This is a genomic window from Bacillus sp. FSL H8-0534, from assembly GCF_038005885.1.
Taxonomy (GTDB): Bacteria; Bacillota; Bacilli; order Bacillales; family Bacillaceae_G; genus Bacillus_A; species Bacillus_A pseudomycoides.
Window position 1 is genome coordinate 3097672 of record NZ_JBBOUC010000001.1, and the last position, 115343, is coordinate 3213014.

General features: G+C 36.1%; 103 protein-coding genes, 7 tRNA genes, 3 rRNA genes, 3 pseudogenes, 1 riboswitch and 1 other annotated feature (2 of these 118 only partly in view). Of the genes and pseudogenes, 76 read left to right on the top strand and 40 right to left on the bottom strand.

What is annotated here, in order from left to right; genetic code table 11:
- Positions 1-239, top strand: partial view of a deoxynucleoside kinase gene (locus MHH71_RS15910; protein WP_006093065.1) — the 3' portion only. 397 nt of this gene lie to the left of the window's left edge; only the last 239 of its 636 coding nucleotides appear in the window; the start codon falls outside the window, past its left edge; it ends in the stop codon at positions 237-239.
- A gap of 2 nt (positions 240-241) precedes the next feature.
- Positions 242-910, top strand: a complete 669-nt coding sequence (locus MHH71_RS15915; RefSeq protein WP_003194179.1) for a deoxynucleoside kinase — start codon at positions 242-244, stop codon at positions 908-910.
- Positions 911-945: 35 nt separating this feature from the next.
- On the opposite strand, the gene MHH71_RS15920 is transcribed toward MHH71_RS15915, so the two are convergent.
- From MHH71_RS15920 to guaB, 7 genes are all read right to left on the bottom strand, one after another.
- Positions 946-1329 carry a DUF3797 domain-containing protein gene (locus MHH71_RS15920; RefSeq protein ID WP_033798547.1) on the bottom strand — a complete coding sequence of 128 codons (384 nt, stop codon included), beginning with the start codon at positions 1327-1329 and terminating at the stop codon, positions 946-948.
- A gap of 167 nt (positions 1330-1496) precedes the next feature.
- Positions 1497-1589: transfer RNA gene (locus MHH71_RS15925), tRNA-Ser, on the bottom strand.
- Between the two features lie 136 nt (positions 1590-1725).
- Positions 1726-3000 (bottom strand): serine--tRNA ligase, encoded by a 1275-nt coding sequence (serS, locus tag MHH71_RS15930; RefSeq protein ID WP_003194183.1) that lies wholly within the window; start codon positions 2998-3000, stop codon positions 1726-1728.
- Positions 3001-3050: 50 nt separating this feature from the next.
- Positions 3051-3272 (bottom strand) — a binding site (T-box leader).
- 54 nt (positions 3273-3326) lie between these two features.
- Entirely contained in the window at positions 3327-3917 is a 591-nt protein-coding gene (gene pdxT / locus MHH71_RS15935) for a pyridoxal 5'-phosphate synthase glutaminase subunit PdxT (protein WP_003194184.1), read from the bottom strand.
- A gap of 17 nt (positions 3918-3934) precedes the next feature.
- The gene (gene pdxS, locus MHH71_RS15940) at positions 3935-4822 is read right to left on the bottom strand and encodes a pyridoxal 5'-phosphate synthase lyase subunit PdxS (RefSeq protein WP_003194186.1); all 888 of its coding nucleotides are present in this window, start codon (positions 4820-4822) and stop codon (positions 3935-3937) included.
- Positions 4823-4981: 159 nt separating this feature from the next.
- Entirely contained in the window at positions 4982-6301 is a 1320-nt protein-coding gene (locus MHH71_RS15945) for a serine hydrolase (protein WP_018767813.1), read from the bottom strand.
- A gap of 104 nt (positions 6302-6405) precedes the next feature.
- Positions 6406-7869 (bottom strand): IMP dehydrogenase, encoded by a 1464-nt coding sequence (gene guaB, locus MHH71_RS15950; protein ID WP_018783552.1) that lies wholly within the window; start codon positions 7867-7869, stop codon positions 6406-6408.
- A 115-nt stretch (positions 7870-7984) separates the two neighbouring features.
- On the opposite strand from guaB, the gene MHH71_RS15955 reads away from it, so the two are divergent.
- Positions 7985-8980, top strand: a complete 996-nt coding sequence (locus MHH71_RS15955; RefSeq protein WP_006093068.1) for a YaaC family protein — start codon at positions 7985-7987, stop codon at positions 8978-8980.
- A 40-nt stretch (positions 8981-9020) separates the two neighbouring features.
- Here the strand turns inward: MHH71_RS15955 and rrf are convergent.
- The 11 genes from rrf to dnaA form a co-directional block, all read right to left on the bottom strand.
- Positions 9021-9136: ribosomal RNA gene (gene rrf / locus MHH71_RS15960) — 5S ribosomal RNA — on the bottom strand.
- Between the two features lie 50 nt (positions 9137-9186).
- A 23S ribosomal RNA gene (locus tag MHH71_RS15965) occupies positions 9187-12108 on the bottom strand.
- A 79-nt stretch (positions 12109-12187) separates the two neighbouring features.
- Positions 12188-12263 (bottom strand) — tRNA-Ala (locus MHH71_RS15970).
- A gap of 8 nt (positions 12264-12271) precedes the next feature.
- Positions 12272-12348 (bottom strand) — tRNA-Ile (locus tag MHH71_RS15975).
- Positions 12349-12479: 131 nt separating this feature from the next.
- Positions 12480-14031, bottom strand: a 16S ribosomal RNA gene (locus MHH71_RS15980).
- The 16S, 23S and 5S rRNA genes sit together here with 2 tRNA genes alongside, the layout of an rRNA operon.
- A gap of 242 nt (positions 14032-14273) precedes the next feature.
- Entirely contained in the window at positions 14274-16742 is a 2469-nt protein-coding gene (gene gyrA / locus MHH71_RS15985) for a DNA gyrase subunit A (protein WP_006096803.1), read from the bottom strand.
- Positions 16743-16830: 88 nt separating this feature from the next.
- On the bottom strand, positions 16831-18753 hold the full coding sequence (gene gyrB / locus MHH71_RS15990; protein ID WP_006096802.1) for a DNA topoisomerase (ATP-hydrolyzing) subunit B: 1923 nt from the start codon (positions 18751-18753) through the stop codon (positions 16831-16833).
- Between the two features lie 38 nt (positions 18754-18791).
- Positions 18792-19919: a DNA replication/repair protein RecF gene (recF, locus tag MHH71_RS15995; protein ID WP_006096801.1), complete on the bottom strand. Its 1128-nt coding sequence runs from the start codon at positions 19917-19919 to the stop codon at positions 18792-18794.
- A gap of 12 nt (positions 19920-19931) precedes the next feature.
- A complete protein-coding gene (yaaA, locus tag MHH71_RS16000; RefSeq protein WP_003194149.1) occupies positions 19932-20144 on the bottom strand; it encodes a S4 domain-containing protein YaaA in 213 nt (70 codons plus the stop codon).
- A gap of 127 nt (positions 20145-20271) precedes the next feature.
- Positions 20272-21417, bottom strand: a complete 1146-nt coding sequence (dnaN, locus tag MHH71_RS16005; RefSeq protein WP_003194151.1) for a DNA polymerase III subunit beta — start codon at positions 21415-21417, stop codon at positions 20272-20274.
- A gap of 178 nt (positions 21418-21595) precedes the next feature.
- On the bottom strand, positions 21596-22936 hold the full coding sequence (gene dnaA / locus MHH71_RS16010) for a chromosomal replication initiator protein DnaA (RefSeq protein WP_003194153.1): 1341 nt from the start codon (positions 22934-22936) through the stop codon (positions 21596-21598).
- A gap of 563 nt (positions 22937-23499) precedes the next feature.
- Here dnaA and rpmH point away from each other — a divergent pair.
- The 10 genes from rpmH (at position 23500) to MHH71_RS16060 (ending at position 32560) form a co-directional block, all read left to right on the top strand.
- The gene (gene rpmH, locus MHH71_RS16015; protein WP_000831901.1) at positions 23500-23634 is read left to right on the top strand and encodes a 50S ribosomal protein L34; all 135 of its coding nucleotides are present in this window, start codon (positions 23500-23502) and stop codon (positions 23632-23634) included.
- Between the two features lie 76 nt (positions 23635-23710).
- Positions 23711-24058: a ribonuclease P protein component gene (gene rnpA, locus MHH71_RS16020; RefSeq protein ID WP_016112830.1), complete on the top strand. Its 348-nt coding sequence runs from the start codon at positions 23711-23713 to the stop codon at positions 24056-24058.
- A 58-nt stretch (positions 24059-24116) separates the two neighbouring features.
- Positions 24117-24884 carry a YidC family membrane integrase SpoIIIJ gene (gene spoIIIJ / locus MHH71_RS16025; protein ID WP_018782457.1) on the top strand — a complete coding sequence of 256 codons (768 nt, stop codon included), beginning with the start codon at positions 24117-24119 and terminating at the stop codon, positions 24882-24884.
- Entirely contained in the window at positions 24881-25498 is a 618-nt protein-coding gene (gene jag / locus MHH71_RS16030; protein WP_018764823.1) for an RNA-binding cell elongation regulator Jag/EloR, read from the top strand. Before spoIIIJ ends, jag begins: the two co-directional genes overlap by 4 nt.
- Before the next feature lie 236 nt (positions 25499-25734).
- Positions 25735-27111, top strand: coding sequence for a tRNA uridine-5-carboxymethylaminomethyl(34) synthesis GTPase MnmE (gene mnmE, locus MHH71_RS16035; RefSeq protein ID WP_003202594.1), 1377 nt, complete (start codon positions 25735-25737; stop codon positions 27109-27111).
- Positions 27112-27156: 45 nt separating this feature from the next.
- Complete coding sequence (gene mnmG / locus MHH71_RS16040) at positions 27157-29046, top strand: tRNA uridine-5-carboxymethylaminomethyl(34) synthesis enzyme MnmG (RefSeq protein WP_006096788.1); 1890 nt, start codon at positions 27157-27159, stop codon at positions 29044-29046.
- 21 nt (positions 29047-29067) lie between these two features.
- Positions 29068-29787 carry a 16S rRNA (guanine(527)-N(7))-methyltransferase RsmG gene (gene rsmG / locus MHH71_RS16045; protein WP_006096787.1) on the top strand — a complete coding sequence of 240 codons (720 nt, stop codon included), beginning with the start codon at positions 29068-29070 and terminating at the stop codon, positions 29785-29787.
- A gap of 105 nt (positions 29788-29892) precedes the next feature.
- A complete protein-coding gene (noc, locus tag MHH71_RS16050; protein ID WP_003209340.1) occupies positions 29893-30765 on the top strand; it encodes a nucleoid occlusion protein in 873 nt (290 codons plus the stop codon).
- A gap of 189 nt (positions 30766-30954) precedes the next feature.
- On the top strand, positions 30955-31716 hold the full coding sequence (gene soj / locus MHH71_RS16055; protein ID WP_006096785.1) for a sporulation initiation inhibitor protein Soj: 762 nt from the start codon (positions 30955-30957) through the stop codon (positions 31714-31716).
- Complete coding sequence (locus MHH71_RS16060) at positions 31709-32560, top strand: ParB/RepB/Spo0J family partition protein (RefSeq protein ID WP_018782455.1); 852 nt, start codon at positions 31709-31711, stop codon at positions 32558-32560. Before soj ends, MHH71_RS16060 begins: the two co-directional genes overlap by 8 nt.
- A gap of 20 nt (positions 32561-32580) precedes the next feature.
- Here MHH71_RS16060 and yyaC read toward each other — a convergent pair whose 3' ends face one another.
- A complete protein-coding gene (gene yyaC / locus MHH71_RS16065; protein ID WP_006096784.1) occupies positions 32581-33177 on the bottom strand; it encodes a spore protease YyaC in 597 nt (198 codons plus the stop codon).
- A gap of 272 nt (positions 33178-33449) precedes the next feature.
- Here yyaC and MHH71_RS16070 point away from each other — a divergent pair, with 272 nt between their 5' ends.
- The 24 genes from MHH71_RS16070 to MHH71_RS16185 all read left to right on the top strand — a co-directional run bounded on the left by MHH71_RS16070 (position 33450) and on the right by MHH71_RS16185 (position 53112).
- Positions 33450-34331, top strand: coding sequence for a mechanosensitive ion channel family protein (locus tag MHH71_RS16070; RefSeq protein ID WP_003202583.1), 882 nt, complete (start codon positions 33450-33452; stop codon positions 34329-34331).
- A 20-nt stretch (positions 34332-34351) separates the two neighbouring features.
- On the top strand, positions 34352-34549 hold the full coding sequence (locus MHH71_RS16075) for a DUF951 domain-containing protein (protein ID WP_003202584.1): 198 nt from the start codon (positions 34352-34354) through the stop codon (positions 34547-34549).
- A gap of 115 nt (positions 34550-34664) precedes the next feature.
- Positions 34665-35765, top strand: coding sequence for a redox-regulated ATPase YchF (gene ychF, locus MHH71_RS16080; protein WP_006096782.1), 1101 nt, complete (start codon positions 34665-34667; stop codon positions 35763-35765).
- Positions 35766-35957: 192 nt separating this feature from the next.
- A complete protein-coding gene (gene rpsF / locus MHH71_RS16085; RefSeq protein ID WP_003209337.1) occupies positions 35958-36248 on the top strand; it encodes a 30S ribosomal protein S6 in 291 nt (96 codons plus the stop codon).
- Between the two features lie 27 nt (positions 36249-36275).
- Positions 36276-36788 carry a single-stranded DNA-binding protein gene (gene ssb / locus MHH71_RS16090; RefSeq protein WP_016112819.1) on the top strand — a complete coding sequence of 171 codons (513 nt, stop codon included), beginning with the start codon at positions 36276-36278 and terminating at the stop codon, positions 36786-36788.
- Positions 36789-36833: 45 nt separating this feature from the next.
- Entirely contained in the window at positions 36834-37067 is a 234-nt protein-coding gene (rpsR, locus tag MHH71_RS16095; protein ID WP_000918874.1) for a 30S ribosomal protein S18, read from the top strand.
- Between the two features lie 80 nt (positions 37068-37147).
- Positions 37148-38086, top strand: coding sequence for a YybS family protein (locus tag MHH71_RS16100; RefSeq protein WP_003202592.1), 939 nt, complete (start codon positions 37148-37150; stop codon positions 38084-38086).
- Between the two features lie 152 nt (positions 38087-38238).
- On the top strand, positions 38239-40212 hold the full coding sequence (locus tag MHH71_RS16105) for a DHH family phosphoesterase (protein ID WP_006096772.1): 1974 nt from the start codon (positions 38239-38241) through the stop codon (positions 40210-40212).
- Positions 40209-40655: a 50S ribosomal protein L9 gene (gene rplI, locus MHH71_RS16110; RefSeq protein ID WP_018764827.1), complete on the top strand. Its 447-nt coding sequence runs from the start codon at positions 40209-40211 to the stop codon at positions 40653-40655. The genes MHH71_RS16105 and rplI overlap by 4 nt, the downstream gene beginning before the upstream one ends.
- Before the next feature lie 27 nt (positions 40656-40682).
- Positions 40683-42044 (top strand): replicative DNA helicase, encoded by a 1362-nt coding sequence (dnaB, locus tag MHH71_RS16115; RefSeq protein WP_006096771.1) that lies wholly within the window; start codon positions 40683-40685, stop codon positions 42042-42044.
- A 216-nt stretch (positions 42045-42260) separates the two neighbouring features.
- Positions 42261-43550 (top strand): adenylosuccinate synthase, encoded by a 1290-nt coding sequence (locus MHH71_RS16120; protein ID WP_006096770.1) that lies wholly within the window; start codon positions 42261-42263, stop codon positions 43548-43550.
- Between the two features lie 153 nt (positions 43551-43703).
- Positions 43704-43779, top strand: a tRNA-Lys gene (locus tag MHH71_RS16125).
- A 13-nt stretch (positions 43780-43792) separates the two neighbouring features.
- Positions 43793-43864: transfer RNA gene (locus MHH71_RS16130), tRNA-Glu, on the top strand.
- A 21-nt stretch (positions 43865-43885) separates the two neighbouring features.
- Positions 43886-43961 (top strand) — tRNA-Asp (locus MHH71_RS16135).
- Between the two features lie 44 nt (positions 43962-44005).
- Positions 44006-44078 (top strand) — tRNA-Phe (locus tag MHH71_RS16140).
- A gap of 285 nt (positions 44079-44363) precedes the next feature.
- Positions 44364-45071, top strand: coding sequence for a cell wall metabolism DNA-binding response regulator WalR (gene walR / locus MHH71_RS16145; protein ID WP_000971870.1), 708 nt, complete (start codon positions 44364-44366; stop codon positions 45069-45071).
- A gap of 3 nt (positions 45072-45074) precedes the next feature.
- A complete protein-coding gene (gene walK, locus MHH71_RS16150) occupies positions 45075-46910 on the top strand; it encodes a cell wall metabolism sensor histidine kinase WalK (protein ID WP_006096768.1) in 1836 nt (611 codons plus the stop codon).
- Complete coding sequence (locus MHH71_RS16155) at positions 46907-48250, top strand: YycH family regulatory protein (RefSeq protein WP_033799288.1); 1344 nt, start codon at positions 46907-46909, stop codon at positions 48248-48250. The genes walK and MHH71_RS16155 overlap by 4 nt, the downstream gene beginning before the upstream one ends.
- Complete coding sequence (locus MHH71_RS16160; protein WP_033799287.1) at positions 48231-49052, top strand: two-component system regulatory protein YycI; 822 nt, start codon at positions 48231-48233, stop codon at positions 49050-49052. Before MHH71_RS16155 ends, MHH71_RS16160 begins: the two co-directional genes overlap by 20 nt.
- 6 nt (positions 49053-49058) lie before the next feature.
- Complete coding sequence (locus MHH71_RS16165; protein ID WP_006096765.1) at positions 49059-49853, top strand: MBL fold metallo-hydrolase; 795 nt, start codon at positions 49059-49061, stop codon at positions 49851-49853.
- Between the two features lie 63 nt (positions 49854-49916).
- Positions 49917-51101, top strand: a complete 1185-nt coding sequence (locus MHH71_RS16170; RefSeq protein ID WP_006096764.1) for a S1C family serine protease — start codon at positions 49917-49919, stop codon at positions 51099-51101.
- 55 nt (positions 51102-51156) lie between these two features.
- Positions 51157-51342: a CxxH/CxxC protein gene (locus MHH71_RS16175; protein ID WP_026008486.1), complete on the top strand. Its 186-nt coding sequence runs from the start codon at positions 51157-51159 to the stop codon at positions 51340-51342.
- Positions 51343-51401: 59 nt separating this feature from the next.
- Entirely contained in the window at positions 51402-51881 is a 480-nt protein-coding gene (gene rlmH, locus MHH71_RS16180; RefSeq protein ID WP_003209320.1) for a 23S rRNA (pseudouridine(1915)-N(3))-methyltransferase RlmH, read from the top strand.
- Positions 51882-52233: 352 nt separating this feature from the next.
- Positions 52234-53112: a radical SAM/SPASM domain-containing protein gene (locus MHH71_RS16185; protein ID WP_003202549.1), complete on the top strand. Its 879-nt coding sequence runs from the start codon at positions 52234-52236 to the stop codon at positions 53110-53112.
- 96 nt (positions 53113-53208) lie between these two features.
- On the opposite strand, the gene guaC is transcribed toward MHH71_RS16185, so the two are convergent.
- Positions 53209-54192, bottom strand: a complete 984-nt coding sequence (gene guaC, locus MHH71_RS16190; protein WP_003202530.1) for a GMP reductase — start codon at positions 54190-54192, stop codon at positions 53209-53211.
- 299 nt (positions 54193-54491) lie between these two features.
- Entirely contained in the window at positions 54492-55565 is a 1074-nt protein-coding gene (locus tag MHH71_RS16195) for a DctP family TRAP transporter solute-binding subunit (RefSeq protein WP_006096762.1), read from the bottom strand.
- A gap of 87 nt (positions 55566-55652) precedes the next feature.
- On the opposite strand from MHH71_RS16195, the gene MHH71_RS16200 reads away from it, so the two are divergent.
- From MHH71_RS16200 to MHH71_RS16230, 7 genes are all read left to right on the top strand, one after another.
- Positions 55653-57254, top strand: a complete 1602-nt coding sequence (locus tag MHH71_RS16200; RefSeq protein ID WP_006096760.1) for an ATP-binding protein — start codon at positions 55653-55655, stop codon at positions 57252-57254.
- A complete protein-coding gene (locus tag MHH71_RS16205) occupies positions 57244-57942 on the top strand; it encodes a response regulator (RefSeq protein WP_018782446.1) in 699 nt (232 codons plus the stop codon). The genes MHH71_RS16200 and MHH71_RS16205 overlap by 11 nt, the downstream gene beginning before the upstream one ends.
- 126 nt (positions 57943-58068) lie before the next feature.
- On the top strand, positions 58069-59346 hold the full coding sequence (gene dctP, locus MHH71_RS16210) for a C4-dicarboxylate transporter DctP (RefSeq protein WP_170959224.1): 1278 nt from the start codon (positions 58069-58071) through the stop codon (positions 59344-59346).
- A 285-nt stretch (positions 59347-59631) separates the two neighbouring features.
- Positions 59632-60663, top strand: coding sequence for an acyltransferase (locus MHH71_RS16215; RefSeq protein WP_033799285.1), 1032 nt, complete (start codon positions 59632-59634; stop codon positions 60661-60663).
- 213 nt (positions 60664-60876) lie between these two features.
- Complete coding sequence (locus tag MHH71_RS16220; RefSeq protein WP_006096757.1) at positions 60877-62322, top strand: DEAD/DEAH box helicase; 1446 nt, start codon at positions 60877-60879, stop codon at positions 62320-62322.
- A gap of 107 nt (positions 62323-62429) precedes the next feature.
- The gene (locus tag MHH71_RS16225) at positions 62430-62981 is read left to right on the top strand and encodes a sigma-70 family RNA polymerase sigma factor (RefSeq protein WP_006096756.1); all 552 of its coding nucleotides are present in this window, start codon (positions 62430-62432) and stop codon (positions 62979-62981) included.
- The gene (locus MHH71_RS16230; RefSeq protein ID WP_033799284.1) at positions 62971-63585 is read left to right on the top strand and encodes a hypothetical protein; all 615 of its coding nucleotides are present in this window, start codon (positions 62971-62973) and stop codon (positions 63583-63585) included. The genes MHH71_RS16225 and MHH71_RS16230 overlap by 11 nt, the downstream gene beginning before the upstream one ends.
- A gap of 75 nt (positions 63586-63660) precedes the next feature.
- Here MHH71_RS16230 and MHH71_RS16235 read toward each other — a convergent pair whose 3' ends face one another.
- The 3 genes from MHH71_RS16235 to MHH71_RS16245 all read right to left on the bottom strand — a co-directional run bounded on the left by MHH71_RS16235 (position 63661) and on the right by MHH71_RS16245 (position 65013).
- On the bottom strand, positions 63661-63912 hold the full coding sequence (locus MHH71_RS16235; protein WP_306472965.1) for an ATP-binding protein: 252 nt from the start codon (positions 63910-63912) through the stop codon (positions 63661-63663).
- Positions 63846-64301 (bottom strand): histidine kinase dimerization/phospho-acceptor domain-containing protein, encoded by a 456-nt coding sequence (locus MHH71_RS16240; protein WP_240516925.1) that lies wholly within the window; start codon positions 64299-64301, stop codon positions 63846-63848. The genes MHH71_RS16235 and MHH71_RS16240 overlap by 67 nt, the downstream gene beginning before the upstream one ends.
- Positions 64302-64452: 151 nt before the next feature.
- Complete coding sequence (locus tag MHH71_RS16245; RefSeq protein ID WP_003202465.1) at positions 64453-65013, bottom strand: DUF1836 domain-containing protein; 561 nt, start codon at positions 65011-65013, stop codon at positions 64453-64455.
- A gap of 154 nt (positions 65014-65167) precedes the next feature.
- Between MHH71_RS16245 and trhA the strand changes: the two genes are divergently transcribed.
- The gene (gene trhA, locus MHH71_RS16250) at positions 65168-65815 is read left to right on the top strand and encodes a PAQR family membrane homeostasis protein TrhA (protein WP_033799282.1); all 648 of its coding nucleotides are present in this window, start codon (positions 65168-65170) and stop codon (positions 65813-65815) included.
- A 174-nt stretch (positions 65816-65989) separates the two neighbouring features.
- On the opposite strand, the gene MHH71_RS16255 is transcribed toward trhA, so the two are convergent.
- On the bottom strand, positions 65990-66403 hold the full coding sequence (locus tag MHH71_RS16255; protein ID WP_006096752.1) for a hypothetical protein: 414 nt from the start codon (positions 66401-66403) through the stop codon (positions 65990-65992).
- A gap of 478 nt (positions 66404-66881) precedes the next feature.
- On the opposite strand from MHH71_RS16255, the gene MHH71_RS16260 reads away from it, so the two are divergent.
- Entirely contained in the window at positions 66882-67472 is a 591-nt protein-coding gene (locus tag MHH71_RS16260; protein ID WP_006096751.1) for an AmiS/UreI family transporter, read from the top strand.
- Positions 67473-67604: 132 nt separating this feature from the next.
- Positions 67605-68474, top strand: a complete 870-nt coding sequence (locus MHH71_RS16265) for an NAD-dependent epimerase/dehydratase family protein (RefSeq protein WP_033799281.1) — start codon at positions 67605-67607, stop codon at positions 68472-68474.
- Positions 68475-68568: 94 nt separating this feature from the next.
- Here MHH71_RS16265 and sodA read toward each other — a convergent pair.
- A pseudogene (sodA, locus tag MHH71_RS16270) lies at positions 68569-68754 on the bottom strand (superoxide dismutase [Mn]); the annotation flags it as partial.
- 71 nt (positions 68755-68825) lie between these two features.
- Between sodA and MHH71_RS16275 the strand changes: the two are divergent.
- Entirely contained in the window at positions 68826-69896 is a 1071-nt protein-coding gene (locus MHH71_RS16275; protein WP_006096749.1) for a nitric oxide synthase oxygenase, read from the top strand.
- A 46-nt stretch (positions 69897-69942) separates the two neighbouring features.
- Here the strand turns inward: MHH71_RS16275 and MHH71_RS16280 are convergent.
- A pseudogene (locus MHH71_RS16280) lies at positions 69943-70092 on the bottom strand (MFS transporter); the annotation flags it as partial.
- 80 nt (positions 70093-70172) lie between these two features.
- Here MHH71_RS16280 and MHH71_RS16285 point away from each other — a divergent pair.
- From MHH71_RS16285 to msrB, 7 genes and pseudogenes are all read left to right on the top strand, one after another.
- Positions 70173-71945 (top strand): sensor histidine kinase, encoded by a 1773-nt coding sequence (locus MHH71_RS16285; protein WP_033799280.1) that lies wholly within the window; start codon positions 70173-70175, stop codon positions 71943-71945.
- Entirely contained in the window at positions 71923-72663 is a 741-nt protein-coding gene (locus MHH71_RS16290; RefSeq protein ID WP_033799279.1) for a LytR/AlgR family response regulator transcription factor, read from the top strand. Before MHH71_RS16285 ends, MHH71_RS16290 begins: the two co-directional genes overlap by 23 nt.
- A 132-nt stretch (positions 72664-72795) precedes the next feature.
- The gene (lrgA, locus tag MHH71_RS16295; RefSeq protein WP_033799278.1) at positions 72796-73227 is read left to right on the top strand and encodes an antiholin-like murein hydrolase modulator LrgA; all 432 of its coding nucleotides are present in this window, start codon (positions 72796-72798) and stop codon (positions 73225-73227) included.
- 35 nt (positions 73228-73262) lie between these two features.
- Positions 73263-73955, top strand: a complete 693-nt coding sequence (gene lrgB / locus MHH71_RS16300) for an antiholin-like protein LrgB (RefSeq protein WP_003202485.1) — start codon at positions 73263-73265, stop codon at positions 73953-73955.
- A 335-nt stretch (positions 73956-74290) separates the two neighbouring features.
- Positions 74291-75325, top strand: a complete 1035-nt coding sequence (locus MHH71_RS16305; protein ID WP_003202488.1) for an AI-2E family transporter — start codon at positions 74291-74293, stop codon at positions 75323-75325.
- Positions 75326-75421: 96 nt separating this feature from the next.
- A pseudogene (msrA, locus tag MHH71_RS30605) lies at positions 75422-75889 on the top strand (peptide-methionine (S)-S-oxide reductase MsrA); the annotation flags it as partial.
- Positions 75890-75934: 45 nt separating this feature from the next.
- Positions 75935-76387, top strand: a complete 453-nt coding sequence (gene msrB / locus MHH71_RS30610; RefSeq protein WP_371388579.1) for a peptide-methionine (R)-S-oxide reductase MsrB — start codon at positions 75935-75937, stop codon at positions 76385-76387.
- Positions 76388-76412: 25 nt separating this feature from the next.
- Here the strand turns inward: msrB and MHH71_RS16315 are convergent, their stop codons facing one another.
- Entirely contained in the window at positions 76413-79523 is a 3111-nt protein-coding gene (locus MHH71_RS16315; RefSeq protein WP_033799277.1) for an efflux RND transporter permease subunit, read from the bottom strand.
- 300 nt (positions 79524-79823) lie between these two features.
- On the opposite strand from MHH71_RS16315, the gene MHH71_RS16320 reads away from it, so the two are divergent.
- Positions 79824-80699 carry a TetR/AcrR family transcriptional regulator gene (locus tag MHH71_RS16320; protein WP_033799276.1) on the top strand — a complete coding sequence of 292 codons (876 nt, stop codon included), beginning with the start codon at positions 79824-79826 and terminating at the stop codon, positions 80697-80699.
- Positions 80700-80753: 54 nt separating this feature from the next.
- On the opposite strand, the gene MHH71_RS16325 is transcribed toward MHH71_RS16320, so the two are convergent.
- A complete protein-coding gene (locus tag MHH71_RS16325) occupies positions 80754-82346 on the bottom strand; it encodes an ABC-F family ATP-binding cassette domain-containing protein (protein ID WP_003202496.1) in 1593 nt (530 codons plus the stop codon).
- Between the two features lie 129 nt (positions 82347-82475).
- Here MHH71_RS16325 and MHH71_RS16330 point away from each other — a divergent pair, with 129 nt between their 5' ends.
- Entirely contained in the window at positions 82476-83048 is a 573-nt protein-coding gene (locus MHH71_RS16330; RefSeq protein ID WP_006096740.1) for a TetR/AcrR family transcriptional regulator, read from the top strand.
- A gap of 54 nt (positions 83049-83102) precedes the next feature.
- Positions 83103-84038 (top strand): NAD(P)H-binding protein, encoded by a 936-nt coding sequence (locus MHH71_RS16335; protein WP_033799275.1) that lies wholly within the window; start codon positions 83103-83105, stop codon positions 84036-84038.
- A gap of 55 nt (positions 84039-84093) precedes the next feature.
- Here MHH71_RS16335 and MHH71_RS16340 read toward each other — a convergent pair whose 3' ends face one another.
- The 7 genes from MHH71_RS16340 to MHH71_RS16370 form a co-directional block, all read right to left on the bottom strand.
- Positions 84094-84915: a glycosyltransferase family 2 protein gene (locus tag MHH71_RS16340; protein ID WP_033799274.1), complete on the bottom strand. Its 822-nt coding sequence runs from the start codon at positions 84913-84915 to the stop codon at positions 84094-84096.
- A gap of 74 nt (positions 84916-84989) precedes the next feature.
- Positions 84990-86444, bottom strand: a complete 1455-nt coding sequence (locus MHH71_RS16345) for an oligosaccharide flippase family protein (protein ID WP_006096737.1) — start codon at positions 86442-86444, stop codon at positions 84990-84992.
- Positions 86445-86654: 210 nt separating this feature from the next.
- Positions 86655-87902: a glycosyltransferase family 39 protein gene (locus MHH71_RS16350; RefSeq protein WP_033799273.1), complete on the bottom strand. Its 1248-nt coding sequence runs from the start codon at positions 87900-87902 to the stop codon at positions 86655-86657.
- Between the two features lie 189 nt (positions 87903-88091).
- A complete protein-coding gene (locus tag MHH71_RS16355; protein WP_003202507.1) occupies positions 88092-89363 on the bottom strand; it encodes a glycosyltransferase family 39 protein in 1272 nt (423 codons plus the stop codon).
- A 185-nt stretch (positions 89364-89548) separates the two neighbouring features.
- Positions 89549-89899, bottom strand: a complete 351-nt coding sequence (locus tag MHH71_RS16360; protein ID WP_033796605.1) for a DUF2304 domain-containing protein — start codon at positions 89897-89899, stop codon at positions 89549-89551.
- A 6-nt stretch (positions 89900-89905) separates the two neighbouring features.
- Complete coding sequence (locus tag MHH71_RS16365; protein ID WP_006096734.1) at positions 89906-90634, bottom strand: glycosyltransferase family 2 protein; 729 nt, start codon at positions 90632-90634, stop codon at positions 89906-89908.
- Between the two features lie 206 nt (positions 90635-90840).
- The gene (locus tag MHH71_RS16370) at positions 90841-91353 is read right to left on the bottom strand and encodes an acyl-CoA thioesterase (protein WP_003209287.1); all 513 of its coding nucleotides are present in this window, start codon (positions 91351-91353) and stop codon (positions 90841-90843) included.
- A gap of 461 nt (positions 91354-91814) precedes the next feature.
- Between MHH71_RS16370 and MHH71_RS16375 the strand changes: the two genes are divergently transcribed.
- On the top strand, positions 91815-93131 hold the full coding sequence (locus MHH71_RS16375; RefSeq protein WP_006096733.1) for a glycosyltransferase family 39 protein: 1317 nt from the start codon (positions 91815-91817) through the stop codon (positions 93129-93131).
- A 164-nt stretch (positions 93132-93295) separates the two neighbouring features.
- Here the strand turns inward: MHH71_RS16375 and MHH71_RS16380 are convergent, their stop codons facing one another.
- On the bottom strand, positions 93296-93928 hold the full coding sequence (locus MHH71_RS16380; protein ID WP_003202516.1) for a trimeric intracellular cation channel family protein: 633 nt from the start codon (positions 93926-93928) through the stop codon (positions 93296-93298).
- Between the two features lie 289 nt (positions 93929-94217).
- On the opposite strand from MHH71_RS16380, the gene MHH71_RS16385 reads away from it, so the two are divergent.
- From MHH71_RS16385 to MHH71_RS16415, 7 genes are all read left to right on the top strand, one after another.
- Complete coding sequence (locus MHH71_RS16385; RefSeq protein WP_018764861.1) at positions 94218-95612, top strand: O-antigen ligase family protein; 1395 nt, start codon at positions 94218-94220, stop codon at positions 95610-95612.
- Between the two features lie 86 nt (positions 95613-95698).
- Complete coding sequence (locus MHH71_RS16390) at positions 95699-96802, top strand: glycosyltransferase (protein ID WP_006096730.1); 1104 nt, start codon at positions 95699-95701, stop codon at positions 96800-96802.
- Positions 96803-96816: 14 nt separating this feature from the next.
- Entirely contained in the window at positions 96817-97557 is a 741-nt protein-coding gene (locus MHH71_RS16395) for a WecB/TagA/CpsF family glycosyltransferase (protein ID WP_003202522.1), read from the top strand.
- Between the two features lie 185 nt (positions 97558-97742).
- Positions 97743-98942, top strand: a complete 1200-nt coding sequence (locus tag MHH71_RS16400; RefSeq protein WP_003202523.1) for an MFS transporter — start codon at positions 97743-97745, stop codon at positions 98940-98942.
- Between the two features lie 156 nt (positions 98943-99098).
- Positions 99099-99815 carry a LytR/AlgR family response regulator transcription factor gene (locus tag MHH71_RS16405; RefSeq protein ID WP_033799271.1) on the top strand — a complete coding sequence of 239 codons (717 nt, stop codon included), beginning with the start codon at positions 99099-99101 and terminating at the stop codon, positions 99813-99815.
- A gap of 122 nt (positions 99816-99937) precedes the next feature.
- The gene (gene cstA / locus MHH71_RS16410) at positions 99938-102013 is read left to right on the top strand and encodes a carbon starvation protein CstA (RefSeq protein WP_033799270.1); all 2076 of its coding nucleotides are present in this window, start codon (positions 99938-99940) and stop codon (positions 102011-102013) included.
- A complete protein-coding gene (locus MHH71_RS16415) occupies positions 102006-102209 on the top strand; it encodes a YbdD/YjiX family protein (RefSeq protein ID WP_026008488.1) in 204 nt (67 codons plus the stop codon). Before cstA ends, MHH71_RS16415 begins: the two co-directional genes overlap by 8 nt.
- 264 nt (positions 102210-102473) lie before the next feature.
- Here MHH71_RS16415 and pdxK read toward each other — a convergent pair whose 3' ends face one another.
- Positions 102474-103298, bottom strand: coding sequence for a pyridoxine/pyridoxal/pyridoxamine kinase (gene pdxK, locus MHH71_RS16420; protein ID WP_003202349.1), 825 nt, complete (start codon positions 103296-103298; stop codon positions 102474-102476).
- Positions 103299-103455: 157 nt separating this feature from the next.
- Here pdxK and MHH71_RS16425 point away from each other — a divergent pair, with 157 nt between their 5' ends.
- The 3 genes from MHH71_RS16425 to MHH71_RS16435 all read left to right on the top strand — a co-directional run bounded on the left by MHH71_RS16425 (position 103456) and on the right by MHH71_RS16435 (position 106509).
- Entirely contained in the window at positions 103456-105015 is a 1560-nt protein-coding gene (locus tag MHH71_RS16425; RefSeq protein WP_003209275.1) for a GAF domain-containing sensor histidine kinase, read from the top strand.
- Positions 105016-105040: 25 nt separating this feature from the next.
- The gene (locus MHH71_RS16430) at positions 105041-105688 is read left to right on the top strand and encodes a response regulator (RefSeq protein WP_006096725.1); all 648 of its coding nucleotides are present in this window, start codon (positions 105041-105043) and stop codon (positions 105686-105688) included.
- Positions 105689-105882: 194 nt separating this feature from the next.
- Entirely contained in the window at positions 105883-106509 is a 627-nt protein-coding gene (locus MHH71_RS16435; protein ID WP_006096724.1) for an FMN-dependent NADH-azoreductase, read from the top strand.
- A gap of 64 nt (positions 106510-106573) precedes the next feature.
- Here MHH71_RS16435 and MHH71_RS16440 read toward each other — a convergent pair whose 3' ends face one another.
- Positions 106574-107248: a transcriptional regulator YeiL gene (locus tag MHH71_RS16440; protein ID WP_033799732.1), complete on the bottom strand. Its 675-nt coding sequence runs from the start codon at positions 107246-107248 to the stop codon at positions 106574-106576.
- 119 nt (positions 107249-107367) lie between these two features.
- On the opposite strand from MHH71_RS16440, the gene MHH71_RS16445 reads away from it, so the two are divergent.
- Entirely contained in the window at positions 107368-108057 is a 690-nt protein-coding gene (locus MHH71_RS16445) for a YjjG family noncanonical pyrimidine nucleotidase (RefSeq protein WP_006096722.1), read from the top strand.
- Between the two features lie 89 nt (positions 108058-108146).
- On the opposite strand, the gene MHH71_RS16450 is transcribed toward MHH71_RS16445, so the two are convergent.
- Positions 108147-109379 carry a chloride channel protein gene (locus MHH71_RS16450; protein ID WP_371388580.1) on the bottom strand — a complete coding sequence of 411 codons (1233 nt, stop codon included), beginning with the start codon at positions 109377-109379 and terminating at the stop codon, positions 108147-108149.
- 329 nt (positions 109380-109708) lie between these two features.
- On the opposite strand from MHH71_RS16450, the gene MHH71_RS16455 reads away from it, so the two are divergent.
- The 6 genes from MHH71_RS16455 to thrC form a co-directional block, all read left to right on the top strand.
- Positions 109709-110329 carry a DUF975 family protein gene (locus tag MHH71_RS16455; RefSeq protein WP_006096720.1) on the top strand — a complete coding sequence of 207 codons (621 nt, stop codon included), beginning with the start codon at positions 109709-109711 and terminating at the stop codon, positions 110327-110329.
- A 391-nt stretch (positions 110330-110720) separates the two neighbouring features.
- Positions 110721-111038 (top strand): DUF4870 domain-containing protein, encoded by a 318-nt coding sequence (locus MHH71_RS16460; RefSeq protein WP_003209270.1) that lies wholly within the window; start codon positions 110721-110723, stop codon positions 111036-111038.
- 196 nt (positions 111039-111234) lie between these two features.
- A riboswitch (SAM riboswitch) is annotated at positions 111235-111340 on the top strand.
- Positions 111341-111431: 91 nt separating this feature from the next.
- Positions 111432-112730 carry a bifunctional O-acetylhomoserine aminocarboxypropyltransferase/cysteine synthase gene (locus MHH71_RS16465; protein WP_006096719.1) on the top strand — a complete coding sequence of 433 codons (1299 nt, stop codon included), beginning with the start codon at positions 111432-111434 and terminating at the stop codon, positions 112728-112730.
- The gene (gene metA / locus MHH71_RS16470) at positions 112714-113619 is read left to right on the top strand and encodes a homoserine O-acetyltransferase MetA (protein ID WP_033799269.1); all 906 of its coding nucleotides are present in this window, start codon (positions 112714-112716) and stop codon (positions 113617-113619) included. The genes MHH71_RS16465 and metA overlap by 17 nt, the downstream gene beginning before the upstream one ends.
- Before the next feature lie 144 nt (positions 113620-113763).
- Positions 113764-115059: a homoserine dehydrogenase gene (locus tag MHH71_RS16475; RefSeq protein ID WP_006096717.1), complete on the top strand. Its 1296-nt coding sequence runs from the start codon at positions 113764-113766 to the stop codon at positions 115057-115059.
- On the top strand, positions 115059-115343 hold the start of the coding sequence (gene thrC, locus MHH71_RS16480) for a threonine synthase (protein WP_006096716.1). 774 nt of this gene lie beyond the right edge of the window; the window shows 285 of its 1059 coding nt (coding positions 1-285); the start codon lies at positions 115059-115061; the stop codon falls past the right edge of the window. Before MHH71_RS16475 ends, thrC begins: the two co-directional genes overlap by 1 nt.

Consider the following 115343-nt stretch of genomic DNA (forward strand, 5'->3'; position numbering starts at 1 on the left):
AAACATTACAAAAACGAATTGCAATGCGTGGACGTGAATTTGAGAAAAACATGGATCCAAATTACTTACTACAGCTCACTAAAGATTATGAAACGGCAATGGATGCTTTTAAAAAGGACCATCCTGATATTCCAGTATTAAAATTCAATGGAGATAACATGGATTTCGTGAAGAACAGTGACGATCTAAATGTAATTTTATCCACTCTCCAAAATACACTCTTAAAGGGGACGAAATAGCAATGAATTTAAGGGAAAAGTATGATATACCAAATGATGCAGTAATTACAATTGCTGGTACAGTTGGCGTTGGTAAATCAACTATGACAACCACACTTGCCAATGCTTTAGGTTACCGAACATCATTTGAAAAAGTAGATTCAAATCCATATTTAGATAAGTTCTATGCTGATTTCACGCGCTGGAGCTTTCACTTACAAGTTTATTTTTTAGCAGAAAGATTTAAAGAACAAAAAAGAATTTTCGAATACGGCGGTGGCTTTGTACAGGATCGTTCTATCTATGAAGATACTGGCATTTTTGCGAAAATGCATCACGAAAAAGGAACAATGACAGAAACAGATTATGAAACATACAAAGGGTTATTCGATGCAATGGTTATGACACCTTACTTCCCGCACCCAGACTTATTAATCTATCTAGAAGGTTCTTTTGATGATATTGTCAGTCGTATTCAAGAACGCGGTCGCCCTATGGAACAACAAACTCCAATTGAGTATTGGCAAGAAATGCACGGACGTTATGAAAACTGGATTAATAACTTTAATTCATGTCCTGTCCTACGCTTAAATATTAATGAATACGATATTTTAAAAGATGAAGACTCAATTGAACCAATTATTAAGAAAATTGGTCATTTCTTAAAACAAACACGTAAGCTTGTAAAATAAAAAACCCGTGCGAATGCACGGGTTTTCCTATTAACTTACTTTTTCTTTTTCGTTGGAGCAATAATTTCGCTCTCTGGTTTCCCAGCATTAATACGCTGACGAACCGTACTTGTACTAATATCATATGTCTCAGCAATTTCTTTAACGGTCATTTCTTTTCCATTAATGATTGCTGTTAATACTTTACCAGTACGTTTTGGAGCTACTTCTTTTTTTGTAGTTTGTTTCGGTGCTTCTACTTTTCTCAATTCTTTCTTCGCATTACAAGTACAACCGCAAAGTTTACGGAATGTATCATCACTTATAATACGTGATACGTTTGCACCACTATTTAAAATTCTATTGTTCTTACAGACTGGACATTGTACATAGTATAAAGTTTTTCCATCTAAAGGAAACGTTTGTATAATAAGATCCATGTTGACTCCTTTCATATCTATGAAGATAATCATCGGAATATGAGTGTTTCATAAGGCGTTTTCCCGCCTTACATCATACTTTCTGATTGGTTTTAAAATAAAAACTCGTTACGTGTTGGTAACGAGTTCTCCAATCTCCACTTATATGCGCTGTTGTCAATTATATCTGGAGGAGGTAGAGGGATTCGAACCCCCGCGCGACTCTCGCCGCCTGTCGGTTTTCAAGACCGATCCCTTCAGCCAGACTTGGGTATACCTCCATATTGACATCAAATATAATATCAAAAGAAAAACAGTTAGTCAAGTACACTATAATAAATTATAGGAAAAGGAAAAAACAATCTCCTTTTCCTACATTTTTTTACTGACAACACTCATACCGATGAAAGTTTCAATTTATTTAATAACTGTTTTTCCTCCCATATAAGGGCGAAGAACTTCTGGAATTATAATTGTACCATCTTCTTGTTGATAGTTTTCTAAAACAGCTGCAACTGTACGTCCAATTGCAAGTCCAGATCCATTTAGTGTATGAACAGGTTCTGGTTTTGCATTCGGCTCACGACGGAAGCGAATATTCGCACGTCTTGCTTGGAATGCTTCGAAGTTACTACAAGAAGAAATCTCACGATACGTGCCATAGCTTGGAATCCATACTTCAATATCGTATTTCTTCGCTGCTGTAAATCCTAAATCTCCTGTACACATGCTCATAACACGATATGGTAGACCTAATAATTGTAACACGCGTTCCGCATCATTTGTTAATTTTTCTAATTCTTCATAAGAATCTTCTGGTTTAACAAATTTCACAAGCTCAACTTTATTAAATTGATGCTGACGGATTAAACCACGTGTATCGCGTCCAGCTGATCCTGCTTCAGAACGGAAACAAGAGCTAAATGCTGCATAACGAATTGGTAATTGCTCTGAACTTAAGATTTCGTCACGGTGCATGTTTGTTACAGGAACCTCAGCTGTAGGAATTAAGAAATAATCTTCACTCTCAATACGGAACGCATCTTCTTCAAACTTTGGAAGTTGTCCCGTTCCTGTCATACTTGCACGGTTTACCATATACGGAGGTAAAACTTCTTCATATCCATGTTCATCAGTATGAAGATCCAGCATAAAGCTAATTAAAGCACGTTCCAATCTTGCACCTGCACCTTTATAGAATACAAAGCGGCTTCCCGTTACTTTAGCAGCACGCTCAAAATCTAAAATTCCTAAATCAGTTGCAAGATCCCAGTGAGGTTTTGGTTCAAAGTTAAATTCTTTTACTTCTCCCCAAGTACGCGCTACCACGTTATCATCTTCTGTTTCGCCAATTGGTGCAGACTCATGTGGGATATTTGGAATAGAAAGCATTAATCTCTCTAAATCTTCTTCAACTATACGAAGTTCGTTATCAAAATCCTTTACCTTTTCCCCTACTTCACGCATCTCTAAAATTAATGCCTCTGCATCTTTCTTTTCGCGCTTTAACACAGAGATTTGTTGAGACACTTCATTACGTTTACTTTTCAATTCCTCTGTTTGAACAAGTAGCTCTCTTCTTCTTGTATCTAATTCTTCAAAACGACCGAAATCAGTTAAATCTTCACCTCTATGCTGTAACTTTGCTTTTACTTCTTCAAAATTCGCACGTAAAAATTTAATATCAAGCATTATATATTCCTCCTTTTATTTTATAAAACACAAAAACTCCCGTCCCTGTAAAAAGGGACGGGAGTTAACCCGCGTTGCCACCCTAGTTGAAAGCAATATTGCTTTCCTCTCAAGTAGAAATAACGACTCTTCACCGGAAATGTTTACTAATCATAAAGATATTCCACATTTCATTCCAGGATGGATTCACAAACTGTTTCTATCGGTTTCCACCAGCCACCGACTCTCTATAAGAAACAACATTTGTTACTACTTCCTATCAACACGTTTATTTTATAAAATTGTTACCATCAATTTACTATAATCTTACACAAGTTGCAAGTTACTTATACAACTTTTTTCATTTTCTCCTCTTTCACCATCTGTACAAAATATGCTGTAACACGATGGTCATCCGTTAACTCCGGATGGAAAGAAGCTGCTAAAAATGGTCCTTGTCTTACTGCTACCATTCGGTCATTGTGCATAGAAAGAATTTCTACGTTATCCCCTACACTTACAACGTATGGCGCACGAATAAATACACCAATAAAGTCTTCTCCTACACCTTTTATCGAAAGGGAAGCTTCGAAGCTATCCTTTTGGCGTCCAAACGCATTACGTTCAACTGTAATATCCATAGCACCGATGTGGGATTCTTCATAACCAATAAGATTGTTTGCAAGTAAAATCATACCTGCACACGTACCGAACATTGGTTTACCAGATTTCGCAAATTCACGAAGTGCCCCCATAAAATCGTACTTATCAATAAGACGGCGCATTGTTGTACTTTCACCGCCTGGCAAAATAAGACCATCAATTTCTTCAAGTTGCTCCACACGCTTTACAATTACAGCATCTGCACCACTTGCTTCAACTGCCTTTACATGTTCGCGAACAGCTCCTTGAAGACCTAATACACCGACTTTAACCATTTGAAAATCTCCTTTAATTACCAACCGCGTTCTTGCATGCGTTGTTCTGGTAATAATGTTGAAATTTCGACACCTTTCATTGCAGTACCTAATCCTTTAGAAAGGCTTGCAATTAGCTCATAATCTTCGTAATGTGTCGTTGCTTCAACAATAGCACGTGCAAATTTTTCTGGGTTTTCTGATTTGAAAATACCAGATCCTACGAACACACCATCTGCACCAAGTTGCATCATTAATGCAGCATCTGCCGGCGTTGCTACACCACCTGCTGCAAAGTTTACAACTGGTAGGCGACCAAGACGTTTGATTTCAAGTAATACTTCATAAGGAGCTCCAGTATTTTTTGCATATGTCATTAATTCGTCTTCACGTAGGCTTACAACTTGATGGATTTCTGCGTTTACTTGACGCATATGACGTACTGCTTCTACAATGTTCCCTGTTCCAGGCTCGCCTTTTGTACGAAGCATAGATGCACCTTCCGCAATACGACGAGCTGCTTCTCCAATATCACGACATCCACATACAAATGGAACAGTGTAATCACGTTTATTTAAATGATATACTTCATCAGCTGGAGTTAATACTTCACTCTCATCAATGTAGTCTACCCCTAATGATTCCAGTACACGTGCTTCCACGAGGTGACCAATACGGCATTTTGCCATAACTGGAATTGATACAGCACCCATAACTTCTTCAACAATTGTTGGATCTGCCATACGTGCAACGCCACCTGCTGCACGAATATCTGCAGGAACGCGCTCTAGTGCCATAACAGCAACTGCGCCCGCTTCCTCTGCAATTCTTGCTTGCTCAGCGTTAACTACGTCCATGATAACGCCGCCTTTTTGCATTTCTGCCATTCCACGTTTTACACGTTCTGTCCCTGTTACATTTGTCATGTACAAAAACCTCCCTAGGTGAATTGCTTTTCCCCATTAACGGCGAAAATTGAGAATACTCTTACATTCTACCACTAACTATTAGAGGCTTGTCCACTACTTTTTCATAAAGTCGGTATGAAAAATAGGAATAAAAAAAGCTCCTACAACGAGGAGCTCTTAAAACCAACCTTTTACTGTATCAACAGCACTGTTCCAAATACCACTAAAGAAAGAACCGATACCACGCATAGAACGTACAAACCAGTTTGCCTTTTCTACTTCTGATTTTGTAATAAGATCTACTTGTAATGATTTACCTGATAGGAATCCAGGATCATTATTATCTTTAGGTGATATAATCATTTGACCAAGTGTTGTACCTTTTTTAATTGGTGCTTCTTTATCTTTACTTACGTCTTTAAATTCTGTTTTATAGACGTCTTTACTTCCTTTTAACATCGGAAGCGCAATTGCTTGTTTAGTCTGAATTGTTACATCTTTATCTTTCGCATTTTCTACTCGTACAGTTTCATGTCCTTTTACCGCAGATCCTTTTGGATATACCTTTTTCACTTCAAAGTTTGTAAAACCGTAATCAAACAATTTCTTTGTTTCGTCAAAACGTGCTGTATGAGAATTTGTTTTAATAACGACAGAAATTAAACGCATACCATTTCTTTCAGCTGTACCTGTAAAACAATCTCCAGCTTCTGGAGTAGATCCTGTTTTCAAACCATCTACACCTTCATATTCCTTAACTAATCCTTTTAGCATCCAATTCCAGTTATCCATTTTAACAGGATATTTTCCACCTTCTTGGAATACTTTTTTCGGAATTTTAGCTGTTTCTAATACTTTGGGAAAATCTTGAATAAGATGTTGTGCTAAAATTGCACAATCTCTAGCAGACATTTTATTTTCCTCGTCTGGAGTTGTACCTTCAGGTTGTTGTCCTTTTAAATCATGATTTGTTAAGCCAGTAGAGTTTACGAATTTATAATTCTTCAATCCAAGCTCTTTTGCTTTATCATTCATCATTTTTACGAAATCTGCTTCTTTACCTGCAATTGCTTCAGCTAAAGCAATTGTTGCTCCGTTTGCAGAATAAATTGCCATCGCTTCATATAGCTCTTTTACCGTGTAAGAGCCACCATTTTCTAATGGAACGTTTGATAATGAGCGATCTTGTGAAATCATATGTGCGTATTCAGAAACTTTTACCTTTTGGTCCCACTTAAGTTTTCCTTTAGCCACCGCTTCATTAACTAAGTATTCACTCATCATTTTTGTCATACTAGCAATCGCTAATAATTCATCTGCATTTTTTTGATATAAAATTTTTCCAGAATCTGCTTCTACTAAAATTGCTGCTCCTGCTTCAACATTTAAAGCAGCACCTGTTTCTGCCGATGCACTACCATATGTAACAAACATGCTACAAAATAGTGTAAGCACTGTTACCATTGCAATAAATCGCTTGCAAAACATACCTTTCACTTTTGTTACCCCCAATATCTTTGTACTCACATAACCGTTATTCTAACATAATCAAAAAAAAATAGACAGAGATATCAAATCTCCATCTATTTACATATAAGACATTATAAAGAGTAATTTGGTGCCTCTTTTGTAATTTGTACGTGATGTGGGTGACTTTCACGTAAACCAGCACCTGACATACGAATAAATTGTGCATTCTCACGTAAGAATTCTAAGTCATTTGCTCCGCAATACCCCATACCTGCACGTAAACCACCAACTAATTGGTGAACTGTATCAGCTAAAGGTCCTTTATATGGCACACGGCCTTCGATACCTTCTGGAACAAGTTTTTTATTACCTTCTTGGAAGTAACGATCTTTACTTCCTTTTTCCATTGCTCCAACAGAGCCCATACCACGATACACTTTAAATTGGCGACCTTGGTAAATTTCAGTTTCTCCTGGACTTTCAGCTACACCAGCAAACATACTACCAAGCATTACAACGTGTGCTCCTGCTGCTAAAGCTTTTACCATATCACCAGAGTATTTAATACCACCATCAGCAATGACTGGAATACCGTGCTTACGAGCTTCTGTCGCACAATCATATACAGCTGTTAATTGTGGTACACCAACACCAGCTACAACGCGTGTTGTACAAATAGAACCTGGTCCAATACCAACTTTGATAACATTTGCACCTGCTTCAATTAATGCGCGTGTCGCTTCAGCTGTGGCAACGTTACCTGCAATAATATTTAGTGTTGGGTACTTCGCACGAACTTCTTTCACCTTCTCAATGACACCTTGAGAATGTCCATGAGCTGTATCAAGTACAATTACGTCTACGTTTGCTTTTACTAATGCATCGATACGAAGAATAGCGTCTGCAGTTACACCAACTGCTGCTCCAACTAACAAACGACCTTGCTTGTCTTTTGCTGAGTTTGGAAACTCAATTACTTTTTCAATATCTTTAATTGTGATAAGCCCTTGTAATACACCGTTATTATCAACAAGAGGGAGCTTTTCAATTTTATATTTCTGTAGGATCTTTTCAGCTTCTTCTAGCGTAGTGCCAACTGGAGCTGTAATCAACTTTTCTTTTGTCATTACATCGGAAATTTTAATAGAGTAGTCTTGAATAAAACGCATATCACGGTTTGTAATAATACCAACTAATTTTTGCTCTTCTAAGTTATTTACAATTGGTACACCTGAGATACGATATTTTCCCATAAGATGCTCTGCATCATATACTTGATGATCTGGAGTTAAAAAGAAAGGATCTGAAATAACGCCGCTTTCAGAGCGTTTTACTTTATCAACCTGTTCAGCTTGTTGCTCGATAGACATATTCTTATGAATAACTCCTAAACCACCTTGACGTGCCATTGCAATAGCCATATCAGCTTCTGTTACTGTATCCATTCCTGCGCTAATTAAAGGAATGTTTAACTGCAAGCTTTCAGATAGAACTGTCTTAACACTTACTTCTCTTGGCAATACATCTGACTTCGCTGGTACAAGTAATACATCATCGAATGTCAAACCTTCTTTAACAAATTTAGATTCCCACATAATTGTTCCCCCCATGATACCAGAAATTATTATTAGTAGCTTAACAATTGGTTAAAATACTGTCAAGAAAGTGCGTAAATGTTAGAATTTTTAGATAATAAAAGGAGCGTAATATATGCATCATACATCTCATACTTGGCAGCAATTAAGTTTCTTTTTTTCATCCCAACATGTACAGCGTTATCTTGCCCGCTGTTATGAAAAATTACCTATTGAAAACGCTGAAAAAAAAAGCTTCGAAAATTGTTACCCTTTTATTTATTACTTAGAGCACGGAAAAAGTTATTATGAATTATGTAAAACTGCACCTTTTTCAATCCAACCTATGCTGTTATTTTATGGAATGAGTCAACTTTTAAAAGCGTGCTTATTAACTGTTGATCCTAACTATCCAGAAACAACAACAGTTTTGGCACATGGAGTAACAACACGTAAACGAAAAAAACAAGGATATCAGTTTTTAGAGGATGAGGTTAAAGTGCAGAAGAATGGATTATTCACCCATGTTGCAGAACGGATGTTTCACATGAAACACTTGGAGGCCGAGAAATTTATTATGTTAGAACTAATGGGGAAAATCCCCGAATTAGAAACCTTATTCCAGTATAGTCAAAAAGAGAAAATGTTATATAAGGTTCATACGGTAGACGAACATCATATTTCATTTTCTCCCAACATACTTGATCGTCTACATATGACGAAAGAGCGTTTTTCTCGTTACATAGAAACATCTTGTAAACATCTCAGTATACAGTACACACCAAGTGAAACCTTTGAATCTGATCTACTATTCTCAGCTTCCACTAAAACATGGAACCCTTTGTACAGTACACCTTTATCTTTTGATTGCAATACCAGCACTTACTATTTGCCAATAACTAAAGACGTAAGAAGTTGTAAATTATTCTTACCAGAACCACTCATACATTATTTATTGCTCTACAATTTAAGCATGATTTCTCGCTACGAGACCGACTGGTGGTACGACCTATTAGGAAGCTATGCCTCCGAAGATTACCCATTTATTTATCAATTTTTAGGAATCTCTACAAAGAAAATCCCTTACTATGTTTTACTGTTTTTACTAGGTCAACAATTCCCTATTTCTTAGGAAATAAAAAAGCACGAGTCAAATGACTCGTGCTTTAATTGCTTGGCGACGTCCTACTCTCACAGGGACAAGGTCCCAACTACCATCGGCGCTAGAGAGCTTAACTTCCGTGTTCGGTATGGGAACGGGTGTGACCTCTCTGCCATCATCACCAAACTATTGAAGGTATATTCCTTCAAAACTAGATAACATTTGCTTCATATTATATGGTTAAGTCCTCGATCTATTAGTATTCGTCAGCTCCACATGTCACCATGCTTCCACCTCGAACCTATCAACCTGATCATCTTTCAGGGATCTTACTAGCTTACGCTATGGGAAATCTCATCTTGAGGGGGGCTTCATGCTTAGATGCTTTCAGCACTTATCCCTTCCGCACATAGCTACCCAGCTATGCCCTTGGCAGAACAACTGGTACACCAGCGGTGCGTCCATCCCGGTCCTCTCGTACTAAGGACAGCTCCTCTCAAATTTCCTACGCCCACGACGGATAGGGACCGAACTGTCTCACGACGTTCTGAACCCAGCTCGCGTACCGCTTTAATGGGCGAACAGCCCAACCCTTGGGACCGACTACAGCCCCAGGATGCGATGAGCCGACATCGAGGTGCCAAACCTCCCCGTCGATGTGGACTCTTGGGGGAGATAAGCCTGTTATCCCCGGGGTAGCTTTTATCCGTTGAGCGATGGCCCTTCCATGCGGAACCACCGGATCACTAAGCCCGACTTTCGTCCCTGCTCGACTTGTAGGTCTCGCAGTCAAGCTCCCTTATGCCTTTGCACTCTACGAATGATTTCCAACCATTCTGAGGGAACCTTTGGGCGCCTCCGTTACACTTTAGGAGGCGACCGCCCCAGTCAAACTGCCCACCTGACACTGTCTCCCGGGTCGATAAGACCCGTAGGTTAGAATTTCAATACAGTCAGGGCGGTATCCCACCAGCGCCTCCACCGAAGCTAGCGCTCCGGCTTCAAAGGCTCCCGCCTATCCTGTACAAACTGTACCAAAATTCAATATCAGGCTACAGTAAAGCTCCACGGGGTCTTTCCGTCCTGTCGCGGGTAACCTGCATCTTCACAGGTACTATAATTTCACCGAGTCTCTGGTTGAGACAGTGCCCAAATCGTTACACCTTTCGTGCGGGTCGGAACTTACCCGACAAGGAATTTCGCTACCTTAGGACCGTTATAGTTACGGCCGCCGTTTACTGGGGCTTCAGTTCAGAGCTTCGCTTACGCTAACCCCTCTCCTTAACCTTCCAGCACCGGGCAGGTGTCAGCCCCTATACTTCGCCTTACGGCTTCGCAGAGACCTGTGTTTTTGCTAAACAGTCGCTTGGGCCTATTCACTGCGGCTTTCCGTTAAGAAAGCACCCCTTCTCCCGAAGTTACGGGGTCATTTTGCCGAGTTCCTTAACCAGAGTTCTCTCGCACACCTTAGGATTCTCTCCTCGCCTACCTGTGTCGGTTTGCGGTACAGGCACCTTTTATCTCGCTAGAAGCTTTTCTTGGCAGCGGGGAATCAAAGACTTCGCTCCATAAGGAGCTTCCCCATCACAGCTCAGCCTTCACGATAAGCGGATTTGCCTACTTATCAGCCTAACTGCTTGGACGTGCACAACCAATCGCACGCTTCTTCTATCCTTCTGCGTCCCTCCATTGCTCAAACGATAAAGAGGTGGTACAGGAATATCAACCTGTTGTCCATCGCCTACGCCTGTCGGCCTCGGCTTAGGTCCTGACTAACCCTGAGCGGACGAGCCTTCCTCAGGAAACCTTAGGCATTCGGTGGACGGGATTCTCACCCGTCTTTCGCTACTCATACCGGCATTCTCACTTCTAAGCGCTCCACCAGTCCTTACGGTCTGACTTCACTGCCCTTAGAACGCTCCCCTACCACTGATACCATAGGTATCAATTCGCAGCTTCGGTGGTGTATTTAGCCCCGGTACATTTTCGGCGCAGAGTCACTCGACTAGTGAGCTATTACGCACTCTTTAAATGGTGGCTGCTTCTAAGCCAACATCCTAGTTGTCTAAGCAACTCCACATCCTTTTCCACTTAATACACACTTTGGGACCTTAGCTGGCGATCTGGGCTGTTTCCCTCTTGACTACGGATCTTATCACTCGCAGTCTGACTCCTAAGGATAAGTCATTGGCATTCGGAGTTTGACTGAATTCGGTAATCCGATGAGGACCCCTAGTTCAATCAGTGCTCTACCTCCAAGACTCTTACACTTAAGGCTAGCCCTAAAGCTATTTCGGGGAGAACCAGCTATCTCCAGGTTCGATTGGAATTTCTCCGCTACCCACACCTCATCCCCGCACTTTTCAACGTGCGTGGGTTCGGGCCTCCATTCAGTGTTACCTGAACTTCACCCTGGACATGGGTAGATCACCTGGTTTCGGGTCTACGACCACGTACTAAACGCCCTATTCAGACTCGCTTTCGCTACGGCTCCGCCTCTTCAGCTTAACCTCGCACGGGATCGTAACTCGCCGGTTCATTCTACAAAAGGCACGCCATCACCCATTAACGGGCTCTGACTATTTGTAGGCACACGGTTTCAGGATCTCTTTCACTCCCCTTCCGGGGTGCTTTTCACCTTTCCCTCACGGTACTGGTTCACTATCGATCACTAGGTAGTATTTAGCCTTGGGAGATGGTCCTCCCAGATTCCGACGGAATTTCACGTGTTCCGCCGTACTCAGGATACATTCAAGAGAGAACGAAGTTTCGACTACGGGGTTGTTACCCTCTGTGACGAGCCTTTCCAGGCTGCTTCGTCTACCTCGTTCCTTTGTAACTCCGTATAGAATGTCCTACAACCCCAAGAGGCAAGCCTCTTGGTTTGGGCTAGATTCCGTTTCGCTCGCCGCTACTCAGGAAATCGCATTTGCTTTCTCTTCCTCCAGGTACTTAGATGTTTCAGTTCCCTGGGTCTGTCTTCCTTACCCTATGTATTCAGGTAAGGATACCATACCATTACGTATGGTGGGTTTCCCCATTCGGAAATCTTCGGATCAAAGCTTACTTACAGCTCCCCGAAGCATATCGGCGTTAGTCCCGTCCTTCATCGACTCCTAGTGTCAAGGCATCCACCGTGCGCCCTTTCTAACTTAACCAAACTAAAATTAAAAAAAATATGAGCTACACTGTTATCTAGTTTTCAAAGAACATACCATGCTATGTAAAATAGCGTTTTGGTGGAGCCTAGCGGGATCGAACCGCTGACCTCCTGCGTGCAAGGCAGGCGCTCTCCCAGCTGAGCTAAGGCCCCAAATTGTATGGTGGGCCTAAATGGACTCGAACCATCGACCTCACGCTTATCAGGCGTGCGCTCTAACCAGCTGAGCTATAGGCCCATACAAATTGCAGAATTATTTTATATCATATTATCTTTTAAGAGTCAATACGTTTATTGAACTCTCAAAACTAAACGAAAACAAAACACGGAAACTTATATTGATGAACAGCGTTCATCAATTCTCCATAGAAAGGAGGTGATCCAGCCGCACCTTCCGATACGGCTACCTTGTTACGACTTCACCCCAATCATCTGTCCCACCTTAGGCGGCTGGCTCCAAAAAGGTTACCCCACCGACTTCGGGTGTTACAAACTCTCGTGGTGTGACGGGCGGTGTGTACAAGGCCCGGGAACGTATTCACCGCGGCATGCTGATCCGCGATTACTAGCGATTCCAGCTTCATGTAGGCGAGTTGCAGCCTACAATCCGAACTGAGAACGGTTTTATGAGATTAGCTCCACCTCGCGGTCTTGCAGCTCTTTGTACCGTCCATTGTAGCACGTGTGTAGCCCAGGTCATAAGGGGCATGATGATTTGACGTCATCCCCACCTTCCTCCGGTTTGTCACCGGCAGTCACCTTAGAGTGCCCAACTTAATGATGGCAACTAAGATCAAGGGTTGCGCTCGTTGCGGGACTTAACCCAACATCTCACGACACGAGCTGACGACAACCATGCACCACCTGTCACTCTGCCCCCGAAGGGGAAGCCCTATCTCTAGGGTTGTCAGAGGATGTCAAGACCTGGTAAGGTTCTTCGCGTTGCTTCGAATTAAACCACATGCTCCACCGCTTGTGCGGGCCCCCGTCAATTCCTTTGAGTTTCAGCCTTGCGGCCGTACTCCCCAGGCGGAGTGCTTAATGCGTTAACTTCAGCACTAAAGGGCGGAAACCCTCTAACACTTAGCACTCATCGTTTACGGCGTGGACTACCAGGGTATCTAATCCTGTTTGCTCCCCACGCTTTCGCGCCTCAGTGTCAGTTACAGACCAGAAAGTCGCCTTCGCCACTGGTGTTCCTCCATATCTCTACGCATTTCACCGCTACACATGGAATTCCACTTTCCTCTTCTGCACTCAAGTCTCCCAGTTTCCAATGACCCTCCACGGTTGAGCCGTGGGCTTTCACATCAGACTTAAGAAACCACCTGCGCGCGCTTTACGCCCAATAATTCCGGATAACGCTTGCCACCTACGTATTACCGCGGCTGCTGGCACGTAGTTAGCCGTGGCTTTCTGGTTAGGTACCGTCAAGGTGCCAGCTTATTCAACTAGCACTTGTTCTTCCCTAACAACAGAGTTTTACGACCCGAAAGCCTTCATCACTCACGCGGCGTTGCTCCGTCAGACTTTCGTCCATTGCGGAAGATTCCCTACTGCTGCCTCCCGTAGGAGTCTGGGCCGTGTCTCAGTCCCAGTGTGGCCGATCACCCTCTCAGGTCGGCTACGCATCGTTGCCTTGGTGAGCCGTTACCTCACCAACTAGCTAATGCGACGCGGGTCCATCCATAAGTGACAGCCGAAGCCGCCTTTGAATTTCGCACCATGCGGTGCAAAATGTTATCCGGTATTAGCCCCGGTTTCCCGGAGTTATCCCAGTCTTATGGGCAGGTTACCCACGTGTTACTCACCCGTCCGCCGCTAACTTCATAAGAGCAAGCTCTTAATCCATTCGCTCGACTTGCATGTATTAGGCACGCCGCCAGCGTTCATCCTGAGCCAGGATCAAACTCTCCAATAAAGTTAGTTTGTCTAGCATCTAAAATAAAAATTGACGTTTCACGTTGTTTGTTTCGTTTAGTTTTCAAAGTTCAACATCGCGTTTCAGCGACTTTTATAATATAACACAGTATATTATTTTCGTCAACAAGTTTTTTCGATAACTTGTATCTCTCATTTGCTGACTCTGCCTATTATATAGACTTTCCCATCTCTATGCAAGTATTATTCTAAAAAAAAATAAGAGAGGGAAAATCCCCACTCTTATTCTTCAGAAGCCTCTTCGCTTCCATCTTCTTCTTCATCTTTTTGCGCTTTTGCTACTGTTGCTACTTCTTGTTCATTTTCCAAACGGATTAATCGTACACCTTGCGTATTACGACCCATTTGAGAAATTTGATCAACTGGCATACGGATAATAATACCCGCAGCTGTAATTAGCATAATATCTTCTTCGCCAGTTACAGACTTAACTGCTACTAATTTACCGTTTTTATCTGTGATATTACATGTTTTTAAACCTTTACCACCGCGACTTTGTAGACGATATTCATCAACCGGTGTACGTTTTCCGTAACCATTTTTGGTTACAATTAAAACGTTCATATCCTCTTCAACAATTTCCATACCTACAACTTGGTCTTCATCACCTAGTGTAATAGCTTTTACACCTGCCGCATTACGTCCCATAGAACGAACATCTTGCTCATTGAAACGAATTAACATACCGTTACTTGTTCCAACAATAATATCCTTATCACCAGATGTTAAGCGTACAGAGATTACTTCGTCCTCTTCACGAAGGGAAATTGCAATTAAACCATTCGTACGTATATTGGCAAATGATGAAAGAGGCGTTCTCTTAGAAATACCTTGTTTTGTTGTGAAGAATAAGAATTGATCATCACCAAATTCACGGATTGGAATAATAGCGTTGACCCACTCACCTTTATCTACTTCTAACAAATTAACAATTGGTATACCTTTTGCCGTACGGCTATACTCTGGAATTTCATATCCTTTTGTACGGTATACTTTACCTTTGTTTGTGAAGAATAGAATATGATCATGTGTAGACGTTGTCAATAAATGCTCAACAAAGTCATCATCATTCGTACCCATTCCTTGTACACCACGTCCTCCACGGTTCTGTGTTTTGTACGTAGAAGCTGGTAACCTTTTGATATAACCATTATGAGTAAGTGTGATAGCGATATTTTGCTCTGGGATTAAATCCTCATCTTCAATTGATTCCATACCACCAATTGTAATTTCTGTTCTTCTTTTATCATTAAAGCGTTCTTTTACTTCTGTTAATTCTTCACGAATAATTTCAAGAACCTTTTCTTCATCTGCTAAGATGGCCTTTAATTCAGCAATTAACTTCATTAAGTCTTGATATTCTTGTTCAATTTTTTCACGTTCTAGTCCTGTTAAGCGTTGCAGACGCATATCTAAAATTGCTTGCGCTTGTTTTTCACTTAAACCGAAACGTTCCATCAATCCTTGTTTTGCAATATCAGCAGTCTTTGAACTACGAATTAAAGTAATTACTTCATCAAGGTGATCTAATGCAATTCGTAACCCCTCTAAAATATGAGCCCGAGCTTCCGCTTTCTCTAATTCATAAGCAGTACGTCTACGAATAACTACCTGTTGATGCTCTAAATAATAATATAAAGTTTGTTTTAAGTTTAATACTTGTGGCTCCCCATTCACGAGCGATAACATATTAATACCGAAACTTGTTTGAAGCGCTGTATGTTTATATAAATTATTTAATAGTACGTTTGCATTTGCATCACGGCGTACTTCCATGACAATACGCATACCATTTCGATCTGACTCATCACGTAAATCTGTAATACCTTCGATTTTTTTATCGCGAACTAACTCTGCAATTTTTTCAATTAATCGAGCTTTATTCACTTGATAAGGCAGCTCTGTTACAATAATTGCTTGTTTTCCATTTGCCTTTTCTTCAATTTCAACTTTAGCACGAAGTATAATAGAACCGCGACCTGTTTCATACGCTCTTCGAATTCCACTTCTCCCTAAGATTAGACCCGCCGTTGGGAAATCTGGTCCCGGAATAAATTCCATTAATTCCGCAATAGTAATGTCAGGATTATGACTCAATGCTAGCACGCCATCAATTACTTCTCCAAGTTGATGAGGCGGAATATTTGTTGCCATACCAACCGCGATACCTGTCGTACCGTTTACTAATAAGTTAGGAAAGCGCGCTGGTAATACAATTGGTTCTCTCTCAGAACCATCGTAATTGTCTTGGTAATCTATCGTGTTTTTCGTAATATCACGCAACAGCTCCATAGAAATCTTAGACATTCTTGCTTCTGTATAACGCATTGCTGCTGCTGAATCTCCATCAACAGAACCGAAGTTACCATGCCCATCAACAAGCATATAACGTTGACTAAAATCTTGTGCCATACGTACCATTGTTTCGTAAACGGCTGAATCACCATGCGGGTGATACTTACCAATTACTTCACCAACAATACGCGCTGATTTTTTATATGCTTTATCAGCAGTAATCCCTAAATCATTCATTGCGTATAAAACCCTGCGATGCACAGGTTTTAACCCATCACGAACATCTGGTAGTGCACGAGATACGATAACACTCATTGCGTAATCTAAAAATGAGGTACGCATTTCATGACTAATATTAATTTCTCGAATTCGTGCTTGTTCTTGATTGTCTGACATCAACGAGCACCTCCTCTTACATTTCCGTTACATATACATTGATTTATATGTAGAAGACAGGAATGCTTAGATTCCTGTCATTACTTACTTAAATATCAAGGTTTTTCACGTATTTTGCATTTTCTTGGATAAAGTTACGACGTGGCTCTACTTTATCACCCATTAAAATTTCAAACGTTTCATCTGCTTCAATTGCATCTTGCAGAGAAACTTGAAGTAATGAACGTACTTCTGGATCCATTGTCGTTTCCCATAATTGAGTCGGATTCATTTCCCCAAGACCTTTGTAACGCTGAATACCAGGTTTTGGGTGAGCTGGTAACTCTGCTAATATCTTTTCAAGCTCTTTATCGTTATAAGCATATTGAATCTTTTTCCCTTGTTGCACTTTAAACAATGGTGGTTGTGCAATATATATATAACCATGTTCAATGATTTGACGCATATAACGATAGAAGAACGTTAATAATAGAGTACGAATATGCGCGCCATCAACATCGGCATCGGTCATAATAATAACTTTATGATAGCGAGCTTTTTCAATATCAAAATCCCCACCGATATTTGTACCAATCGCTGTGATAATCGTACGTACTTCATCATTAGATAAAATCTTATCTAATCGTGCCTTTTCAACGTTAATAATTTTACCCTTAAGTGGTAAAATCGCTTGAAAGTGGCGATCGCGTCCTTGTTTTGCAGAACCTCCTGCAGAATCTCCCTCTACGATGTAAATTTCACTAATCGAAGGATCTTTAGAAGAACAGTCTGCAAGCTTCCCTGGCAAACTAGATACTTCCAGCGCACTCTTTCGGCGTGTTAATTCACGTGCCTTCTTCGCTGCTACACGTGCACGTGCTGCCATTGTTCCTTTATCCACAATCTTACGAGCAACATTTGGATTCTCAAGTAAAAACTTTTCGAACGCTTCTGAGAAAACAGATTCTGTAATCGTTCTCGCTTCACTATTTCCAAGTTTTGTTTTCGTTTGTCCCTCAAACTGTGGATTCGGATGTTTGATGGAAACAATCGCTGTTAGTCCTTCACGTACATCTTCACCTGTTAGGTTACTATCAGCATCTTTTAAGATGTTATTTTTTCGTCCATAATCATTTATTACACGTGTTAGGGCAGTCTTGAAACCAACCTCATGTGTACCACCTTCATACGTATGAATATTATTCGTAAATGAATAAATATTGTTTGTATAACCTTCGTTATATTGAAGAGAAACTTCAACTTGAATTCCATCTTTCGAACCCTCTACATATACAGGTTCTTCATGAATCGGTTGCTTCGAGCGGTTTAAATGCTCAACATAAGATTTAATTCCACCTTCATAATGGAACTCTTTCTTCTGCTTATTTTCGCGTTTATCTTCAATTATCAATTTAATATTACGATTTAAAAATGCTAGTTCACGCATACGTGTTGCTAATGTATCAAAATCGTATTCTGTAGTTTCTTTAAAAATTTCTGGATCTGGCTTAAAACGAGTTATTGTTCCTGTATGATCTGTTTCACCAATTACCTTTAAATCTGCAGCTGGGATACCTCGTTCATACTTTTGATAGTGAATTTTACCTTCACGATGTACAAATACTTCCAACTCTGTTGATAGAGCATTTACAACAGATGCACCCACACCATGTAAACCACCGGAAACTTTATAACCGCCACCGCCAAATTTACCACCTGCGTGGAGTACAGTCATAATAACCTCTACAGCAGGGCGTCCCATTTTTTCTTGTATACCAACTGGAATACCACGACCATTATCCGTCACACGAATACTATTATCTTCTTCGATGCTAACATTAATTTCATCACAGTATCCTGCTAATGCTTCATCAATACTATTATCTACAATTTCCCATACAAGGTGATGAAGACCCTTCCCACTTGTAGATCCAATATACATACCCGGGCGTTTTCGAACTGCTTCCAGTCCCTCAAGCACCTGTATTTGACTTTCATCATATGAATTTTCCTGCATTTGCTTTTGTTCCATTGACACAAAGATCACCTACTTTTCCATTTAAACAGAAATTATGTTCTGTCTATTTCACAATCTACCGTGCCGTTCGTTACATGAATTGTTTTCGCTTGCTTTAATGTTTCGTGTTCAATTCCGTCGACACTTGTCGTTGTCACAAATGTTTGCACTTTTCCTTGAATTGTATTTAAAAGATGTGATTGACGATAATCATCTAACTCTGATAACACATCATCTAATAAGAGGATTGGATATTCTTTAACCTCTGAATAAATCAATTCAATTTCAGCTAACTTTAGGGAAAGTGCGGTTGTTCGTTGTTGCCCTTGTGAACCAAAGACTTGAACATTTTTATCATTAACGAAGAATTGTAAATCGTCACGATGAGGACCAATTAAAGTTGTACCACGGAAAATTTCACGTTGTTTCACAGATTGAAAACTTTCATAGTATACTTCTTTTATTTTCGACAAACCCATTGATTCTGATACATCTACGCTCGGTTTATAGACTATTTCTAGTTCCTCTAATCCCCTACTAATGCCACGATGGATTGGAGCAGCCCATTCTTGTAATAAATGCAGAAACTCAAAACGTTTTTGCAAAATTTTTGTACCATGTTCAATGAGTTGCAGTGTAAATACATCCAACATCGTTTCCTCATTTTTACTATTCCCTTGCATTTTTTTAAGCAAGTGATTTCGCTGCGTGAGCACTTTTTGATATTGACTTAACTCATACAAATAGACAGGAGCTATTTGTCCAAGTTCCATATCTAAAAAGCGTCTTCGTACTTGAGGGCTTCCTTTTACAAGATTTAAATCTTCTGGGGCAAACATAACAACATTCATTTCACCAATATATTGGCTTAACCTTTGTTGTTCTAGCTGATTTAATTTTGCCTTCTTCCCTTTTTTAGAAATATTTAATTCTAAAGACAAGGAACTGTTTCGCTTTTGTAATCTACCTTTTATTTTACCATAATCCTCATCCCACCGGATAAGTTCACGATCGTTCGAAGTTCGATGAGACTTGGCCATCGCTAATACATAAATAGCTTCCATCAAATTCGTTTTCCCTTGAGCATTTTCACCAATAATTACATTCACTTTATCCTCAAAGGAGAGATCCAGATATTCATAATTGCGATAATTTTTTAATTGTAATTCTTTAATATACAAAGGGCTCCCCCTTTATGCTTGAACTTGAAATGTTCCGTTTCCCGGAATTTCAACAATATCATTTGCATACAACTTTCGGCCTCTTCTATTTTCAAGCTCTTGATTGACATACACTTCGTATTCTTGTAAGAACCATTTAACAGCACCGCCTGTATCAATTACATCAGCTAACTTTAAAAATTGTCCCAGTGTAATATACTCAGTTGAAATCTTAATACGTTTCATAAAATCGCTCACTTTCTGAAAGTGTTCATTCTTTCATTGTACTAAATAAACCCGCATTAGGAAAGTAATACCCCGAAAATCAAATAAGGGCCACTAGCATATTCAAACTAGTAACCCTCACTCTCGCTTAGTAAGTACGAACTGGTAAAATTAATTGGATGATAGAATCATCATTTACTGTACGAATTAAGAATGGTCTCATCGCTCCAGTAAAACTAATTTTAATTTCTGTACTGTCTAACGCTTTTAATGCATCCATCATATATTTTGCACTAAAGGAGATTTTTAATTCTTCCCCTTCTATTTTTTCACATTGAACTTCCTCTACTACTTTTCCGATTTCTGGTGAATTTGAAGAAAGTTCCAGCATTTGTTGTTCTAACGTCGATAATTTCACAACATTATTGCGACCATCTCTTGCTAGTAAAGAAGCACGATCAATTGCTTGTAAAAACTCTTTTGTATTTACAAATATGTCGGTTTTACTTTCTGCCGGAATTAAACGTGTTGTATCCGGGTAATTCCCTTCTAACAACCTTGAGAAGAATAATAAATGTTTAGTTCGGAATAATACTTGATACTCCGTAATGACAATATCCACCATTTCTTCAGACTCATCTAGAATTTTGCTCAATTCATTTAAACTCTTACCAGGGATAACAACATTCGCTTGAAATTCATCAGAAATTGTATGACCTTCAATCTTCGCTTTACGAAGTGCTAACCTGTGACTATCTGTTGCAATACAAGTCAGTTCACTGTTATACACTTTCCAGTTTACACCTGTCAAGATCGGACGAGTTTCAGAACTTGAAACCGCAAATACAGTTTGACGAATCATATGTTTTAGTAAATCTGTCGGGATTTTAAATACATGATGTTCTTCAATTTGCGGTAATAATGGATATTCAGCAGCATCTAAACCATTTAGATTAAACTCTGACTTTCCAGATTTTATTTTTGTCATAAAATGATTTTCCACAGAGATTTCTACTGTGTCTTTTGGTAATTTTTTTACGATCTCACTAAAATATTTTGCTTGTAAAACAATGCTCCCCGATTGTGCAATTTCAACAATTTCTTTTCCATTTTCTTCAACTGGAATAAAAGATTCAATCGAAATATCAGCATCGCTTCCTGTCAATGTAACACCTTCTTCAGTTACTACAACTTTAATTCCTGTAAGTATGGGAATAGTTGTACGAGAGGAAACGGCCTTCATTACATCTTGTACACTTCTTACAAGATAGTCTTTTTGAATTGTAAAACGCATAGCGAAAACCTCCGGCAAGTATAAGATTTTATTTATTTAATAAATATAAAAAAATAGTAGTAATAGTAATAGGGCTTGTGGATATGTGGATAACTCCATTTAGAGACGGAAAAACAGTCTATCTACATGTGGATAGACTGTGTGTAAAACAAGGGAAGTTATTCACACTATTCAGCTACTACTTTAAAATATGATTGATTTCCTCAACTTGTTTTTGTAGTTGTGTATCAGTTTTTAATAGTTTTGAAATTTTTTCGTGCGCATGGATGACCGTTGTGTGATCACGTCCACCAAATTCTTCACCAATTTTAGGTAAAGATGAATCTGTTAACTCACGTGATAGATACATTGCAATTTGGCGAGGAAACGCGACTGATTTTGTGCGTTTTTTTGCTTTAAAGTCTTCTAGTTTAACTTGAAAAACATCTCCAACGGCTTTTTGAATATCATAAATAGAAATAATCTTTGGTTTAGAATTTGGAATAATATCTTTAAGTGCTTCGGCAGCTAAATCCGCATTAATATCTTTATTAATTAAAGATGAATAAGCAACAACTCGAATAAGTGCACCTTCTAGTTCACGAATGTTCGAGTCGATTTGATTTGCGATATAGAGCATGACTTCATTTGGGATGTCAAGGCCTTCCGCTTTCGCTTTTTTTCGTAAAATCGCAATTCTCGTCTCTAAATCTGGCGGTGTAATATCTGTAATAAGTCCCCACTCAAAACGGGAGCGAAGGCGATCTTCTAATGTCGGGATCTCTTTTGGCGGTCGATCGCTTGAGATTACAATTTGCTTGCTTTCTTCATGTAGCGCATTAAATGTATGGAAGAACTCTTCTTGTGTTTGTTCTTTTCCAGCAAGAAATTGAATATCATCTATAAGCAAGACATCGACATTACGGTATTTATTACGGAAATCGACAGCTTTATTATCACGAATAGAGTTAATAAATTCATTTGTAAATTTTTCTGATGATAAATAAACAACCTTAGCATTCGGATTATGTTCAATGACATAATGACCAATTGCATGCATTAGGTGTGTTTTTCCAAGCCCAACTCCCCCATAAATAAATAGCGGGTTATATGCTTTTGCTGGTGCTTCAGCAACTGCTAATGAAGCTGCATGAGCAAAACGGTTCCCAGAGCCAATAACAAATGTATCAAACGTGTATTTTGGATTTAACATGCTCTGTGGTAAGTGATTGGACTCATCATTTATTCTTTTCTTTTTAGCAGGAGGATAGTCAATCTCCTCTTCAGTTTGACTTTGGGGAATAATAAAGCGAATTTCTAGTTTTGCTCCTGTTAAATCATAAAGTGTTTCTGAAATTAGTTCTGAATAATGAGATTCTAGCCAGTCACGAGCAAATTCATTCGGAGCTGTAATCGTTAATATATCTTTTTTCAAAGCATGTGCTTTGGTTGATTTTAACCATGTCTCATAACTTGGTTTACTGACCTTTTTTTCGAGTTCTTTCAAAGCACTATTCCATAAATCAGAGATATTTTCCAAAGGTGTCCCTCCTTTACAAAGATGGTAAAAGAATAAGGTTGTGCAACAATTGTACAACCTCAAAATAACGAAATGTATATTTATACGAAACGTATTTTAAAACCTAAAAACGTCGTTTGTATACGAGATAGAGTTTTCGACAAAAAATACAAATGTGGACAACTGCTTACCCACATGTGATTATAACTGTCCACATGTTATGCACAATTTGTGGATAAACTAAACTTGTGGAAAACTTGTTCAAGGTGAAAACACAACTATAATATCAAAAAAAGATAGCGATAGCAATGAATTTCAGAAAGTTATCCACAAAATCAATACCTTGTGGAATAAACTTGTCCACAATACGATATACTGTGTAAAAGTGAAAAAATAATTTGTGGATACAAAAAAATGAAAAATATATTATCCACAAAGAAATAAAACAGCTGTGAAAAAAATTGTGAATAGGTTCAAAATGAATATTTGATGAAAATTTAGAGAACCATTGACATTTTCCTAGTTGATTAACTATAATTTATAAGACTGTCTTTAACAGATATTCCTCAGGGAGGTGTCATATAATGAAAAGAACTTACCAACCAAATAAACGTAAGCGCAGCAAAGTACATGGTTTCCGCAGCCGTATGAGCACAGCGAACGGACGTAAAGTGCTAGCAGCTCGTCGTCGTAAAGGAAGAAAAGTATTATCTGCGTAGACCACTGATCGTTCAGTGGTCTTTTTTTCTAGTAATAATGAATTTCCGCTGATGAAATACAGGAGTGTCAATTGATATGAAGAAAAAAAATCGTATAAAGAAAAATGATGAATTTCAGGCTGTTTTTCAAAATGGAAAATCAAATGCAAATCGTCAGTTTGTGGTCTATCAGCTTGAAAAAGCGGAGCAATCATACTTTCGCATTGGTCTTTCCGTTAGCAAAAAGTTAGGAAATGCAGTAGTACGTAATCGAATTAAGCGTATGATTCGCCAATCGATTGCAGAATTAAAAGATGAGATAGATTCTGGAAAAGATTTTGTTATAATAGCAAGGAAGCCTTGTGCAGATATGACATACGAACAATTGAAGAAAAGCTTAATTCATGCTTTTAAGCGTTCTGGTATTAAAATAACAAACAAGTAGCGTAGGAAAAGGAAAATGAATTACACTATATACATACCGAAACAAGGAGGAGCAGGCTGTGAAAAAAAAGATAGGCTTACTAGTCATGGTTATTGCTTTAATGGCAATTGCTACTGGCTGTAATGAAACGAATCAGCCGATTACACCGAAAAGTACAGGGATCTGGAATGAATATTTCGTATACCCGCTTTCTCAGTTAATCACGTATTTTGCAAACTTATTTGGTAGTAATTATGGTTTAGCGATTGTTGTCACAACTCTTATCATTCGTTTTGCATTGTTACCATTAATGATTAAGCAGACGAAGAGTACGAAGGCAATGCAAGTATTGCAACCAGAAATGGCGAAGTTAAAAGAGAAATATAGTTCTAAAGACCAAGCGACGCAGCAAAAGTTACAACAAGAAATGATGCAGTTGTATAAAACACACGGTGTAAATCCATTAGCAGGTTGTTTACCAATTTTTATTCAAATGCCAATTTTATTCGCATTTTACCATGCAATTATGAGGACGGCAGAGATTAAGCAACATAGCTTCTTATGGTTTGATTTAGGACATGCGGATCCGTACTATATCCTTCCAATTGTTGCGGCAATCACAACATTTATTCAGCAAAAACTTGCAATGGCAGGTACTGCTGGACAAAATCCACAAATGGCAATGATGATTTGGCTTATGCCAATCATGATTTTAGTCTTTGCAATTAACTTCCCAGCAGCATTATCACTATATTGGGTAGTTGGTAACATCTTTGGTATCGCTCAAATGTATATGATCAAAGGGCCTGAAATTAAGGCTAGTAAGGCAGGAGGATCAAGCAAGTGAGTATAATTACTGCTAAAGGACAAACAGTCGAGCTGGCAGTACAAGATGCTTTAAGACAATTAAAAGTTTCAAGGGATCAAGTAGACGTGAATGTGATTGATGAGGGAAAGAGAGGATTTCTAGGTTTTATAGGGAATCGTCCAGCTATCGTGGAAGTTGTAATGAAGAAAGATCCCATTCAAGAAGCTGAGCAATACTTACAAAGTGTTGTTCAGGAAATGGGTGTGGATGTGATGATTACGAAAAATGTAAAGGGCCGAGAAATTGAGTTTACACTTTTTGGAAAAGATGTAGGGGTATTGATCGGGAAAAGAGGACATACATTAAATTCTTTACAATATTTAACAAAACTTGTTGCGAATCGCAGTACAAAGCAATATATTGGTATCACAATTGATGCTGAAAACTATCGTAGTAAGAGAAAAGATACGTTAGAATCGCTTTCTTATCGATTAGCAAAACAGGTCACGGTAACTAAAAAAAATGTTGTGTTAGAACCAATGCCTTCTTTTGAGAGAAAAATTATTCATCAAGCATTGTCCAATCATCCAAATGTAATTACAACTTCCGAAGGGAAAGAACCACATCGACATGTTGTAATATCTTCCAAATAACCGGTTACTCATTCGAGTACCGGTTTTTTTCTTGTTAATTTATGAAAAATAGATTGTGGATAACTAAAAAACACTAAACTTATCCACTGTGAATAAGTTTAGTGTTTTTTACATGAGGACATAATAAAATGAGTTATTATTCTTTTGTAGATAGGTTCGTTATGGTATCCTAATAGTTTAGTGAAAGAAAAAATCATGTTGAAATAGAGAGAAATAAGCAAGTGAGGTGAAAGGACATGGATTTTGATACAATTGCTGCAATTTCCACGGCACTTGGAGAAGGGGCAATTGCCATTGTTCGAGTAAGTGGAGAGGATGCGATTGAAAAGGTCAATCGCATTTTTAAAGGGAAAGATTTAACGGCAGTTTCTTCTCATACGATTCACTACGGTCATATTGTTGATTTAGATACAGATCAAGTTATCGAAGAGGTAATGGTATCGATTATGCGAGCGCCAAGGACATTTACGCGTGAAAATATTGTAGAGATCAATTGTCACGGTGGTCTTGTTTCTGTAAATAAAGTATTACAACTTATTTTGGCTCAAGGAGTGCGTTTGGCAGAACCGGGTGAATTTACAAAGCGTGCATTTTTAAATGGGCGTATTGACTTATCGCAAGCAGAAGCTGTAATGGATTTGATTCGTGCGAAAACAGATCGAGCGATGAACGTAGCAATGAATCAAATGGAAGGGCGATTATCTAAATTAATCGGTCGCCTTCGTCAGGAAATTTTAGAAACATTAGCTCATGTAGAAGTAAATATAGATTATCCAGAATACGATGATGTCGAAGAAATGACGCACAATATTTTAATTGAAAAAGCCACACATGTTCGCGGTGAAATTAAAAAAATATTGGAGACATCTAAGCAAGGGAAAATTTTACGAGAAGGAATTGCAACAGCAATTATCGGAAGACCGAACGTTGGGAAATCCTCGTTATTAAATAGTCTCGTGCAAGAGAAAAAGGCGATTGTGACAGATATAGCAGGAACAACGCGCGATGTAATTGAAGAGTATGTCAATGTGCGTGGTGTGCCACTTAAACTTATTGATACGGCGGGAATCCGTGAAACTGAAGATATTGTTGAACGAATCGGTGTAGAACGATCAAAAGAAATGATGGGACAGGCTGATTTAGTTCTAATTGTAGTAAACTATAGTGAAGCATTAACAAATGAAGATGAAGACTTATTCCGTGCAGTGCGAGGAAAAGACTTTATTGTCATTGTAAATAAAACGGATTTACCAAAGCAAATTGATATGAAACGTGTTACAGAATTAGCAGGTAAAAATCGTATGATCACAACGTCGCTAATTGAAGAAAAAGGTGTGGATGAGCTAGAAAAAGCGATAGCAGATCTATTCTTTGAAGGAACAATTGAGTCAGCAGATATGACGTATGTTTCTAATGCGAGACATATCGGTTTATTAACACAAGCGGAAAAGACAATTGGAGATGCAATTGAGGCAATAGAGAACGGTGTGCCAATTGATATGGTTCAAATCGATCTAACAAGAACGTGGGAAATCCTTGGTGAAATTACTGGTGATACTGTTCATGAAAGCTTAATCGACCAATTATTTTCTCAATTTTGTTTAGGAAAATAACATATAGTTGTTTTAGAAGGATAGATAATTTTAGGAGGAATAATAATGGGATACAATGCCGGTTCTTACGATGTCATAGTAATCGGTGCAGGTCATGCAGGATGTGAAGCTGGGCTTGCAGCAGCACGAATGGGCTCAAAAACATTAATGTTAACAATTAATTTAGATATGGTTGCTTTTATGCCATGTAACCCTTCTGTTGGTGGACCAGCGAAAGGGATTGTTGTACGTGAGATTGATGCATTAGGCGGTGAGATGGGACGAAACATTGATAAAACTCACATCCAAATGCGTATGTTAAACACGGGAAAAGGTCCAGCTGTACGCGCCCTTCGTGCACAAGCGGATAAATTTTCATATCAACACGAATTAAAGAAAACAATTGAAGAAACGCCAAATTTAACATTACGTCAAGGAATGGTAGAGCGTCTAATTGTTGAGGATGATGTATGTAAAGGTGTAATTACACAATCAGGTGCTGAATATACAGCGAAAACAGTTGTAATTACAACGGGTACATTCCTACGTGGTGAGATTATCATGGGCGATTTAAAATACTCAAGTGGTCCGAATAATCAGCAACCATCTATCACATTATCTGAGCATCTAGAGGAACTTGGCTTTGATCTTGTCAGATTTAAAACAGGTACGCCTCCTCGTGTGAATAGCAATACAATTGATTATAGTAAAACGGAAATTCAACCGGGTGATGAAAAACCACGTGCATTTTCTTTTGAAACCACAAAATTTATTATGGATCAAATTCCATGTTGGTTAACATATACAAGTGAAGAGACACATCGTTTAATTGATCGAAACTTGCATCGTTCAGCTATGTATTCTGGTATGATTAAAGGAACAGGTCCACGTTACTGTCCTTCAATTGAAGATAAAGTGGTGCGATTTAACGATAAACCGCGTCATCAAATTTTCTTAGAGCCGGAAGGTCGTAATACACAGGAAGTATATGTACAAGGTTTGTCAACAAGTTTACCGGAAGATGTCCAGCGTGAAATGCTTAAAACGATTCCTGGTTTAGAGAATGTTGAGATGATGCGTACAGGTTATGCGATCGAATATGATGCAATTGTGCCAACTCAGTTGTGGCCGACACTGGAGACGAAAAAAATTAAAAATTTATATACAGCAGGTCAAATTAACGGTACGTCTGGTTACGAAGAAGCAGCAGGACAAGGAATTATGGCCGGGATTAACGCAGCATGCCGCTCTCTAGGGAAGAAAGAGGTTATTTTAGGTCGTTCAGATGCTTATATTGGTGTTTTAATTGATGATCTTGTGACAAAAGGGACAAACGAACCATATCGTCTTTTAACATCCCGTGCTGAATACCGTCTATTATTGCGTCATGATAATGCCGATCTTCGTTTAACAGAAATTGGCCAAGAAATTGGCTTAATTCCAGAAGAGCGTTACGGGCGTTTTACTGTGAAAAAGGAACAGATTGAACAAGAAAAATTACGTTTAGAAAGCATTATTATTAAACCACGTCCTGAAGTGCAAGAATTAATTCGCAGTGTTGGTGGAAGTGAATTAAAGGATGGAATACGTGCAAGTGACTTACTACGTCGTCCGGAAATGACGTATGAACATATTCGTATTCTTGCGCCAAGTGAAGTGGAAATACACGATGAAATTGCAGAGCAGGTAGAAATTCAAATTAAGTATGAAGGATATATTGAAAAATCCTTACAACAAGTAGAACGTATGAAGAAAATGGAAAGCAAAAAGATTCCTGTTGATATTGATTATGATGCGATTTCTGGAATCGCTTCTGAAGCAAGACAAAAATTAAAAGATGTTCGTCCTCTTTCTATGGGGCAAGCATCCCGTATTTCCGGAGTAAATCCAGCTGATATTTCCATTTTACTTGTGTATATTGAACAAGGAAAAATTGCGCGAGTATCGAACCAATAAATAATAAGGAGATATGGCAAGATGAACATAGAACAATTTCAATCTATGCTAGGAGAAAGAGGAATTAATCTTTCTCCTAGGCAATTAGAGCAATTTAAAATCTACTTTGAAACATTAGTAGAATGGAATGAGAAAATGAATTTAACAGCTATTACAGAGAAAGAAGAAGTGTATTTAAAACACTTTTTTGACTCGATTACAGCTGCTTTTTATAATGATTTTTCAAAGCCATTTTCTATTTGTGATGTCGGTGCAGGAGCAGGATTTCCAAGTATTCCATTGAAAATTTGTTTCCCGCATTTAAAAGTAACGATTGTAGATTCATTGCAAAAACGTATCAATTTTTTAAATCATTTAGCCCAAAAATTAGAGCTAAGTGATGTTGCGTTTTGTCATGATCGTGCTGAAACATTTGGGAAAAAAGAAGGTGTACGTGAATCATTTGATATCGTGATGGCGCGTGCGGTAGCACGTCTTTCTGTATTGAGTGAGTTATGTTTACCTCTTGTAAAAGTAGGTGGGACATTTATCGCTATGAAAGGTGCAGCTGCCAACGAAGAGATTGAAAATGGTAAGTATGCTTTAGAAATACTTGGCGGTGAACTAAAAGAGATTTCTACTTTCCAATTACCATTTGAAGAAAGTGAACGTAATATTTTAGCAATCGTGAAAAAGCGCAAAACACCAAAGAAATATCCGCGTAAGCCAGGGACACCCAATAAATTACCTATTGAAAAATAAATCTTATTAGACGTAAGATTAAATTATATAAATGAAAACGTAAATGTTTCATAGGAAACATTTCTGTGTAGGACATTCAATAGGCCCAAAGGTGGTGGAATATGTATGAAAAATACGTTTTCTCGTTTATTTGGCTTTGGAGATAAAGAGAGCGAATTCGAATTACAAAACGAAAGCCATGAAGAAATAGATAAAAAGATACATGAAGAAATACAAGAAATTCCGATAGCAAATATCATTCCCAATCGCTATCAACCACGTACAGTTTTTGATGCCGCGCGTATTGATGAACTTGCGTTGACCATTCGTACACATGGACTCATTCAACCAATTGTTATCAGAAAATATGAAGAAGATAAGTATGAAATTATTGCCGGGGAAAGACGTTTTCGTGCTGCAACGAAATTAGGGTGGGAAAAAGTTCCAGCGATTATTAAAAACTTAAATGATACGGAAACAGCTTCTGTTGCTCTCATTGAGAACTTGCAACGTGAGGAATTAACAGCAATTGAAGAGGCTGTTGCTTATCAAAAGCTAATTGAGTTACATAATTTAACACAAGAGGCATTAGCGCAGAGGCTCGGAAAAGGACAATCAACAATCGCAAATAAGTTGCGATTATTAAAGTTGCCTGAAGAAATTAAACGAGCATTGCTAGAAAAGAGTATTACAGAACGTCATGCCCGTGCCCTTATTCCTTTAAAAAATGAAGAATTACAGTTGAAAGTTTTACAAGAAATTGTAGAAAAGCAATTGAATGTAAAACAGACTGAGGAACGCATTGCTAAGCTATTGGAAGAAGTAAAACCAAAGCGTAAGGCAAAACAGAAAGCAGTAAGTCGTGATATGCGAATTGCAATGAATACGATTAGACAATCGCTACAAATGGTTACAAATAGTGGACTGAAAGTAAACTCTGAAGAAGAAGAATTTGATGAGTACTATCAGATCACAATTAAGATTCCTAAAAAAAAATAATTCATATTTGCAAGAGATCTCATCCTTTGGAGAGATCTCTTTTCCTATATTTTTCTTCTTAAATGAAGAAGGAGTTTTGGAATAAATTTTGAAGTTTAATAAGGATGCAAAAGAAAAATTTTCATTTCATGTTACAATAAACATAATTATTTTCAGAATAAGACAGAAAGGTTGAAAGTAGGTGACATCATGGGAAAAATCATTGCTATTGCTAATCAAAAAGGCGGTGTAGGGAAAACAACAACGTCTGTTAACCTAGGAGCTGGATTGGCACAGGTAGGAAAAAAAGTATTGCTTATTGACATTGATGCTCAGGGGAACGCAACGACAGGTGTAGGAATTGAAAAGTCGGAATTAGATCAATGTATTTATAATGTTCTTGTGGAAGATACTGATGTTCAAGGGGTTATACAAAAAACCGCAACTGAAAATTTAGATGTTCTACCTGCTACAATTCAATTGGCAGGTGCTGAAATTGAACTGGTACCGACCATTTCCCGGGAAGTTCGTTTACAAAGGGCTTTGCAGCCAATCCGTAATGAATATGATTATATTATTATTGATTGTCCCCCATCTTTAGGCTTATTAACAATTAATGCACTAACGGCAGCAGATTCTGTTATTATTCCAGTTCAGTGTGAATACTACGCATTGGAAGGATTGAGTCAATTACTGAATACAGTTCGACTTGTACAAAAGCATTTAAATAAAAATTTAGCAATTCAAGGTGTACTATTAACCATGCTAGATGCACGTACAAATTTAGGGATTCAAGTTATAGATGAAGTGAAGAAATATTTTCGAGATAAAGTATATCGTTCTATTATTCCGCGCAATGTTCGTTTGAGTGAAGCACCAAGTCATGGAAAACCAATTATGCAGTATGATGCTAAATCAAGAGGTGCAGAAGTGTATATAGATTTAGCAGAGGAAGTGATTGCTGGTGGCTAAAGGATTAGGAAGAGGGATTAATGCTTTTTTTCCAGATTTAGATGTGAGAGAGGAAGAAAAAATTCAGGAAATTGCACTAACTGAATTAAGGCCAAACCCCTACCAACCGCGTAAAAACTTTCAAAAAGAAGCTATTCAAGAACTGGCAGCATCTATTAAAGAACATGGTATTTTACAGCCTTTAATCGTAAGGAAAAGTATTAAAGGATATGAAATCGTTGCTGGTGAACGTAGATACCGTGCTGCAAAAGAAGCATGCCTTGAAAAGGTGCCAGCTGTCGTTCGAGAATTAAATGAACAGCAAATGATGGAGTTTGCTTTGTTAGAAAATCTACAACGTGAAGATTTAAATCCAATGGAAGAAGCTTTGGCATATCAAATGCTAATGGATGAGTTGAATGTAACTCAAGAGCAATTAGCAAAGCGCCTTGGAAAAAGTAGGCCATATATTGCTAATTATGTTCGGTTGCTTACACTTCCTTTATTTGTTCAAGAAATGATTGCGAATGGAAGTCTATCCATGGCACATGGACGGACATTACTTACAATAAAAGATGAAGAACAGCTAAAGTCTTTATTAAAGCGTATTGAAAAAGAAGGATTGAATGTTAGACAGCTAGAGCAAATTGTTCAACAGATTCATCAACGCGTTTCACGTGAAACAAAGACAGTGAAGCGAGAGCGGAATATATTTTTCGAAGAGCGTGAAACATTGTTAAGAGAAAAGTTTGGAACAGGTGTAAAAATTAAAGAAACAAAGAAAGAAAAAGGGAAAATTGAAATAGAATTTTTCGATAAGGAAGATTTAAATCGCATTTTAGAATTATTATCTGGGGAAAACTGAAAAGCAAACCATCTTTTTATTTATAGATGGTTTGCCTTTTTTAATACGGATAATTTCTGATCTGTTTCCTTTATACTTTGGGCAATAACGTCCGCCATTTTCATAACGAGGCTTAATCTTGTATTTTGCAAGACAAAAAATTCCATGAAACCATTTAAATTTACGATACCATGTATGTGTAGCTCGCCAATTACAGGTAACTTTTTGTTCATTGCTGCACCAGGTTTACTAGGTCCTTCACCAACAGTTATGGAACCGATACTTTGTGATTTTCCAAGACAAGCATCAATGGCAATAATAAAAGAATCAGGAATTAAAGTTTGTATATTCTGAATTTTATCTTCGAGATTTAACGCATGGATTGGTTCATCAAGTGTGCCGAATACGTGGAAATTTTGAATGTTCATTTGTTCTAGTTTAGATCCGACTAGTGGGCCAAGGGCGTCACCGGTTGAACGATCTGTTCCTATGCAAATTAGGCTGAGGGGGGTATTTTGACTAATAGGTATATGTGAGAGAAGAAAATCACTAATTGTTGTACAAGCCTCTAAATCGTGATGCATAATATTTTGTGATTCTTTTTCAAAAAAAGGTAAGCGGAAATTCCCTATATTCATGAATCATCCATCCTTCTGATAAATTTTATGATTCACTGTAAAGTTTTATTGAAAAAAATGTAATATGGAAAATTATAAGTTCTTTATTTTTGCAAGCCGTTTATAAAACAGGAAATAATAGTACTAGTATATATATATTCATTACATTTTATACCTGAATCAAAGTGAACAAATGCAAATACAGCAATAAATTTTTTTTCAGAAATGGAGAAAACTTCTGATACAATAAAGAATGAATGAAAAAGAAATTTTTATCGGAGAGGTAGAAGTATATGGATGTATTAACACAAGGATTCGAAGCTACCAAGAGATATTTATTAGATTCAGATCGTTGGGCTTATGTCGGAATGGCAACATTAAAAATATTGATAATTTTAGTACTTGGTGCAGTAGTAGTACGTATTGCTAGAGCAATTGTAAGAAATGCATTCCGTATGGGAAGTCGTTCACCAATTCAAATCTCAGAGCGTCGTACAGTTACAGTAGCGAAATTGCTTGAAAACATTGTGGCATACGTTGTTATGTTCATAATGTTAATAGCGATTTTAGGCGTATTTAACATTAATGCATCAGGTTTACTAGCTGGGGCTGGGGTAATCGGTTTAGCAGTCGGTTTTGGTGCTCAAAGCTTAGTAAAAGATGTTATTACAGGATTGTTTATTTTATTAGAAGATCAGTTTTCGGTAGGTGACCATGTTCGTATCGGTCAATTTGAAGGTGTAGTTTTAGAAATTGGATTACGTACAACAAAGATAAAAAGCTGGACAGGGGAAATTCATATTTTGCCAAATGGTGGTATTACGCAAGTAACGAACTTTTCCATTAGTAATAGTGTAGCTTTTGTTGATATATCAATTTCCTATGAAGGTGATATAGCACGAGCAGAACAGGTAATTGAAGATTTATTAGAGGAATTACCTGAAAGATATGAAGAAATGGTAGCAAAACCAGAATTATTAGGAATTCAAACACTTGCTGCATCTGAAGTTGTACTACGTGTTGTCTCTGAAGTAGAACCAATGAAACATATGGCTATTGCTAGAGCCCTTCGTAAAGAGATTAAAAATCGTCTTGATTTACATGGTATTGAAATTCCATATCCACGTATGGTCTTATATAATCGGGAAGAAATGGTTAGTGAGAAAGCAAATTAGTTGTGAGAGGGGTTTAGAGAGTGGAGCAAAAGCAATATAACTTGTACGATGTTGTGGAAATGAAGAAGGCCCATCCATGTGGTGCAAATCGTTGGAAAATTATTCGTATGGGAATGGATATCCGCGTTAAGTGCGAGGGATGTGGCCATTCGGTAATGATTCCTCGAAGAGAGTTTGATCGCAAGGTGAAAAAAATTCTTGTAAAGCATGAAGAATAGAGAAGAAGTAACAGCTGCTCCAGGCAGCTGTTACTTTTTTGAACTTTTAGGGAACTTGTCATTTTATTCGTTACTATCTATAATGATGGAAGATTGAGACATAGGAGTGAAAAATATGGGATTAACGGCTGGGATTGTTGGTTTACCTAACGTAGGGAAATCAACATTATTTAATGCAATTACACAAGCGGGAGCAGAATCTGCAAACTATCCATTCTGTACAATTGATCCGAACGTAGGGATTGTAGAAGTACCAGATGAACGCTTAAATAAATTAACGGAACTAGTAGAACCGAAAAAAACTGTTCCAACTGTATTTGAATTTACTGATATCGCAGGTATCGTAAAAGGTGCAAGTAAAGGTGAAGGATTAGGAAACAAATTCTTATCTCATATTCGCCAAGTAGACGCAATTTGCCAAGTTGTTCGTTGTTTTGAGGATGAAAATATTACACACGTTTCAGGAAAAGTAGATCCAATTGATGATATTGAAACAATCAATTTAGAGCTAATTTTAGCAGATTTAGAATCTGTTGATAAACGTATTGAACGTGTAGCAAAATTAGCAAGACAAAAGGATAAAGAAGCAGTATATGAGCACGAAATTTTAGTTCGCTTAAAAGAAGCATTTGAAGCGGGAAAACCAGCTCGTACTGTTGAGTTTACAGAAGAACAAATGAAAATTGTTAAAGGTCTTCATTTGCTTACGACGAAAGAGATGCTTTATGTAGCAAACGTAAGTGAAGATGATATCATGGATCCATCTGAAAATGAATATGTGCAGATGGTAAAAGAATTTGCGGCAAATGAAAATTCACAAGTAATTGTTGTTTGTGCAAAAATTGAATCAGAAATTGCTGAGTTAGATGAGGAAGAGAAAAAAGTATTCCTTGAAGAGTTAGGTATTGAAGAATCAGGTTTAGATCAGCTGATTCGTGCTGCATACGATTTATTAGGCTTAGCTACTTATTTCACAGCTGGTGTACAAGAAGTACGTGCATGGACGTTTAAGAAAGGTATGAAGGCACCACAATGTGCTGGTGTTATCCATACAGACTTTGAACGTGGATTTATTCGTGCTGAAACAGTTTCATATGATGATTTAATGGAGAACGGTTCTATGACAGCAGCTAAAGAAGCTGGAAAAGTACGTTTAGAAGGAAAAGAGTATATCGTAAAAGATGGAGATGTTATGCACTTCCGCTTTAACGTGTAATTTTATATTTCCTAGGAAAAATAGGGATATAAACTTGGCAAATATATCATATGTTTGCCAAGTTTTTTATTTATTGGTTAGTTGATTCATCTAACTTACTATGATATAATCTAAACTCGTGAGTAATTACTATATAATTAATTGCTCCTTGCCCATTATGGGCCGTTTAGACCAAAAGGAGGTGAAAGTGTAATGAAAAAGTACGAAATCATGTACATCATCCGTCCAAACATGGAGGAAGAAGCTCAAAAAGCTTTAGTTGAGCGCTTCGCAGGCGTTTTAACTAACAATGGTGCAGAAATCATTAACACAAAAGAGTGGGGTAAGCGTCGTTTAGCTTACGAAATCAACGACTTACGTGACGGTTTCTACATGATCTTAAACGTAAATTCTGATGCAGAAGCTGTTAAAGAATTCGATCGTTTAGCTAAGATCAACGAAGATATCCTTCGTCACATCGTTGTTAAAGAAGAAGAAAAATAATTAAGATATATAGGGAGAGTGGTTCGATTGATGAATCGTGTTATCCTCGTTGGTCGTTTAACTAAGGACCCTGACTTACGTTACACGCCCAATGGTGTTGCGGTAGCTACTTTCACGTTAGCTGTAAATCGCGCATTTGCAAATCAACAAGGTGAGCGTGAAGCTGACTTTATTAATTGTGTAATATGGCGTAAACAAGCAGAAAACGTGGCGAATTATTTGAAAAAAGGTAGCTTAGCAGGCGTAGATGGACGTCTTCAAACTCGTAATTATGAGGGACAAGATGGTAAGCGTGTATATGTAACAGAGGTTCTTGCGGAGAGCGTACAATTTTTAGAGCCGCGTAATGGCGGTGGGGAGCAACGTGGTTCATTCAATCAGCAACCATCAGGAGCTGGTTACGGTAACCAAGGCTCTAACCCATTTGGTCAATCTGGTAATTCAGGTAACTCAGGTAACTCTGGATTTACGAAGAATGACGATCCATTTTCAAATGTAGGTCAACCGATTGATATTTCGGACGACGATTTACCATTCTAATGGTATAAATCGGTTATTTTTAACAAAGAATGGAGGGAAATAGACATGGCAGGACGCAAAGGTGGACGTGCGAAACGTCGTAAGGTGTGTTTCTTCACATCTAACGGCATCACTCGCATTGACTATAAAGATGTTGATTTATTAAAACGTTTCGTTTCTGAGCGTGGTAAAATTTTACCTCGTCGTGTAACAGGAACAAGCGCAAAATACCAACGCAAACTTACAGTTGCAATTAAACGTGCTCGTCAAATGGCACTTTTACCATATGTTGGTGAATAATAGCGTATGAAATGCACAGTAGAGTCGGACTCTACTGTGCATTTTGCTATGCTTTTCTTTTTGGAAATAGGAGGTAAAAGATGAAACGTACAAGGCTTATTACAGAAGGGGCAGTTTTGTTAGCTGTATATGCAGTTTTACTTTTAACGTTCTTGTATGTACCTGTTATAAGTATGGTTGCAATATTTGCACTTCCATTGCCTTTTCTATTGTTTATGGTAAGGTATCCGTTTTCTAGTACATGTATGCTGTTTGGAGCATCGATTCTTGTTACTATCATTATTAGTTCGCCACTTAGTCTTGTGAATACATTCATGTCAGGCATAATAGGCATCTCTTTAGGATATATGTATAAGAAGAAAAAAGGACCAGCAGAAATATTATTGGTAGGAACGCTTGTATATTTGCTTAATTTTGTACTAGTTTATGTAGCGAGTATACAATTTTTTAACATAGATTTTCTTAAGGAAATGCAAGATATGTTCAAACAAGGAATGGAACAAAGTGAAAAAATAATGAAGGCAGCAGGTGCGCCAATTAACCAAGAGCAAAAAGATTTATTAGGGCAATTTAGTGATATGCTTCGAATTCTTCTGCCAAGTTTGCTTGTAATGGTTTCTTTAATATATTCTTGGATTACAGTATTAATAGCGGGGAATGTTTTAAAGAGATTAAAGTATGCGATAGAGCCATGGCCTAAGTTTAGGGATATGCGATTGCCAAAAAGCATTGTCTGGTATTATGTAGTATTTATTTTACTTTCAACATTTATGAAGGTGGAATCAGATTCATATGTATATATGGCATTTTCTAATCTATATGCCATCTTTTCATTGCTGCTCCTATTCCAAGGTTTTTCATTTATAGCCTTCTTTGCGCATGTAAAAGGTTATGCAAAAGCGATCCCTATTCTCAGTTTTATCGTATGTATGATTATTCCAATGTTGTTTCCACTAGTAACAATCTTAGGTATAATTGATTTAGGCTTTTCGTTACGTTCTAAAATACAACCAAAATAAGCAAAGACGAGAGAAGGATATATGAGCTTATTATATGACGTAAGCTTGTAATGGAAGTTTAACTTTGGGGCGTTTAATCTGTTCAACTGACCATTGATGGAAATTGAATGATTTCCTATTTGTGTTAGTTTTACTTTATAGGAGTTGGGTACATGCCTGAATTTTATAAGAGACAGCGGTTTTTATATCCTGTTTATGTATTAGCTTTTTTTATGCTTGTGCTTATTACCATTCTCGGTTATTTGCACTGGATAATGGGAATGGCCGCTTTTTTTATTTTTTGTATTGTTCTCTTTTTTGTAATTCGATTTGAGTTAGCCTTTCAGAGGAATTTTGAAAAGTATACAACGGATATGATTACAAGAGTAAAGAAAGTAAGTAATGAAGCGTTTAATCAAATGCCAATTGGTATTTTGTTATACAATAAGGATTATGGAATTGATTGGGCAAATCCTTATTTGTCCTCTTGTTTGGGGCAACACTCTTTAGCAGGATGGCATTTGTATGATGTATCAGAAACATTACTCCTCTTTATTAAAGGAGAAACTGCGGATGATATTGTATCTTTAAATAATCGTAAGTTTCGTGTGTTTGTAAGGAAAGAAGAAAAGCTGATTTATTTCTTCGATGTAACAGAGCAAACAGAAATTGAAAAAATGTATGAGGATCAGCGTACAGTTCTCGCGATTATTTATTTGGACAACTATGATGAAGTTACACAAGGTTTGGATGACCAATTGCGTACGAACATCACGAGTCTTGTGACATCACGTCTAAATGAGTGGGCTATCAAATACGGTGCATATTTAAAACGAGCTTCTTCAGAGAGATTCTTTGTTGTGTTAAATGAAAGTATTCTGGCACAAATGGAGAAAGGAAAGTTTGATATTTTAGATCAAGTGCGTGAAGAAACATCAAAACGAAATATTCCACTTACATTAAGTATTGGTGTAGGATCAGGCGACTTATCTTTATCAGAGCTTGGTGCGATGGCACAATCGGGTTTAGATCTTGCTTTAGGGCGAGGTGGAGATCAAGTTGCGATTAAACAAGCGACAGGTAAAGTGAAATTTTATGGTGGCAAGACAAATCCAGTGGAAAAACGCACGCGTGTACGTGCACGGGTTATCTCTCATGCATTGAAAGATTTAGTATTAGAGAGCAGTAATGTTATTATAATGGGTCATAGAGCTCCTGATATGGATGCAATTGGGGCGGCCATTGGAATTTTAAAAGTAGCACAGTTGAATGAGCGTGAAGGGTACATTGTACTAGACGAGAATGACTCTGATAAAGGTATTAAACGTTTAATGGATAAGGTAAAGCAAAATGAGAATTTATGGTCTCGTTTTATTACACCACAGCAGGCTATGGAGTTTGCAACAGACGATTCATTGCTTGTCGTTGTTGATACGCACAAACCATCAATGGTGATGGAGGAAAAGCTTTTGCATAAGATTGAAAATGTAGTTGTGATTGACCATCATCGCCGTGGTGAGGAATTTGTTGAGGATCCTCTTCTTGTGTACATGGAGCCATATGCGTCTTCGACAGCTGAACTTGTGACGGAACTTCTTGAATATCAGCCGAAGCGTTTGAAAATGACAATGTTAGAAGCTACAGCATTACTTGCAGGGATTATAGTGGATACGAAAAGCTTTACATTCCGGACAGGTGCCCGTACATTTGATGCAGCTTCGTATCTACGCTCGCATGGAGCGGATACAGTACTTGTACAAGAATTGTTAAAAGAAGATATGGAGCAGTATTTAAGAGTTGCAAAAACAATTCAAAATGCTTACATTTATAAAAATGGAATTGCAATTGCGAAAGTAGACGGCGATGAATATTATGATCAAGTATTAATCGCACAATCAGCTGATACGTTGCTGACAATGACAGGAGTAATCGCATCTTTTGTCATTGCGAAACGTGGGGAAAGCTTCATTGGAATTAGTGGGCGTTCTTTAGGCGAAGTAAACGTGCAACTAATTATGGAAAATCTAGGTGGCGGCGGACATTTAACGAATGCAGCTACACAAATGAAAAATGTAACAGTAGATGAAGCTCAAGATAAACTTCAATTTGTTATTGATGACTATTTACAGGGAGGCACACAATCATGAAGGTAATTTTTCTAAAAGACGTAAAAGGTAAAGGGAAAAAAGGAGAAATAAAGAACGTACCAGATGGTTATGCAAATAACTTCTTACTAAAACAAGGATTAGCTGCGGAAGCAACAAATAGCAGCATGAAAACGTTAGAAGCACAAAAACGTAAAGAAGAAAAAGATGCAGCGGCTGAACTTGAGAATGCGAAAGAGTTAAAAGAAACTCTAGAGAAATTAACTGTAGAATTAAAAGCAAAGTCTGGTGAAGGTGGTCGTTTATTTGGTTCTATTACAAGTAAACAAATTGTAGATGCGATGCAAAAAGCACATAATATTAAGCTTGATAAACGTAAGTTTGAAATGGACGATGCAATTCGTGCATTAGGATATACAAACGTAACTGTGAAATTACATCCACAAGTAACAGCGACAGTAAAAGTTCATGTTAGTGAACAATAAAAATAAGTTAGGCAAGGAGGATTGCGCATGAGTGACGTACTTGCTGATCGTACCCCTCCGCATAATATAGAGGCTGAGCAAGCGGTTTTAGGTGCGATATTTCTTGATCAAGATGCATTAACTTCAGCTTCAGAACTGCTAATGCCGGAATCTTTCTATCGAACAGCACACCAAAAGATTTTTGAAGTTATGCTTAAACTATCTGATAAAGGAGAACCTATTGATTTAGTTACCGCAACAGCAGCGCTTGCTGATCAAGGGTTGTTAGAAGAAGTTGGTGGTGTTTCTTATTTAGCTGAATTAGCGGAGGCTGTTCCGACAGCGGCCAACGTAGAATATTATGCACGCATTATTGCTGAAAAATCACTTTTGCGTCGTTTGATTCGAACGGCAACTCATATTGTTTCAGATGGATATGAGAGAGAAGATGATGTGGAAGGTCTTTTAAATGAGGCGGAGAAAAAAATATTAGAAGTATCACATCAGACAAATGCAAAGGCATTCCAAAATATTAAGGATGTTCTTGTAGATGCTTATGATAAAATTGAACTTTTGCATAATCAAAAAGGTGAAGTTACAGGAATACCAACTGGATTTACTGAATTAGATAAGATGACAGCGGGATTTCAACGTAACGATTTAATCATTGTGGCAGCTCGTCCTTCAGTGGGAAAAACGGCATTTTCACTGAATATCGCGCAGAATGTGGCAACTAAAACAGATGAAAATGTAGCGATTTTTAGTTTAGAGATGGGTGCTGATCAGCTTGTTATGCGTATGCTTTGTGCAGAAGGAAATATTGATGCACAAAGGCTTCGTACTGGCTCGTTAACTTCAGATGATTGGGCAAAGCTGACAATGGCAATGGGAAGTCTTTCGAATGCTGGAATATATATTGATGATACGCCAGGAATTCGAGTTAGTGAAATTCGTGCGAAATGCCGCAGATTAAAGCAAGAACAGGGACTTGGAATGATTTTAATCGATTACTTACAGCTTATTCAAGGTAGTGGGAAATCTGGTGAAAACCGTCAGCAGGAAGTATCTGAAATTTCCCGTACATTAAAAGGAATTGCGCGTGAGCTACAAGTTCCTGTTATTGCCTTATCTCAGCTCTCTCGTGGTGTTGAATCTCGTCAAGATAAACGTCCGATGATGTCTGATATTCGTGAATCAGGAAGTATTGAGCAGGATGCCGATATTGTGGCATTCTTGTATCGTGAGGATTACTATGATCGCGAAACCGAAAATAAAAACACGATTGAAATTATTATTGCCAAGCAACGTAATGGTCCAGTAGGTTCTGTAGAGCTCGCATTCGTGAAGGAATTTAACAAATTCGTAAACTTAGAGCGACGTTTTGACGATGGACATGCGCCACCGGCATAGTAGAAGTATAAAAAAGGAACACATTTCTTATAATAAGATGTGTTTCTTTTTTTTATGAATAAAAAATAGAGCTTTCATCGTGTGAATAAAGAATTCTTACGAACGAAATTGATAAAAGATAAAAAAATGTTCGTTTTTAAATTGACTTCTCTTTTCATTTTGGTACAATTATATTGTTTGAAAAGTTCGTTTGAAAATTGCGGAGGTGCTTGAATAATGTCTTCAGTAGTAGTTGTAGGAACACAGTGGGGCGATGAAGGAAAAGGTAAAATTACTGATTTCCTTTCTGAACATGCGGAAGTAGTTGCAAGATATCAAGGTGGAAACAACGCAGGACATACAATTGTTTTTGGCGGTGTTAAGTATAAACTACACTTAATTCCATCTGGTATTTTCTATAAAGAAAAAATTTGTGTTATCGGAAACGGTATGGTAGTAGATCCAAAAGCATTACTTGTAGAATTAAAATACTTACACGATCGTGGTGTAAGCACTGATAATTTACGTATTAGTAACCGTGCGCACGTTATTTTACCTTATCACTTAAAACAAGATGAGTTAGAAGAAGAGCGTAAAGGTGATAACAAGATCGGTACAACGAAAAAAGGTATTGGTCCAGCATACATGGATAAAGCTGCTCGCGTTGGTATTCGTATGGCTGATCTTTTAGATCGTGAAGCATTTAAAGAAAAGCTTGAACGTAATTTAGCAGAAAAAAATCGTCTGTTTGAAAAAATGTATGATGCAGAAGGATTTAATGCAGATGAAATCTTTGAAGAGTACTTTGAATATGGTCAAAGAATCGCGCAATACGTATGCGATACATCTGTTGTATTAAATGATGCGTTAGATGAAGGACGCCGCGTATTATTTGAAGGTGCACAAGGCGTAATGCTTGATATTGATCAAGGTACGTATCCATTCGTTACATCTTCTAACCCAGTTGCTGGTGGTGTAACAATCGGTTCTGGAGTTGGTCCTTCTAAAATCAATCGTGTAGTAGGCGTATGTAAAGCATATACAAGCCGTGTTGGTGACGGTCCATTCCCTACTGAACTTAATGATGAAATTGGCCATCAAATTCGTGAAGTTGGTCGTGAATATGGTACAACAACAGGTCGTCCACGTCGCGTAGGTTGGTTTGACAGCGTTGTTGTAAGACATGCACGCCGTGTGAGTGGTTTAACAGATTTATCTTTAAACTCTATCGACGTATTAACAGGTATTCCAACTGTGAAAATCTGTATTGCATATAAGTATAATGGAGAAGTTCTGGATGAAGTTCCAGCAAACTTAAACATTTTAGCAAAATGTGAGCCTGTATATGAAGAGCTTCCAGGTTGGACAGAAGATATTACTGGTGTAAAATCATTAGAGGAGCTTCCTGAAAATGCAAGACATTATGTAGAGCGTGTGTCTCAATTAACAGGTATCCAATTATCTATGTTCTCTGTTGGTCCAGATCGTAATCAAACAAACATCGTTCGTAACGTATACGGTGTTTAATTGATATAAAATTGGTTTATTTAAGAAAAAACTCATGTAAACATGAGTTTTTTCTTATCTTATATAAAAAAATATAAAAAAGGTATTGCAAAAACAAAAGTTATTATGTTATGATAACTCTTGTCGTCACGAAAATATGACGTTGGTGAGTATGAGCCATTAGCTCAGTTGGTAGAGCATCTGACTTTTAATCAGAGGGTCGAAGGTTCGAGTCCTTCATGGCTCACCATTTTATTTTTCGTGGCCCGTTGGTCAAGTGGTTAAGACACCGCCCTTTCACGGCGGTAACACGGGTTCGAATCCCGTACGGGTCATATCTTTTATATATGTTTTGTGGTCCCGTGGTGTAGTGGTTAACATGCCTGCCTGTCACGCAGGAGATCGCCGGTTCGACCCCGGTCGGGACCGCCACTTTTGTTTATACCACCATTAGTGGTTTTATATATATATGTTTTGGCTCGGTAGCTCAGTCGGTAGAGCAGAGGACTGAAAATCCTCGTGTCGGCGGTTCGATTCCGTCCCGAGCCACTCTCAGGATATTAAGTGGGCCCACTTAATATCCTTTTTATATTCTTCAATTTTACAAATGAGAGTAGTTATTTTACAATAGAATGAGGAGCCTCTAGCAGTTGAAGCTAGGGGTTTTTCTGTAGATTGTATAGTGTTCCACTTTTATGTGGATCATACGTGATTCTATGAGAATAGAGGAGAAAATACTCAAACAAAGGCTACGAATGTTTGATTATACGCTATACAGATAGCTGTGCATGTTTGAGGATGATTGACCATATTTTTATTAGGAGGAAACAAACAATGATGGGAAAGAAAATCTTAGTCGTTGATGATGAGAAACCGATTGCAGATATTTTAAAATTTAACTTAGAAAAAGAGGGCTTTGAAATTGTGATGGCGCACGATGGTGACGAAGCTATTGAAAAGGCAAATGAGGAACAACCAGATATGGTTTTATTGGATATTATGTTACCAGGGAAAGATGGGTTAGAGGTTTGTCGTGAAATACGAAAAAGCTCTGAAATGCCAATTATTATGCTAACTGCAAAAGATTCTGAAATCGATAAAGTATTGGGATTAGAGCTTGGAGCAGATGATTATGTAACAAAACCATTTAGTACGCGTGAATTATTAGCACGTGTAAAAGCAAACTTGCGTCGTCATCAACAAGGTGGCTCAGCTGAAAAAGAAGAAAATACAGAAATGGTTATTGGACCAATTGTGATTAATCCAAATGCGTACAGTGTAACGAAAAGAGAAGAAAGCATTGAACTTACACATCGTGAATTTGAATTACTTCATTATTTGGCGAAGCATTTAGGACAAGTTATGACGCGTGAGCATTTATTACAAACGGTTTGGGGCTACGATTATTTTGGAGATGTACGTACAGTAGATGTAACAGTACGCCGTTTACGTGAAAAAATTGAAGATAACCCAAGTCACCCAACTTTAATTGTAACAAGACGCGGGGTAGGGTATTACTTGCGTGATCCAGAGCAGGAATAGTATATGAAGAAAGTTGGTTTTTTTCAATCGATTCATTTAAAGTTTGTGCTCATCTATATGCTATTAATTTTGATAGCAATGCAGGTTATTGGTGTATATTTTGTTCGTGAACTGGAGAAAAGTCTCGTACAAAGTTTTAAGGATTCATTAACACAACAAACGAATTTACTGTCTTATAATTTGAAGCAAGAGTTTGCAAAAGAGCGTGAAAAAACAGATCCCCCTTTAGAAGATGCACTTAAAACATCAATTACTGACTTTGCATCAGACCGGAAAAAGGATATTCAAGAAGTACGTGTGATTGACCCAAACAGGCGTCTATTAGCAATATCTAATTCATCTAAGCAAGGTATGGTAGGGAAAACAATAACAGACATAACAGTGCAAAGGGCTATTGTACAAAAAAAGGCTGAAGGAAAGATTGAGAAAGATGGAAAAACCGGTCATCGTGTTCAAGTTATGGCTACCCCAATTGAAGGAGAAAAGGGGAAAATAATTGGTGTCATTCACATCGTTGCTTCGATGGAAGATGTTTATAAGCAGATGAAGGATATCAATCAAATTTTTGCAACGGGGACAGTGATTGCTTTATTAGTAACAGCAGTTCTAGGGATTTTATTAGCTCAAACAATTACAAGACCAATTTCAGATATGCGAAGGCAAGCAATTGAAATGGCAAAGGGAAATTACTCCCGTAAGGTAAAAGTACACAGTCATGATGAAATTGGTCAATTAGCACTAGCGTTTAATAATTTATCAAAAAAATTACAACAAGCGCGTTCTTCGACTGAAAGTGAAAGACGTAAGCTTTCGTCTGTTTTATCTCATATGACAGATGGTGTAATTGCTACTGATCGAAAAGGGGACATTATTTTATTAAATGATCCGGCAGAAAAGATGTTAAACGTTTCACGTGAAACGGCATTAGATCAGTCTGTTTTAGAAGTGCTAGGCATTCAAGAGGAATTTACACTCGATCACCTATATGAAGAACCAGATTCTGTTTTATTAGATTTCAGTACGCGAAATGAACCGTATATCTTAAGAGCTAGTTTTTCTGTTATTCAAAAAGAAACAGGTAAAGCAAATGGTTTAATCGCTGTGTTGTATGATGTAACAGAACAAGAGCGAATTGACCGTGAGCGCCGTGAGTTTGTAGCAAATGTATCACATGAACTACGGACGCCGTTAACAACGATGCGTAGTTATTTAGAGGCACTTAGTGATGGTGCATGGCAAGATCCGAATATTGCACCGCAATTTTTAACAGTTACACAAGAAGAAACGGAAAGAATGATTCGACTTGTGAATGCCTTGTTACAATTATCTAAATTAGATAGTACAGAACATCGTTTAATGAAAGAATGGGTAGATTTTACAGATTTCTTTAACAATGTTATCGATCGTTTTGAAATGTCGAAGGAACAAAATGTAATTTTCAAGCGTTCATTCTCTAAGAAATCTCGATTCATTGATATGGATGCTGATAAAATTACACAGGTTTTATACAATATCATTTCAAATGCGTTAAAGTACTCTCCTGAAGGTGGAACAGTAACATATCGCCTGCGCGATCGAGAGGATATGTTAGAAATTAGTGTGAGTGACCAGGGAATGGGTATTCCAAAAGAAAATGTAGAGAAGATTTTCGAACGTTTTTATCGTGTAGATAAGGCGCGTTCAAGACAGATGGGTGGAACAGGCTTAGGTTTAGCCATTGCTAAGGAAATGATTGAGGCGCATGGTGGATCTATTTGGGCAAAAAGTGAGGAAGGAAAAGGGACAACCATTTATTTCGTCCTTCCAATGGCGAAGGAAGAAGAGGACGATTGGGAATGAATATGGAAAACTTTAAAACCATTGTTCTCATTAACTTAGTTGTCATTAGTCTGTTTCTTACTTTCAATTTATGGACTTATGTACCTGATTCTAATTCATTGCAGAGCACAAAATTTGTTCAAGGTAACGCAACAGCACTGAAACAAGATGTTTCAAATGTAATTGTCCCATCTTCTATGATTGTTCATAAGGATAACAATCATTTTGTAAGTGAAAAGAAAAATAATATTAATTTATTATATACTTTTATTCAAACAGGGGAATTGCACGATTTTAAGGATATTACAAACTCCATATCTAAAGGTGATTTCCTCTCTTATGTGCACGGGGAAGGCAAGATTGAAATTGTCTTTCCGACAGAGGTTCCATTTGATGCAATTAGGAGCGTATTAACAATTAAAGATAAGAAATTGGATATGTTTAATTTTGATCGTATTGTTGTTGATCCTTCTAAAAGTCGTGATCAAAATATTGATGTGAATTTCGTTTCTTATAGTACTCGTAAAGTGTATAAAATGACATTAACAGGTGTGAATCTAAGGGACATTATAAATGCGCAAAATCAATTTTTAGCTTTAGCAAGACCGTATTTTGCGTATGAAATAAATGATACGAAAAAAATATTTTTACCAGATGGTTCAACAGAAATGCAAAATTCAATGTATTTTGCGCAAGTCATGGAAGTGGAATCATTTAAAAATGCACTATTTAGTGACCCGCGCTATGTGCAACCTTTTTCTAACGAAATAGAGGATACATATACAGATGGCATTCGTCTTATGCGAATAAACAAACAGAATCGAATGTTAGAGTATACAAATTCATCTGTAGCTAGTGGTGCACCTATGAATGGGACCTCTCTTATGCAGCGGAGTTTTGAATTTGTTAATAGTCATAGTGGATTAACTGATGCTTATCGATTTGACTATATAAATTCTAAAGGGACTAAAGGGACAACCAAATTCCGTTTGTATGAAGAAGATTTGCCAGTATTTAACCGAGAAGGAATGACCGAATTAAGGCAAGTATGGGGATCAGAAGAATTAATTAGTTATAGACGCCCATTATTTAAATGGATGCCATATTATAAAGGTGGAGAAACAACGCTTCCAACTGGTCGGACGGTTATCCAATCCCTAGAAAAAAATTCGAAGATAGCTAAAAATTTGATTCAAAACATTGGAATAGGTTATAAATTAGTACCGGAAGTTGAGCAAAACGGACAAATTACAAATATAAAGTTAAAGCCAATTTGGTACGTAATTTATGGTGAAGATCATCACGCATATGAGTGGAGTGAAGAGAAGGAGGGAGAGCTAATTGGACTGGAATCGGATTAAAACAATATTTATTGTTACCTTTTTTATTTTAGACCTCTTTCTCGTTTTTCAATTCATTCAAAAACAAGATAGTAACCAATTAGAGCTCATGGCAGAAACAAAGGTTGATCAGCAGTTAAAAGATGATAAAATTACCATTGGTGATTTACCAAAAGAACCAAAGAAAGATTCCTTTATTACAGCGAAAAATAAGGAATTTAAAGAAGAAGATATACGTTCTTTAAAAAATCAAACAGTTACTTTACGAGATTTAAACACAATTGAAAGTAAATTAAAGGAACCATTGTTAAATGCAAAAACACTTTCTAAAGATAAATATAGTGAGTTCTTGAAAAACTATGTGCTAGATGGTCAGAAATATGAGTTTGGTAAAGCAGAAGCAACGAAAATCTATTTCTTTCAAAAGTATAAAGATAAACCTATCTTTTATAATGATCATGGGATGATTGTTGTGGATGTAAATGAGAAAGGTGAATTTATTTCGTATACACAAACAATGTTAACCGATTTAAAAGAGATGGGTGAGAATGAAAAAGCAAAAGAGCAAGAGATTATTACCGCTCAAACAGCTTTAGAAAATTTATACTTTAAGACTGGAATAAAACAAAATACACATTTTAAAGAAGCACAGATTGGATATGCAACTCTTGTAGCATCTTCTGCTTCTAATATACAAGTGCTTGCTCCGACATGGAATTTAAAAACAGATCGAAAAGTAGATTATTTTGTGAATGCCATTGAGGGACAAGTTATTAAGTTAGGGAAAGAAAAGGAAAATGAAAAAGAAAAAATAATGGAGTGAGCAGAAATGGGTTTGCATTTTAGTGTACTTGCAAGCGGCAGTACAGGAAATGCGCTATATGTAGGGACCGAGAAACAAAAATTGCTCATTGATGCAGGCTTGAGTGGAAAAGCGACAGAAGCCCTATTTCAGCAAGCTGAATTGAATATCCAAGATATATCAGGTATTCTTGTCACACATGAGCATAGTGATCATATTAAAGGTCTCGGCGTTTTAGCACGTAAATATCAGTTACCTGTGTATGCAAATGAAAAAACGTGGAGCGCTATGGAACATTTAATTGGTAACATTCCAACTGATCAAAAATTTGTTTTCTCAATTGGTGATGTGAAAACATTTGGAGATATTGAAGTGGAATCATTTGGCGTTTCTCATGATGCGGCAGAGCCAATGTTTTATGCATTTCATCATAATGGTAGAAAATTGGCCCTTATTACAGATACAGGTTATGTAAGTGATCGTATGAAAGGTATCATTAAAGGAGCAAACGCATTTGTGTTTGAAAGTAATCACGATGTTGAAATGCTTCGTATGGGACGTTATCCATGGAGTATAAAACGACGCATTTTAAGCGATGTGGGTCATGTTTCTAATGAAGATGCAGCACTTGCAATGGCTGATGTTATTACAGATGAGACGAAACACATTTATTTAGCGCATTTGAGCTTAGATAATAATATGAAAGAACTAGCACATATGTCTGTTGCACAGGTGCTAGAGGAAAAAGGTTTTGCAGTTGGAGAAGCGTTTGAGGTACATGATACGGATCCAAAGGCACCAACGAAAATTCAATACGTATAATTCTTGATTTTAGTAAACAATAAAGGGGAATATAGTTGTTTTCGGGAGGATTGGTGAACAAGTATGTCCTTTATTGATGAAGAGAAATTTCGTATGAAACGAACAGGTAAAAAGAAGCACAAAGGTATCATTATTTCTAGCATAGCAGGAACAATCGTAGGGGCTTCATTGTTTGCATTTGGAGCTCCTTTATTTTCTCAATCTGAAACTGGCCCCTTGCAGCAAGCTGAGGCAAGTGAAGAGAATATGGTAGTAAAGCAATCACAAACAGCGAATCATTCTGGTTTTGTAGATGCTGTTGATCGTGCATCGGAAGCCGTTGTTGGTGTAATAAACATCCAACGTGATAATTTTTCAGAAGCAGATTCAGAAGCTGGAACAGGATCAGGCGTCATTTATAAGAAAACAAATGGTCATGCTTATATCGTAACAAACCATCATGTTGTTTCAGGAGCGAATCGTATTGAGGTGAGCTTAAGTGATGGAAAAAAGGTTCCTGGTAAAATATTAGGTAGCGATGTAGTTACAGATTTAGCTGTTCTAGAAATAGATGCAAAGCCAGTTAAGAAAGTAATTGAAATTGGTGATTCTAATACAGTGCGTCGAGGTGAAGCAGTCATTGCAATTGGGAACCCACTTGGATTACAATTTTCAGGAACTGTTACACAAGGAATTATTTCTGCAAATGAGAGAATTGTTCCTGTAGACTTAGATCAAGATGGGCATTATGATTGGCAAGTAGAAGTACTGCAAACAGATGCAGCTATTAACCCAGGGAATAGTGGCGGTGCACTTGTAAATGTAGCAGGACAACTTGTTGGAATTAATTCGATGAAAATTGCAGCGAAAGAAGTAGAAGGAATTGGGCTTGCCATCCCTGTTTCGAGAGCAGTTCCTGTTATGAATGAACTTGAAAAGTATGGGAAAGTAAAACGTCCTTATGTTGGAATTGAACTGAGATCTCTAAATGAAATTCCGAATTATTACTGGTCTAAAACGCTGCATTTACCAGGAAATGTAACAGATGGTGTCTGCATTTTAGATGTGAAAAGTCCATCGCCTGGTGCAGATGCAGGACTTAGGGAACATGATGTAATTATAGCTGTTGATGGAAAACCAATACATGATATTATTGGATTCCGAACGATATTATATAATAAAAAAATTGACGATAAAATGACTCTGACATTTTATCGTGGTACAAAACGAGCAACAACAACGGTGAAATTAGGCAGTCAAAATTATTAAGAAAACAGGAGGACAGCCCTCCTGTTTTCTATTGTGAAAAAGTGAGGTGAAAGATATGAAGTTACCTTGTTGTTTAGAACATGTAGAATTAGCGTTGGATATCATTGTGGATGAGTGTGAAGTAGCGCCAGTTATCAACAGTGTGGATAACTCAGAAAAAGAACAAAAAACATGTGAATTTTGTCAAAACAAGGCGACATATGTTGTATCGAACACAGATTCTCACACAATATGTGGGTAATACTTGTGGATATGTGGATAAGTTTTGTGGATAACGTGTTTGTAAGGTGGGGAGTACGTGTGAATATCTCGATTATTTCAATCGGAAAATTAAAAGAAAAATATTTAAAACAAGGTATTGCAGAATACTTAAAACGACTATCTGCGTATGCAAAAGTAGAAGTTATTGAATTGCCGGATGAAAAAGCACCGGAAAATTTAAGTGAAGCAGAAATGTTAATTGTAAAAGAAAAAGAAGGAATACGAATACTAGATAAAATTTCAGATGATACACATGTTATTGCATTAGCAATCGAAGGAAAACAAAAGTCATCAGAAGAATTTGCAGCGAATCTTGATCGTCTTGCTACATATGGAAAAAGTAAAGTAGCATTTATCATTGGGGGATCACTCGGGCTTAGCTCGGAAGTGATGAAGCGCTCTAACGAATCACTTTCATTCTCGAAAATGACATTGCCGCATCAGCTGATGAGATTGGTACTTTTAGAGCAAGTGTATCGGGCTTTTCGGATTAATCGTGGTGAACCTTATCACAAGTAAAAAGGAGCCAGCTGTAGATGTGGTGTAACGATTAGGATAATTCGATATATGGCAGAATACTTTTTATTAAAATTTCTACAATATGATAGTTATCCATTAGATCATTACTATTAAGAAGACCATCGGAGAAAAATCCCCTGATGGTCTTTTTAACGCTTCATAATAATTGGACGAATTACGATTTAGATTGTAGTGAGATAAGTAAAATACAATCATATGCTTCCAAACAGAGAAAATGGTAAAATTAGTTTCCTTGAATAAGTATGTTTCTATTTATAAAAAATTATGCTGTAATATTGATAGAACAATATTTCATTTTGTTCTAAGTAGTTAAAGAAGTGGGGAATTGAGGTTGAAAAAGTTTAAGAAGTTTTATTTAGAGATTACTAGTGTATGTAATCTTGCATGTAGCTTTTGTCCGCCAACAGAACGACAGAAGCAATTTCTTTCTGTGGAGGATTTTTCTAAGAGATTAGACCAAATTAAACCTCACACGGACTACATTTATTTACATGTAAAAGGTGAGCCGTTGCTTCATCCTAAAATAGATCAATTGTTAGACTTAAGTCATGAAAAAGGGTTTAAGGTTAATATTACAACCAACGGAACGTTAATTAATAAAAAGAGGCATAAATTATTAAATAAACCTGCACTAAGACAGATGAATTTTTCACTTCATAGTTTTGATGGTCATCCAGGATCTGAAGATAAAGAAGGGTATGTAAGAAGCATACTTTCCTTTATTAAAGAAGCAACGAGTCAATCGGAATTAATTGTTTCGCTGAGGCTATGGAATCTTACGCAAGACAATAAGACAAATCTTGAAATACAGCGAAACAGAAATTTATTAGAAATTATTGAGAAAGAATTTGATTTACCATATAAAATTGAAGAGAAGATTACACCAGGAAGTGGCGTGAAGATTGCGGATCGCATCTTCATTAACCAAGATTACGAATTTCAGTGGCCGGCATTGCATGAAGAAGAGGACGATGGGAAAGGCTTCTGTCATGGTCTTCGAAATCAAGCAGGTATTTTAGCAAACGGGACTGTTATCCCTTGTTGTTTGGATGGTGAGGGAATTATCAACCTTGGAAATATTAATGATGCTTCATTTTCTGATATTATCGAAAGGGATAGAGCCCAAAATCTTGTAGATGGATTTTCACGAAGAGTGGCAGTAGAGGAACTATGTAGAAAATGTGGATATCGTAAGAGGTTTGGAAAATAGAGAGATAATAAAAAAATGAGCAAGTACGAAATAAAGTACCTTGCTCATTTTTTATATAATAATCAATACTTATTGTATTTAAAGGGTAAATAAAGCTTAATATACTTTATCACCATTAAAGATTGAGTTTTTCACGACAACATAATCTACAGTACGAATTGCATCTAATTTCGTTCCACCAGCATAAGAAATAGAGGACTGAAGATCTTGTTCCATTTCGATCAATGTATCTTCTAAAGATCCTTTGTGCTCGACAAACATCTTTTTGCCTTCTACGTTTTTCTTTTCACCTTTTTGGAATTCTGAAGCTGAACCAAAGTATTCTTTGTAGAGTTTCCCATCTTTTTCAATTGTTTCTCCTGGAGATTCTTCATGTCCGGCAAACAATGAACCAATCATAACCATAGTTGCGCCAAATTTAATGGATTTAGCTACATCACCGTGAGTACGAATACCGCCGTCAGCAATAATTGGTTTACTTGCAGCTTTTGCACACCAACGAAGTGCAGCTAATTGCCAGCCGCCAGTTCCAAAGCCTGTTTTAATTTTTGTGATACATACTTTACCAGGTCCGATACCTACTTTTGTTGCATCAGCACCAGCATTTTCTAACTCTCTTACTGCTTCTGGAGTTCCTACATTTCCTGCGATAACAAAGCTCTCAGGTAAATGTGTTTTAATGTGTTGAATCATTTTTATCACCGCATTGGAATGCCCATGTGCGATATCTATCGTAATATATTCAGGAGAAAGCTGTTCAGCAGCTAATTGTTGTACAAATTCATATTCTTCTTCTTTCACACCAACACTAATAGATGCGATTAAGCCACGAGAGTGCATATCTTTAATGAAAGAGATACGCTTTTCTGGCTCAAAACGATGCATTATATAGAAATATTTATTTTCCGCTAAATATACAGCAATTTTTTCATCTATAATGGTTTGCATATTTGCAGGTACGACAGGTAATTTAAATGTATGTTTTCCTAAAGTTACACTTGTATCACATTCAGAACGGCTATTTACTATACATTTTGCCGGAATTAATTGAATATCTTCATAGTCGAATACTTTTTCCATGAATTACACCCCTAAATACGAATATTTTATTTTCAATTTAAAAAAATGTTCGCCCAAAAGATAATGTACATCATTTTTTTCGTTAAGTCAAAGCTTTTAGTTGATATTTAGAAAATATAGGGACGGAATTTAAAGGAATAATGAGTAATACCGAATTAAATAGTTTGTACATATCTATATTGTTCGTTTTTTTGGGAAAAGTATATTGTAAAAATTTAATCGATAATAGTGAAATAATATTTCGGAATATCATAGTAAAATAACAGAGAAGCAGGGTGCTAAAATACCCTGCTTCTTTGTTATTTATTGTCTTCAAGAAATTGATACTTCTTTTTCAATTCTTTTAAATCATTTACCAATTGCTCTCCAATTGTAGGAGCAAGATCTTCGTATATAGGAGATAATGCTTTCTCCCACTCTTTTTTTTGTGAAGCTGTCAATTCGTGAATTTGAATCGGTGAACTTTGTTTAATAAGCTCAAGTTGTTCTTCATTCATTCGGATGGACTGACGATTGTTCCATTCAGTCGTTTCTTTCATTGCTTCAAGTAATATTTGCTTCGTTTTTTCCGTTTGTTGATTCCATGTTTTTTGATCCATCATTACAACATAGCCTAAATACCCATGATTACTAATTGTCAAATAGTTTTGAACGTTATAAAATTTTTTAGAGTATATATTTGAAATAGTATTTTCTTCACCATCAACTTTCCCTGTTTCAATTAATTTATATGTGGAATTAAATGAATCTTGATGTGCATGAACTTTTAATAAATCAAATTGGGATTGAATAACATCACTTTGCATAATGCGAAAGGATTGTCCTTTTATATCTGCAGGTGTATAAATAGGCCCCTTATTTGAAGTGATTTGCTTAAAGCCATTTGACCAATGGGCAAGCCCTTTAATGTTGTCTTTTTGTAAGGACTGAAGTAATTGTTCTCCAATTTTTCCGTTCAAGCCTTCTTGAATAGCTTCATAATTTGGAAAAGCAAATGGAAGGTCTAATACACCCCATTCGTGAGATAGCATTCCGAGCTTTGAGGTAGAGGGAGCAATAAAATGAACTTGCCCAGCTTTTAAAGCACGGATTTCTTCTATATCAGAATAGAGGCTCCCGTTTGGAAAAATTTCTATTTTTATAGTTCCGTTTGATTTCTCATTAACAAGCTCAGCAAATTTACTAGCAGCAAGCCCTTTAGGTGTATTTTCTGCTACAACATGACTAAATTTGAAAACAATTTGTTTTTTCAAGCCTGCTTGGTCATCGTCATAAGCAAGCTCACCTTGAGAAAAAAGACTTTGAAAACCTATAAATAAAGCACTAGTAATTAAAACAATAAAAAGGAGTATAAAAGCAACTATTTTTTTCATTTTAAACCTCCTCTTGGGTTGTTAATGTAAGCATACCGAGAAGATTTTTATTCGTAAAGGTGCTTTTAGGGGAAAGGGGAACAAACAGTGAAACAATTGCCCATCCGCTGGAAAATTACGATTTTATCCTATGCGGTAGTTATTTTTTCATTACTGATAGGTGGAATTGTTATCATTGCAAATATTCAACAAAAAGAAGAAAAAGAAGTAAGAATTAGATCTATGAATACAGCTCGGACGGTAGCAGAACTGTCAGATGTAAAGAAATCACTTCAAGAAAAAACGGGATGGTTTACATTGAATCCTGTTATTGAAAATATTCGGGTGATTAATGAAACAGACTATATTGTAGTAATGAATATGGAGCGAATTCGATATTCTCACCCTGTGAAAGAAATGATTGGAAGGCCGTCAAAAGGGACGGATGAAGAACCGGCATTTGCGGAACATATTTACTTTTCAAAAGCAAAAGGAGAGATAGGTACTGTAATTCGTGCCTTTATGCCTATTAAAGATCAAAACTTAAATCAAATTGGTGTTGTTGTTGTTGGAAATAAAGTCCCGAATTTTTGGGAGATTATGCTGGGGCTAGCAGAAGAGATTTCTTTTATTGTTATATTAACTTTAATATTCGGATTAATAGGCTCATTAATGCTTGCCAACCATATTAAAAAACAGATGTTTCAGTTAGAGCCATATGAAATTAAAAGGATGTTAGAAGAAAGGACAGCAACCTTTCATTCGATTAATGAGGGTGTGATTGCAATTGATAACCAAGAAGTTATTACAATTTTTAATGAGAAAGCAAAGCAGGTTTTTCATGTAGATGGAAATGTTGTAGGAAAGCCTATTCGTACAGTATTAAAGGATACAAGACTTCCAGAAATCGTGGAGAGGAATCAGCCAGTATACAATGAAGAGATAAAAGTAAGTGGAAAGGTAATTTTAAGTAATCGTATACCAATCAAGAAAGATAATGAATTAATTGGAGCTGTGGCAATCTTTCAAGATCGTACAGAGGTTACAAAGCTCGCAGAGGAATTAACAGGAGTGAAAACATTTGTAGAGGCACTTCGAGTACAAAGCCACGAGCATATGAACAAACTTCATACAATAGCAGGTTTAATTCAACTAGGTAAAGCTGATAAAGCATTACAATTTGCTTTTCATACTTCAGAAGAGCAGGGGAGTGTAACAAACTTTTTAAATGAGACGATTAAAAATGATGCTATTGCAGGTCTCCTCTTGAGCAAAGTAAGCCGGGGCAAGGAATTAGGGATACAAGTTATAATTGACCAAAATAGTTATTTAGAAGCGTTTCCTTATCAATTGGATCAACATGATTTCGTTGTATTACTAGGTAACCTAATCGAGAATGCGTTTGGATCATTTGAGCAAACTGAGGTAGAGAATAAAAGAATTGATATTAGTATTGAGCAGTCAGAAGATGTATGTGCAATATTGATTGAGGATAATGGATGCGGCATAAAGGAGGAGCATTTACCAAGAGTGTATGAGAAAGGATTTACTGTGAATAAAATGAGTGGGACAGGTTATGGACTTTTTCTAGTAAAGCAAATTGTTGAAAAGGGGAGAGGGGAAATTAGTGTTTCATCTTTTCAAGGTGAAGGAACTTCTTTTATCATTACTTTTCCAATGGAGATGGAGGCGGAATTGTATGAAATATAAAGAGGAAATCAAAGTACTATTGGTTGAAGACGATCCGATGGTTCAAGAAGTAAATAAAGAATTCATTAGAAGTGTAAAGGGATTTCAAGTAGTAGCCGTCGCTAACAATGGCGAGGAGGGGATTAACCTTGTCCAAAAAATGAATCCAGATCTCGTTATTTTAGATATTTTTATGCCGAAAAAGGACGGTATTAAGGTATTACAGGAATTTAGAAAACAAGAGTTAGAAGCAGATGTAATCGTTGTTTCTGCTGCAAAAGATAGGGAAACAATTAAACTCATGCTTCAAAACGGAGCGATGGATTATATTATTAAGCCATTTAAGTTATACCGAATTCAGCAAGCTTTAGAAAAATATCGACAATATAGAATGAGTCTGAAGGAATCCGGAGCGATTTCACAGGAACAGCTTGATTTATTATTATATTCTGGGCGTTCTAAAAAAACAGCAAACAATTTGCCAAAGGGATTAAATGAATTTACATTGAATGAAATTGAAGAGTATGTAAAAAAACAAGATGAACCTCGTTCTGCAGAAGAGGTAGCCAGTGCAATTGGGATAGCCAGAGTTACCGCGCGGCGATACTTAGATTATTTAGAAAAAAAGGGGTTGATTCATTTAGCAGTTCAATATGGAGGGGTTGGAAGACCAATTAATCGCTATGTGTATCGTGAAGTAAAAAAGTAAGACCAAAATGACCAAAATATTCGTTATGACCATAAACTTCTCACTTTTAATTGAAAACGCTATCATTATGTAAAACATAGGGGTAGTAAAGTTTTCAAAGATGAAACAGTGGGAGGAGAAGTGAAGGTGAAACGACTGTTCAAAAATTTAACTTTTCAAGTATTAACGGCTATTGCACTCGGTGTATTAGTTGGGCTTATGTGGCCAAATGTTGGGAAGGAAATGAAGCCGATAGGCGATACGTTTATTAATGCTGTAAAAATGGTAATTGCACCAATTATTTTCTTAACAATTGTACTTGGTATTGCCAAAATGGGAGATATGAAGAAGGTTGGTAAGGTCGGCGGAAAGGCTTTTATTTATTTTGAGGTTGTGACAACATTTGCACTTATTGTTGGATTGATCGTTGTAAATGTTATGAAGCCGGGTTCAGGTCTTAACTTTAATGAACTTGCAAAAGGAGACGTATCTAAATATACACAAGGCGGAGGACAGGGTATTAATTGGATTGATTTTGTTACTCATATTGTTCCTTCTAATATGGTTGATGCGTTTGCAAAGGGTGATATTTTACAAGTATTATTCTTTTCTATTTTATTTGGGGTTGGGCTAGCTGCTCTTGGAGAAAAAGGAAATTCGGTGATTGATTTCTTAGACAAACTTTCACACGTATTCTTTAAAATTATTGGTTATGTAATGAAGGCAGCGCCGCTTGGGGCATTTGGTGCTATGGCATATACAATCGGTCATTTTGGACTTGCTTCACTTGTACCACTTGGAAAATTGATGATGTCAGTATATATAACGATGTTCCTATTCGTATTTGTTGTCTTAAATATTATTTGTAAGATATATGGGTTTAGCTTGTGGAATTATTTGAAGTTTATTCGAGATGAAATACTAATCGTATTAGGAACAAGTTCTTCGGAATCCGTACTTCCGAGAATGATGAATAAGATGGAGCGATATGGCTGTTCAAAATCTGTTGTTGGCCTTGTTATTCCGACGGGCTATTCTTTTAATCTTGATGGTACATCCATTTATTTATCCATGGCAGTTGTCTTTTTAGCACAAGTATTTGGTGTCGATTTAACAATCGGACAGCAAATTACTATTATTTTAGTACTTATGTTAACGTCTAAAGGAGCTGCTGGTGTAACAGGAAGCGGATTTATCGTGTTAGCTTCTACGTTAGCGGCACTAAAGGTTATTCCTTTAGAAGGATTAGCATTACTTCTCGGTGTTGATCGTTTTATGAGTGAGGGAAGAGCAATTGTAAACTTAATTGGAAATGGAATTGCTACAATCGTTGTTGCAAAGAGTGAAAATGAATTTGATGAAATGAGGCATGCAGAGGCAATCTCTAATATGAAAGTATTAAATGAGAGAACAGAAGCAGTATAAAGTGAACTAATCGGGCTTTTTCGGGCAGTAAGAAATAGAAAAGCAGACTTTATCCTAAGTCTGCTTTTTCAATTTGTGGGAACCCCTTTTTCACAGGTTATTTTTACTAGGAAATAATAGAATATGTTATAATTTAGTAGAATTTTTTAGAATTACAAGAAGATTAGTGTTTATTTTATTAAGTGAATAATGTTAGAGTTGAACAGATTAGGGAGAAGGTTGTGACTTTTCGGGATAACCTTCATTTTTGGTTTGAATCATTATAAGGTAATGGAGGTTATAAATGTGAATCGTTTGGTTTATATGGATTGGTTACGAGTATTAGCAACAATTGCAGTTGTTACAATTCACGTTGCTGCTGGTTCCGTATCCACTTTGGATCCAAATAAGCTTTCCAATTGGATGGCTGGTAACTTTTACGAATCGTTATCACGTGCTAGCGTTCCTATTTTCGTTATGATTAGCGGTGCTTTATTATTACGAGGGAACAAGGAAAGTTCAATTTTCGAATTCTTACAGAAACGAGCAAGTAAGGTAATTATTCCATTTGTAGGTTGGAGTGCCTTATTTTACTTGTATGGTGCTTATATGGGGTATTTCCCTGCTTCTTTAAAACAAGGGATAAAGTACTTTTTAACAAATCAAATTGGTGGTCACTTATGGTTCCTATATATGATTGTGGGAATTTATTTAATCGCACCGTTATTAAAGGTATTTGTTAAAAACGCTAAAAAAAGTTATATACAATATTTTTTAATTTTATGGTTGTATGCGTCAGTTATTTTAAATTTGATGCAGTACTATTACCCTATTAATTTCAATATAGAGCTATATTTTGTCACAAATTATGTGGGTTATTTTCTACTTGGTTATTATTTAGCTCATTACGAAATTACGAAGAAATGGAGAAATATCTCTTATATTGGAGGCTGTTTAGGGTTTATTGGTACATTCTTCATGACTTATTACTATACAGTACAAGCAAATGGGCAGTTGGACCAGTTTTGGTATGGATATTTTGCGCCAAATGTTTTACTTATGGCAATTGGATTATTTGTATTCTTCCGATATGCTTTTCAAAATTTAGAAGGAAAGCTGCCATTTTTGTTACGTGGTATAAATCAAGCGAGTCTTGGGATTTATATTCTTCACTTTTTCCTATTAAATAATTTTTTATATAAAGTTTTCCCTAAAGTAAATGAACATGCACATGCAATATTAGCAATACCTATTAATGTAATGATTACGATTGGTCTTAGTATGTTAATAACGTTAGTATTACAACGAATTCCAGTGGTGAAAAAACTAGTTCCGTAATGATATCTCCTATGTAAGCTTTATATGAGTATCGTTGCTAAATTAGCAGGCTTAATAGTAAGTCTGCTTTTTGTTTTTTTATCAAATGATGAACATAGACTTCGATTCGGGCAATGATTTCAATATAATGAAATGTAGGCAATGGCGCATAGGATTTATATTATGGCTAAATATATAAAAAAATTAAAATACATAACAAAATGAGGTTAGTATATGAGCGGAAAAAGTTTTAAAGAGTATGCATTGAGTAAGGAAATTGTAAGGGCACTTACTAGTTTAAAATATGAACAGCCAACAGAAGTACAAGGAAAAGTAATTCCAGTTGCACTAGAAAAGAAAGATCTTGTCGTGAAATCACAAACGGGAAGTGGGAAAACGGCTTCCTTTGGTATCCCGCTTTGCGAAATGGTCGAATGGGAAGAAAATAAGCCACAAGCCTTAATTCTTACGCCAACGAGGGAACTTGCTGCGCAAGTGAAAGAAGATATTACGAATATAGGAAGATTTAAACGGATTAAAGCGACTGCCGTTTATGGAAAATCACCATTTGCACGACAAAAATTAGAATTAAAGCAAAAGACACATATTGTAGTTGGAACCCCTGGGCGTGTGTTAGATCATATTGAAAAAGGAACTTTTTCTTTAGAGCGTCTGAAATATTTGGTGATTGATGAGGCAGATGAAATGTTAAATATGGGATTCATCGATCAAGTAGAAGCAATTATTGATGAATTACCTACAGATCGAATGACAATGCTATTTTCTGCGACACTACCAGAAGACGTTGAAAATTTATCTCATACTTATATGAAATCACCGACCCATATCGAGATTAAAGCTTCTGGGATTACGACAGATAAAATTGAACATATCCTGTTAGAAGTGAGAGAAGAAGAGAAATTTTCACTTCTTCAAGATATAACAACTCTTGAAAATCCAGATAGCTGTATCATCTTCTGTCGCACACAAGAAAATGTAGACCATGTGTTCAGACAGTTAAAGCGTTCTGGCTATCCTTGTGATAAAATTCATGGTGGTATGATACAAGAAGATCGTTTTGCAGTAATGAATGACTTTAAAAGAGGAAAATTTCGTTATTTAGTCGCTACAGATGTAGCAGCGCGAGGAATTGATATTGAAAATATTACCCATGTCATTAACTATGATATTCCATTAGAAAAAGAAAGTTATGTACACCGGACAGGAAGAACAGGGCGCGCTGGTAATAGCGGAAAAGCAATTACATTCGTAACGCCGTATGAAGAGAGATTCCTGGTAGAAATTGAAGAGTATATCGGTTTTGAAATTCAAAAAATAGAAGCTCCGTCAAAAGAGGAGCTTGCAAAGGGAAAGGCAGCCTTTGAAGATAAAATAAATGCGAAACCAATTATGAAAAAAGAGAAAAGTGCAGGATTAAATAAAGATATTATGAAGCTGTACTTTAACGGTGGGAAGAAAAAGAAGATTCGAGCGGTAGATTTCGTTGGTACAATTGCTAAAATCCCAGGTGTCACAGCGGATGATATAGGAATTATTACGATACAAGATAATGTTTCTTATGTTGATATATTAAATGGAAAAGGCCCGCTTGTTTTAAAAGTAATGAAAAACACAACAATAAAAGGTAAGCAGTTAAAGGTTCACGAGGCTATTAAGTAAAAGTAACTACTCACTCTCACAGGTGGGTAGTTTTTTTATAAAAAATAAGGAAATTATGTAAGGATAAACTTGTTGTATTCGTATATATAAGTGAAGGGGGAGAAGATATGAATGATAGGGAATTAGTAGATGGAATAAAAAAACAAAATACGGAAGCATTGGATCAATTGATTCTTCAATATAGTAAATTGATTTATGGAGTAATCGGAAGTGTACTTGGAGAGAACCATGAAAGAGCAGAAATTGAAGAGTGCTATAACGATGTTCTTCTCATACTTTGGTATAAAATAGACAGTTTTCAAATAGAAAAAGGACAACTTAAAAACTGGATTATTTCTATTGCGAAGTTTAAGGCACTAGATTATAAAAGAAGGTTGAAGAGAAAAAGAATTGAACAAACAATAGAACAACTTATTTTACAAGATGATGAAGATGTAGAAAAAGGATTGCTCAAAGAAGAGGAAAAAGAATTCGTTTTGAAAGCAGTTCGTCAGTTAGATGGTGTAGATCATAGTATCTTTTATCGAAGGTATATTGTGGATGAAAGCATAGAGGATATTTCAAGGAGACTACATATGAGTACCGGTTCAGTTTATACCAGATTATCAAGGGGAAAGGAGAAATTAAAAAGGATAATGGAGGGATATTATGAATTGTGAAAGCTATAATATAGATCAAATTGTTTTCGAGCAGTGGGATGAACAAGAAATATCTCGATTTGAAGCAATAGGGGAGCGCCTTGTTGGAAGCTTGGAGAAGAAGAAAAAAGATATCAGAAAACGAATTGCTAGAGAAAATTTTCAGGAGATAGAAGTAAAGGCAAATAATGAGTTAAAAGAAAATGAATTTATTGAATTACAATTCCAAGCAAGAGCTACAGGTGGCTACTATTTGGGTGCAATTATGTGTTCAGCAGACTATGCCGTAATGCCATTAGCGCTTATGGATGTAGGAAATCGATTTGTGGTTTTTGGAACAAGACATAAAGTTATGATTTATGAAGTAAAGGAACTTTATCAAATTCAAAGAGCATACAGTATAGATTATGATGATATTTTAAAATACTATTACAAAATAAAAAAGAACGGTACGATATTATGTTTTAAAGCCAAGAAAGATAAGTATGGGCAGCTAAGAGAATGCTCAAACTGGATGTTATATGGGTATTTGCAAGGGAGAATTAACATGATTATTAATAGTTCAGATAGAGATATCATAGCTAAGTACCTTGATAGAGAGATTAATTCGAAAAGAGGTCATTAAAAAGGAAAAAGTACATTCTTTTGGTGTAAGATGTACTTTTTTGATCAATAGGGATATGAAAAAGTTATTTGGTATTTATTTTTGAATTTTCCATTCGCATATCATATGAAGCTGCCCATCTTTTAATTTTGCTTGAAGTGAACCACCCATTTTCAGCATAAGTGTTTTTGCAATAGCTAATCCAAGCCCTGTTCCTTTACCGGATCGATGATGATTAGTTGTATAAAAGCGGTCAAACAGGAAAGGAATATTCTTTTCACTTACATTTTTAGCATCGTTACTAATGATAAATAGTAAGATGCTTTTTGCTTTTGTAGAGTAATGGATATATTACCACTTGCATGATTAAGGGTGTTATAGATTAGATTTTCCATGACAAGCTTAACGGCAGATTCATTAGCAATGATTTGAATATCTTCGTTTTGTATATGAATACTTGGTTCCATTTTCTTTTCACTAAACTGATCATAAAAAACGACTAAGGTTTCCCATGCTAAGTGATTTAATTTTACCATATGAAGGTTTAATTGATAATCAACAGAATCAATAACGGACAGTTCAAAGAAGTCATTTACTAAGGCCTGTAAACGTGTTGATTTATTTTTAATAATCTTCAAATAGTGTTCTTTTTTATATGTTGTTAGTTCACTTGAATCTAATAACTGAATATATCCTATGATAGAGCATACTGGAGTGAACACCAATAGATTTAGCAATTGTTTTTCCACCTTCAGTCCCCTCTAAATATCGTCTCATCGCTCGTATTTTTTCTTTCGAAGAAAATTTAGCCATAAAAAGTGCACCCCAATTGTTAGACTGTGTCTAACAATTGGGGTGCACTTCAGAAGTAGGTGGCTTTATTCATGGTTAAGATTCTTTCAAATCGTCAACTAATTTTTCTGCTAAACGTCTATACATATTGCTCATTGTTACAAATGAAGTTAGCAATAAGAGTTTTTCTAATTCTTTATCCTCAAATGAAGCAGCAGCTTTTACCTCAGCCACCCGATTATCTACATCCCTTTTAAAGTTCTCAACATTTGTTTCTGTAAGTTCAAGATAATCTTTGTAGAGGGTGTCCAGTTCGAAAGTATCCTCGTTTATGAGTCTTTCATTGAGAGTCGCTAAAGAACTTTTAATATCATTAATCGAGAGGGCACCCTTTAATTGATAAATTAAACTAATTAAAATCATATGCTCTTTTGAGTATTTTTTATTTTTTATGGGGATGAATAATTTTCCCTTTGCATAGTTATTGATCATCGTTTTTGTAAGTACTTTTTCATCTTCTGTTCTTGTTGTATCACCGTAGTTATTTTCAAATAGTTGAACAACTTGATCTACATATAAATCCACATTAGGGATATCTTCAAGCCTAATGTTTTTTTCTAAATGTAATGTTTCGAGTAAGTTCTTTATGTTTTCCATATAAACCCTCACCTTTGTAGGAATAATGTACACTGTATCTTTAAATATGGTATTACGAAACAAATAAATTGTAAATGTTGACCTCTAGACGGATTGTGTATATAATTACAAGTAGTTATAAAAACTACATGTAATTATATAAGGGGTTGTTAATGTGAATGCTTACGTGAGAGAACCAGTTAATGCGTTTACCCATCTAGGAGGCGCCATTTTATCGTTTATTGCTTTGCTAGCTATGCTTGTGAAAGTTTCTGTGAAAATGCCATCTATTTCTACAATTTCAGCGGTTATTCTATTTGGAGTAGGGATGATGATTCTTTATGCAGCTTCGGCTGTGTATCACAGTGTTGTAGCAAGCGAACGTGTTATTTATTTCTTTAGAAAACTGGATCATTCTATGATTTTCATTTTAATTGCAGGCACATATGCACCTTTTTGCTTAATTACATTACAGGCTGCAAATGGTTTACTATTATTTGTGCTAGTTTATGCTACAGCTATATGTGGTATTGTTTTTAAAATGTTTTGGTTTAACTGTCCGAGATGGTTATCAACAGCAATCTACCTTATGATGGGATGGTTAATTGTTTTATTCTTTGCACCGCTATCAGAAAATCTAAGCATAGAGGGTATTTTGTTTTTAGTACTTGGTGGTGTTTTTTATACGATTGGTGGATTTATTTACGGAGTAAAACCAAAATGGCTAGAATTTAAATATATGGGGCATCATGAAGTTTTCCATATTTTTGTGTTGTTAGGTAGTCTGGCCCACTTTGTATGTGTATATTGTTATGTGATTTAATAAGTTCTATGTAAAGGTTACATATCACGAGGTATGTGGCCTTTTTAATGGGAATAATTTAAAGTGAAAATTTAATCTCAATATATTATAGATAGGAAGAGTGAGGGGGACGGCAAAATTAGAATCAACCTAAGATAGGGCGATTCTAATTTTGCTCAATTACGTGCATGTTCATTAAAGGATTTGATTAGGAATATATCCTTGATGAACTCGAACAAGTTGTTTATGATATACTTTATCACATTCTTGTCCTGTAGATGAAGATGAGCTACGTCCGAAGCAATTTGTAATAATATTGGAATGATCGAAGTGAGTGATACGAATTTCATAAAGACTAATTTTGTGATCTAAGTTCGCATACAGAACTACTAATTTTTCACTATCAAGATAGTAGGGGAAATTTGCTTCTTCCTTTTCTCCAACTAGGATTGGTAGTTGTATAGGATTAGAATGGTTGGACCAATCCCATATCTCTACATTAATATAACGTGCATAATTTCTATCTAAGTTTACAATGTTTGCTACGACAGAAGCTGTTTGTGGTTCACGTGTTAATACACCTGTTGAGTGAACGACTTGTTTAGGCATATAATCTCACCTTTCATAAAACATAAATTTTAATTTACGATATTTTATGATAGAAGTGCTAGTTTGGTATATGGAAAATGCTTGCTTCTACTTGTTTCTAAAAGAAATGGGTAGGGAACAATATAGATTTTGAATTTTATTCCAGAATTTTCGGCGTTTATTTTTAGATATAATGCTGTTATGATGATGTTATCGTTTTCAGATTGTGTTATATGAGATTGGCTTTATCTACTGTTGGAAAGAAATATACTATTTTGAAAACGCTTTAATGATATGGTACAGTGATTGCATTCTTTGGATTTCTTTTTGTTTTGAGGTAGGAAGTCTGACTTGTTTTGAATAAAAAGTGCTAGTACGCATGAAATAATAATTGTTTCTTGTGTATGCAATTTGAAATGGGTAGGACAATATCACTAGTATAATTTTATGTTACGAGGAGGTTAAGGTGTGAAAAAATATGATTTTCACACGAACATATATGGGTTACGTTGGGTTATTGCTTTCAGGCGCAGCTTTGTTTTTAAACAGTCTTGTCATATTAGGAAAAGCAGAGGAAAAAAGCGCAGGTGTTTTTAATTTATTTGTAGGGGTGCTGCAAATTGTCATTCCGTTTTACCTTATTATGATTTCTGATCAAAGTAATTGGACTGTATATTCATATGCAGCCACTTTTTTATTTGGTTTAACGTATTTGTATGTGGGTATCACCTTTATTACGGGAGTGAGTGGCAATGGGCTAGGATGGTTTTGCCTCTGGGTGGCTCTTGTTGCACTATTTTATATGGTTGTGTCATTCGTTCAATTCCAAGATATTGTTAATGCACTGACTTGGTTTATGTGGGCGCTTCTTTGGTATTTATTCTTTGTGTTAAATGTACAAAAAAAGAATATAAACCAATACCTTGGTAGGATCGCATTTGTACAATCATGGGTAACGCTCACGTTGCCATCGCTTCTTTATTTTATGGGGATATGGGGAACACCAGTAGTTTATCAGGCATGGATTTATGTATCGGTAGTTTCTATTTTATATTTCTGTTATTGCATTTTAAAATATCGAGTACGTTAATAGTAGTAAGATGAGGGAAAGAGAATCTGGCTGGATTCTCTTTTTTATGTGGAAATAAATTCAAGTATAATGAAGTTACAAATACTTATTCAGTCACCATAGAACATTAAAGTAACTAAGGGAATGATACATATGACGAAAATATTAGTGTTAGGCGGAACAAGATTTTTCGGAAAACGATTAGTTGAAAGCCTCCTGCAAGCTGGGCACGATGTAACAATTGCAACGCGGGGACTTAAGACAGACTCGTTTGGTAGTGCTGTTAAAAGAGTCGTTGTAGATCGAGAAGATGAAGGGATGCTAAAGGAAATGTTAGCGGGAGCAAGTTATGACGCTGTGTATGATAACCTATGCTATAGTCCGAATGCAGCGAAGATTATATGCAAAGTACTTCATAGTAAGGTGAAGAAATATATTGTTACATCCTCAATGGCTGTATATGAGTCGGCACTATCTTTAAAAGAAGATGATTTCAATCCGTATCAGTATCCAATTGTTTATGGAGATAGGCAAGGTTTTTCTTATAGTGAAGGAAAAAGATTAGCAGAGGCCGTTTTGTTTAAACATGCAACATTTCCTGTAATTGCAGTGCGCTTTCCAGTTGTTATTGGTGAAAATGATTATACAAAGCGATTGCAGTTTTATGTTGAAAATATCGTGAAGAAAATACCTTTTGTAGTAGAAGATATAGAAGGCAAAATGTCTTTTATCCATGAAAAAGAAGCAGGTGGTTTTCTAGCATATCTTAGTACGATGAATATAAATGGTCCAATTAATGCATGTAGTAATGGTGTGATTTCTATGCGAGAAATTATTGATTTTATAGAAGAAAATACAGGCATAAAGGCTTGTATTGAAGCGGAAGGAAAAAATATAGCTCCGTATAATGGCATGACAAGTTGTACGATGAATAATACAAGAGCGAAAGAGTTAGGATTTCAGTTTAGAAAGTTAGAAACTGATGTGAATCATATATTGAAACACTATATTGAAGTAATATAATGATTATTCATAAATCCCCGGGTGGCAATGCGGGGGATTTTGGAGGATTTCGACGATACTAGTTTACATTATCAAATTTACCTTATACGCATGATTAGTATTCTTGTGATTTAATTGCTTGTAAATATTTTTCATTTACTTGATCCCAGTTAACAGTATGCCACTAATTTGTAATAAATTCTGGACGGTGGTTTTGATACTGCAAATAATAAGCATGTTCCCATACATCAATTACGAGCAATGGGATTTTTCCTTCTTGCAAGGGTGTATCTTGATTGGGTTTGTTACTACACTCTTTTTTGCTTATACTGTAAAGTAATAGTGTCTTGTTAAAGTAGAAGGAGATTGTTTATGGATAAAATGAAAGAATTAATAGATGAAGCAAGGAAGTTTATTACAATTTGTTATCAAGAGCTTGCTAGAGAGCAGCAAATAGAAGAGCGTCTCAGCCAAATTGTGTTGGAAATAGAGCGGACAGGAACATATGAACACACCTTTGAGGAACTTGTTCATGGTGCACGTATGGCTTGGAGAAATAGTAACCGATGTATTGGAAGATTATTTTGGAATAAAATGCATATATTAGATGCTCGTGAAGTGAATGATGAGGAAGGGGTATATAATGCACTTATTCATCATATTCGATATGCAACGAATAACGGAAAAATTAAACCGACAATTACAATTTTTAAGCAGTATAACGGTGAACAAAATAACATTCGAATTTATAACCATCAGTTGATTCGTTATGCGGGATTTGAAACAGAAATGGAAGTGATAGGTGATTCTCATTCGATTCCATTTACAGCGTTTTGTCAGAAACTTGGCTGGAATGGAGAAGGTACGAATTTTGATGTATTGCCACTCGTATTTTCTGTTGATGGACGAGAACCTGTATATAGGGAAATTCCGAAAGAAGAGGTAAAAGAGGTTGAGATTGAGCACCCAGAATATCCATTTGTATCCTTAGGTGCAAAATGGTATGGGGTACCAATGATTTCAGATATGCGTCTAGAGATTGGTGGCATTTCTTATACAGCTGCTCCTTTTAATGGTTGGTATATGGAAACAGAAATTGGGGCTCGTAATTTGGCAGATCATGATCGTTATAATTTACTTCCAGCTGTTGCAGAAATAATGAATTTGGATACTTCGAGAAACAGTACATTATGGAAAGATAAGGCGTTAGTTGAATTAAATGTAGCTGTTTTGCATTCTTTCAAAAAGCAAGGAGTAAGTATTGTAGATCATCATACAGCAGCACAGCAGTTTGGACAATTTGAAAAGCAAGAGGCGGCTTGTGGCCGTGTCGTGACGGGAAATTGGGTATGGCTCATTCCACCATTATCGCCAGCTACTACCCACATCTATCATAAACCTTATCCGAATGATATTCTGACTCCAAATTTCTTTCATAAATAAAAACAAAAGCATTGAAATGTAGAATTTCAATGCTTTTTGATTAAGTTTAATCTAGTACTTTTCCTTTCGTTTCCGGTACACACACTAGCATTGTAATTAATCCAATTGGATAGATAATGAAAATAAGTGATAGAGCTCCGAATAAATTACCACCTGTAGCAATTAAACCGATAATAACAGGGCCAAATCCTGCGAGATACATATCATTCTTCTTGACGATACCTTCACTATTTTTCGATAATAAAACTAATTAAACAAATAAAGGATGAATCACAGATGCTAGATTTAGTGCTTATGATGATTGAACGAGTTGGATTAATTGTTATATTAGGTTTTTTACTTTCGCATATTAAAACATTTAGGCGCCTTCTTCATAAACAAGATGGATATAAAGATAAGCTCATGCTTATTTGTATTTTTTCGTTATTTACAATTATAAGCAATTACACAGGAATTGAAATTGCAGGGAATACCATTATGAATGAAAATTGGCTGCAAGGTGTCTCTTCATCGAGTACGATTGCCAATACACGTATTATGGGAGTTGGAATTAGTGGTTTACTAGGTGGACCGATTGTCGGGATTGGCGTTGGATTTATTGCTGGCATTCATCGTTATATGCTTGGGGGAACAACAGCCCTTAGTTGTGCGATTTCATCTATTTTAGCAGGAATTATTACCGGTTATATTGGCCGTGTTTTTCAAAAGCACAACCGTGTGATTACACCTAAATTCTCAGCTGTTTTAAGTGTTTTTATTGTATCTTTGGAAATGATTATGATCTTATCTATTGTAGAAGATGGATTTGACGTTGTAAAAAAAATCGCAATACCGATGATTCTTGTGAATAGTTTCGGGAGTTTTATTTTATTGTCTATGGTACAAGCTATTTTACGCCAAGAAGAAAATGCCAAGGCTTTACAAACTCATAAAGTACTTCGGATTGCTGATAAGACATTGCCTTATTTTCGCCAAGGCTTAACGGAGGAATCTTGTAAACATGTGGCACAAATTATCCATCGTTTTACAGGGACAGATGCGGTATCTTTAACAGATACAGAAAAAATATTGGCGCACGTTGGATTAGCGTCTGATCACCATATCCCTTCTCATAGTTTAATTACAGGATTATCAAAAGAAGTATTAAAAACAGGGAAAATAATGAAAGCGAAATCACGAGAGATTATTAACTGTCAACATGAAGAATGTCCTTTGCAGGCAGCAATCGTTATTCCGTTAACTTCGCATGGCAATACAATTGGAACATTAAAGCTTTATTTTAAAAATCCGAACCAATTAAGCCGTGTGGAAGAAGAATTAGCAGAAGGGTTAGCGAAGATTTTCTCAACACAGCTTGAGTTAGGAGAGGCAGAATTACAAAGTAAACTACTTCAAGATGCAGAGATAAAAGCATTACAAGCACAAATTAATCCGCATTTTTTATTCAATGCGATTAATACAGTATCAGCTTTATGCCGTACAGATGTAGAAAAGGCAAGAAAGCTCTTATTGCAACTTAGTGTTTATTTTCGGTGTAATCTACAGGGAGCACGCCAGTTACTTATTCCATTAGAGCAAGAACTGAATCATGTACATGCATATTTATCATTAGAACAAGCAAGGTTCCCGAATAAATATGAGGTGAAAACATATATAGAAGAAGGATTACAGACAATTTTACTCCCACCATTTGTACTGCAATTGTTAGTGGAAAATGCACTTCGTCATGCCTTTCCGAAAAAACAACCAATTTGTCAGGTAGAAATTTATGCACACGCGCAGGGAGATATGGTTCATTTTAAAGTGAAAGATAATGGTCAGGGAATTGAACAAGGGCGCTTAGAGCAATTAGGAGGGGCAGTCGTTCCATCGGAAAAAGGAACAGGAACGGCACTATATAATATTAATCAACGGTTAATAGGACTGTTTGGGAAAGATACAACACTTCATATCGAGAGTGAATTAGAAAAAGGGACAGAAATTTTATTTACAATTCCGATTCAAAACATAGGGGAGGAAGAAAGCGGTGTTAAAGGTATTAGTAGTTGACGATGAGATGTTAGCACGGGATGAATTGAAATATTTATTGCAGCGTACGAAAGAAGTGGATGTAATTGAAGAAGCTGATTGCGTGGAAGATGCATTAGAAAAGCTAATGGGGAATAAGCCGGATCTTGTCTTTTTAGATATTCAGCTTTCAGATGATAATGGATTTGAGATTGCGAATATATTAAAGAAAATGAAGAACCCACCGTCCATTGTTTTTGCAACAGCTTACGATCAATATGCGCTGCAAGCATTTGAGGTGGATGCATTAGATTATATTTTAAAGCCGTTTGATGAAGAGCGAATTGCACAGACACTGAAAAAATATAAGAAACGAAAGCAAACTGAAACAGAGAAAAACCAAGATGTAAGAGCTAAAGATGTAGCTGCGGAGATGCATAAGCTTGCATTGCCAATAGAAGAATCCATTGTGCTCGTGAATATTGAAGATATTGTTTATGTGGGACTTGTGGACGGGAAAGTAACTGTAAAGACGATTCGGGAAACATACGTAACCCATGATACGCTTGTTATTTTAGAAAAGAAGCTGCCGCAAACGAGCTTTATGCGCGTTCACCGTAGTTTTCTTACGAATATCAACTATATTTCGGAAATACAGCCCTGGTTTAACTCTACTTATAATTTAATTATGAAAGAGGGATCTAAGGTACCTGTAAGTCGTACATATGCAAAGGAACTTAAAAAGCTGCTTCGTATTTAAGAAGCAGCTTTTGCATTTCATCCCGTTATTTTTGTAACTGATTCCGTATATTTGACGTCCCGATATGTAAACGCTTACTTAATCGTTTACATCATATACAATGAAGGTACCAAATCGAAAGAGGTGGCCAAAGTGAGTACAAAAAAAGTATACAGTTTCTTATCACAAGCATTTGTTTTTTCAGCTATCATGTTGGTTTCTCATATTATTGCAACGCACTTACCAATTCCAATGCCTTCATCAGTAATCGGATTAGTCATTTTGTTTAGTCTATTATGTTTAAAGGTTATTAAGTTGGAGCAGGTTGAATCACTTGGAACGGCGTTAACAGGTATTATTGGATTTCTTTTCGTACCATCTGGTATTTCCGTTATTAACTCTCTTGGGGTAATGGGGCAATACTTTGTACAAATCATAACTGTAATTGTTGTCGCAACAATTATTTTACTAGCAGTAACAGGTTTATTTGCACAATTTATTCTAGGTAAAGATGAAAAAGAAACAACTGATACAAAACAATTAGATGTTGTAAATAAAGGACGCAAACACGGAAAAGTTGTGTAATATATCAGACCATATATGGTTAGGAGGTAATGAACATGGCAAGCACAATGACTCCATACTTCGGAATCGTCGTTTCATTAATCGCATACGGGATCGGAACATTCTTATTTAAACATTCAAAAGGATTCTTCTTATTTACACCACTGTTTGTAGCAATGGTACTTGGTATTGTCTTTTTAAAGGTTGGAAATTTTACATTTGAAGAATATAATACTGGCGGTAAAATGATTAGTTTCTTCTTAGAGCCAGCAACAATTGCCTTTGCAATTCCGTTATACAAACAAGTTGATAAGCTAAAAAAATATTGGTGGCAAATTTTATCCGCTATCGTTGTTGGATCTGTTTGTTCGGTGATTGTCGTGTTCATTGTCGCAAAAGCAATTGGTTTAGATACATCTGTAATGAACTCTATGCTACCACAGGCAGCAACAACAGCAATTGCACTACCAATATCTGAAAGTATCGGTGGTATTCCAGCAATTACATCTTTTGCAGTTATCTTTAACGCAGTTATTGTATACGCACTTGGTGCTTTATTCTTAAAAACATTTAAAGTGAAAAATCCAATTGCGAAAGGATTAGCGCTAGGAACTGCGGGACATGCACTTGGCGTTGCGGTTGGGATTGAAATGGGCGAAGTAGAAGCAGCAATGGCAAGTATTGCAGTAACGGTCGTTGGGGTTGTAACGGTAGTTGTTATTCCGATGTTTATGCCATTTATCGGCTAACAGAATATGTTTTGTGAAAAATATAAAAGCAAGCTATTCGTAGGACAGATTTCTACTGATAGCTTGCTTTTTGTGTTACAGTAGTGGTAAGACCTATTTTATATAAAAATAAATGAGATTTTCCTTAAATCTTCATTAATACTTTGGATAATACGTTCTGAAAAGGACTATTGTATTGTAAAATAGAAAGTAGCTAATGTATCTTGTTCTTAAATCTAGCGAAAGCAAAGAAGATAGGTAGGAGAGTCCATAAGCACTCGATTTGTGGGGGAGATAAAGAAAATCCCACTTATTAAAGTCTCACTTTATAGGACAGGAGAGATCACTCGTCGATTATGCAAATGAAAAGCCTGTTTCAAAGCAAAGGATTCCAAAGATTACTTGTACTGCTCTTGTTGGCTCTTATATTATATGGGCTACAAAGTATGTTTAATTTAATTTTAATTACGTTCATTCTTACGTATTTAATGGATCGATTCCAAAAGTTTATTTCTCGAAAACTCGATCATTTTATGCCGATTAATCGAAAAATTATTATATCGTTATTATATGTGATGTTAGTTGGTGGAATCACTGTTACGTTAGTTAAGTATCTGCCAGTACTAACGGTGCAAATCTCACAATTAATCTACCAGTTTAATGTATTCTTTAAAAATCCACCAGATAATGAAATTATAAAGGCAGCAATTAATGCCATTAACCATATGGAGCTTTCCAAATATATTGGGCAAGGTGTGGACATTCTTTATAAATCCATCGCCAATGTTGGGAAGTTTGGGCTGCAATTTTTCCTTTCTCTTATTTTAAGTTTATTCTTCTTACTTGAGAAGGCACGTATTGTCGCTTTTACCGCGAAATTTAAAGAGAGCAGACTTGCCGTTTTTTATAATGAAATTGAATATTTCGGAAAGAAATTCGCACGTTCTTTTGGAAAAGTAATTGAAGCGCAGTTTTTAATTGCTATTGTTAATTGCGTTTTATCTGTTATTGCGCTATGGATTTTAGGATTCCCACAATTGCTTGGTTTAGCGTTAATGATCTTTTTACTCGGCTTAATTCCAGTAGCTGGTGTAATCATTTCGCTCGTTCCGCTTTGTATGATTGCTTATAATATTGGTAGCATTACGTATGTAGTTTATATTTTAATAATTGTTGCTGTTATTCATGCACTTGAAAGTTATGTGTTAAATCCAAAATTCATGTCACAAAAAACGAATTTACCGATTTTTTATACATTTATGGTATTAACTTTCTCTGAACACTTTTTAGGTGTGTGGGGGCTTATTATTGGTATACCAATTTTTGTGTTCCTATTAGATGTGTTAGATGTGACGAGCGATGAGATAGAAAAAGATTCTGCTAAAAAATAGAGTAAAAAAAGCATCGGACGCCGGTGCTTTTTCTTTTATAACTTCTAACTTCTTATGCCATACTGTAAGAAGAATTAAATAATTGGGGTGAAATAAATGGCTATAAATGAAAAGGTAGAAATTGCAACGTTTGCAGGAGGGTGTTTCTGGTGTATGGTTTCACCATTTGAAGAGATGGAAGGTATTATACAGGTTATTTCAGGTTATACGGGTGGGTATAAAGAGAACCCGACTTATAAAGAAGTTTGTTCTGAAACAACAGGGCATTATGAAGCGGTACAAATTACATTCGATGCAAATAAAATGCCATATGAAAAATTATTAGACATTTATTGGAGGCAAATTGATCCAACAGATATTGGAGGTCAATTTCATGATCGTGGACAATCTTATGAAACTGTAATTTTTTATCATAGTGAAGAACAACTTGAACAAGCAGAAGCTTCAAAATTGGCACTTGCTGAGAGCGGTTGGTTTTCGAAACCAATTGCTACAAAAATACTCCCTGCTACTACATTTTATCCAGCTGAAGAGTATCATCAAGGATATCATAAGAAAAATGCATTTCGCTATGAATTATATCGCCAAGGATCAGGACGCGATGCGTTTATTAAAAAGCACTGGCCGAAAGATAATGCGCATTTAAAAGAGCGATTAACAGATATGCAATTTTATGTAACACAAGAAAATGGTACAGAGCCTCCGTTCCAAAACGAATATTGGAATCATAAAGAGGAAGGAATTTACGTAGACATTGTTTCCGGTGAACCACTATTTACTTCTTTAGATAAATTCGATAGTGGATGCGGTTGGCCGAGTTTTACAAAACCAGTGATGTCCGCTAGTGTAAAAGAGAAAATGGATGTTAGTCACAATATGACGCGTACGGAAGTAAGAAGTAAAGAAGGCGATTCTCACCTTGGGCATGTGTTCCCAGATGGGCCAGGTCCGAATGGTCTTCGTTACTGCATTAATTCAGCGGCGCTTCGGTTTATTCCGAAAGAGGAATTGGAGAAAGAAGGCTATGGAGATTTTTTAATCTTGTTCGGAAATAAAAAATAGCCTCGCATATTGCGAGGCTATTTCTTTATTCTACTGTTTTCTTTTTAAACTTACTGAGTACCTCATAAACAATTGGAACGATAAGAAGTGTTAGTAATGTTGAACTTGTTAACCCACCAATTACCGTTACTCCAAGACCTTTAGAAATTAATCCACTTCCTTCGAATCCTAGTGCAAGCGGGATAAGGGCACCAATTGTTGCGATTGCAGTCATTAGAATTGGGCGTAAGCGTGTTGCGCCAGCTTCTAACAATGCTTCGCGTGTTGATAGCCCCTCGCGCTCCTTATGAATAACACGGTCGATGAGAACAATTGCATTCGTTACAACGATACCGATTAACATAAGGGCACCAATCATTGCCGATACGCTTAACGTTTCACCAGAAATCAATAAGGCAACAAGGGCACCAATGATTGTAAATGGTAGCGAGAATAAGATTGCGAGTGGTGCAAGTGCACCGCCGAATGTAACGACAAGAACGAAGTATACAATGGCAATCGCAGCTAACATTGCTAGGCCAAGTTGTTTAAATGATTCTTGAATATCTTTTGTAACACCACCCATAGAAACATCTACACCAGAAGGAAGATCCATTTTATCTACTTCTTTCTGGACAGCAGCAGATGCTTTAGAAACATCATCAGATGTTAATTTTGCACTTACTTCTGCATAAACGCGACCATCACGATGTGTTACTGTATTGGAAGTTTCACCTTCTTTTACAGTCATAACATCTTTAACAGCAACCTCGTTGCCAAGTGGTGTTGTAATTTTACGATTTGTTAAATCATCAATTGTTTGATAATCATGTTTTTCTGCTTCTACATATACGTTAACATCTTTACCGTCTTTTTTGATTGTAGTAAGGACAGGGCGATCATGTTGGTTAGAAAGTCCCATTCCAATTTGGGCAGCGGTTAGCCCCATCTTACTTAATTTTTCTTGATCAGCGACTAATGTGTATTCTGCGTATGTTTTTGCAATACTAGAGTCAACATCTTTTAAATCTTTATTCTTTTTCATGATGTCCTGAATATCTTTAACAACAGGTTTGATGTCTTCTGAGCTATCTCCGTATACGTACAGCTTGATTTCATTGCTACCGCCACTTGCTCCGAAGTCTTGGCTTTTCCATTCACCTTTTCCTGTCATCTTTTGTAAGTCTTTAATAACTTGTTCTTTCTCTTTGTCGAAGTTCTTTGTGTCATTATCATACTGAACGAAGAACATAGCTTGATTTGTTTTACCTGGACTCATTGGGTTTTCTCCACCTAATGAGAACTGAATTGTTTTTACATCTTTTTTATCTTGGAAGTGTTTTTCAGCTTTTGTTGTAATTTTTTCAACATCTTCTAAAGTTTGCCCTGGTGCAGGGTTATACGTTGCAATAATCATTTTCTCTTCTTCAGATGGTAAGAAACTTACACCGATAATTGGTACAAGTGCAAGGCTACCTACTAATAAAAGAACAGCAAGGCTAGATGTAATGATTTTATGGTTTAATGCCCATCCAAGCAGGCGTTTATAGCCATTTGCTAATTTACTTGGTTTTTCTTCATGATGTACTTGTTTTTCTCTTGTACTTTCCTTTTTAAATAAAGAGTGTGCTAACATCGGTACAATTGTAACTGCTACAAGTAATGAAGCTAACAAGGCAAAGACAATTGTTAAAGCGAACGGTAAGAACATTTCACCAATCATACCTTTTACAAGTCCAAGAGGTAAAAAGACTGCAATTGTTACAATTGTTGAAGACATAATCGGAACAAACATCTCTTTTGTCGCTTCACGAATTAAGTCTCTACCTTTTAATTTTTCGTCTGATAAGGACATGCGTCGGTAAATATTTTCAATAACAACGATCGAATCATCGACAACGCGCCCAATGGCAACGGTCATCGCTCCAAGCGTCATCATGTTAAGTGTAATATCCATCTGTTTTAATACTAAAACAGCAATTAATAAAGAAAGTGGTATAGAGACAACAGAAATCAATGTTGTTCGAATGTTTCGTAAGAACAACATAATAATAACAATAGCAAAGATGGCACCAAATATTGCTTTGCTAAGCATAGTATCAACTGATTTCTCAATCGGTGCACCTTGGTCAAATGTTGAGATGATTTCTAAGTCTTTATATTTTTTCTCAAAGTCCTTCACTTTGTCTTTGACCGCATTTACGACATCAACTGTATTTGCATCAGCAGCTTTTACGATTTGGATACCGATTGCTTCTTTTCCATTTGTACGCGAAATAGATTCGGCTTTTCCTACTTCTTTAATATCAGCAATTTCTTCTAATGTAACAGTGGGAATTCCGTTAGCTGCAGCTGGATTCATCTGTGGCGCTTGAGCTCCTGCTCCTGGTTTGCCTTGACCACTTGCTGCTGAAGGGACGGCAGGAATCTTCATTTCTTTTAAAGCTTTGATTGTTGTAATATTACCATCTACAACAACTGATTTCTCCGTATCTTTAAAAGTATAGAGACCAAGTGGTAAAGATACATCAGAACCTTTAATGATATTTTTAATAGTATCTTCACTTAAACCCAATTCTTGCATCTTATCTTTTTTAAAGACGAGTTGCACTTCATCTACTTGTTGTCCAGCAATTTGAACAGATGCAACGCCATCGAGCCCTTTTAGTCCTGGAACAATATTTTTCTCAACCTTTTCAGTTAAGGCAGCTAAAGATTCATCTTTACTTGCTACGCTTAATGAAATAACAGGAAAGGCATTAAAGTTTACTCGAGAAACTTTTGGATCTTTCACGCCTTCTGGTAATTTTACATTTGCAAGTGCTTCTTTAATTTCAGTTTCAGCTTTTTCCATATTCTTATCAAAGTTATATTCTACTTGAATAGACGAAGCATTTTGATAAGAGGAAGAACTTACAACGTTCACGCCATTTAAATTCTGCAGCTGTTCTTCCATCGGTTTCGATACCTTATCAGCTACTTCTGCTGGTGTAGCACCAGGATAAACCGTTGTTACCGTTACAACTGGCGTTGTAATGTCAGGAATTGTTTCTAGCTTCATATTAAGGCCGGAGTAAATCCCTGCAATGGTAACAATAATGGTTAGTAGCCAAACTGCGAACTTATTTTTTAAAGAAAAGTTAATGATTTTGTTCATGTTTGCGCTCCCTTTTTAACGTGTATTGACCAATCGGTCAGTCTAATACATAATATAACTGACTGATTGGTCAGTCGTCAATGAAAAGGAATGGTATAATAAAGGGAAACTTCCATCAGTGGGGAGGGTTCTTCATCCCTCATTGATAGTTAGTCCTTACCAATTGGGCTTTTACAGGCATTTATCCTCTATCTATCTTCCTCGTTTCTCTCTGAACCTAGAGGTGGAGGGACTGCCTGTTAATGCGGGATAAAGTTAAGGTGAAATTTTATGATGCGAGATCGAATTAGGAGAGAAAATATGAAAGAAAAAGAACGTTTAATTATAGAAATGGCAATGAAGTTATTTGCAACTAAAGGTGTGAACGCAACGTCGGTACAAGAGATTGTAACAGCATGCGGTATATCAAAAGGAGCATTTTATCTATATTTTAAATCGAAAGATGAATTGTTATTAGCGACACTCCGATATTATTATGACAAAATCCATAAAAAGATGATGGCTATTGATGGAGAATCATTGCTGCCACGTGAAAAGTTTGAAAAACAACTACATTGTCAATTTAATGATGTACAAAAACATAAGGAATTCATTATTATGCACGCGAGAGAAAATGCAATTCCTTTTAATAAAGAAGTAGAAGCATTTATGATGAGAATGAAGCTCGAGTCACATGCATTTTATCGAAATAGTTTATTATCAATTTATGGTGGACAGGTTACTCCATATCTTTTAGATCTTGTTATTATGGTAGAAGGGGTATGCAGGGGTTATTTAGAGTTAATCATTTTAAATGTAGCTGAAATAGATTTATTTCATGTTTCATCATTTATTTTAAAGAGGGTGGATGATCTTGTAGCAGGTCTTGTACAATCTAAGGATACGCCTGTTTTACATGAAGAAAAGCTGGGACAATTCTTTTGTAGTTCAGAGCTTATTAAAGAGCAGGCAAAAGAGCATTTTTTACAGGAAATTGTTATGTTCAAACGTACATTAGCAGATCAATTAGAAAATGATGAGTTGTTAGTTACTTTAGATGTTCTCGAAGCTGAAATGAGGTTGCTAAATCCAAGAGTTCCAGTTATTCAAGGGATGCTCGCTAATTTAAAAGCTTACGATGATTTGAAGGATTTTCGGTTGAGATTAGCTGGGTATTATCATATAAAAGTTATATAGGATGGATTTGTTCATCCATAATAAAAAGGGGATCATAATAGATCCCCTTTTTTATTAGTTATTAGATTGTGCCCATTCTTCTACGTTCCAAACTTTTGTAATCCAATCCTCATAGAAATCTGGTTCGTGACATACAAGAAGGATTGTTCCTTTATATGCTTTTAAAGCTTTTTTTAATTCTTCTTTAGCTGTAACATCAAGGTGATTTGTTGGCTCATCAAACAGGATCCAGTTGCTTTCTTCACCCATTAATTTACATAGACGGACTTTCGCTTGCTCTCCACCGCTTAATTGGCTTAATGGACGAGAAATATGCTCGTTTTTCAAACCACATCGTGCTAACATTGCCCGAACTTGGTGCTGATCTAGACTTGGGAATGTATTCCATACATCATCGATGGGCGTTAAATTCTCAGCTTTTACCTCTTGTTCGAAGTATGCAGGTTCTAAGAAATCACCAAGGCTTGTTTTCCCGCTTAATGGTTTAATTTTACCTAGGATTGTTTTTAATAATGTTGATTTACCAACACCATTACATCCAACAATCGCGATTTTTTCTCCACGCTCAATTGTCATCGTTAATTTTGGTAATAATGCATGTGTGTATCCAATTTCTACATCTTCACCTTCAAAGACAAAGCGACTGCTTGCGCGACATTCTTTGAAAGAGAATTCTGGTTTAATTGCTGTTTCTGGGCGATCAATACGCTCCATGCGATCTAGTTGTTTCTGACGACTCTTTGCACGACCTGTTGTAGAATAACGAGCTTTGTTTTTTGCGATAAAATCTTCTTGTTTTTTAATGAATTCTTGCTGCTTTTGATAAGCGTTTAAATGTTGATTTTTATTGATTTCAGCTAGCTCTAGGAATTTTTCATATGTCGCTGTGTAACGCGTCATTTTTGAGAATTCTAGATGGAAAATAACATCAACACATTTGTTCATAAATTCCGTATCATGGGAAATTAAAAGGAACGCATGTGGATATTCTTTTAGGTAATTTGTTAACCATTGAATATGTTCAACATCTAAATAGTTGGTCGGCTCATCAAGTAATAGTACTTCTGGTTGTTCCAGTAATAGCTTTGCAAGTAATACTTTTGTACGCTGCCCACCACTTAATGCAGAAACATCACGGTCTAATCCAATTGCATCAATTCCAAGACCACGTGCAGCTTCTTCAATTTTAATATCTAATAAATAGAAACCACCTGCTTCAAGTGCATCTTGAATCTCTGCCATTTGATCAAGAAGTTCTTCTAATTCTTCCGGCGTAGCTGTTCCCATTTTCTCAGTAACGATATTGAGTTCTTTTTCTTTCTCAAATAAAGGTAAGAACGCATCTGTTAATACGTCACGGATCGTTCTGCCCGGTGTTAATATTGTATGTTGGTCTAAATATCCGTAATGTGTACCAGGTGTCCATTCTACGCGTCCTTCATCATGGATAAGTTGTCCAGTAATAATATTCATAAATGTTGATTTACCAACGCCGTTTGCACCAACTAAACCAACATGTTCTCCTGCTAATAAGCGCATTGATACGTCTTTAAATAGTGTACGATCACCAAATGTATGACCTAAATTTTCAACTGTTAATAAGCTCATAATGTCCTCCGTCCATTTCAAAATAGTACCTTGAATCATGATACTAAATTCTCGGATATAATGCTATCCTTTCAAAATGTATATTTTTTCAAAAATAGGATTGCTTTTTTTTGGAAAAAGAATATAATGTAATTGAACGGTGGTTAATTAAATTGTGAGGTATGAGAAATGTCGCCAAGAAGAGCAGTTAAACAAGAATTAACAAGAGAAATGATTATGAATGCAGCAAGGGATTTATTTATAAAACAAGGGTATCAGCATACTTCAATGCGTAAAATCGCAGCAGAATTAGGATATAGTCATGGATCAATCTATTATCATTTTAAAAATAAAGCAGAGCTTTTTTATGCGATGGTTGAACAAGATTTTCAATTATTGGATCAAAGGCTAGATGAAACGATTGCTCAAAATTTACAGCGAGAAGAACAATTAAAAGCAGTGTTATTAGGTTTTATTGAATTTGGTCTACGAAATCAAAGTCATTATGAAATTATGTTTTTGATTAAAGATGAAGAATTAAAAGAATGTCTAGCAGATGAGCCAAATGCTAGTTATGATAAGTTCGCTAATGTTATATCTTCCTTATGTAATGGAAAGGTAAGCATAATGACTATATGGTCTGTTTTTTTATCATTACATGGGTTTGTATCGCATTATTGTAGAAATGTTCAAACGTTTGAAGATGTACAAGATTTAGCTAAAGCACATGTGAATTTTATTGCAAAATCGCTTCTTATGTAAGTGATTTTCTTTTTGCAATTAATTGAACAGTGGTTAATTAAAAGGGGGATTAAGATGAAAAAGGCGTTAGTATTGGGAGCATCTGGAGCAATGGGATATGCAATTACAAAGGAATTGTGCGGGAGAGGGATTGATGTAATTGCTTTTGCGAGAAATAGGGCGAAGCTAGAAAAGCTGTTTTACGATGAGGAAAGAATACAAATAATAGCGGGAAATGTATTTAAGCAAGCAGATATAATGGGAGCTGCTAAAGATGTAGATGTGATCTTTCATGCTGTAAATATTCCGTATACAGATTGGGAGATAAAACAGCCAGAGTTACTAAAAAATATATTAGAAACGACGAAACATCACGGTGCTAAATTAGCGATGGTAGATAATATTTATGCGTATGGAAGACAAGAACGAGGGAAGGTAACGGAAGAGGCTGTAAAGAATCCACATACAAAGAAGGGGAAAATTCGTTTACAGCTTGAATTGATGGCAAAACAGGCTGGTGTACCGGTACTTACTGCTCATTTTCCAGATTTTTATGGGCCAAATGCAGAAAGTACGCTTGTTCATCATACGTTACAAGGTGTTCTTGCAAATAAAATATCTAGCTTTGTCGGGGATAAGAAGCTTGCTAGGGAATATATTTTTACGCCGGATGGAGCTAAGGCGATTGTTGAATTAGCATTACGTGATAGTGCATATGGGCAAAACTGGAACATACCGGGTTCTGGTGTGATTACAGGGGAAGAGATGATTGGGTATATAAGAGAATTAACTGGATATAAGAAGCCTATAATGACTGTAAAAAAACGTATGATTGGAATGCTTGGCTTATTTGATAAACAAATGAAAGAGTTTGTAGAAATGTTGTATTTGACAGAAGAACCGGTTGTATTGAGTGGAGAAAAGTATGAGAGTTATATTGGTGAAGTACCAAAGACATCTTACCGTGAGGGACTAAAGGAGACTATTTTGTTTTTGGAGGGGAGAAATTAGATAAAAAAGAAGAGCGAACTGTTCTAATATTGAACGACTGCTCTTCTTTTTTCTTCTATTTAAAATAACCTCGAACGATTCCTTTTAAACGATTTGCATGGAATTTGCGTTTATTATTCGAAATATTTTGCGTCATACGGAATGTAGCGGCTGCAACCGCACGTAAAAAGTATGGGAAGCCATAATGTAAACGAATTACTCTTCCGAAACCACCGGCATAGGAAATGGCTCTTTTTAATGATTGCTCATTAATGACTTCTTCTTTTACTGGATGGTATACGAATAGGTCTTTTTTAAATAGTCCTGTATATCCATTTTTCATACCGCGTAGTACGAAGTCAGTTTCTTCACCAGCTCCGTAAATTGTTCCTGATCCAACACCTAAGTCTTCATCAAATGTACCAACATCTTGCACAAATTGTTTCGTAAAGAATAGTGTGAAAGACGGTCCCATGAATCCATATTTATCATTTAAAATAATATCTGTTTCTGGTGCATGCACTAATGAGCCTGTTCCTTCAACATTTGTAGTATTTGTTGATATAAATTGAATATCCTTATCTTTATTAAATGTTTCTAGGATGCTTTCCAACACGTTTGTTTCATAAATACAGTCATCATCCGGAAATGCGATAATATCACCATCAGCTACTTTTAATCCTGCATTACGGGCACGGGATAATCCTTTAATAGGCGTATAAATATAGTTGATGGAAAATTTTTCTTTATAATCTGCAAAGAGATCAGAAATTGGTGTATCGTTTTGGTCAACTACAATGAGCTCAAAGTTTTTATAAGTTTGTTTTTCTAATGAGTTTAGCAAATCAAGAATGTCATCACGTCTGCCGCAAGTGGCCATGATTAAAGAAAATTTCAATTGTAACAGCTCCTTCAAGAGGGTTCATTTGTTCATATACAGAAAATAGTTTGTATTTCTTACGTCATTTTACATTAAGCTCTTTTAAATCTTGCTTTTATTTTGTCTAACAGCATAAAGAGAATTTCATCTTTCGCTATGAATAGGATAAGTGCATAAGCCAATCCACATGCTAACATTGTGACGATAACTTGTAGAATTTGTCCGGAAATTATCGTATTCACTAAGAATGCTATTGGTAAAAATGTTAGTGAATAAAACAGGTATTTTAGCTTTTGCATATCGAATAATGTGTAATTTACTTTTAATTTCTTTTTTATATAAATATATTCCAATACAATCAATGTACAGTTAGCAATCGTTGTTGTAATAATTGCTGTTGTTGGTGTAAGTACATGGAAGAATACAAGCGCAAAATTTAATACAAGGTTTATAAAGCCACAAATGAATAAAAAGCGAACTAAAATACTTTCTTTCTTTTTCACATAAATAATTTGGTTGGATAAAATAGATTCAATTCCTACCGAAATCATATAAAATGCGAAAACCATTAATGTGTCACCAGCTCCGGCATATTGCTTTCCGCCATAAATAATAACAGCTCCGTGAGCGATAAGCATTAAACCAATAGCAGCTGGGAACAACGTAATGAAATATACTTTTGAAATTTTGTTTAGTAATGATTCATATTCTCTTTCAGCTGCGTTTCCTGATAAATAAGAAAGCCTTGGAATTGTAACTTGGACAACACTTAACATAAGTGTGTTAATAATAGTCATAATCTGGAAGGCCATTACATAGAAAGCGACAGTAGCTTCTCCATTAACCTCTAATATGAAGAGGCGATCTAATTGTGTATATAACATATTTGCGTTTGAAAAGATAACAACTAATACTAAGGGCTGTAAATGCGGGACAATTGTTAAATTAGAAAAATCAAATTTAACTTGACGCTTCACATATATAAAGCTAATGATATGGTTTAAAAATGTTGATAAGACTAATAAACCAGCGAATTTTTTATAATCATCCACTCCATGAATTAAAGTGAAAAGAAGCACGACATAAGTAAGCCGGACAATAACCGTTTTCTTCGTAATGAAATCATAATTTTCATGCGCCTCATTAAACCATTCTACGTAAAACAAATTTGAAATAAAATTGAATCCGAAAATGAGCAGTACAGGAAATAAATTTTTATCGCCGTATCCAAGATAACTAAAGAGTACGAATGCCACTAGAGCTAGGATACTTGTTGTAAAGTTAATTACATATAGGCTTGTGAACAATTGTGAAACTTTTTTCTTATCATTTTTTACTAAGCTAATTTCACGTAATCCATATTGGTATACGCCAAATACAGCAAAAATGAAAAAATAATTAAAAATGGTTTCAGCGGAGCTAACTGCTCCTATTGAAGGAGCCCCGAGTGTTCGATAGGCGTAAGGTCCTACTAAAATTGGGAGAATAATATTAAAGGTATTGAGCAATAGTTTATAGAAAATATTTGATACAAGTGACTTTTGCATAATTTCACCTTTCCATACAAATGAAAGTCAAATAAAGCACCTTTCATGTGAATCATATTAGTTATTGGAATAGATTCCTTAATGAATCAATTATTATTTGTAGTTAATAACTACGGGTATAAGTTTACCTCACATAAACTTTGTAAAGCAACCATTGGTTGATTCGGAAGAGATATAAATAATGCCCCAAATAAACTTGGGGCATTTGCTTTATCTATATTTTAAATTAGAAAGTGCCTGTATGATACGTACAATACCATAGGAGGCAATTAGACATATCAGTGGTATTATGAAATATCCGTAGCGGTCTATAGCAAGGAATATATTTGTAGATGCTACGTATACGATCACACTGCTTACTAACATCATAAATCGTTTGTGCTTAAAGGAATTGAGCATAAAGCAGAAAGAACTTAGAGCAGTAAAAGCCATTAACAGTTGATGATATTTTTTTACGAATAGAGAGAAGGAGTAATTACCTACCCAAGATGGTCGTATAAATAATTCAATTGTTTTACCAACAGTAAACCAGGAGAACCAATAAGTAAAGTCAGTAGAAAAGCCTTGCTTTATTAAATGTTTTGCATACTCTGATTTATCTGTATATCCAGCGGCATTCATATCGTTAACGATATTGATATAGCCTGTTTTATTAAATGGATCAGCTCCTGCTATGAGAGGATCTCCTCCTTGAGTAGAGAATAAAACAAATTGGTTTAAAGCTAGGAAGTTTCGGAATACCCATGCTCCAATAATAAAGATAGGGCCAATACACCAAAGCAAGCCAATTTTTATTGATTCTTTTATTCCATACGAATAGATAACGACAATCATTGGAATTAGTAGCATAGGTGCGGGATTTGGTCGGAACATTAGTAAAATCGATACTACAATACCAAACCAAACATGAAATTTCACCTTGTTATACTTCCATGCTAGAACAAATACATAGACTGAGAAACATAATAAAAACATAGAAGGTGGTTCAGTCAGTAACGTACGGAAATAGTGGTACATACTAAAGTAACTAGCATATAGGCCGCTTGCGATAAGGCCATATGATTTCCGTTCAAACAACTCTTTTCCAATTAAATATAAGAGGAGAATTGTTAGTAAATCAAAAATAGTATTAAAACCAGTACCAACATAGTAGTATGGTATAGATGTTATTTTTGATATGATCAGTGCCCCAGTTAATAATAAAGGCTGTCCAGGTGTTACATAAGCATTTTTTTGAGGTGGATCGCTTGGTTCCATATATACATATCCAAATACGCCATGTTCTAATAATTGCTGAGCTGATAATGTATAGTTATATGCATCATTGGCACCATACGTTTTTTTGATTAGTTCTGCATCTACACCGGGTTGTTTTACTAGGCAAATAATATGTATTATTAGAGATAAAGTTAAAATGATATATAGTGACTTAGGTAATTTTTTAAAAAGCCCCAACATAATAGTCCCCCTTCTTTTTATGTAGCAATATATTACCATTATTTAGGAATTGAATGTTATCAAGCTTATATTATAGTTTATTTTATGTAGTATAACCACTTTTATCTTTTTGATATATTTATGAAAAGAGCTCTTTTGGTGAAAGAGCGCTTTTGTACAATCAATATTTTATACATTCAATCTTAGAATCTATCGTATTGCTTTTTTGTAGAGAGAGGAGAAAAATTGAATAGTGAAAAAGGCACTTAATATACAGATACAAGGAATAATAAAAAATCCGTATCTAGACATAACTAAAAACATATTTGAAAGTGCAATATAGACGAGTACAACAATAGATAAAAGCAAGATTTGTTTGTTTTTTCTATATGCAAGGAAGCAACTTAATCCCGTTAATACAACAAAGAGATGTTGATAGTCAAAGAATTTTATAATCCAAGGTTTAAAATAACTTGTATAAAAATTTAAGGCGTGTGCTTCATTAAACAAGTAAATGGTTTTTCCTATAGTAAACCATGAAAACCAGATAGGGAATTGATTTGTAAGGCCATCTTTAATTAAATGTTTGGCATAATCACCTTTACCTTCTGATGTGTCAGGATAACCTGCATTTATCATGTCTTGTGTCATATTATTTTCATCCCATAAGTAAAACGGATTTGCACCAGATAGTAAAGGGTCACCTGCATGGGAAGAAAATAAATAGGCTTTTCCGAACACCATAAAGTTTCGAATAACCCAAGGGACCATAATTAGAACAGGACCGATGCACCAAATAAACCCAATTTTAATAGCTTCTTTTAGTCCATGCTTATAAACCATCATGCCCCATGCGAGAAGTAATAATGGTCCGGGTGTAGGTCGAAACATTAATGTGATAGAAGCAATAATCCCAAATAAAACATGTAGGCGAAATTTATTTTGCTGCAATAGTAGCAGAAAAATAAGTATAGATAACATAAAGAAAAATACAGATGGTATTTCTGTTAGTAATGTTCTAAAAAGATGATAAGCAGAAAAGTATGTTGTGTATAACATACTTGCTAATGACGATATGAATATATTTTTAAAGAGTAATTGTGAGATAGCATAAATGATGGAAATTATCCCTAAATTCAAAGCCATATTCGTAATACGTGATAAAGTAATATGATCAATGTGCAGCCATTCAGAAATTTGGAATAATCCAGCTAAATACAACGGTTGACCGGGAGTTACGAAAGCATTCGATTTTGTATCGGCATAACCATATATTCCGTCATGTAATAATTGCCAAGCCATATTTGAATATTTAGAGGCGTCAAGAGAACCGTAAGTCGAAACAGGTTTTCCAAACACTTCAGGTTCATTGAAAACAGATCCAGGGTGTTTTAATAAAAAGTACATATGCATTAGAAATGCAATGATTAAAATATATAAAAGTGGACTTTTCATCGCTTTATATACTTTATTGGATAGCATGGGGACACCTCACTTTAAATTGGTTGTTATTTTGTAATAAAATATGCATTTAAAAGAATGAATTTAACTTCAAATAAATAGATTTTAAAAAGAATAAAGAACCGGTTAGCTGTTGCCAGTAAAGAAAGAATTTCTCCACTTATAAAATAAGAGGAGAAAATCAATTTGAAATTTGTATTTAGTTTTTATTCTGCTTGCTCTTTTGCTTTTGCTAGCTTTTGTTTTAATAATGCATATTCTTGTGTTAATGTCACAAGCTGGTGATGTTGTTTAGATAATTTTCGAGTCAAATCAAAAATTAAGATAAAGCAAAATAACAAGCCGAACAAGAATAAAATAGATGGTGGATATTCTACTTTCAGTAGTTTCCCAATCCAATTTATAATTCTATCAGTAGAACTTAAGATAGCCATGGATATACAAACGAAAATCCATAGAATTGAGTATTTTGTTTCTAGGGCTCCTTTACGAATGGAGTTAATAATAATTAAAAACAGTAAGATAATGAAGATGAACGAAAAGGTAATTATTGGCATTTATGATCAACCTTTCACGATTTTTTGCATTAATATAGCGAGACTTACTTTAATCATGTAATATGCAGATTTTAAAGGAGTAATAGATGATTGTCCTCCTTGTCTTTCTTGCATATTTACAGAAATTTCATTGATACGTAAACCTTTTTTCTTTAAGTGGATTAGGACCTCTGGTTCTGGATAATCCTTTGGATAGTTATAAGAAAAGATTTCAATTACTTTTCGGTTAATTGCACGGTAACCAGATGTTGGATCCATAAATGTTTGTCTTGTTAATAATTTTAATAAGGCTGTAAAGTAAAAAATACCAATTCTGCGTGAGAGGCTACCTTTATAAGCTGTTTTCTCAGTAAAACGTGAACCTAGTACCATATCGCACTTATTTTCAGCGATAGGTTGAATGATTTTGTATAAGTCCTCAGGATTATGTTGACCATCTGCATCAAATTGAATTGCAATGTCATATCCGTTTATATCAGCATATTTATAGCCAGTTTGTACAGCAGAGCCAATTCCTAAATTGTATGGTAAATTTACAATATTAACTGGGAATTCTTTTACAATTTCTGATGTTCGGTCGCGTGAACCATCATTAATAACACAAATATCTAATTGTGTGAAATGTTGTTTAAGCTCTAATAGTCTTGTTAATGTATCTCCGATTGCTTCTTCTTCATTGTAGGCAGGAATAATAATCAATGTTTTCGGTATTGAAATTGGTACTTCAACAGACATTTTTGCACCATCCTCTATATAAAAAATATGTAATGATATTAAATTAAATGAGCTAATTTAAGCATACTTTACTTAATATATCATTAAAATTATAACAAAATAAAGGATAAAGTATGTAATTTTTGTAAAATGAAAAGTCTGACTATGCATTTTTTTGATAAAAAATAGCGAATATAGTCTTACTATATTCGCTAAAAGGTTTTCACTTATACACTCCAAGGTTTGCTCAGTGTTAATACATCAGCCATTTCTTTACTTTTTGAACGGTTTTCTTTTTTGCTTTGAGCACGTTCTTTTCCGGTTTTGTATAACCAATGTTCTTCTTCTGTTTCTGGTAACACTTGAGGTACAGAAGACGGCTTGCCATCTTTTAATGCTACGAATGTAATGAAGCAAGTAGCAGCAATGCGGCGTTCCCCTTCTAATAAATTTTCTGCAACGACTTTCACAAATACTTCCATAGATGATTTTCCCGTATAGCAAACGAATGCCTCATAGCAAACGGAATCCGTTTGATGGATTGGAGTTAAAAAGTCAACGGAATCAATGGAGGCCGTTACGCAATGTTTCCTACTATGTCTTGCTGCTGCAATAGATGCGATGCTGTCAATTTCCGCTAATAGTTTTCCGCCAAATAATGTTTGATGATTGTTTAAATCATTTGGGAAAACACGCGTTGTTTTAATTGCTTTTGATTCTCTCATAAATTTCTTATCCATATAATCTACTCCTATTTCTGTTTCCTATATAAAAAAGATGGGTATTTTCTATCGAATATTATTTGTTATTTAGACGATTGAGATCCGATAAAAAGTTTACTTCATTAAAATAGAATAATATTGTATTTCTATGCGTGTAACTGAAAGAAAATTTAATTTGTATAGATTGTAGTGTAAAAGAGGTTTCGCTTACATTGCAAGCGAAAAAGTGAATGTTATATTTTTCTATATAAAGTGAAACTTTAATCAGTAGTTTTTTTCATCCCTCACTGATTATTAGCACTAATCAATTAGTACTTTTACAGGCAGTTCATCTCCTAGTTAATTCCGCTCCTTCTATTTGAATTTCGTGGTGAGAGTATTACTTGCTCGCAAATAGCGGGATAAATTTTCTAACTGTCATGTGCCCATTCATGATAGAATCGTTGTGTTATGAATGGAAATAGAGGTGCAATATACATATGAATAACATACAAACAGGGTTTTCATCTTTTTTTAGTAAAATAATTATTGGAACTATGCTTGCCTTTTTTGTTTATTCTTGCTGGAACGCCTTCGAGGGAAGTAAGCAATTTTTGGGAGGAAGCGCCACAAGTTTAACGATTGTGCTATCAATTTTCGTGATACTCCTTTTACTTCTTGCTTCTATTTTGCAATATCGATTTACGGATAAACAGTTTCTCATTTTTCTAATGAGTATGACAGTGCTGGTTAGGCTTGGAGCAGTTCTCTTTTTTGATGCTCCAGTTATAGGTGATATGAGAGCTATGTATGAGACTGCAAAACAAGTTGCGCTAGGAAGCAGTAATGTAACTGTTGTTAGTCAATTACCTTTCATTATATATGAGTCAGTATTGATTCGTGTGTTTGGCGATGCTACATTTGTTTTGCAATTTTTTAATGTTTTGTATTGTGCAGGAACAGCGTTTTTCATTTATCGAATTGCTGCAAGTTTATTTCAAGAAGAATGTGGCCGAATTGCTGCAGTGTTTTACTCGCTATATTTGCCAAATATTCTTTCATGTTCATTATTAACAGGGGAATTATTCTCTATATTTTTATTTTACTTTGCGAGTTATATATTACTACATAAAGGATTGAGTCATTCTTACATGTGGGCATGTGCTGCGATACTATTTGCTCTTAGTAATATGATGTATCCAGTAGGCATATTTATACTTATTTTAGTAATTGTGTATGTCTTGCTAGTGGAAGTATTCCAAAGTGCAGATAAACAAAATGTATTGTTAAAATTAATAGGGATTTTAGTCGTATTTTATGTTACTCATTTTGCTGTGAATTATGGGATTCAAGCAATGGGAATAAAACAGTATGCCATTTCTAACGATGCGTATGTGCAATCGGTTTTAATCGGGGAAGAGCGTAATAAACAAGAAACCGTTCAAGCACAAAGTATGAAAGAGCGCTTGAGTCAAAAGTTAAAAGAGTTAGAAACAGAGCGGTTAGCTGTGGTTAAGCCAAGTATAGATCAGGTATCATCAGAGGGAATGAATGGAATATTGCTAAAAGGTGAAAAACTCATCTTTATAGCTGTAACTTTATTTATGTCAATTGCGCTTTTACATTTCCTTATTCAGAAACAAAAGAGCGAAGGCTATATGTTGTTACTGTTACTTATAACAGGATATATTGGAATGAAGCTTTTTAATGCAGATATTGTGCACGATGGTTTAACGATACCAAGTCTTTTCATTTTACAAAGTTTAGGTGTATATATGTTGTCATCCTATTGTCAAAAGCTATTTTTCAAAAAATAAAGTGAAGCCTTGCGTAGCAGGAAGGTTTGATCTTATATTTTTAGGGGAATCTTGAAGCGTGTGATAAAAGAAAACTCACCGTTTTTTAAAATGGTGAGTTTTTTCTTATATTTAGGCAATAAGGAGTAACTATTATAAATAAAGAGAATTCGATTTGAATTCTCTTAATGACTTTTATTAGCTTTTGCATGAGCCTTAAAGAAGACTGGAAAATGCACATTATATATAACGGTGACTACACGTATGATGAACGTTACTAGTAAGCAGATATAAAAGGCTAATACGTGTGCACCCATTTCATACGTAATTAGGAAACTAATTGCACCTAGAATAGAAGCAATTGCATAGATCTCTTTACGGAATACATAGGGAATATCTTGAGCGCAAATATCGCGCATAATCCCTCCACCAATACCTGTAATAACACCCATCGAAACAACTAAAAATGAAGCATCAACGTGATGCGACATTGCAGCGTTTGCGCCAATAGCAGTAAAAACGCCTAAACCGACAGCATCTGAAAGCATGATTACAACTTGAAGTTTATTAATGCGTTCGAAAAACATACAAGTAAAGAGAGCTGCTAATACACTGACTAAAAAGTAAATCGGTTGTACAAATGCAACGGGAGGTAGGTTACCAATCATAATATCACGAATAATTCCGCCACCGAGTGCAGTAGCTACAGCTAAACAAAGGACACCAAATAAATCTAGATCTTTCTTTAAACCAACTAATGTACCAGAAATGGCAGCGGCGACAATGCCAAGAAACGTAAATATTTCGATTAATAACATAGCTCTAATCCCTTCCTCTTAAAGATGTTCCAGAGCAAAATATACACTAAAGTTTTAGAAATAACAATTACTTTTCGTTACATGTAGAAAAAAAGAAAAAATGGGGAAAGAAAGCGTTTGAAGATACCAGATATATGACATGTGAGAAGGGGATTTATTATCTTTTATCTGCATAAATAGGAAGTGGTTAACTAAAAAATTATGGTATAATAAATATTTGAGACGAGTTAGAAGTTTATTGTAAATTGTATAAAGTGAGATAAGGTAATGATAGTTATGGGGGTTCGAGATGTTAGGAAATAATAATTTAAGTAATAAATTCGGGAATTTTTTATTGATTTTCATTATGTTACAGCCGGTTTTAGACTTACTCACGTCATTTTGCATCATGGTTTTAAAGATTGATACGACAATTGGAATTATTACGCGTCTATTTGTAATGGTTCTTGGTGGAATCTATATTTTATTTCAGGCAAGAGAAAAAGAAAATCGTAAATATATCATATATTTAATAGTAGTTGGAATTGTTCTTGCTGCAGGTTTAGTAAATAATAAATTGGTTAAAAGCCCTATCATGTTGGGAGAAGAAATTAAATTTATAGCAAAAGCATTATATCCATTTATCATGCTTACTTGTTACATTTTTGTGTTTAAATCATTACGTGAAAAAGCAAATGCATATTCAAAAATGCGTAACTATATTGTGTATTCAGCATTAATTATAAATAGTATCATGGTTATTTCAATTGCGACAGGAACTGATTATAATAGCTACGAATGGGTGAAACTTGGTTCACGTGGGTGGTTCTATGCAGGAAATGAACTAGGATCTATTTTAGCAGTTATATGCCCAATTGTTGTTCTATATTCAATTGAAAAAACAACAAGCATAGCGAAAAGTTATTTTTGGATTCCTTCTATTTTAATTATCTTCTCATTATTTGCTGTTGGTACGAAGGTGGGAGTTGGAGCCATTTTTGGCACAATGGTTGTTGCTGTTTTCATGTGCTTTGTTCAGGCATTTTTACAGCGTAAAGATAGAAATAAGAAGTCATATTTACTGAATGGCATCCTTGCAACTGTTGTTTTTGCTGGAGCACTAGCATATACACCGTTTTCGCCATTCTTAAAAAATATGGGATTTCACGTCCAAGGTCTTAATGAGAAAAAAGAAGTGAAAAAGGCGGAAGAAAAGAAGGAAGAAAAAACGCATCATAAACCGCCTGTAACACAAGAGGAAAAAGCAAAAGCAAAAGAAATAGAGAAAAAAGAGGAAACACAAGCAATAATCTTCAGTGGACGTGAGATATTTGAGAAAATGTATGAAGATTACTATGCAGAAGCTCCAACATCTCAAAAATTATTCGGTATGGGATATGCTGGGAATTTCAAAGAGAAACCGAAGCTAATTGAAAGGGACTTTCATGATTGGTTCTATACATTTGGGATTGTCGGTTTCATCCTACTTTTAATCCCATTTTTATACTTCGGTGTGAAAATTCTTCTCGTACTAGTAACTAGGTTTAAAGAGGTATTTACAGTAAGATACGGGTTATTAGCAACCGCATTAGGATTAGGTATGGGTATTGCATTTATAGCGGGACATGTATTTACAGCGCCTGGAGTAAGTATTTATTTCGCTGTGATTTTTGCATATTTAATCGTTGATTTAGAAATTGAATGATAGAAAAATAAAAGCTAGCGTCACGTTAGCTTTTATTTTTTGTTATAGTAAACTATAAGAGAACATAAAGATGGAGGAAGAAAGAGATGAAAGTGTTGCATATGAATGCTGGAGCAGAAGAAGGTGGTGGAAAAACCCACATTATTTCACTTTTGTCGCAATTTCCAAAAGCTGAAGTTGAACTAGTTGTGTTTGAAGAAGGTGCAATTGCTAGAGAAGCAAGAGAGCTCGGAATTAAAGTGCACGTTTTTTCTCAATCATCTCGTTATGACATATCGATTCTTTCTAAAATACGTACGTTTATTAACGAAGGACACTTTGATATTGTGCATACACATGGTGCGCGCGCGAACTTTTATCTTTCTCTTCTAAAAAGGAAGATACGTGCAAAATGGGTAACAACAGTTCATAGTGATCCAACTCTTGATTTTATGAAACGTGGTTTGAAAGGTTGGATCTTTACAAAGTTAAATTTACATTCATATAAGAAAGTTGATTTATTTTTTGCAATTACAGAACGTTTTAAGCAAAATACTGTAGCACTCGGTGTGCCAGCAGATAAAATTTGTACCATTTATAACGGGATTGAGTATGATGACATTCCAGCGAAACCTTATAACTTAAAAGATGAATTAGGTATACAAGAAGGAGTATTTACAGCGATTCAAGTAGCCCGCCTTCACCCTGTAAAGGGGCATAATATTTTATTCGATGCCTTGCAAAAAATAACAACTCCTAATATGAAAGTATTGTTAGTTGGCGATGGCCCGATTAAAGAAGAGTTGAAAGAAGCAGTAAGGCAGAAAGGGTTAGAAGATAAAGTATTATTTTTAGGTCATCGTTCGGATGTAAAAGAATTATATGCATCCGCCGATATTAATTTATTAACTTCTTATAGTGAAAGCTTTCCGCTTGTGTTATTAGAAGCTGCAAATCAACGTTTAACGTCTATTGCAACGAATGTTGGTGATATGGAACAGTTGATTGTCGATCCTACATACGGATGGATTGTGCCAATTGGTGATGCACATGCATTAGCAAGTGCATTAGAGGAAGGATATAAGAAGTGGGAGAATGGCGAATTAGCGGCGATGGGTGAACGTTTGTATGAGCATGCTTTTTCTCATTTCTCATTACGAAATCTATATGAAGATACTTATAAAGCATATAAAAAACTTTTATTGAAATAGAGAGGATTATAATTATGGCAGTACAAACAGTTGATATTTTAGGTGTCCCTTTTTCTACGATGACAATGGAAGAGACAATTCAATATATCATGAAGCAGCTAGAATCAGAACAAACTCATACATTTCAAGTTGTAACAGCGAATCCAGAAATCGTAATGTGTGCCAAAAAAGACCCAAGTTTTCATCAAACCCTTTTAGAAACAGATTTGATTACACCGGATGGTATTGGTGTTGTAAAGGCAAGTGGTATGCTAGGGACACCATTAAAAGAGCGCGTAGCAGGTTTTGATTTAATGAGTGATTTATTTGGAGCGTTATCGAAAGAGAATAAATCTGTATCTGTTTTTTTACTGGGAGCGAAACCACATGTTGTTAAGGGTGCTGCTGATCATTTAACAAAAACTTATTCAGCTGTATCTATTGTTGGTACGCAGGATGGGTATTTTAAACAAGAAGAGGAAGAGGGCATCATTGCTCGCATTCAAGAAGTAAAACCGGATATTTTACTTGTAGCTCTTGGATTCCCAAGACAAGAAAACTTTATTCAAAATAATAAGCATCGCTTACAAACAAAAGTAGCTGTTGGTGTAGGTGGCAGTCTGGACGTTTGGGCAGGAGAAGTAAAACGTGCACCAAAATGGATTCAAGCAATTCATCTAGAATGGTTTTACCGTCTGTGTAGCAATCCGACGCGTTGGCGTCGGCAGCTTGTATTAGCTGAATTTCTAAAAGAAGTGATGCGTTCGAAAAAGTAGCGATATTTCGCTACTTTTTTTATTTGTGAAAGCTAAAAATGTAGTATTCTCCACTAATGGAAGCTCTATTTTATGGGAAGATTAAAAGGAAACTTTTAAGTGAAAATAGGGATAAAAGTATTTTACTTATACAATATACACATGTAAAATGAAGTGTAAAGACACCTGTGTAAGGAGGACTTCTAGTGGGGGATATAAAAGAAATTTCAAAGCGCAAGCTTCTTGGAATAGCGGGGCTTGGTTGGTTATTTGATGCAATGGATGTTGGCATGCTTTCATTTGTCATCGTTGCGCTGCAAAAAGAATGGGGAATAAGTAGTCAGGAGATGGGATGGATCGGAAGTATCAATTCTATTGGTATGGCGGTGGGAGCACTTTTATTTGGCATATTAGCAGATAAGTTGGGGCGCAAGTCTGTTTTTATTATGACATTATTATTATTTTCTATCGGTAGTGGGTTAACGGCATTAACAACAACATTAGCTATGTTTCTTATATTGCGTTTTTTAATCGGTATGGGGCTTGGTGGAGAATTACCAGTAGCTTCGACACTTGTATCTGAAAGTGTTGAGGCTCATGAACGCGGGAGAATTGTTGTATTACTAGAAAGCTTTTGGGCAGTTGGCTGGTTAATTGCAGCTCTAATTTCTTATTTTGTAATTCCAAAGTATGGCTGGCAAGTAGCGATGGTATTAAGTGCGATTCCAGCTCTTTATGCACTATATTTACGATGGAATCTACCAGATTCACCGCAATTTGAAAAAGTTGAGAACAAACAATCTGTTATTACAAATATAAAGGCGGTTTGGTCTGGAGAATATCGAAAAGCGACGATTATGTTATGGATCTTATGGTTCTGTGTTGTCTTTTCTTATTATGGCATGTTTCTTTGGTTACCAAGTGTAATGGTACTAAAAGGATTTAGTCTAATAAAAAGTTTCCAGTACGTATTAATTATGACATTGGCACAGCTTCCCGGATATTTTACTGCTGCATGGTTTATTGAACGCCTCGGCCGTAAGTTTGTGTTAGTTACGTATTTAATTGGCACAGCATGCAGTGCGTACGTCTTTGGAGTAGCCGAATCGCTTACAACATTGGTGATAGCAGGAATGTTACTGTCCTTCTTTAATTTAGGAGCATGGGGTGCGTTATATGCATATACACCTGAGCAGTATCCGACAGTAATTCGCGGTACTGGAGCAGGTATGGCTGCAGCATTTGGCCGTATTGGTGGTATTCTCGGTCCATTGCTAGTAGGTTATCTTGTTGCTTCACAAGCGTCTCTTTCATTGATCTTTACAATTTTTTGCGGTTCCATTTTAATTGGAGTGCTTGCAGTAGTTATGCTAGGGCAAGAAACGAAGCAGCAAGAGTTGGTATAACGAAAGAAGGGAGTCCAAGAGGCTTCCTTTTTTGTTGTTTTTAAGGAAAGTGATGGTATAGTAAATAGAAAATAAGGCTAGAAAAAGGGATTGTTTCTTACTAAGGCGAATGTATACAACAAGACATATGGACAAAAGAATTAGGTGGTTGGGCAGATGAAAATTTTACTTATCATGGAAGATGCAGAACATCGAAATCGATTCATTGAGATATTTACAGAAAATATGCGAAATGTAGAGTGCTTTGAAGCAGGAACAGGAATGGAATCTTTACAAGTAGCTAAAAAGCATATTCCTGATTTCGTTTTTTTAGATACAGAATTAAAAGATGGTACAGGGTTTGAATTCTCTAGTTTATTACAACAATTAAATTGCGATACAAAGTTTATTTTTATCGGTGAGGATATAGAAGAGGCGATAACAGCTTTTCGCTTCCAAGCGTTTTATTATTTACTACGACCATTTCGTGAAGAAGATTTACAATTTCTCGTATATAGAATGGAACAAGACAAAGGAAAGAAAGTAAAAAGCCATTTGCGAAAACTTCCGATTGAAAGTCATGAAGGGATTACGTATATTTTTCCAGAGGATATTGTATATGTAAGTAAGAATAAGGAGAATAAAACGGTTTCAATTTATACAGCGAATAATCAGTATATTTCAACATATACACTTCAAGAATTGGAAAATAAATTAACAGCATATGATTTTTTACGTGTTCATAAAAGTTATTTAATAAATGTTATGCATGTTCAGGCATTAAAGCCTTATTATAATGGAACGTATAACCTTTATTTAGATAGGTATGATGAGAAACCGATTCCTGTTAGTCGAAACTATGTAAAACGACTTCGAAATAAAATTGAACTATGACAAGTTGTAAGTGAATTTCAACATGTTAACATAAGAATCCTTCATGATAAGGAGGATTCAAATTAAATATTCAGAAAATTTAGTACAATCTCCACTAAGAAGTAGTATAGGGGGGATTGTATGTGAAGGCGTTTAAGTCAATTTTACTTTGGGGTATCATCGCAGCATTAGGAGCAACCGGATTTGGTGTAATTGCCCTATCACAAGGTGAAACAATTAATGCTGTATGGCTATTAGTAGCAGCTGTTTCTGTATATGCAGTTGCTTATCGTTTTTATAGTAGATTTATTGCACAAAAAGTATTTGAGCTAGATAATAATCGGCAAACACCTGCTGAGACGCTAAATGATGGAAAGGATTATGTTCCAACAAATAAATGGGTATTATTTGGACATCACTTTGCGGCAATTGCAGGAGCGGGTCCATTAGTAGGGCCGATTTTAGCAGCGCAAATGGGATATTTACCAGGAACAATTTGGATTATTGTTGGAGTTGTAATTGCAGGAGCAGTACAAGATTTTGTTATTTTATTTGCTTCCATGAGACGTAATGGAAAATCATTAGGCGAAATGATTAAAGATGAGATTGGTCCTGTAACAGGATTAATTGCGATGATTGGTATTTTAGGTATTATGATCATTTTATTAGCAGTATTAGCTTTAGTAGTTGTGAAAGCACTTGTCGGTAGCCCTTGGGGAATGTTTACGATTGCAGCGACAATTCCAATCGCTATTTTAATGGGTGTTTATATGCGTTATATTCGCCCAGGGCGTGTTGGAGAAGGATCAGTTATCGGTATTATTTTACTTCTTTTATCTCTTGTTGGAGGACAGTATGTAGCTGAGAAACCTACGCTTGCAAGCATGTTTACTTTTAGCGGTGAAACAATTGCAATTATGCTTATTGTATACGGTTTTATTGCGTCTGCATTACCGGTGTGGATGCTCCTTGCTCCACGTGATTATTTAAGTACATTTTTAAAGATCGGAACGATTGTTGGGCTAGCAATTGGAATTCTAATTGTAGCACCAAACTTACAAATGCCGGCTGTATCCAAGTTCATTGACGGAACAGGTCCAGTGTTTTCCGGAAATCTATTTCCGTTTCTATTTATTACAATTGCTTGCGGGGCTGTATCAGGATTCCATGCTTTAGTTTCCTCTGGTACTACGCCGAAGATGATTGAAAGAGAAGGGCACGCACAACCAATTGGTTACGGGGCAATGTTAATGGAATCGTTCGTTGCGGCGATGGCCATGATCGCAGCTTGTGTATTAACACCAGGAACATATTTTGCAATTAATAGTCCGGCAGCTCTTATCGGAACGGATGTATCACAAGCAGCTCAAGTTATTTCTTCTTGGGGATTTGCAATTACACCAAATGAATTAAAGGATCTTGCTGTAAATGTTGGTGAACAAACGATACTATCTCGTACAGGAGGAGCGCCAACATTAGCAATTGGGATGGCCTACATCTTTTCACAAGTAATCGGTGGAACTGCGATGATGGCATTCTGGTATCATTTTGCTATTTTATTTGAAGCACTATTTATTTTAACGACAATTGATGCTGGTACACGTGTAGGACGATTTATGATTCAAGATATTTTAGGGCATGTATATAAACCATTTGCGAAAACAGATTCTACACTGGCTAATGTGATTGCAACAACGTTATGTGTGTTAGGATGGGGGTATTTCTTATACCAAGGTGTAGTTGATCCGCTCGGTGGAATTAATACATTATGGCCACTCTTTGGAATTGCTAACCAGATGTTAGCGGGTATTGCGTTATTGCTCGGAACAACGATATTGTTCAAAATGGGGAAAAAGGCGTACGTTTGGGTTACGCTTATCCCAACGGTAGGTTTGCTGATTGTGACGATGACAGCAGGCTACCAAAAATTATTCCATGAGAATCCGAAAATTGGATTTTTATCGCATGCAAAAGTATTCCAGAGCGCCTTAGATGAAGGGGAAATACTAGCACCGGCCAAAAATGTGGCACAAATGAAGCAAATTATCTTCAATGATTATATCGATGCTACGCTTTGTGGAATTTTCATGTTAGTTGTAATAGCAGTTCTTATTTCTGCTATTCGTATATGGATTAAAGTATTGCAAAATAAATCTATACCATTAAAAGAAGCACCATATATTCCAAGAGATGAAAGTGAGTCGAGAAATTATGCTTAAAAAATTGGAGAAGGTGTGGAGAACACGAAAGCAATTTATTAGTTTGCTTGTTGGAGTACCAAGTTATGAAACGTACGTTACCCATATGAAAGAGTACCACCCAGAAGCACCGATTTTATGTCGAAAACAGTTTTTTGCTGAGGCGCAAGAAGCTAGGTTCAATGCGAAAGGTGGAAAAATATCAAGGTGTTGTTGAAGAGAAAGAGCGATTCGTCGCTCTTTTTTTACTTTTTTGTTGTTTCACGTGAAACAGCAAGAAAGTAAAAAGTTTTGGAATTGATAGAAGTAAAATTAGCATCATAAAAAACAAGCTATCTATAGATAGCTTGTTTTTATGATGCTATTTGCGGGCAGTAATACTCCCACCTCAAAGTTCAGCGAAAGCAAAGAAATTACGTGGGAGATAAACTACCCGTAAAAGTCCGATTGGTGAGGACTGATTAAAGTTTCACTTTATTCCTTATACAAGTTCTTTTCCAGCAGCAAATTTACGATATGCACCGTGATGTGTTGGTCCTACATATTCGTTAATCTTGAATGAGTGACGAATTGCTGCTGTGATGAATTCTTTTGCAGTTTTTACCGCTTCTTTTACAGATTTACCTTTTGCAAGTTCTGCTGTAATTGCTGCAGAGTATGTACAACCTGCGCCGTGTGTATTTGTTGTATCAATTTTCTCTGATTCTAAAAGATCAAATGTTTCTCCATCGTACAATACATCGATTGCAGTTTCTGTACCTAGCTTGCTACCGCCTTTAATTAGTACATATTTTGCACCTAAAGCATGGATTTTTTTAGCAGCTTCTTTCATGTCTTCAAGAGAATTAATTTTCACACCGCTTAGTTGATATGCTTCAAATAGGTTTGGTGTAACAACTAATGCTCTTGGAACAAGTACATCGCGTAAGCAGTCATTTGTTTCAGGATGCAATGCTTCATCTGCCCCTTTACAAACCATAACTGGGTCTACTACTACATTTTGTAGATCATGCTTTTCAATTGTTTCAGCAACCATTTCAATGATTTCAACAGATCCAAGCATACCCGTTTTTAAAGCATCAACACCAACACCTTCAATTGTTGTTTCTAATTGTGGTTTGAGTGTAGAAGCAGGAATCGGGAATACGTTATGTGCCCAGCCGTTATGTGGATCCATTGTTACGATTGTTGTAAGAGACGTCATTCCGTATACACCAAGTTCTTGAAACGTTTTTAAATCCGCTTGTATACCAGCGCCACCGCTTGTGTCAGAACCAGCGATTGTAAGTGCTTTGTTTAATGTCATTGTGAAAGCCCCCTCAGGTGATATAATGAAAACTACATTTTTAACCATTATATCAATCTTATGAATAAGTACAAAGTGAAAAAGTTACTTGTTTGTTTGAGAATATATTGAATTTAGTACAATGAGAAAAGAAAATATTGTATGTAGGAGACAATTTATGTTTCAGGAGAACCGTATAAGCGAATTAGCGATATTAAAAGAGATTGCAGAAACATTAAATACATCCAATGATACATATCATGTGCTACAAGCGGTATTAGAAAAATTGCTGCATGTAACAGGATTAACAACAGGATGGATTTTTCTTGCTGATGAAAATGGTAGGTATACAAAATTAATTGATTATCATTTACCAGCAGCGCTTACCTTTCAAGATAAAAAGCCAATGTGCGAAGGAGAATGCTGGTGTTTACGCCGTTTTGTGGAGGGGAAATTAGAACGAGCGGTTAATATTATTGAATGTAAACGAATTAACAATGCGGTTGAAAATAATTGGGGTGATACAGAAGGAATTCTTCATCATGCAACCGTTCCATTAAAAGCTGGCGGAGAAGAGTTTGGAGTCTTAAATGTCGCTAGTCCAGGGAAAACACATTTTTCTGAAGAAGAACTGATGCTATTACAATCGGTTGCCCTGCAAATTGGAACAGCTTTAAAACGAACGAAACTATATGAAAATGAAAAGAAACGGGCTCATTATTATGTGAAACTAGAGCGTTTTATTCAGGAACTAAGAAAAATTCATAAGTTAAATACATTACCAGAAGAAGTTGTAAAACAAGTGGGGGATGTATTTCTATGGGAGCAAGTTGCATTTTTTATACAAGAAGAAAAAAAGATATCCATGCGAGCTTGCTATAAGAAATATGTATCGGAAAGAGATATGGAGTTAGAGAGTATTGCAAAAGAAGCGATAGAAAAAAATCAGCCTGTTTTGTTGAAAAGACAGTCTAATGCCTCTAGCATTGTTGCTCTAATACAAATTCGAAATCAAGTGTTTGGTGTTTTATGCGTGAGTTCGAAGCATGGAGAGTTTGATGAGAACACTGTAGATATTGTACAAGCGTTAACGAATCATATTTCATTAATGATTGAGAATTTACGGTTAAATGAACAGCGGCGTGAACTTGCTCGGATGGAAGAACGAAACCGTTTGGCAAGGGATCTGCATGATTCAGTTTCACAAAAGTTATTTTCATTAACATTTATGACGAAGGGTGCCGAAGCTGTTTTAAAGGGACAAAATGAAACGGTAGATCAATCTCTTCATGAGATGAGGGAATTAGCACAAGGTGCCTTAAAAGAAATGCGAGCACTTATTTGGCAACTTCGTCCAGCAGGGTTAGAAAAAGGTTTGCTACTCGCTTTAAAGCAATATGGAGAGAACTTAGGGCTGAACATTCGTGAGCAAGTTAAAGGTGTGCGTGAGTTACCGCGTGTAGTGGAAGAAACATTATGGCGAATTGGACAAGAGGCTTTAAATAATGTGAGTAAACATGCAAGGGTAACAGAGGCGACAATTTATTTGAAAGTAACAGAGAAAGAAGTGTCCTTAGAGGTAGTTGATTATGGCCTCGGTTTTATAGAAAAAGATATAAAAGAGAAGAAATCGCTCGGTATGACAACAATGCGTGAACGCGCAGAGTTAATTGGCGGATGGATTACGATTGTAAGTGAGAAAAAGCGAACAAGTATAAAAGTTATCGTACCATTATAATGCGATGTGAAAATGAGGGAAACTTGTGAAGATAAAAGTATTATTAGTTGATGATCATACAGTTGTTTTAAAAGGATTAGCATTTTTTTTAAGCACACAAGAGGATCTTGAATTGGTTGGAGAGGCGAATAATGGGAAAGAAGCGTTGGTAAAGGTTCAAGAAGTACAGCCAGATATAGTTTTGATGGACCTGTATATGCCAGAGATGGATGGGATTGAAGCGACCGCATGCATCAAAAAGGAATATCCAAATGTGAAAGTACTCGTATTAACTAGTTTTTCCGATCAAGCGCATGTCTTGCCGGCTTTAAAAGCTGGGGCAAGCGGATATATTCTAAAAGATGTCGAGCCTGATCAACTTGTGGAAGCAATTCGTAGCGCATATAAAGGAAATATCCAGCTTCACCCTGATATAGCAAGTGCGCTTCTTTCCCAAACTTTGCCGCAAGCAGAGAAACAGGAGTCATCAAATATTCATGTAGATGTACTAACGGCAAGGGAGAATGAAGTGTTGCAGCTCTTGGCAAAAGGGATGAGTAATAAGGAAATTGCATCCGTGTTAGTGATCACAGAAAAAACAGTAAAAGCTCATGTAAGTAGTATTTTAGGAAAATTAAATTTATCGGATCGTACACAAGCAGCTTTATATGCAGTGAAAAATGGGGTCGTATAAGACAAAAGTCGTAGGACTTAGTTAGTCTTTAGGAGGCGGACTTTTTTTATGAAAAGATACGTCTATGTGAGGAAGAAATTGTTAGGATGAGAGGATAAAATGTATTTGTAAACAACAATAATTACAAGGGATTGTCCCTTTTTAGTGAGTAGATAATAAACAACGTAAGAGTAAGTAATAGGAGGAAAAAAGGCATGACAACAGTTTTATTTGTAAAAGCTAACAACCGCCCAGCGGACCAAGCAGTTAGTGTGAAATTATATGAAGCGTTTTTAGCAAGTTATAAAGAAGCACATCCCAATGATACAGTGGTAGAACTTGATTTATACAATGAAGAATTACCATATGTAGGAGTAGATATGATTAACGGCACATTTAAAGCAAGTAGAGGATTTGATTTAACAGCAGAAGAAGCAAAAGCAGTAGCTGTTGCTGATAAATATTTAGATCAATTCCTTGCAGCTGATAAAGTAGTATTTGGTTTCCCGTTATGGAACTTAACAATTCCAGCTGTACTGCACACATATATCGATTATTTAAACCGCGCTGGTAAAACATTTAAATATACACCAGAAGGCCCAGTAGGCCTTATTGGAGATAAGAAAATTGCGTTATTAAACGCACGCGGTGGTGTATATTCTGAAGGACCAGCAGCAGAAGTAGAAATGGCTGTTAAATATGTAGCAAGCATGATGGGCTTCTTCGGTGCAACAAATATGGAAACTGTTATCATTGAAGGTCATAATCAATTCCCAGATAAAGCAGAAGAGATTATTGCAGAAGGTCTTGAGAAAGCTGTTAAAGTAGCAAGCATATTCTAATGAACAAAATAATCGTTACTCAATAAGCAGTATCAATGTCTTTATGGCATTGGTACTGCTTTTTTTATTGTCGTTTGAGTTCATCTGCTAACTGTTGTAATTGCTTTCTGTCTTGTATCAAATACATTCTTCCTTCTTTTTTTAACCAATTTTGCTGACAAAACTGCTTTAATACATACAAGAGGTGACGATAACTAACATTTAAGTATTCAGAGGCCTCTGTATGTTTTTCAAGGTAACAATTGCTGTGTTCAGTTAACAGAATGAACGCAGCTAAGCGATTTTCTAAAGGATAGTTATAGCTTTTTGCATATTGTTCAGTTCGAGTGATTGTTTTTTCGCCAATAAATTTACACAACTGTTGTAAGAAGTGAGCATCCTGTAATAAGAGATGGCGACACTCTTTAAGAGGAAGAGCCAAACAGATACATGGTTCTATAGCTTCAATCCCTTTTGTTACAGATTCGACCCCAATTAATCCTAATTCTCCAATAATCGATGGGGCTTTTACAAAGTTAATTAAGGAAATTCTTCCATTCTGATGGCTCATATATATTTTTGCTTTTCCCGAAATTAAGTAATAAAGGTAGGGGAATGTCTCTCCTTCGTTACAAATGGTTTCATTCTTTTGAAATGAATGAACTTCTATATATGGCAAAATATCAAACGAAAAGAACATTTGGAAGTTGAAGCGTTGTACATAGCTATAAATTTCATCTGAATCTTTTTCGATTTTCATTTTTTCACCTCGCATTTAGTATGAGATATCTCCTATTCTTTTTACAAGCAGGAGTGATACGATTTGTTTGATGACAAAAGAAAAAGCGTATTTTGATAGAAGAAAGGGAGAGAAGCAACATGAAGAAATATCAAACATTACTATTTGATGTAGACGATACGTTATTAGATTTTAAAGCAGCGGAAAGAACAGCGTTACATTTGCTTTTTGAGGAACAAAAAATTCCTTTAACTGATGAAATTGCAGCACATTACAAAAAAACAAACCAAAATCTGTGGAAATCCTTTGAAGAAGGAAAAATAGAGCGTGATGAGGTAGTGAATACTCGATTTTCAATTTTATTTAAGAAGTATGGTCAAGAGGTGGATGGCCTTTTATTTGAAAAAAAATATCGTAGTTATTTAGAAGAAGGAAATCAGCTTATTCATGGAGTGTTTGAATTCATACAAAATATTCAAACCCAATATGATTTATATATTGTGACAAATGGTGTTTCTAAAACGCAAGATAAACGTCTGCATAATTCAGGATTACATTCATTCTTTAAGGGCATTTTTGTTTCAGAAGACACTGGTTATCAAAAACCAATGAAGGAATACTTCGAGTATGTCTTTGCACGAATTTCTAATTTTTCTGTGGAGAAAGGATTAATTATCGGGGATTCTTTAAGTGCAGATATTAAAGGTGGGCAGCTAGCCGGGCTAGATACTTGCTGGTTTAATCCTGAAAAGAAGTTAAACGATAGCGGGATAGTTCCGACTTATGAAATTCAAACTTTTGATGAGCTGTATGAAATTTTAAAATGTTAGTTCTTTTGAGGTTTTAAGGAAAATTTTATCATTTTAACCGAGAAGACCCCCTCCTCTAAACGAAGTGAAGGTGGGGGTAGTTCAATTTACTATTCGATATTTGCGCTAGTCGCTTGTTTATTCTCACTATTGTTAGGAAGTGGAAATAAATTTCCAATCATTGCAGCTCCAAGCATCGGTAATAATAAATTAATTGGGAAAAACATAAGTAATAGCACTGTAATAGCGATTGGTTTTCGTAATGCATAGCTTGAAATGGCTGTCGTCACGATAGCTACAGAAGCAATTGGATCTAGCGGTATGACAGTGGCCATAGCATATCCAATACTTGCTCCAGCAAATATAATCGGAAAAATGTGTCCTCCACGCCAACCTGTATTTAAACAAACTGCCGTTATACATAATTTTAAAACACCTGAAAGAAACAGCACCCCAAATGATAATTCTGTCCACTCATTCACTAATTCTTTTAATTGGTGTTCTCCTGAAAACATAGTATATGGGAGGAAAGTTCCGGCAATCCCTAAAATAATGCCACCTATAATCCCTAATGTTAGTTTATATTCTTGAAAAGGATGTACTACTTTTTCCAATGTATGTTCTACCTTGAAGTAAAAATAGCCTATACTAGCACCTATACAAGCAAGAGGTAGAAAGGCAACCCATTCATGAAGCGCAAAAGATCCTTCTCCAAAATTAACAATAAAAGATCCTCGATTATCAAATTTACTAAGCAATAAATAAACAGAAAAACCAGCCAAAGTAGTAGCGACATATACGATAGCTTTTTTCCCTTTGGAAACTTCAGCAAGTCGTTCATTCTCATTTTCACTTGGAGCTAAGTAACCGAATAACGGTGCATTAAAAATAACACTTAAAGTAGCGCCAATTCCAATTTCTGTTAGTCCCTGCATTCCTTTTACAGCAAAATGAAAGCGATCGCCAACCCATGTACAAAGCCCGCCTATAATCCCGACAAGTGCTGCTTCGGGCCCTAAGCTTGCTCCAAATACTAAAACAATAATAGCTGTTAATGTAGCTTGATGTACAAAACGGTATTCAATCCTACCTGTTTTCTTATATTCAGCCATTACCTCTGGCATTAAACGTGGGTATGTACCAAAGTACTTTTGTGATAGTCCAATAAGAAAACCACCGATTATTGTTACACAAATTGTGTAATAAGATGGTAATGCAAATTCTTTGGGTAAATATTCCCAAACGAAATGAATTCCAGCATTGGTGACAACTAAAAATAACCAGACTGTGGCACCAACGATAGAACCTAGAAATATACCGTACACGATGAGTAAATAGTGCATATTTCTCCTAATAGTCAATTTTTATGCCTCCTCTATTTATACGTTATTATGAAAAATTAGAGATTCTAATACGAAAATAATGAATTGAATATGCATATTATCTTTTTAAAGAATTACTTATTCAACATATATTATAAACATCATTAGTATTATTTCTTTTAAAGAAGCAAAATACAAGTGATGTTTAAAGCTTTTGATTTCATCGAAATGATACTGATCATGTCATGTACGGAAATAAATATAAATTATCTAAAATGCTATTGTAATCCCTACGAGAATTGTATACTAGTATAAGTTAAAATACGCATTAGATTTAGGAGGTTTCTTGTTTGATTCGTGATTTGAAAGAACAAGCGCTTGATGAGCTTGATGAAAGATGGGGATTAGCAGTAGGAGTTACTACATTGTTCTTTATATTCCCTTTCGTATGGTCTTGGAGCTGGAGTAAAGTAATAGAATCGTTTATGATGGATATTATTGTCATGCTAATGGTTGGGCCCTTAACTTTAGGTGCTTACTATCTTGCCTTAAATACAGTTCGTGACAAGACAGTTGGGATTGGGCAATTATTTAAATGGTGTAAAGGGTTAAATAAGCTTATTAAATCAATTTTAATATATTTACTAATGGATATCTATATTACTTTATGGGCATTGCTATTTATCATTCCAGGGATTGTTAAAATTTTCTCTTACACTATGACATTTTTTATTTTAAATGATCATCCGGAATTTTCAATGAACCAAGCTATTACGGAAAGTCGTCGTATGATGAACGGACATAAGATGGATTATTTCTTAATATGTTTAAGTTTTATTGGCTGGTTTATACTAAGTATCCTTACTCTAGGAATCGGTTTCTTATGGTTGATTCCATATTTTTATACTACAAAAGCAGCGTTTTATGAGAAAGTTTCAACAGACTATTATAAAAGAAAATCTTATGTTTAAAAACAACAAAGCATAAATGTTAATGGTTCATGCTTGCTGTTCTTTATAAGCATTTTATAAATTGTTATACCATTGAACGACTTGTGACCTCTTACTTTAACGATTGTGTTATGGTATATGATCTATATATCACTTACAGTAGATGCTTTACACGCAAAATAAGCAAATATTTCATAAATACGAAAATGGCCAAGGGTTCTTTCAAAAAATCCTTGGCCCTTAATTTTTTTAGAATATCACGTGCATGATATCAAGCAGTAGGCTTACCAAATTACCACTATAGAATCTTACAAAACTGTCATGTTGTTGTAAGGTCTAGCGATAGTAAAAGAATAGATTTTCCTACATAATAAAGGTATAACAACAAACACAATTTCATGAGGTGATACATATGAATGGAAATAAAGTTTTATCTTCTTTTTCGTACTGGAGTGTTCTTTTTGCCCCTGTCTTATTCCCGCTAATTGTTTGGATTCTCGGAGATCATGAAACAAAAGGTCATGCGAAACGAGCTCTATGGACACATCTTATTCCGGGAATTACTACTTTTATAGGAATTGTAGTATTGGGAATTATGGATGTCGGTTTTAAGCAACCAGGTACAACAATGGCTATTGGCGCAATGATTATGGTATGTATTTGCGGCCTAATTAGTCTATACTTTTTTATTTGGAATATTGTAAAAGGGATTCGAGTAATTAGAGCATAACCTCTAGGGTATCTACTATTCTTCGTATTCATCATTGTAATTCTTATTTAAGCTTAGCTTGATGACGAGGGGATATTTCCCTTGGTTCCTTGAATTTTAATTTTTATAATAAACAGTTAATAAAATATTTTGTAAACATTCAGAAAAATAATTGACATTAGGAAATTATTGCTATAAAATCAACGGTAATTGCATAGTCTTATCAAGAAAAGGTGGAGGGACAGGCCCTATGAAACCTTGGCAACAGCCGAATAACGGAATTGTGCCAAATCCTGCAGGTAATAAACCCTGAGAGATAAGAAAGAGACTTTAGAGCGTGTTTTCAAACTGCTTCTTTCTTGTTAGGGAAAGAAGCAGTTTTTTTATTTTCTATAAAAGAAAGGAGAATAAGGAATGGGAGAATCATGGGGAAAAGGAACCATTTGTGTGCAAGGTGGTTATACACCGAAGAATGGTGAACCACGTGTTTTACCACTTTATCAAAGTACGACGTATAAATACGATACGTCCGATGATTTAGCAGCGCTCTTTAATTTAGAGGCAGAGGGCTATATTTATACGCGTATTGGGAATCCGACACTAGCAGCATTTGAACAAAAGTTAACAGAGTTAGAAGGCGGAGCCGGATCTGTTGCGACAGCCTCTGGTCAAGCGGCTATTATGCTTGCTGTTTTAAATATTTGTGGCAGTGGTGATCATTTGCTTTGTTCTTCAACCGTTTATGGGGGAACCTTTAACCTGTTTGGAGTAAGTTTGCGTAAGCTTGGTATTGATGTAACATTCTTTAATCCGAACTTAACTGCTGATGAGATTGTGGCACTTGCAACTGAAAAAACAAAGCTGATTTATGCAGAGTCCCTTGGAAATCCAGCGATGAATGTTTTAAATTTTAAAGAGTTTTCAAACGCGGCAAAAGAACTGGAAGTACCGTTTATCGTGGATAATACTTTGGCGACACCATATTTATGCCAAGCGTTTGAGCATGGCGCAAATATTGTTGTTCATTCTACAACGAAATATATTGATGGCCATGCGAGTTCATTAGGTGGAATTGTCATTGATGGAGGAAATTTTGATTGGACAAATGGAAAATATCCTGAGCTTGTCGAACCAGATCCAAGTTATCATGGCGTAAGTTATGTGCAGAATTTTGGCCAGGCGGCATATATTGTGAAAGCTCGTGTTCAACTATTAAGAGACTATGGAAACTGTATGAGCCCATTCAATGCGTATATTAGCAACATCGGTTTAGAAACATTACATTTACGAATGGAGCGTCATAGTGAAAATGCTCTTGCAGTTGCGAAGTGGCTTGCTAACCATGATCGTATTGAATGGGTGAATTATCCGGGATTAGAAAGTAATGAAAATTATCCGTTAGCGCAAAAGTACTTAGCAAAAGGTGCAAGTGGTGTTTTAACATTTGGTATTAAAGGAGGACTAGAACCTGCGAAAGAGTTCATTGCAAATGTGAAGCTGGCAACTCTTGTGACACACGTTGCAGATGCAAGGACATGTGTGATTCATCCCGCTAGTACAACGCACAGACAGTTAAATGAAGAAGAGCAACGTTTAGCAGGTGTTACATCTGATTTAATTCGCTTATCAGTCGGTATCGAAGATGTTTCTGATATTATTGCGGACCTAGAGGAAGCATTAGTTGGAGGCAAAGCGCATGCCGATCATTGTTGATAAGGAGTTACCAGCCCGTAAAATATTGCAAAAAGAAAATATTTTTGTGATGACAAAAGAGCGAGCTGAAACACAAGATATACGTGCTCTAAAAATTGCAATTTTGAACTTAATGCCAACAAAACAAGAAACAGAAGCGCAATTGCTCAGGTTACTCGGTAATACACCACTTCAACTGGATGTGCATTTACTTCATATGGAGTCTCATATATCCCGTAATGTAGCGCAAGACCATTTAACAAGTTTTTATAAAACATTTCGCGATATTGAGGGAGACAAATTTGATGGTCTCATTATTACAGGGGCCCCAATTGAAACACTTCCTTTTGAAGATGTAGATTATTGGGAAGAACTTGGACGCATAATGGACTATTCAAAAACGAATGTAACATCTACATTGCATATTTGTTGGGGAGCACAAGCGGGTCTGTATTATCACTATGGAATTCCGAAATACTCGCTTGAAGAAAAGATATTTGGTGTATTCGAGCATGAAGTGCATGAGCAGCATGTGAAATTGTTACAAGGATTCGATGAGCTCTTTTTTGCACCACATTCACGCCATACGGAAGTACGCGCAGCTGATATTGAAAAAGTACGAGAGTTGACATTACTAGCAACATCAGAAGAAGCAGGTGTCCACCTTGTTATGGGGCAAGATGGAAAGCATATTTTTGTTCTTGGTCATAGCGAATATAGCTGCGATACGTTAAAACAAGAATATGAACGCGATAAACAAAGAGGGCTAGATATTAAGGTTCCCAAAAACTATTTTAAACATAATAATCCAGCTGAAAAGCCACTTATAAGATGGCGGAGTCATGGAAACTTATTATTTTCAAATTGGTTAAATTATTATGTGTATCAAGAAACCCCTTATATTTTGTAAGCTGATCATTATATAACACGTGGCAACGTTTTCTTTACACGGATTACTTTATATTTTTCCGAATGTTCAAAATATATTGTTTTTCAGAATCTTAACTTATATAATGGCATCTAAATACAATTCTTTAGAGGGGTGGACAGTATCATGAATGAAATTCAAGTGGGCTTATTAGGCCTTGGAACGGTTGGCAGCGGTGTGGTTCGTATTATTACGAATCATCAAGATCGTCTTATGCACCAAGTTGGTTGCCCAGTGAAAGTAACAAAAGTATTAGTGCAAAATATTGAAAAAGAGAGAGAGGTCCAAGTACCCTCTACCTTATTAACGAAAAATGCAAATGAAATTATAGATAATCCTGATATTGATGTTGTCATTGAAGTGATGGGTGGCATAGAGGAAGCGAAAGCATATATTTTACAAGCTTTGAAAAATGGTAAACATGTTGTTACTGCTAATAAAGATTTAATGGCATTGCACGGAGCAGAATTACTGACGGTGGCAAAGGAAAATCAAGCTGACTTATTTTACGAGGCGAGCGTAGCTGGAGGGATTCCAATTCTGCGCAGCATTGTAGAAGGACTTTCTTCGGATCTTATTACGAAAGTGATGGGAATCGTGAACGGAACAACAAACTTTATTCTGACAAAAATGTCTGACGAAGGGAGAGCATATGACGACGTGTTAAAAGAAGCGCAGCAGCTTGGATTTGCGGAAGCAGATCCAACATCAGACGTTGAAGGTTTAGATGCAGCAAGGAAAATGACGATTTTAGCTACTCTAGGTTTTTCTACAAATGTAGAGCTTGGAGATGTGAAGGTGAAAGGGATTACTTCCATTACTGAGGAAGATATCGCATATAGTAAAAGCTTAGGATATACAATTAAATTAATTGGACTGGCGAAGCGTGATGGTGAAAAGTTAGAGGTAACAGTTGAGCCAACATTACTTCCGAATACACACCCTCTTGCAGCTGTTCAAAATGAATATAACGCCGTATATGTATATGGTGAAGCGGTAGGAGAAACAATGTTTTATGGACCTGGTGCAGGAAGTTTACCGACAGCGACAGCGGTTGTTTCTGATTTAGTTGCGGTAATGCAAAATGTGCGCCTTGGTGTAACTGGGAATAGCGCAGTTTCTGCGCAGTATGAAAAGGTATTAAAAGAGCCAGATGAAATTTTTGTGAAGAAGTTTTTACGCCTACATGTAAAAGATGAAATTGGTGTGTTTGCAAAAATTACATCTTTATTCTCTGAACGCGGTGTTAGCTTTGAAAAAATTATTCAAATGCCACTCGGGGAGAAAGGAAAGGCTGAGATTGTTATCGTAACACATCGTGCATCACTTGCAGACTATGAATATATTTTACATACAATGGGGACATACGAAGAAATAGATTGTGTGAAAGCAAACTATCGAATCGAAGGAGATGCTAGGTAATGTGGAAAGGTTTGCTTGCTGAGTATAAGGAGTTTTTACCTATTACGGAAAAGACACCTCCCTTAACATTGCATGAAGGTAATACACCACTTATTTTACTAGAAAACCTTTCAAAGCGGTGGGGCGTAACAATTTACGGGAAAATAGAGGGGGCAAATCCAAGCGGATCGTTTAAGGATCGCGGTATGGTAATGGCGGTAGCAAAAGCAAAAGAAGCAGGGAGCGGAGCGATTATCTGTGCATCTACAGGTAATACGTCTGCATCTGCAGCAGCTTATGCAGCT

Excerpts from the sequence above, each read along its gene's own strand:
- MHH71_RS15915 (WP_003194179.1), top strand. The coding sequence starts at position 242 with ATGAATTTAAGGGAAAAGTATGATATACCAAATGATGCAGTAATTACA.
- MHH71_RS15920 (WP_033798547.1), bottom strand. The coding sequence starts at position 1,329 with ATGGATCTTATTATACAAACGTTTCCTTTAGATGGAAAAACTTTATAC.
- serS (WP_003194183.1), bottom strand. The coding sequence starts at position 3,000 with ATGCTTGATATTAAATTTTTACGTGCGAATTTTGAAGAAGTAAAAGCA.
- pdxT (WP_003194184.1), bottom strand. The coding sequence starts at position 3,917 with ATGGTTAAAGTCGGTGTATTAGGTCTTCAAGGAGCTGTTCGCGAACAT.
- pdxS (WP_003194186.1), bottom strand. The coding sequence starts at position 4,822 with ATGACAAATGTAACAGGGACAGAACGTGTAAAACGTGGAATGGCAGAA.
- guaB (WP_018783552.1), bottom strand. The coding sequence starts at position 7,869 with ATGTGGGAATCTAAATTTGTTAAAGAAGGTTTGACATTCGATGATGTA.
- MHH71_RS15955 (WP_006093068.1), top strand. The coding sequence starts at position 7,985 with ATGCATCATACATCTCATACTTGGCAGCAATTAAGTTTCTTTTTTTCA.
- gyrA (WP_006096803.1), bottom strand. The coding sequence starts at position 16,742 with ATGTCAGACAATCAAGAACAAGCACGAATTCGAGAAATTAATATTAGT.
- gyrB (WP_006096802.1), bottom strand. The coding sequence starts at position 18,753 with ATGGAACAAAAGCAAATGCAGGAAAATTCATATGATGAAAGTCAAATA.
- yaaA (WP_003194149.1), bottom strand. The coding sequence starts at position 20,144 with ATGAAACGTATTAAGATTTCAACTGAGTATATTACACTGGGACAATTT.
- dnaN (WP_003194151.1), bottom strand. The coding sequence starts at position 21,417 with ATGCGTTTTACAATTCAAAAAGACTATCTTGTAAGAAGTGTACAAGAT.
- rpmH (WP_000831901.1), top strand. The coding sequence starts at position 23,500 with ATGAAAAGAACTTACCAACCAAATAAACGTAAGCGCAGCAAAGTACAT.
- rnpA (WP_016112830.1), top strand. The coding sequence starts at position 23,711 with ATGAAGAAAAAAAATCGTATAAAGAAAAATGATGAATTTCAGGCTGTT.
- mnmE (WP_003202594.1), top strand. The coding sequence starts at position 25,735 with ATGGATTTTGATACAATTGCTGCAATTTCCACGGCACTTGGAGAAGGG.
- mnmG (WP_006096788.1), top strand. The coding sequence starts at position 27,157 with ATGGGATACAATGCCGGTTCTTACGATGTCATAGTAATCGGTGCAGGT.
- rsmG (WP_006096787.1), top strand. The coding sequence starts at position 29,068 with ATGAACATAGAACAATTTCAATCTATGCTAGGAGAAAGAGGAATTAAT.
- noc (WP_003209340.1), top strand. The coding sequence starts at position 29,893 with ATGAAAAATACGTTTTCTCGTTTATTTGGCTTTGGAGATAAAGAGAGC.
- soj (WP_006096785.1), top strand. The coding sequence starts at position 30,955 with ATGGGAAAAATCATTGCTATTGCTAATCAAAAAGGCGGTGTAGGGAAA.
- yyaC (WP_006096784.1), bottom strand. The coding sequence starts at position 33,177 with ATGAATATAGGGAATTTCCGCTTACCTTTTTTTGAAAAAGAATCACAA.
- MHH71_RS16070 (WP_003202583.1), top strand. The coding sequence starts at position 33,450 with ATGGATGTATTAACACAAGGATTCGAAGCTACCAAGAGATATTTATTA.
- ychF (WP_006096782.1), top strand. The coding sequence starts at position 34,665 with ATGGGATTAACGGCTGGGATTGTTGGTTTACCTAACGTAGGGAAATCA.
- rpsF (WP_003209337.1), top strand. The coding sequence starts at position 35,958 with ATGAAAAAGTACGAAATCATGTACATCATCCGTCCAAACATGGAGGAA.
- rpsR (WP_000918874.1), top strand. The coding sequence starts at position 36,834 with ATGGCAGGACGCAAAGGTGGACGTGCGAAACGTCGTAAGGTGTGTTTC.
- MHH71_RS16100 (WP_003202592.1), top strand. The coding sequence starts at position 37,148 with ATGAAACGTACAAGGCTTATTACAGAAGGGGCAGTTTTGTTAGCTGTA.
- MHH71_RS16105 (WP_006096772.1), top strand. The coding sequence starts at position 38,239 with ATGCCTGAATTTTATAAGAGACAGCGGTTTTTATATCCTGTTTATGTA.
- rplI (WP_018764827.1), top strand. The coding sequence starts at position 40,209 with ATGAAGGTAATTTTTCTAAAAGACGTAAAAGGTAAAGGGAAAAAAGGA.
- dnaB (WP_006096771.1), top strand. The coding sequence starts at position 40,683 with ATGAGTGACGTACTTGCTGATCGTACCCCTCCGCATAATATAGAGGCT.
- MHH71_RS16120 (WP_006096770.1), top strand. The coding sequence starts at position 42,261 with ATGTCTTCAGTAGTAGTTGTAGGAACACAGTGGGGCGATGAAGGAAAA.
- walR (WP_000971870.1), top strand. The coding sequence starts at position 44,364 with ATGATGGGAAAGAAAATCTTAGTCGTTGATGATGAGAAACCGATTGCA.
- walK (WP_006096768.1), top strand. The coding sequence starts at position 45,075 with ATGAAGAAAGTTGGTTTTTTTCAATCGATTCATTTAAAGTTTGTGCTC.
- MHH71_RS16155 (WP_033799288.1), top strand. The coding sequence starts at position 46,907 with ATGAATATGGAAAACTTTAAAACCATTGTTCTCATTAACTTAGTTGTC.
- MHH71_RS16165 (WP_006096765.1), top strand. The coding sequence starts at position 49,059 with ATGGGTTTGCATTTTAGTGTACTTGCAAGCGGCAGTACAGGAAATGCG.
- MHH71_RS16170 (WP_006096764.1), top strand. The coding sequence starts at position 49,917 with ATGTCCTTTATTGATGAAGAGAAATTTCGTATGAAACGAACAGGTAAA.
- MHH71_RS16175 (WP_026008486.1), top strand. The coding sequence starts at position 51,157 with ATGAAGTTACCTTGTTGTTTAGAACATGTAGAATTAGCGTTGGATATC.
- guaC (WP_003202530.1), bottom strand. The coding sequence starts at position 54,192 with ATGGAAAAAGTATTCGACTATGAAGATATTCAATTAATTCCGGCAAAA.
- MHH71_RS16195 (WP_006096762.1), bottom strand. The coding sequence starts at position 55,565 with ATGAAAAAAATAGTTGCTTTTATACTCCTTTTTATTGTTTTAATTACT.
- MHH71_RS16205 (WP_018782446.1), top strand. The coding sequence starts at position 57,244 with ATGAAATATAAAGAGGAAATCAAAGTACTATTGGTTGAAGACGATCCG.
- MHH71_RS16220 (WP_006096757.1), top strand. The coding sequence starts at position 60,877 with ATGAGCGGAAAAAGTTTTAAAGAGTATGCATTGAGTAAGGAAATTGTA.
- MHH71_RS16225 (WP_006096756.1), top strand. The coding sequence starts at position 62,430 with ATGAATGATAGGGAATTAGTAGATGGAATAAAAAAACAAAATACGGAA.
- MHH71_RS16230 (WP_033799284.1), top strand. The coding sequence starts at position 62,971 with ATGAATTGTGAAAGCTATAATATAGATCAAATTGTTTTCGAGCAGTGG.
- MHH71_RS16245 (WP_003202465.1), bottom strand. The coding sequence starts at position 65,013 with ATGGAAAACATAAAGAACTTACTCGAAACATTACATTTAGAAAAAAAC.
- MHH71_RS16255 (WP_006096752.1), bottom strand. The coding sequence starts at position 66,403 with ATGCCTAAACAAGTCGTTCACTCAACAGGTGTATTAACACGTGAACCA.
- MHH71_RS16260 (WP_006096751.1), top strand. The coding sequence starts at position 66,882 with ATGGGTTACGTTGGGTTATTGCTTTCAGGCGCAGCTTTGTTTTTAAAC.
- MHH71_RS16265 (WP_033799281.1), top strand. The coding sequence starts at position 67,605 with ATGACGAAAATATTAGTGTTAGGCGGAACAAGATTTTTCGGAAAACGA.
- MHH71_RS16275 (WP_006096749.1), top strand. The coding sequence starts at position 68,826 with ATGGATAAAATGAAAGAATTAATAGATGAAGCAAGGAAGTTTATTACA.
- MHH71_RS16285 (WP_033799280.1), top strand. The coding sequence starts at position 70,173 with ATGCTAGATTTAGTGCTTATGATGATTGAACGAGTTGGATTAATTGTT.
- lrgB (WP_003202485.1), top strand. The coding sequence starts at position 73,263 with ATGGCAAGCACAATGACTCCATACTTCGGAATCGTCGTTTCATTAATC.
- MHH71_RS16305 (WP_003202488.1), top strand. The coding sequence starts at position 74,291 with ATGCAAATGAAAAGCCTGTTTCAAAGCAAAGGATTCCAAAGATTACTT.
- MHH71_RS16315 (WP_033799277.1), bottom strand. The coding sequence starts at position 79,523 with ATGAACAAAATCATTAACTTTTCTTTAAAAAATAAGTTCGCAGTTTGG.
- MHH71_RS16320 (WP_033799276.1), top strand. The coding sequence starts at position 79,824 with ATGAAAGAAAAAGAACGTTTAATTATAGAAATGGCAATGAAGTTATTT.
- MHH71_RS16325 (WP_003202496.1), bottom strand. The coding sequence starts at position 82,346 with ATGATTCAAGGTACTATTTTGAAATGGACGGAGGACATTATGAGCTTA.
- MHH71_RS16330 (WP_006096740.1), top strand. The coding sequence starts at position 82,476 with ATGTCGCCAAGAAGAGCAGTTAAACAAGAATTAACAAGAGAAATGATT.
- MHH71_RS16335 (WP_033799275.1), top strand. The coding sequence starts at position 83,103 with ATGAAAAAGGCGTTAGTATTGGGAGCATCTGGAGCAATGGGATATGCA.
- MHH71_RS16345 (WP_006096737.1), bottom strand. The coding sequence starts at position 86,444 with ATGCAAAAGTCACTTGTATCAAATATTTTCTATAAACTATTGCTCAAT.
- MHH71_RS16350 (WP_033799273.1), bottom strand. The coding sequence starts at position 87,902 with ATGTTGGGGCTTTTTAAAAAATTACCTAAGTCACTATATATCATTTTA.
- MHH71_RS16355 (WP_003202507.1), bottom strand. The coding sequence starts at position 89,363 with ATGCTATCCAATAAAGTATATAAAGCGATGAAAAGTCCACTTTTATAT.
- MHH71_RS16360 (WP_033796605.1), bottom strand. The coding sequence starts at position 89,899 with ATGCCAATAATTACCTTTTCGTTCATCTTCATTATCTTACTGTTTTTA.
- MHH71_RS16365 (WP_006096734.1), bottom strand. The coding sequence starts at position 90,634 with ATGTCTGTTGAAGTACCAATTTCAATACCGAAAACATTGATTATTATT.
- MHH71_RS16370 (WP_003209287.1), bottom strand. The coding sequence starts at position 91,353 with ATGGATAAGAAATTTATGAGAGAATCAAAAGCAATTAAAACAACGCGT.
- MHH71_RS16375 (WP_006096733.1), top strand. The coding sequence starts at position 91,815 with ATGAATAACATACAAACAGGGTTTTCATCTTTTTTTAGTAAAATAATT.
- MHH71_RS16380 (WP_003202516.1), bottom strand. The coding sequence starts at position 93,928 with ATGTTATTAATCGAAATATTTACGTTTCTTGGCATTGTCGCCGCTGCC.
- MHH71_RS16385 (WP_018764861.1), top strand. The coding sequence starts at position 94,218 with ATGTTAGGAAATAATAATTTAAGTAATAAATTCGGGAATTTTTTATTG.
- MHH71_RS16390 (WP_006096730.1), top strand. The coding sequence starts at position 95,699 with ATGAAAGTGTTGCATATGAATGCTGGAGCAGAAGAAGGTGGTGGAAAA.
- MHH71_RS16395 (WP_003202522.1), top strand. The coding sequence starts at position 96,817 with ATGGCAGTACAAACAGTTGATATTTTAGGTGTCCCTTTTTCTACGATG.
- MHH71_RS16405 (WP_033799271.1), top strand. The coding sequence starts at position 99,099 with ATGAAAATTTTACTTATCATGGAAGATGCAGAACATCGAAATCGATTC.
- MHH71_RS16415 (WP_026008488.1), top strand. The coding sequence starts at position 102,006 with ATGCTTAAAAAATTGGAGAAGGTGTGGAGAACACGAAAGCAATTTATT.
- pdxK (WP_003202349.1), bottom strand. The coding sequence starts at position 103,298 with ATGACATTAAACAAAGCACTTACAATCGCTGGTTCTGACACAAGCGGT.
- MHH71_RS16425 (WP_003209275.1), top strand. The coding sequence starts at position 103,456 with ATGTTTCAGGAGAACCGTATAAGCGAATTAGCGATATTAAAAGAGATT.
- MHH71_RS16435 (WP_006096724.1), top strand. The coding sequence starts at position 105,883 with ATGACAACAGTTTTATTTGTAAAAGCTAACAACCGCCCAGCGGACCAA.
- MHH71_RS16440 (WP_033799732.1), bottom strand. The coding sequence starts at position 107,248 with ATGAAAATCGAAAAAGATTCAGATGAAATTTATAGCTATGTACAACGC.
- MHH71_RS16445 (WP_006096722.1), top strand. The coding sequence starts at position 107,368 with ATGAAGAAATATCAAACATTACTATTTGATGTAGACGATACGTTATTA.
- MHH71_RS16450 (WP_371388580.1), bottom strand. The coding sequence starts at position 109,379 with ATGCACTATTTACTCATCGTGTACGGTATATTTCTAGGTTCTATCGTT.
- MHH71_RS16460 (WP_003209270.1), top strand. The coding sequence starts at position 110,721 with ATGAATGGAAATAAAGTTTTATCTTCTTTTTCGTACTGGAGTGTTCTT.
- MHH71_RS16465 (WP_006096719.1), top strand. The coding sequence starts at position 111,432 with ATGGGAGAATCATGGGGAAAAGGAACCATTTGTGTGCAAGGTGGTTAT.
- metA (WP_033799269.1), top strand. The coding sequence starts at position 112,714 with ATGCCGATCATTGTTGATAAGGAGTTACCAGCCCGTAAAATATTGCAA.
- MHH71_RS16475 (WP_006096717.1), top strand. The coding sequence starts at position 113,764 with ATGAATGAAATTCAAGTGGGCTTATTAGGCCTTGGAACGGTTGGCAGC.